Origin of the sequence: Leptonema illini DSM 21528 (assembly GCF_000243335.1) — a bacterium.
GTDB classification, from domain to species: domain Bacteria; phylum Spirochaetota; class Leptospiria; order Leptospirales; family Leptonemataceae; genus Leptonema; species Leptonema illini.
Map to the genome: position 1 here is coordinate 4,006,838 of NZ_JH597773.1, position 110,662 is coordinate 4,117,499.

Here is a 110,662-nt window from a genome sequence, read left to right on the forward strand (position 1 = left end):
GTATGCAGACGCAGGATGGGAACGAAGATAAACGATACACCGACGCCGACGGCAAAACGTCCGACGAACGCCCACTCGATGGTCGGAGCAAATCCGAAGAGTAACGAGCCGAGGGCGGCAAAGGCCGTGCCCGCGCTGATCGTCATGCGGGGCCCCAGCCAGTCCGACAGGATGCCGGCCGGAACCTGCAAGAATGTATACACAAGAAAATAGAGTGAGGCAAGCAATCCGACGGTGGAGGCGTCGATGGCGAAGTCCTTCATGATCGGATCGACGACGACGGCCGGCGCAACGCGATGAAAGTAGACGAGAATATAAGGAAGGATGACTGCCGAAAGAACGATGATACTGCGGCGCAGGCGATCCGATGTTTGCTTGTGAGTCACGGGTTGCTCCTGAACCTGGACGGTACGAGGGACGGAAGAGCATGTCAAGTCGCACACTGATTCTCTGCGGGGCCTTTTCGGGCGAGCTGGAGCCGTTCCGGGCGCTTGAAGGGGCGACTGTAGACACCGTCGGAGTTCCGACCAGAATCTGCCTTCGTGAATCGGGCATCGGCAATGTAGCAGCGGCCATCTCGGTGATGCGCTGGCAGAACGAGGCCAGCGCATCTGGCAGCAGGATCGAGGAAATCCTCTTTCTCGGTTCCTGTGGAATCTACGACGCCGACGCCGTCTCTGTTCCGGGCGCCGTCTTTGCCCGAACGTTCTGCGCCTACGAGCTCTCAACGCTCAGTGATCCGCCTCGTGCAAAAGCGTTGCCCGCCGTGAGCGGCCCGGTGACGACACAATGCGGATGGGCCGGACAGCTTCTTTCACAGCATGCGCCCGAGTTTGCCGTCAACGCCCCCGATGCCCTTTCTCTCGTAGAAATAGGATCTGCCGCGTTGCAGCATCGCACCGGATCAAGCCTGCCCTTTGCCGAGAACCTTGAGTTGTTCGGAATGGCCAGGGCCGCCCTTGAGTGCGGTCTGAATTTTTCGGCCCTTCTGGGCGTTACAAACGTCGTCGATGCAAACGGATCGGCGGCCTGGCAGAGGAACTACGGGGCCGCCGCTCGTATGCTGGCCGATCTTGTGCACGGTATTCTTTTCCCGAAAAAGTGATCGGCCCCTTTCAGTACGTCTTCGCGCGAAGTCGATAGTACTTCTGGACCATGAAACCCGAAGAAACACAGGAACAGGCCGTACTGTCGACGCAGACAGGACGGGAGGTCTATTTCCGCATCCAGTTGACGGTGGCCGTCTACCGCGAGAAGAAACTCGCCTATCGAAACGAGATGGTCGTGCCGACCTGGTATACGCGGCGGTCAGAGGTCCGGGCCCATATAAAGAAAGAGATACAGAAGCGTTTGAAAGAGTCCGACTTCTTTCTGTCGCCGCGCGTCGATTATGACCTCGTGCGCTATACGAACGAGGCGACATGCAATACCTATATTCGATACCGCATCGTTGAAGAAGAGGGCGATATCTTACAGGCAGGCTGACGTATCGCAGTTGACCGATCGCTTCTCTCTGCATGCATGAACACAATGGTGGCGACCGATAACAAACAGGCCGAAGAGCTCGAAAGGCATCGCGAGGCCTACGTTCTGTTATTTGAGTCGCTCTTAAAGAACCGCATCGCCGATACCGGGCAGATGCAGGCACGGCAGGCCGAGCTAAGAAAGATCATCGATGGCATTCAGGATACGGACGGCTTTATTGACCGTCTCGGTGACTTCGGTCGTATCCTACAGCTGCGCGAAGATCAGCTCGGTGGGTATATCGGGCAGAACTTCTTAAAAGCGCTTTCCGTCGTTCAGGAGCGGCAGAAGCAGGCTCCTCGCAAGAATATATCGTCTGACGCCTTCGCTCAGGATGGGCCGCTGATTGAGGCCTTGCTTTCCACATTCGGACCGATGGTTACAGCGCCCGACCGTTTCGAGATGATCGATACGGGAGCCGTGAAGCTGATCCGTGGTGGGCGAGAAATTCTACCGAAAAGTGCCCTTGGTTCGGCAGGCGATGCCGCTGATTTTGCCGCCGTCGGCTCGCCTGTAGATGCGCCGGCTTCGGGTGCGAATCAAGCCGAAGAGCCGACGTCCACAGCGTCTGATCCGGCAGCAGCGTTGAAGCTGCGTGAAGAGAAATCGGTCATTGCAGAAATTCTCGAACGATTTGGGAACATCCTCGATATCCAGGGCGTTCTGACGCCGAAAGACTTCTCAGGAGATGAAGAGGCCTTCGTTGTTGAAGAGGCGGTGTCGTCCGATGAGCCTGTGGCCCATGCGGAGCTTTCGATTATCGAAGAGATCGTGCAGCGCTTCGGTAATGATCTGGCAGTGCACGAGAAGCTGGAGCCGAAGGAATACTCGGGCGACGATGACGGCTTTTTCGATGCAACACAATCTGAGGCGACCGATTCCGAAGAAGAATCATATTCGAGCTTTGAACCGATTGCGGTCGCTCTGACGGCCTTTGCGGGCATACGCTCGCGTATCGCAGAGTTCCAGAAGAATCAGGATCGAGTGGGCTACCAGGACTACCTGAGCACGGCATCAGACGATATCAAGGCTGTAGTCGCTCTGCTCAATCTTTCGGCGAAGGCGAAGCGACAGGCTGTCGATATGAGCGACGAGCTGTACCGGCTCAGTATGAGCCTGCCTTACTCTCAGGAGCAGCTTGAAGAGCTTTTCGGTCGCATGGATCGATACGCGAAGGCGACGGCTCTTGTGAATGAGTTCATGGCGAAGGTGAAACAGGCCAGTGCTCCGGTGCAGATGGAGATGCGTAAGGTCTGGAAACAGATCCTTGATCTTCTGGATGAAGACCCTGGCGAGGCCGTTGTGAAGCAGCGAACGAAGATATTGCTTCTGGCCGTTAACCCGGCGGTGAAACCGACCATCGAATCCGGAATTATGTCGCTTATCAGCAAGATCTATTCTCTGTAAACAAAAAGACATGGCATGGATGGGTCATTCCGGCCGTTTTTGATTGACGATCCCCCTTTGTTCAAAATATAGGTCTTTCCTGTCCTTTTAGCAGGAAAACGCCCTCTTAGCTCAGTTGGTAGAGCGCATCCATGGTAAGGATGAGGTCACCAGTTCAAGCCTGGTAGAGGGCTCGGCTGCGGGGCGTGGCCCTTGATTTAGGTCGGTAGTTCAATGGTCAGAATAGGGGTCTCCAAAACCTCTGATGGGAGTTCGATCCTCCCCCGACCTGCCAGCGGTGGTCTATTATATGTGGAAGTTTTTAAAAGAGACCAGAGAAGAAATGCGGCACGTTGTGTGGCCGGCAAGAGAAGAAGTCGTGAACTCGACCATCGTCGTTATGGTGTCGGTCGTCGTGATCTCTCTTTTCCTGTACTCCACCGACTTCGTATTCGAAAAGATTTTCGAATTCTTCGTCGGCCTGGGCTCGGGTTGAGTCCGCGGTGCTCATTTTATGAAGCAGTGGTATGTAATTAAGACGTATGCCGGCCATGAGAAGAAGGCCAAGACGAACATCGAGAAGATGGTGGAAAGCCGCGGCCTTCTTGCGCGAGTAGGGCAGATCAGTGTTCCTACTATTAAGATGGCTGAGATGAAAGGCGGGAAGAAGCGCATCGTCGAGAAGAAGTTTATGCCCGGCTATGTTATCGCCGAGCTGGATCTTGATGATAACCTTCAGGCGCTGATCCGCAGGCTTCCTTCTATTTCGGGCTTTGTCGGGAATCCTGACCCTCAGCCGCTTACGGCGGACGAGGTGAAGAATCTTCTGAACGTACAGAGTCAGGAAGAAGAAGAGGCGAATGTAACGAGCATGCTCTTTCGTGTTGGTGAGACGGTCAAAATCATTGATGGACCGTTTGCCAACTTTGCAGGCGTCGTAGATGAAATTATGCCCGAAAAAGGGCGATTGCGAGTTCGTGTGGAGATCTTCGGGCAGGCCACTCCGGTGGAGTTGGATTACCTGCAGGTCGCCTCGAACGTCGGATGAGAATTCAGTACAGGTCATAGGAAATGGCACAGAAGAAAATCGTCACTCAGATCAAACTCCAGGTGCAAGCCGGTAAGGCGACACCCGCTCCTCCGGTAGGTCCGGCTCTCGGTCAGCACGGCCTGAACATTATGGAGTTCTGCAAGCAGTTTAATGAACGCACAAAGAACGACGTGGGCATCAAAATCCCCGTTGTGATCACGGCATACTCTGATCGTAGTTTTACATTTATTACGAAGTCACCGCCGGCTCCTCTTCTTATTAAGAAAGAGCTCGGGCTTGAGGCGGCGGCTGCCACTCCCGGCAAGACGATCGTAGGAAAGATCAAAAGATCACAGCTTGAGAAAATCGCTGAGATCAAGAAAGAAGACCTGAACTGTTATGATACGGCAGCAGCCGTCCGCATCCTTGCCGGATCCTGCCGTTCGATGGGTATTGAGGTGGAGGACTGAGATGAATCGCGGTAAGAAATGGAAAGCGGCCTACGAAAAAATTAATCCGGGCGAGCTGCTCTCGGTAGAAGAAGCTGCCTCGAAAATCGGCGAGCTGTCGACGACGAAATTTGACGGGTCGGTAGATGCCTCCCTCAAAATCGGCTACAAATCGCTACAGAATGTGCGCGGTATCGTGCGCCTGCCGCATGGCACGGGTAAAAACATCCGTGTATGCGTCATCGCCAAGGCCGACAAGCATGCTGCGGCGAAAGAAGCCGGCGCTGAGTTTGTCGGCGCAGAAGACATCATTGAAAAGATTCAGACTGAAAAGTGGACGGATTTCGATGCTTGCATCGCTACTCCTGACATGATGCCGAAAATCGGTAAACTCGGTCAGATCCTCGGTCGTAAGGGCCTCATGCCCAAGCCGAAGGCCGGAACGGTCACCGATGATGTCGCTACGGCGATCAAGAACGTGAAGGCCGGTCAGGTTGAGTACAAGGCCGATAAAACCGGCGTTGTAGCCGTCCCCGTCGGGCGTGTCTCGTTTGGCCAGGAGAAGCTGGCAGAGAACATCCGTCATCTTTATCAATCGATCATCAGAGATAAGCCCTCTGATGCGAAGGGCGAGTATGTGAAAACCCTTCATATCTCTCCGACCATGGGCCCTGCTCTTAAGATCAATGCCCGAAATCTTATCTGAGGTGAACCATGCCCTCCGTAGAAAACAAAGATAAAATCGAAACCATTTCTGCCATACTGAAAGAGAAGCCGAATTTCGTCGTCACGACGTACTCGGGCCTCGATGTGGAGAAGCTTACAAAGCTGCGCGGACAGATCCGTCAGGCCAACGGGACGATGAAGGTTCTTAAGAACACTCTCTTCCACCTTGCCCTGTCTCAGTCCGAAGCCCATAAAGAGGCGGCCGACGGACTGAAAGACGTTCTGAAAGGACCCTGTGCCGTAATCTTCGTAACAGACGACGTTCCGACTGTTGCGAAGATCGTGGTGAACGAGGGGAAGACCGAGGATAAGCTCGCCCTGAAAGGCGGCTACTTTGAGGGGCGCTTTCTTCCGAAGAGCGAGGTTCAGGCCATTGCCGATCTGCCTTCGAGAGGCGAGCTGCTTGCCATCATCGGTCGCGGCCTGAATACGCCGGCTACGAAAATCGCAACCGGCATCAATCAGATTATGGCCGCACTCGCTCGGGGTATCAAGGCCGTTGCGGAAAAAAATAGTTAATCGAGCACAACAAGGAATACAATTAGGGATAAGGAGAAAACAATGTCAGTAGATGCATTGCTTGAGCAGATTGGTTCGCTCACTCTCGTTGAGGCAGCTGAACTCGTAAAAAAGATGGAAGACAAATTCGGCATCTCCACAGCCGCTCCGGTGGCTATGGCTGCAGTTGCTGCACCTGGTGCTGGCGCTGCTTCCGATGAAGACGCAAGCTTCAACGTAGTTCTGAAGGGCTTCGGTGACAAAAAGATCGACGTAATCAAAGTCGTTCGTGAAGAAACCGGTCTGGGCCTCAAAGAAGCGAAGGATCTTGTTGAGAAGGGCGGTCAGACTGTGAAAGAAGGTCTTTCTAAGGCTGATTCCGACACTCTCAAGAAAAAGCTGGAAGACGTTGGAGCTCAAGTCGAGCTTGTCAAGGTCTGAGATTTTCAGCGATAGGAATGCCCGGCTTAACAGGTCCGGGCTTTCCTTTTCTTTTTTCTTAGCCTGCAAAACAGGCTGCGCTCGCGCGCATACACTCATCGAACCGGTTCGGCACCTCCTATGATGGAACAGAAGCAGTTGAATGTTGAAAATCTGGGTAAGATCACGGATTACTCCTATCTTCCCGATCTCATCGAGATTCAAATCAAATCCTATGAGGATTTTCTCCAATATGATGTTCCGGCGCCGAAGCGGCAGCCGCGAGGACTGGAGGCCGTCTTTCAGGAGACCTTTCCTATTGAAAGCTCCAACGACGACATGGTCCTGGAATACGATTCCTATGCCTTTGGCGAGGTAAAATGGCCTCCCGAAGAGTGCAAGAGTCGCGGACTGACATATCAGGCCCCACTGAAGGCCACGATTCGTCTTATTAATAAGCAAACTTTCGAAGTGCGAGAGCATTCCGTCTACATGGGCGACATCCCGCTCATGACCGACCAGGGTACGTTTATCATTAACGGAGCGGAGCGCATCGTCGTATCGCAGCTGCACCGTTCCCCTGGCATCTTCTTCTTTTATGATCAGGAGAAGATGGTTCACTCGGCCCGCGTGATTCCGTATCGCGGCTCCTGGCTTGAGGTCGAGCTGGACAACAAGGGCATTATCATGGCCCGTATCGACCGCAAGAAGAAATTCCCGGCCACGCTTCTTCTGAAGTCGCTTGGAGCAGGTAGCAACGAAGACGTGCTGCGCCTTTTCTATAAGACCGAAGAGATTAAACTTGCCGGCGCTCAGAAAAAGGATCTCGGTCGCATTATCGGTCGTCGCCTTGCCTCCGCTGTGAAAAACCCCGAAACCGGTGAAACGCTGATGTTCCCGGGCGAGGCGATCAACGAAGACAATATCGGTATTCTCAAAGAACTGAAAGTGAAGGGCGTCGAGCTTCTGATCTTCCCCACCGGAAGGGACGATACCTTCCTTATTAACTGTCTTGAAAAAGACGGAACGCACACAGAGCAGGAAGCTCTGCAAAAATTTTACCACATCATGCGTGCCGGTGAACCTTTCGACGCCGACGCCGCTCGTTCGGAACTCGATCGACTGTTCTTCAGCGATCGATCCTACGATCTCGGTGAAGTCGGTCGTTACAAGGTGAACAACAAGTTCCGTTTCATTAACGAGAAAGACTTCACCGACGTGAAGGATCGTTGTCTCCGTCCGATCGACCTGATCGAGACCTTCCGCTATTTTGTGAATCTCGTAAATGAGGTTCCGGGCTATCACTACGACGATATCGATCACCTGGGCAACCGCCGCATTCGTTCTGTCGGTGAGCTTCTTCAGAATCAGCTGAAAACCGGCTTTGCCCGTATGGAGCGCGTCGTTAAAGAACGTATGAGCATTCAGGATCTGGCCTCGGTCACTCCGCAGGCGCTTATCTCGATCAAGCCCATCATGGCCGTGATCAACGAATTCTTTGGATCGAGCCAGCTGTCTCAGTTTATGGACCAGACGAATCCGCTGGCAGAGCTGACGCACAAGCGTCGCCTGAACGCTCTTGGCCCCGGTGGTCTGACGAGAGAACGTGCCGGCTTCGAGGTGCGTGACATCCACTATTCGCACTACGGCCGCATGTGTCCGATTGAAACGCCCGAAGGACCGAACATCGGACTTATCGTGTCGATGTCGACGTTGACTCGCGTAAACCCATACGGCTTCCTTGAAACCCCCTACCGCAAGGTGGCGAAGGGCAAGGTATCGGCCAACGTCGAGTATCTGACGGCCGATATCGAAGAGCACTATACGATCGCTCAGGCGAATGCTCCTCTGGCCGAGGATAGCACGTTTGCAAACAAGATGGTATCCTGTCGCCGTATGGACGACTTCCCCATCGCCGCTCCCGAAGAGATCAACTACATGGATATCGCGCCTTTGCAGGTTGTATCTGTGTCCACCGCTCTGATTCCCTTCCTCGAACATGATGACGCGAACCGGGCCCTGATGGGTTCGAACATGCAGCGTCAGGCCGTTCCGCTGCTGGCAGATGAGGCTCCGCTTGTGGGAACGGGCATGGAGGCTCGGGCCGCTTACGATTCGCGGACCTGCGTCACTGCGAAGGAAGACGGTGTCGTCGTAAAGGTCGACGCGAAACAGATCGTCGTAAAGATCTCGAATAAAGAGAATCGCGTGTACGACCTACGAAAGTTCTTGAGAACGAACCAGAGCACGATTTTCAACCAGCGCCCCGTCGTGCGTATGCTGCATGCGCCGGTGTCGGGCACGATCAAATCCGTTTCAGGCGATGCATGTGAGATCGAAGGCGATACGGGTGCCGTATCGGTCGCCCTGAAGGACGCTCATCGTGAGTACGAGCTCTTTGTAAAGAAGGGCGATAAGGTCGCAGAAGGCGAGATCATCGGCGGTCAGAAGGTTTTCTCTGAGAAGCGAGAAGATACCGGACGACTTGTGCGCAAGGCGACTATGCTCGCCGAAGGCCCATCTGTCGATCAGGGACGCCTGGCCCTTGGCCGGAACGTTCTTGTGGCATTCATGCCGTGGGAAGGCTATAACTTCGAAGATGCGATTCTCCTGAGCGAGCGTATCGTCAAAGAAGACGTTTTTACTTCTATTCATATTGAAGAATACGAGATTCAGGCCCGTGAAACGAAGCTCGGCCAGGAACAGATCACCCGTGATATTCCGAACCTGAGCGACAAGGCGTTCCGTGATCTTGATGATCGCGGGATCGTACGTATCGGCGCCGAGGTCCGTTCGGGCGATATCCTGGTCGGTATGGTCACTCCGAAGGGAGAGAGCGATCTCACTCCGGAATACAAGCTTCTGCATTCGATCTTCGGCGAGAAGGCCCGCGAGGTGCGAGATACGTCGCTGCGCATGCCGAACGGAACGGAAGGTATCGTCATTGATGTGAAGCATTATACGCGTGAAAACGGCGATGAGCTTCCTGCCGGTGTTGAGGCGATGGTGAAGGTTTACGTGGCGACGAAGCGCAAGCTTCAGGTCGGCGATAAGATGGCCGGCCGTCACGGAAACAAAGGCGTCGTCGCTCGCATCATGGCCGAAGAAGACATGCCTTACATGGAAGATGGAACTCCCATCGACATCGTCTTGAATCCGCTCGGCGTACCTTCTCGAATGAACATCGGGCAGATTCTCGAGACGATGCTTGGTTTTGCCGGCAAAAAGCTCGATACGATGTTTGAAAGCCCCGTTTTTGACGGAGCGAAAGAAGGCGACATCGAGCGTTTCCTGAATCAGGCCGGATTGCCCGATAACTGCAAGTTCGACCTGTATGACGGTCGTTCGGGCGACAAATTTGAGAATAAGGTATTCTGCGGATACATCTACATCCTGAAGCTGGCGCACCTTGTGGACGACAAGATCCACGCACGTTCGACAGGACCCTATTCGCTCGTTACACAGCAGCCGCTTGGCGGTAAGGCTCAGTTCGGCGGTCAGCGCCTCGGAGAGATGGAGGTCTGGGCTCTTGAAGCCTATGGCGCCTCGCATACTCTGCAAGAGCTTCTGACCGTAAAATCCGACGATATGATCGGACGGGCTCGCATCTACGAAGCGATCGTGAAGGGCATACATACGATTAAGCCGGGCGTGCCGGAATCGTTCAACGTTCTTCTGCAAGAGCTTCGCGGCCTGGCCCTCGATGTCGCCCTGCTGGATCCGTCCGGCGAACGCATCGATCTCAGCGACCTCGAAAGTGACGATCGCCAGGAGCGGAAGTCACGCATTCGAATCGAATCCATTGAGCGCATGTAAGGCAGGTAATATTTCATGAGTATGAATCGACCCACCGATTTTGATTCGATCAAGATCATGCTGGCCAGCCCGGAGCGCATCCGGGAGTGGTCATTCGGCGAAGTAAAGAAGCCCGAAACGATCAACTACCGAACCCTGCGTCCGGAACGCGAAGGCCTTTTCTGCGAAAAGATCTTCGGTACGATGAAGGACTGGGAATGCTACTGCGGTAAGTTCAAGTCCATCCGCTACAAAGGCGTGATCTGCGACCGTTGCGGCGTTGAAGTGACCCACTCAAAAGTGCGTCGCGAGCGTATGGGACACGTGGAACTGGCCACGCCCGTCGCCCACATCTGGTATTATCGTTCGGTGCCCAGTCGTATCGGTCTGCTTTTGAACATGACCGTTAACGAGCTGAAGAGCATCCTCTATTACGAGAAATACGTCATTATCGATCCGGCCGATTCCAACCGCGAGATCGGCGAGCTCATCGACGACGACGAGTACTTCGAATACCTCGACCTCTATGGCAACAAGTTCGTAGCCATGATGGGCGGCGAGGCTATCAAAGAGATGCTCAGTCGCATCGATATGGACGCCGAGATCCATGCCATCCGCGACAAAATCGCCGACGGTATCAAGGCATCTGACAAGCGCATCCTGAAGCGCCTCGAGATCCTCGAAGCCCTGCGTGAGTCGGGCAACCGTCCCGAGTGGATGATGCTTGATGTCGTGCCTGTCATTCCGCCCGAGCTGCGTCCTATGGTGCAGCTTGACGGTGGTCGCTTCGCCACGTCTGACCTGAACGACCTCTATCGTCGTGTCATTAACCGCAATAACCGTCTGCGGCGTCTGCAGCAGCTGCGTGCGCCCGATATCATCGTGCGTAACGAAAAGCGCATGTTGCAGGAGGCCGTTGATGCGCTGTTTGATAACAGCCGCCGTGCCAAGTCCGTTAAAGGAAAGGGCAACCGACCTCTGAAGTCGCTCTCTGACATGCTGAAAGGAAAAACGGGACGTTTCCGTCAGAACCTTCTCGGCAAGCGCGTCGACTATTCGGGCCGTTCGGTCATCGTCATCGGGCCGGAACTGAAGATCCATCAGATGGGCCTTCCGAAGAAGATGGCGCTTGAGCTTTTCAAGCCGTTCATCATGAAGCGCCTTGTCGATCTTGACCTTGCTCCGAACATCAAGACGGCGAAGAAACGCATTGAGGCCGAAGAGAAAGAGGTTTTCGAGGCCCTTGACGAAGTAATCAAAGAACATCCGGTGATGCTGAACCGTGCGCCCACGCTGCACCGTCTCGGTATCCAGGCCTTCCTGCCGACCCTGGTTGAAGGAAAAGCGATTAAGCTGCATCCGCTTGTCTGTCGTGCGTTTAACGCCGACTTCGACGGTGACCAGATGGCCATCCACGTTCCGCTCTCGCCGAAGGCGCAGATCGAAGCTTGGATGCTGATGCTCTCTCCGCACAACTTGCTGAACCCCGCGAACGGTAACCCGATCGTATCGCCGACGCAGGATATGGTGCTCGGGCTTTATCTGCTCACCTCGCAGCTGGACGGCGATATCGGTGAAGGAAAGACCTTCGCCGGTCTGGATGAGATCCGCTATGCCGTCGATGCAAAGGCCGTTGGTCTGCGTGCGAAGATCTCCGTGCTCTATGAGGGCCGTCTGCTTCAGACGACTCCGGGGCGTATCATCTTCAACTCCATTCTTCCGAAAGGCTATACCTTTGTAAACCGTGCCGTCTCTGATAAAGAGGCGACACGTATCATTGCCGAGGCCTATGATAAATTCGGCGCTCCGGCTACGGCTGAGATGCTCGACCGTTTCAAGGAGCTCGGATTCCGTTATTCGACGATGTTTGCTCCGTCGATCGCCCTCTCTGACATCAAGACCTCTTCGAAGAAGAAGGAACTGATCGCGAAGGCGAACGGAGAGGTCGAAGAGGTGACCCGCGCTCATAAAAACGGCGTGATCACGAACGAAGAACGCTATAAAAAGGTCATCGAGATCTGGACGCGAACCAACGACCTCGTAACGGAGTCGATGTTCGCCGAGCTCGAAAAAGACCAGCGCGGATTCAACCCCGTATATGCCATGGCGGCATCCGGAGCTCGCGGTTCGCGGGCGCAGATCCGTCAGCTGGCCGGTATGCGCGGCCTGATGGCCCGCCCCTCGGGCGAGATTATCGAGCTGGCCATCCGCTCGAACTTCCGTGAGGGCCTCGGTGTTCTTGAATTCTTCATCTCTACATCGGGAGCGCGGAAGGGTCTGGCCGATACGGCTCTGAAAACGGCCGATGCCGGCTATCTGACCCGTCGTCTTGTCGACATCTCTCAGGATGTGATCATCACCGAGCACGATTGCGGCACGACGGGCGGCGTCTGGATGAAGGCGGTGCGTGAAGGCGAGAAAACCGTCGTCACACTTGGCGATCGCTGCTTCGGTCGCGTTCTTGCCGCCGACCTGGTGGACCCGGTTTCAGGCGAGGTCGTATTCCCGGCCAACACGATGATAAACAAAGAGGCTTCGAAGAAGATCGATAGTCTCGGCATTGAAAAAGTATTCATTCGGTCCGCTCTGACCTGCGAAACGCGCTACGGTCTTTGCGGAACATGCTACGGCATGGACCTTGCCCGCCTGAAAACGGTGGAGCAGGGCGAGGCGGTCGGTATCATTGCCGCTCAGTCCATCGGTGAGCCCGGTACTCAGCTGACGATGCGTACGTTCCACGTCGGCGGCGTGGCGACCAACCTTCAGGTTAAAGACAATACCATCAAGATTCCGGCCGATGCTTTCGTGACAGCCGTTTCTGGCGGCATCGTGCAGCGTGAGAACGGCGACCGTGTGTTTGTTACTCGTGGTAACGTCGAATTCCAGCGCGTCTACCAGATGATGAAGGAAACCGATCTGAAAGGCCTTCGCGTCGAGAACGGCCAATCCGTGACTCCGGGCGAGATCCTTGCGAACTCCTTCGTGAACTCTCAGGGCCAGGAGACGAACAACCTCGTTGCCGAAGCCCAGGGCGTGGTCGCACTGGTTGACGGGCAGTTCTATCTCAAAGGTGAAACACAGAACATTCCTGTGAAGATCGGAACGGCGATTACCGTAACGACCGGGGAATTTGTTAAGGCTGGAACCGTAATCGGAACCTTTGATCCTTACAACGACGTCGTTCTTACCGATTCAACGGGCAAGATCGTATTCGAAGATATTGAGAAAGATAAGAACCTCAAGAAAGACGACGAAGGCAACTTCCGTATTTATGAATACCGACGTGAGAAGCTGAACCCGCGCATGCGCATCGGCTCCTCGGAGTATACCGTGCCGCTCAACGCCATTCTTTCCGTGAAAGAAGGGCAGGAGGTCACGGCGGGTGACATTCTCTTCAAGCTGGTTGCTGCGGCCGAGAAAACACGGGATATTACCGGCGGTCTTCCGCGAGTAGAAGAGCTTTTCGAAGCACGTCGTCCGCGAGATGCCTCCACGCTCGCAGAGATCGACGGTATGATCGAAGATCGCAACGAGGTCGTAAAGGACAAGCGTGTGCTCTACATCGTACCGGAAAGCGAAGAGCGCGAGAAGGTGAAGATCACCATCCCGACAGGCAAGCGCATCCTCGTGCGTAACGGCGACTACGTGCGAGCCGGCGACCAGATCGACGAAGGTACGCTTGATCCGCACGACATTCTGCGCATTCTCGGCGTTGAGGCACTGCACCAGTTCCTGATCCAGGAAGTGCAGGAGGTCTACCGTCTTCAGGGCGTATTTATCAACGATAAGCACATCGAGATCATCGTGCGGCAGATGCTGCGCAAGATGGAGATCTCTGATCCGGGCGATACGGGCTTTGTCATGCGTCAGCAGGTCGACCAGTATGCCTTCCGCGACGAGAACGAGCGTGTTGTGGCCGAGGGTGGTGTGCAGGCGACGGGACGTCAGATCCTGCTCGGTATCACGAAGGCCTCGCTGAACACGGATTCGTTCATCTCGGCCGCATCCTTTCAGGAGACGACGCGTGTTCTTACCGATGCGGCGATCAAAGGCAAGCAGGATAGTCTGCTCGGCCTGAAAGAGAACGTGATTATCGGTCATCTGATCCCGGCCGGATCGGGACTGAAGTCTTACAAGAATATCGAGATCTTCTACAAGGAATATGGAGATATTCAGACCCTGTATCGGGAACGCAAAGACGAAGAGCGTCGTCAGATCGCTCTTGAGTCAGAGAGAGAATAAGATCGTGTCAGACCTCTTTTCATGTCGGTCTGACCGGGCGGCCTCCGAACAGGCAGGCCGCTTGCTCTCTTCTGAAAAACGGTTGCTCCGGCAGGGGCTCTGCATTTCGTGGTACTCCTTCCGGGCTGAAATGCTCGGGGTGGTATCATTTGTTTTGATCCCGCCCTCGATCTGAGGTCGGTTAATAGAACTTAAAGGAACAGGTTGGATTTGAGGTATGCCTACCATTAACCAGTTGATTCGTAAAGGTCGTAAAAAGCAGAAGCGTAAGACGAAATCGCCTGCACTGAAGGCCTGCCCCCAGCGTCGGGGCGTCTGCACTCGTGTGATGACCTTTACTCCGAAAAAACCGAACTCTGCCCTTCGTAAGGTGGCAAGGGTTCGTCTGACTACGGGTATTGAAGTAACGGCCTATATTCCGGGCGAAGGACATAACCTGCAGGAACACAACGTTGTACTCGTTCGTGGCGGCAGGGTGAAGGACCTTCCGGGTGTTCGTTATCACATCATCCGTGGTACGCTCGACTCGCTGGGTGTGGAAAAGCGCCGTCAGGGTCGTTCCAAATATGGTGCGAAGCGGCCGAAGGCATAAGGGAGTTTAGAAGATGTCAAGACGTACAACAGCAGTTAAAAAGCGTCCGCTGCAACCCGATGCGGTTTACAGCGATACGATGGTAACAGCTTTCATCAACTACATGATGCGCGATGGTAAAAAGACCACCGCAGAGCGCGTGTTCTATGACGCTATGGAAATCATCAAAAGCAAGACCGGCGACGAAGGCATCGAAGTGATGCGAGCTGCCATGGAAAACGTGAAGCCCGCCCTTGAAGTGAAATCACGACGGGTCGGCGGTGTGACGTATCAGGTGCCTATTGAGGTCTCTGTGGAGCGCCGTCAGACTCTGGCGATCCGCTGGCTCGTTCGCTACGCACGTGAGCGTAAAGGTCGTTCCATGGCCGAGAAGCTCGCAGCAGAGTTCATGGATGCGAAAAACGACACAGGCGGATCTGTGAAGAAACGCGAAGACACGCGCAAGATGGCCGAAGCGAACCGCGCTTTCAGTCACTATCGCTGGTGATTCAGGGAATAAGGAACAGGAAATTATATGGCACGTCAGATCCCTCTTCAGAGGACGCGAAACATCGGCATCATGGCCCACATCGATGCCGGAAAAACGACAACGACCGAACGCATCCTCTATTATACCGGAAAGACCTACAAGATCGGAGAGGTGCACGAAGGCGCCGCCGAGATGGACTGGATGGAGCAGGAGCGCGAGCGCGGTATTACGATTACGTCGGCCGCCACGACTACGTTCTGGAACGGCTCCGACAAGCATCTTGATCCGCATCGTATCAACATCATCGACACTCCGGGCCACGTAGACTTCACGGTTGAGGTGGAACGTTCTCTGCGCGTTCTTGACGGCGCCGTAGCCGTTTATGACGGCGTTGCCGGCGTTGAGCCGCAGACAGAAACGGTATGGCGTCAGGCTGACCGCTATGGCGTTCCCCGCATCTGCTATATCAACAAGCTCGATCGTATGGGCGCAAACTTCTATTATTGCGTCGATACCATTCGCGAGCGTCTTGGCGCAAACGGCGTTCCGCTGCAGCTGCCGATCGGCGCCGAGGCCGATTTTATCGGTATGGTCGATCTCGTAAATAATCGTGCCATCATCTGGTCTGGCGAAGAACTCGGAGCGAAGTTCGAGTATCGCGAGATCCCTGACGACCTGAAAGCGAAGGCCGAAGAATACCGCACGAAGCTGATCGAGTCGGCCGTCGAAAACGACGACGCTCTGATGGAGAAATATCTTGAAAGCGGTGAAATCACCGTTGAAGAGCTGAAGAAGTGCATTCGTATCGGAACCCTGAACATGAAGATGTTCCCGATCGTCTGCGGAACGTCTTTCAAAAACAAAGGCGTTCAGCCGATGCTCGACGCCGTTGTCGATTACCTGCCTTCGCCGCTCGATATCGAGGCGATCAAAGGGACAGATCCTGAAGACCCTGAGAAGGCGATGGAGCGTCACGCAGGTGACGATGAGCCGTTCTCGGCTCTTGCCTTCAAGATCATGACCGACCCCTTTGTTGGTAAGCTGACATTCTTCCGCGTTTACTCCGGAACCGTTACCAAAGGTAGCTACGTCTATAACTCGACGAAAGGCAAAAAGGAGCGCATCGGCCGTATTCTGCAGATGCACGCCAACAACCGCGAAGAGATCGATATCGTCTACGCCGGTGATATTGCCGCTGCCGTCGGTCTGAAAGACACGACTACGGGCGATACGCTCTGCGAAGAGAACAAAGCGATTATTCTTGAATCTATGAATTTCCCTGATCCGGTAATCGAGCTGGCCATTGAGCCGCTGACGAAAGCCGACCAGGAGAAGCTTGGAACGGCTCTGATGAAGCTTTCCGAAGAGGATCCGACCTTCCGTGTGAAGACGGATCAGGAAACCGGTCAGACGATCATCGCCGGTATGGGTGAGCTTCACCTGGAGATCATCGTCGACCGTCTGAAGCGAGAGTTCAAGGTTGAGGCAAACGTCGGTAAACCGCAGGTTGCCTACCGGGAAACGATCTCGAAGACGGCCGATGTGGAATCGAAATACATCAAGCAGACGGGCGGTCGTGGTCAATACGGTCACTGTTGCCTGCGTGTGTTCCCGAACGAGCCTGGAAAGGGCTACCAGTTCGTGAACGCCATCGTCGGCGGTGTGATTCCCCGGGAGTATGTTCCTGCCATTGATAAAGGTATTCAGGAAGCGATGCAGAGCGGCGTAATGGCCGGGTTCCCCGTCGTCGACATCAAGGTCGAAGTATATGACGGTTCCTACCATGACGTGGACTCGAACGAGATGGCATTCAAGATCGCCGGATCGATGGGATTCAAGGACGCCTGTAAAAAGGCCTCTCCGGTCCTGCTCGAGCCGATCATGGACGTCGAAGTTGTAACTCCGGAAGACTATATGGGTGACGTCGTGGGCGACCTGAACCGTCGTCGTGGCCGTATCCAGTCCATGGATCAGCGTGGAAACGCCAGGGTTGTTAAAGCTGAAGTTCCGCTCTCTGAAATGTTCGGTTATGCGACCGATCTGCGGAGTTCAACACAGGGGCGTGCCGCTTATACGATGCAATTCAAGCATTATGAGCAGGTTCCGTCCAATATTGCCAACGAGATTGCGGCAAAGGCGTCGGTTTAATCGCAGCTTTTTGAAAAATTGGGGCCACTGTTCGGATTTGCACTGGACAGGGTACCCTTTTTTAAAAATGTAGCAATCTCACGATTTTCGGTTCTAAAAATTTAAGAAGGTATAAGGTTATGGCTAAGGAAAAATTCGATCGTTCGAAGCCGCACGTGAACGTCGGGACTATCGGTCACGTCGACCACGGCAAGACGACTCTGACGGCCGCCATCACCACCGTTCTGGCCAAAGCCAAGGGCGGTAAGAACAAGGCTGTTAAATATGACGAAATCGATAACGCTCCGGAAGAGAGAGAGCGTGGTATTACCATTGCAACGTCTCACCAGGAATACGAATCTGATAACCGTCACTACGCACACGTAGACTGCCCCGGTCACGCTGACTATGTAAAAAACATGATCACCGGCGCCGCTCAGATGGATGCAGCGATTCTCGTTTGCTCCGCTGTTGACGGTCCGATGCCGCAGACTCGTGAGCATATCCTGCTCGCCCGTCAGGTCGGTGTTCCGTACATCGTTGTCTTCCTGAACAAAGTTGACGTTCTGAAGCCGGACGAGCGCGAAGAAATGACCGAGCTGGTTGCTGAAGAAATTCGTGACCTTCTCGAGAAGTATGGCTTCCCGCGTGAGACTCCGTTCGTTCAGGGTTCTGCACTGAAGGCCCTTGAAGGCGATCAGTCCGAACTTGGTGAGCCTGCCATCATGAAGCTGGTTGAAACTCTCGATACGTATGTTCCCGAGCCGAAGCGCGACGTTGACAAAGCATTCCTCATGCCGGTCGAAGACGTGTTCTCGATCACCGGTCGTGGAACGGTTGCTACGGGCCGTGTTGAAACCGGCAAGCTGAACGTATCTGACGAAGTTGAAATCGTCGGTGTTCGCGATACGGCGAAAAGCGTTGTGACTGGAATTGAAATGTTCCGCAAGCAACTCGACTTCGCTCAGGCTGGCGACAATATCGGCGCCCTGCTTCGTGGAACGAAGAAAGAAGAGATTGAGCGTGGTCAGGTTCTTGCCAAGCCGGGGACGATTACTCCGCACCGCAAGTTCAAGGCCGAGGTCTATGTTCTGAAAAAAGAAGAGGGTGGCCGCCACACTCCGTTCCAGAACAACTACCGTCCTCAGTTCTACTTCCGCACAACGGACGTTACCGGCACTATCATGCTGCCGGCTGGCAAAGAAGTTGTGATCCCGGGCGACAACGTCACTGTTGACGTTGAGCTTATCACTCCCATCGCTATGGACAAAGGTCTGAAGTTCGCCATCCGTGAAGGTGGTCGTACCGTAGGGTCCGGCGTCGTTGCTGAGATTGTAGAGTAAGGAATCGAGGTTTGAGGAATGGTCCAGCGTATCAGGGTTAAGCTGAAGGCTTTCGATCACAAGTTGATCGATCGATCCACGGCTGAGATTGTGGCCACTGCAAAGAGAACCGGCGCCAGGATTTCTGGGCCGATTCCTCTGCCCACGTCCATTGAGAAGTTTACGATTCTTCGTTCTGTTCACGTGAATAAAAAGTCACGTGAACAGTTCGAACTCCGAACTCATAAGCGTTTGATAGATATTATGGATACGAATCCGGATACGGTAGAGGCGCTGATGAAGCTGCAACTGCCTGCCGGTGTCAGTGTGGATATCAGGAGCTGATCCATGTCGAAAGGAATGCTGGCCCAGAAGCTCGGTATGACCCGAGTGTTCGATGAAAACGGAAAGCAGGTTCCGGTAACGGTGCTTTCCTGTGGCCCATGTTATGTGGCTGCCGTTAAGACGGCGGATAAAGACGGCTATAGCGCCGTTCAGATAGCCTTCGGTGAAACACGGGAGAAACTCCTGTCGAAGGCAGAGCTGAATCATCTGAAGAAATCGGGGCTTGGTGCCTTCAAGCACCTGAAAGAGTACCGTGAATTCTCGGGTGAAGTGCAGCCGGGCCAGCAGCTGTCCGTGTCCATCTTTCAAGCCGGAGAGATCGTAAAGGTTGTCGGGCAGAGTAAAGGAAAGGGATTTCAGGGCGTTGTGAAGCGCCACGGCTTCGGCGGTGGACGTATGACTCACGGCTCGAAATTCCACCGTGCTCCGGGCTCTATGGGGCCGGGCACCGATCCTGGAAAGGTTATTAAAGGGAAGAAGCTGCCCGGTCAAACGGGTGCGAAGCAGATTACTGTGCGTAATCTGAAGATCGTCGGAATCGACGAAGCAAATCAGCTTCTGTTCGTGAATGGCGCCGTGCCAGGTCCTCGAAAGTCTGTGCTGAGCATCGAGGTGCTGAAATGAAATATATTGTAATCGATAAAAGCGGAGCTCGTGGTGCTGAAAAAGACCTGCCCGCAGAGCTTGCCGTAAAGGAAATCTCTTTCCCTCTGATTCACGAGGTGGTAGAGATCGAGCGAAACAACCGTCGTCAGGGAACGCATTCCACGAAAACCAAGGCTATGGTCTCCGGTGGTGGAAAAAAGCCGTGGCGTCAGAAGGGAACAGGCTCGGCCCGCCAGGGATCAACGCGGAACCCTCAGTTTCGTGGTGGTGGAGTCGCTCATGGACCGCAGCCGCGAGACTACTCGAAAGAGATTCCGCGTGCGAAACGCAAGAACGGCCTCAAGCATATCCTCGCTCATAAAGCGAACCTGAATTCTCTTTTCGTCATCGATGGACTGAAGCTGGAGGATTACTCCACAAAGGTAGCATACGAGATCTTGAAGAAGGCGAACATTCTACCGTCCGAGACGGTGTGCTTTGTATTCGCTGATGGGGATCAGTTCGTAGAGCCGTCGGTGAGGAATATTCAACTGGTTCAGGCGATGAACGCAAAGCGCCTTCAGGCCCCTGAACTGTATCATAATTCGGCACTGGTAATGACCAGTGAAGCGTTCGATGCCGTTTCGGCTTCGTTCAAATGAGGGAACCATGGATTTGAATCAGGTACTCATCATGCCATACGTCACTGAGAAGACTGAGGCGTTGAAGGCACAGAGCAAAGCCGGACAGGTGATCGTGTTCAAGATCCGCAAGGATGCGAACAAGGAGCTTGTGAAGCAGGCCATTCACAAGATTTATAACGTGAGTGTTCTGAAAGTGAATATTATCAATACGGCGTCGAAGTTGCGACGTTTCCGGAATTCGCATACCCGAAAGTCGGGATTTAAGAAGGCCATCGTTACGCTCGAACCGGGTAAAACGATTGATCTTACGAAATAAGACGGTAAAAAACCATGCCCGTTAGAAAACTGAAGCCCTATACCAGCACTACTCGCTACCAGAGTCTGATGATCAATACCGATCTCGACAAAGTGGAGCCGAGAAAGAGTTTGCTCGATACGCTGAACTACAAAGCGGGTCGCAACAACTCGGGTCGTATTTCCGTCCGTCGGAAAGGTGGTCGTCATAAGCGCAAGTATCGCATTATCGATTTTAAACGAGATAAGCGTGATATTCCGGCCGTTGTCGACTCAATCCAGTATGACCCTAATCGCACGGCGAATATCGCGCTGCTCAAGTATGCTGACGGGGAATATAGGTATATTCTTGCTCCGAATACCCTGAAAAAGGGAGATTCCGTGCTTGCTGGCGAAAAGGCTCCGATTCGAGCAGGCAATTCTCTGCCGCTCCGACAGATTCCCCCCGGATCAACGGTGCATAACGTCGAGATGTCGCCGGGCAAAGGTGCACAGATCTGTCGCTCGGCCGGTGCCGCTGCGGTGATCGCAGGTAGCGATGGCAATTATATTCTCGTGAAGCTGCCCTCAGGTGAACTTCGCAAGATTTTCAAAGAGTGCTATGCGACGGTCGGTGAAGTTGGCGCCAAGGATCACATCCTTGTAAGCAGCGGCAAAGCCGGTCGTAGTCGCTGGAAGGGGATTCGCCCCCACGTACGTGGTGTTGTGATGAACCCGGTTGACCACCCTCATGGTGGTGGTGAAGGTAAGACCTCGGGTGGTCGTCACCCGTGCACTCCGTGGGGACAGCCGACCAAAGGCTACAAAACACGGAAGAAGAAGAACCCGACGAGCAAGTTCATCGTGCAGCGTCGTGTGAATAAGCGGATTAAGTAAGCGGAAGTAGTATATGGCAAGATCGATTAAAAAGGGCCCTTATGTACAGGAATCGCTCATGTCCCGTGTTCTGAAAATGAACACGGAAGGTGCGAAGAAGCCTATCAAGACATGGTCGCGGCGGTCGACGATTTTTCCTGATATGATCGGGCACACCATGCTCGTGCATAACGGGAAAGCGTTTATCCCGGTATATGTGAACGAGAATATGGTAGGTCACAAGCTGGGTGAATTCGCCCCTACGAGACATTTTCGAGGCCACACGAGCCTGGACAAAAAGGTCAAGAAGTAAGGCAGGATAATGATGGAAGCAAAAGCTGTTAGCCGATTTCTCATGATCAGTCCTCGCAAGGTTAGACTGGTGGCCGATGAAGTCCGCGGTTTTCCTGTGGATGAAGCCCTCAATATCTTGCAGTTCATGCCGAAGAAAGGCGCTCGTTTCCTCGAGAAGGCCATCCAGTCGGCGAAGGCCAATCTTCTGAATAACTCTACCGGGGTTAAGGAAGATCGGATGTTCGTGAAGAAGGTATATGTAGACCAGGGGCCGACGTTGAAGCGGTTCCGACCGAGAGCAAGAGGCCGCGCTATGCGTCGGTTGAAGAAAACCAGCAACATTACCGTTGTGATTGGTGACGAATAAGCGTAGGCGGGAATAGAGAACAATGGGTCAAAAAGTCAATCCGATCGGCCTGCGGTTGGGCATTAACAGAACCTGGGATTCCATCTGGTTTGCCAGTGAGAAATATCGTGCCTTCCTGCATGAAGATATCAAAATTAAAGAGATGCTGAAGAAGCGATACAAGAAGGCCGGTATCGTTCGCATCAATGTGCACCGTTATCCTGAGAAAATCAACGTCGTTATCGAAACCGTTCGTCCTGGTATGGTCATCGGTCCGAAAGGGGCGACGATTGAAGAAGTAAAGGCACAGCTGAAGGGCATGGTTTCCGCGCCGATTAATCTCTCGATCGTAGAGATCAAAAAGCCCGAAACCGTTGCGAAAACGATCGCTGACAGCATTGCGCAGCAGCTCGAGCAGCGTATGCCTTTTCGACGTGCGATGAAGCAGGCTCTTCGAGGCGCTATGCGAGGCGGCGTTGAAGGCGTTAAAATCGCCGTGTCGGGTCGTCTGAACGGAGCCGACATGTCCCGTCGTGAGCAGTACAAAGAAGGGCGGATTCCGCTGCATACGCTTCGTGGTCGAATTGATTTCGCTCTGAGCGAAGCAAAGACTACTTATGGAATCATCGGTGTTAAAGTCTGGGTTTATAACGGCGACGCCATTGTTACCGAAGAAGAGACGCAGCAAGGACAGCGCGATAATCGGAGAAAGTCGAGGTAAGTCATGCTCAGCCCAAAACGCGTAAAATTTCGTAAGCGTCAGCGTGGTCGTCTGAAGGGTCTTTCCCAGCGGGGAAGCAAGGTATCCTTTGGCGAATACGGACTGAAAGCAATAACATCGGGCCGACTGACTGCCCGTCAGATCGAGTCCGCTCGTCGTACGATGACACGGCATATTAAACGTGGTGGAAAGATGTGGATTCGCATCTTCCCGGATCAGCCGATCACCAAGAAGCCTGCGGAAACTCGAATGGGTTCCGGTAAAGGTTCGCCTGAATACTGGGTAGCAGTGATTCGTCCGGGCCGTGTACTGTTCGAGCTCAGCGGCATCCCCGAAGAGCTGGCGAAGGAAGCGTTCCGACTGGCAGCTCATAAACTTCCGCTTCATACCGTGATGGTGAAGAAGGAGCTGATCTAAGATGGCAACGAAAGTAAAAATGAAAGATCTTTCCAGCGCAGATCTGCAGAATCAGCTGGAGTCCCTGAGAACGGAGCTGCGAGAGGCGCGATTTCAATTCGGAATCACACGCACGATCACAAATCCGGCCCGGGTGAGAAAGGCAAAGAAAGATATTTCGAGAATTCTGACCCTTCTGCATGAACGTAACCGGAAGGGGAGTAATTGAGTATGAAAGAGCGCAATAAAAACCTGAGAATTGTACAGGGGCGAGTCGTATCGGATGCCATGGATAAAACCAGAGTCATCCTGCTTGAGACCTTCTATACGCATCCGAAGTTCCGGAAGATTGTAAAGGTATCTCGCCGTCTGAAAATTCACGACGAAAGAAACGAATCGAAGAAGGACGACATCGTGCAGGCCGTCGAAACCCGGCCTCTGTCCCGGCAGAAGCGTCATCGTCTCTTTAAGATTATCCAGAGAGGACAGATATGATTCAGGTACAGACCATGCTTCAGGTCGCCGATAATACGGGCGCCCGCAAGGTCATGTGTATTCGGGTGCTGGGTGGAACTCGCAAGCGGTATGCTTCCGTTGGCGACATCATCGTTGTGGCGGTGAAGGATTCCGTCCCCGAATACGGCCTTAAGGATAATCGGGGCAAGAAAGTGCATAACAAAGCGGTTCAGAAGGCCGTCGTTGTGCGCACGAAGAAAGAGATCAAGCGACCCGATGGCAGCACGATCAAATTCGACGAGAATGCCTGTGCTATTATTGATGAAAAGATGAATCCGCGAGGAACGCGTATCTTTGGACCGGTCGCCCGTGAATTGCGCGATCGTGATTTCAAAAAGATCGTCTCGCTGGCTCCTGAGGTTCTGTGATGGACAAGAAACAGATCAGCAAGCTCTCACATACTGAGTTTAATCGCAAGCGCTACAGCCGTACAGCGCTGAAGGCCGAAGACGAGGTAATCGTCATCGCCGGCAAAGAAAAAGGTAAGCGCGGCAAGATCCTGTACATCGATCGCCTGCGCGATAGAGTATATGTTCAGGGTGTTAACAAGCTGAAACGCTATGTTCGTCCTTCTCAGGAAAACCCTCAGGGCGGACAGGTTGAGATCGAAGCTCCGATGCATATTTCGAACGTCATGTTCTATGACGCGAAGGCGAAGAAAGGCGTGCGCATCGGATACGAGATGAAAGGCGGCAAGAAGGTGCGGGTGACGCGTCCGGGCGGCAAGGAAATCTGACGGTAGAACGCTATGGTAGCATTGAAAGAAGTTTATCAGAAGGATTGTGTTCCGGCGCTGAAAGAGAAGTTTCAGTACAAGTCGGCCATGCAGATTCCGCGCATTGAGAAAGTTGTTCTCAATATTGGAATCGGCGAAGCACCTACAAACCCGAAGGCCCTTGAATCGGCACTTGAAGAGATCGCCCTGGTTACAGGTCAGCGTCCGGTAAAAACTCTGGCGCGCAAGTCGATCGCTAACTTCAAGATCCGCCAGGGGATGAGCCTCGGCTGCATGGTAACGCTTCGTAATGAGCGTATGTGGGAATTCTTATACAAGCTCACCAGAATCGCTCTTCCTCGCGTGCGTGACTTTCGCGGGATCAAGCCTTCTGGATTTGATGGACGGGGTAACTATAACTTCTCCATTAAAGAGCAAATCATCTTCCCGGAGATCGATGTCGATAAAGTCGACCGGTATCACGGCATGAATATCACCGTCACAACGACGGCTAAGACGAACGAAGAAGCGAGACTGCTTCTGGAAACCCTCGGTTTTCCGTTCAGAAAGGACTGATTGGAGTAGAAAATGGCCAGAAAAGCTTCGCTGGAGAAGGCAAATCGCAAGCCTAAATTCGCTGTACGGGCGCATAACCGATGCCCGCTTTGTGGTAGACCCCGGGGATACCTCCGGAGATTTGGTATGTGCCGTATTTGCTTCCGCAAACGCGCCGGACTGGGTGAGATTCCCGGTGTGTTTAAGTCTTCCTGGTAAGCTTCGGAGTTAATGTTATGATCAATGATCCTATAGCAGATATGCTGACTCGTATTCGGAATGCCTCGCGTGCAAAACATGCAACGGTAGGTTTCCAGTACTCCAAGATTAAAGAAGAGATTCTCGCCATTCTGAAGCGTGAAGGATTCGTCGCCGATTTCGAAGTCAAGAAAGAAGGCAACAAAAGCGATATCGCCGTAACGCTGAAGTACTTCGAGAAGAAGCCGGTCATCCGTTCGATTGAGCGTGTGTCCACTCCGGGTCGTCGTATCTATGTCACCAGAGACGATCTGCGTGCGACCAAAAACAACATGGGTATTTCTATTGTATCGACCTCCAGAGGGGTTACGACCGGTCGTCAGGCGAAGCGCCTCGGTGTCGGCGGCGAGATCCTGCTCAGAGTATGGTGATACGGTAAGGTAGAGGAAGAGAAGATGTCCAGAATTGGTAATGCTCCCGTCCAGATGCCTGCAAAGGTGGAGCTGGAAGTGAAAGGCGCTGAGGCGCTGGTCAAAGGGCCGCTCGGTCAGATCAGTTTCCCGGTGCCTGCCGGTATCTCTATTGAGAGAGAAGGCGACACTGTGCAGGTAAAGCGCTCCGATGATTCGAAGGAGCAGCGTGCGCTGCACGGACTGACGAGAGCGCTTCTGAACAATCATGTCAAAGGCGTCAGCGCCGGCTGGGTAAAGAATCTTGAGCTGGTTGGTGTCGGTTATCGTGTAGCTCTGAAGGGTAAGCAGCTCGTGCTGTCGCTCGGATACTCGCATGATGTAAATTATGACCTGCCTTCTGACATTGAAGCGAAGGTGGAGCAGACCAAAATCGAGCTCAAGAGCATCGACAAGCAGCGCCTCGGTCAGGTTGCCTCAGAGATTCGTTCGTTCCGTCCGCCCGAGCCCTACAAAGGTAAAGGTGTACGTTACGCCGATGAAGTAGTTCGTCGTAAGGCCGGTAAAGCCGGCAAGTCCGGAAAGGGCGGCAAAAAGTAAGGGTATAATATATGGATCGTCTATCGCTGAAACGACACAGGCTGGAGCGACGTATGCGTCGGGTGAAGTTTGCACTTCGCTCCGATGGCGAGCGCAAGCGCCTGCTGCTTAAGAAAACCAATCGCTACCTGATGGCGCAGATCGTCGATGATGCGACGGGAAAAACGCTCTGCCAGGCAAGCACCTTCGAAAAGTCCTTCGCTGCTGAAGTGAAAGGTAGCGCGAAGAACCGAGAAGCTGCTCGTAAGTTGGGCGAGGTCATCGCCGCTCGTGCAAAAGAGAAGGGCATTACAAAGGTGCTCTTTGACCGTCGAGGGCGTCTGTATCACGGTAAGGTCGCTGATTTTGCCGACAAAGCCCGCGAGGCGGGATTGGAGTTTTAATTATGAGAAAGCCTTCAGTTGAGCAGCAGAAAACCGATCTCTCCGTTGAGAGGGTCGTAAAGATCAATCGTGTTTCAAAGGTTGTAAAGGGTGGCCGTCGCTTCTCTTTTAACACGCTTGCCGTAGTAGGAAATCTGAACGGTAAGGTCGGAGTTGGCCTCGGCAAGGCCAATGAAGTTCCCGACGCCATTCGTAAGGCAATGGATTCGGCACGAGCAAATCTCGAAACCGTTCCCCTGACTCGTAGAAATACTATCCCGCACGACGTAGAAGGTCGGTTCAAGGCGACCCGTGTGATCCTTCGCCCGGCCACTGCCGGTACCGGAGTGATCGCCGGTGAGTCCGTGAAAGCGGTGCTCGAAACTGCAGGCGTTCACGACGTTCTGACGAAGGTTGTGGGCTCCAAGAACCCGCTGAACGTAGTGCGTGCAACGATTGAAGCTCTGAAGCAGCTGGAAACGCCGCTGCATTCAACAAGAAAGCGTGGCATCCCCCTTGCCCAGCTCTTTGGCAAGATGGACTGACCGCTGAGGTAGCGAAGATGGCCGGTAAAGTAAAAGTAACATTAATCGAAAGCCCGATCGGCAAAAAGCCTGATCATCGGGCAACCGTGCGAGCACTGGGACTGCGCAAGATGTGGAGAACGAACATTCTCGACGCATCGAATCCGGCAGTCGCAGGTATGATCCGCAAGGTATCTTACATGTTGAAAGTCGAGGAAGTCAATGGCTGATTCATTAGATCTTACCAGCGTAATGCCCGAGAAAAAGCGTAGTGTAAAGAAGCGTCGTGTCGAACATACGCAGCTTTCTCCGGTTCCGGGCACCAAAAAGAAGCGCAAGCGAGTTGGTCGGGGTCATGCTACCGGGTCGGGAAAGACATCGGGACGTGGACATAAGGGTCAGAAGGCCCGTACCGGCTACAGCCACAAAGCAGGCTTTGAAGGTGGTCAGAATCCACTGTATAAGCGTGTTCCGAAGCGTGGTTTTACGAATATCTTCAAGCAGGAGTTCCAGCTTGTCAACCTCTGGTTGCTGGCCAAGCACGGAATTTCCGGCGAGGTGACGCTTGAGCAGCTCAAAGAGAAGAAGATTATCCGTCGCACGGATGTGCCTGTAAAGGTTCTCGGCCATGGTGAAATCTCGAGCAAGGTCGTCCTGACCGTACATGCTGCTTCATCCGAGGCCATCGAAAAGATCAAGAAGGCCGGCGGTGAAGTGAAGCTCATCGGCGCCGAGTAATTTACCGAGTCATTTACACAGAGAAACTGGAAAGACCATGAGTGCAGTCGCGAATATTTTACGCATCCCGGAATTAAGAAAGAAGCTCCTATTCACAGTAGCAGTTCTGCTGCTGTTTCGACTTGGATCCTTTATCACAATTCCGGGCGTGAACCCGATCGCGGTGGCAGAAGCGAAGCCCCAGGGTCAGTCCATCCTTGACGTAGTGGATGTGTTCTCGGGCGGAGCGCTTTTCAAACTTTCCATATTTTCTCTGGGCATCATGCCCTATATCTCTTCGTCGATCATTATGAGCCTTCTTACGGTAATCATTCCGCAGATGGCTCGTCTGCAGCGTGAAGGGGAGGCGGGTCGGCGCAAGATCAACCAGTATACTCGAATGGGCACGGTCGTGCTCTGCGCCGTTCAGGCGATGTTCATTTTGATATGGGCAGTCGAGCAAACGAGTAGAACTGGAAAACCGCTTGTATCCGCGGAAATGAGTCGCGCCCTATTTTATTCGACCGGCGTGGTCACGATTACTACGGGCACATTGATACTTATGTGGCTGGGCGAACAGATTACGGAACGAGGAATCGGTAATGGGGCCTCGTTGATCATCTTTGCCGGTATTATTGCGCGGCTTCCGAAGAACATAATGGATATGATTCGGGATGATTCAATTAAGCCGTTTGATATTCTGATTCTGGGAATTGTCTTTATACTTCTGATAGCGCTGACCGTGATACTGACGCAGGGTGTGCGCAAAATCCCTCTGCAATACGGCAAAAAGATGCAGGGCCGGCGTATGGTGCAGGCCCAGAGCCAGAGCCTTTCCTTTAAGTTGAATTCAGCGAGTGTAATGCCCATTATCTTCGCCTCGTCGTTATTGCTCTTTCCTCAGACCGTTCTTGGCATGCTTGCCGGCGACGGGTCGGGGCAAACGACGGTAAGCTGGCTCGCGCAGCAGATGCAGGTATGGCTCGATCCGTTCGCTCCGTCTTTTGTGAAGCAGCTTCCGTATTATTTTATCTACACGGTTCTCATCATCTTCTTCGCATATTTCTATACTGCGATTTACATCAATCCAAGCGAGCTCGCAGAAAACCTCAAAAAGTATGGCGGATTCATCCCTGGAATTCGTCCAGGCGCCAATACGAAAGAGTATGTTGAGAAGACCTTGAATCGCATCATTCTGCCGGGAGCGGTCTTCCTGGCGGGCCTTGCACTGGCTCCCTACTTTATCATCAATCTGATGGATTTGAAGGCCAATCAGAACATCCAGGGCCTTGCGTACACCTTCGGCGGAACTTCGCTGATGATTATTGTTGGTGTGGCGCTGGATACTCTGAAACAGATTGAGGCTCAGCTTATCATGCGAAACTATCAGGGTTTCATGAAAAAGGGTAAGCTGAAAGGTAGGGTCAAGTGAATTTAATCTTTATGGGCCCGCCCGGAGCGGGCAAAGGCACGCAGGCGAAGATCCTGATTGAGAAATTCGGGATTCCGCAGATCTCAACAGGCGATATTCTGCGAGCGGCCATTAAAGGCGGAACCTCTCTCGGGCTCGAAGCCAAGAAGTTCATCGATGCCGGAGAGCTGGTTCCTGATTCTGTTGTGATCGGTATCGTCGAAGAGCGCATCAGGGAAGCGGATTGCGAGAAAGGATTTCTGCTTGATGGGTTCCCGAGAACGACTCCTCAGGCCGAGGCGCTTGATGCGATGCTGCAGAAAATGGGACGTAAGATCGATCATGCGGTGAATCTGGCCGTTCCCGATGAAGAGGTGATTCAGCGTCTTCTCGATCGAGCGGTGAAAGAAGGGCGATCGGATGATACGGAGCCGGTGATCCGCAATCGGATTAAAAACTACAATGATCAGACGAAGCCGCTGATTGATTTTTACCGGAACAAAGGCCTTTTGAAAGAAGTAAACGGGCTGGGTGAGCTATCGGCGATTACTGAGAGAATCCTCGGAGCACTGAATGTCTGAAGACTTGACGGTGTCGATGGTACTTTTTTCTTGGTAACTCCCTTGAGGAGTGCGGGCGAATATGGCGAAAGAAGAGGCGATAGAAGTCGAAGGTAAGGTGATAGAGCCCCTTCCGAACGCGATGTTTCGTGTGGAGCTGGACAATGGGCATAAGGTTCTCGCCCATATTTCAGGAAAGATGAGAATGCATTATATCAGGATCCTGCCTGGAGATCGTGTGACGGTGGAATTATCACCCTACGATCTGACCCGGGGTAGGATTACGTATAGAAAAAAATAACGACGGATTGAAATTATGAAAGTGCGTGTGTCCGTAAAGAAGATTTGCAGCGAGTGCCGGCTGATTCGCCGAAAGGGCGTAGTGCGGGTCATCTGCAAGAATCCGAAACACAAACAGCGGCAGCGGTGATAGTTCAGGAGTATTGAGATGGCAAGGATTTCGGGCGTAGACTTACCCAAAGACAAAAGGATCGTAATCGGTCTGACATATATTTACGGCATTGGCGACACGCGTGCACGTGAGATTTTGAAGGCAGCCGGAATAGAAGAATCGATTCGTGTGCGAGATCTTGATGATCAGCAGGTCGGACAGATTCGTAACTACATTTCTGAAAACTTTCGTGTAGAGGGCGATCTTCGAACCGAAGTCAACCTTAACGTTAAGCGTCTGATGGATATCGGATGCTACCGAGGCCTGCGTCATCGTATGGGCCTGCCGGTTCGCGGTCAGCGAACCAAGACGAATTCGCGCACACGCAAAGGTGGACGCAAAACCGTTCCGAACAAGAAAAAGGCAACGAAATAATACGGGTAGATGAGATATGGCGAAGGCACCGGTCAGAAAAAAAGAAAAACGCAGCGTTCCGAGTGGACGTGTTTACATTAACGCTACATTCAACAATACTATTATTACGGTAACCGACGATACCGGCAACGTGATTGCATGGTCGAGCGCCGGACATCTGAACTTCAAGGGATCGCGTAAGTCGACTCCTTACGCTGCGCAGATGGCGGCCCGTGATGCGGCCGAGAAAACGCGAGACTTCGGTCTGCGTGAGGTTGATGTTCTTGTTAAGGGCCCTGGAATCGGGCGTGAATCGGCGATTCGTGCCATAGCCAACGAAGGAATTCGGATTCGTCAGATTCGCGATATCACTCCGCTTCCTCACAACGGATGTCGTCCGCGCAAGCGTCGACGAGTTTGATATATCCTGTTAGCCTAAAGAGGGAATCATGAAGAGCCTGTTAAAAGGATTCAAGCGACCGAAGCAGGTCGAATACCAGACTCTGGCAAACGAGCCGGGATATGGAAAATTCATCGCTGAGCCCTTTGAGCGCGGCTTCGGAACTACGATCGGAAACTCGCTGCGTCGTACGCTCATGTCGTCGATCGAAGGTACGGCGATCACGGCAGTTCGAATCGAAGGCGTTGAGCATGAATTCGCCACTATCGAAGGCGTCGTTGAAGACGTTACCCGAATCATTCTGAACCTCAAGCAGGTGCGTGCGAGCTATGATGCCGAGGTTCGCGACGAGCCTCGTATTATTCATATTGAGAAAAAAGGCGCCGGAGTCCTCAAGGCATCTGATCTGGCTGTGGATTCGTCGATTCAAATCCTCAATCCGGAATTGCAGATCGCCACTCTCAATGAAGACGCAAATCTTGTGATGGATATTCAGTTCGAGCGGGGTCGGGGCTACCTTGCAGCTGAGATCTTGAAAAAGAGCATTGATGAAATCGGCACCATTGCCGTCGATGCGCTGTTCTCGCCTGTCAAGCGTGTGAACTTTCAGGTGACGGAAACTCGAGTCGGTCAGCGCACGGACTACGAGAAACTGACGATGGAGATCTGGACTGACGGAAGTATTACTCCCGAAGACGCTCTGTCGCAGGCCGCAAAGATTCTGAAAGATCACCTTTCTGTATTTATTAATTTTGAAGAGCTTCCCGAAGAGGAAGAAGACGAACAGCCCGAGATGGAAGACACTCTCAAGACCAATCTTGAGAAGAACGTTGAAGAGCTTGAGCTTTCGGTAAGATCGCTTTCTATGCTGAAAAGCCTGGAGATCGAGTTCGTCATGGACCTTGTTCGTAAGAACGAAGAAGAGTTCCAGAAATCACGGCATTATTCTGAAGAGTGTCTTGCCGAAATCAAGCAAAAGCTGGCTGAAATGAGCCTTGAGTTTGGAATGCGTGAGCTTTTCATGCAGCGTGACTATTGATCAGGAACGATCGGAACGGGTTTTATGAAGAAGGGAAATACAACAAAGAAACTGAATCGACTGCATTCGCACAGAAAGGCTATGGTGAACAACATGCTCACGTCGCTTTTCCAGCATGAGCAGATCGTAACCACGCGCGCCAAAGCGAAATACATCCGGCCGTTTGCCGAAAAGATGATTACGCGTGCGAAGAAGAACCTTGTAGAAGGAATCACGCCCGAGCAAGTGCTGCATAATAAACGTGAAGTTCTTCGTTCGATCAAAGAGCGCGATATCGTAGTAAAGCTGTTTTCTGACATTGCACCGCGGTTTCGCGAGCGAAATGGCGGGTATCTGCGGATTATTCACCTGCCTGAGCGTAACAGTGACGCCGCACCTATGGCGATCGTCGAGCTGGTGGATCGTAGAACTGAACGCCGCACTCCGCGGAAGCTACTGAAGGCGCAGGCAAATCCGGATGCAGGAAGCTCCGAAGGCCGCGAAAGAAAGAGCTCAGGCTCCAAGAGTCGTGACGAGAAATGGTATCATCGCTTCAAACTTGGTAAAAAAGAAGAAGAAGCGAAGGGTTGAACCGGATTCGAACATACCCGGGCGATAAAGCATCCTTCATGGAAACGGAAAAAGAGCGGCGTTAAGCCGCTTTTTTTTTACTCAGATGTAGTACATGAGTGAATCCTGGATGGATCGACTCTGGTTTAAGAAATCCAGAAGATTGATATCGAGCATTTCTTTGATTCGATTATCGATATCGGTCCAGAAAAGCGCTCGATAGCCCTCGTTCAGGTCCGAGTTCTTATCAAGGATGGAAAGATCCCCCTCAAGGGCGGTGAGGATCTGGAAGACGGTAATCTCCTGCGGGTCGCGCGCAATTCTATAGCCGCCTTCAGCACCGCGCACGCTGATGACAAGGCCGCGTTTTTTCAGAATGTTGATAATCTGCTCAAGGTATTTAAGCGGAATATTCTGATTCTCTGCAATTTCACGGCTTTTCAGTAATCTGCTGCGAGCTTCAGGCGCTGAAAGCTCGAGCATTATTTTGAGGCCATATCGTCCTTTACTGGTAATCTTCATCTTTTTTACAGGTGTTAGTTTTCCCTGTTCGGCAGGGTTTCAACAATAATTAGACGGCCTAAATGAGAACGATCAGAAAGAAAAAAAACGTCCTGGCCACCCCTGAGATCATCCGAATGCTGCCGGAGCTGAAAGGAGCGCAGCCTGATAGGCATGAAAATAGCGCTGCTGATCTTCTTCGAACTGGATCACTGTTCGAAATACCTGTTCGTTCTCCCTTTCTGGTCGGAAAGCGATTTAGATTTTTGCCGCGCATAGTTCGTCAAATGGTCAGATTTATTTACGGATTGCTCGTCTTTCTGCACGAAAAGTTCGACGCCAATCGTAAGACGGCATATTTTCTGCTTCTGGAGCAAATCTGGATGGAGAGAACCGGCCAGAGCGGAGAGAAACGAGTACGATGAGGCTGGTGCAGATAACGGCAGGCGTGGCTCACGGGGACGCCGTCACAAACTACGTGTTTTCTCTGAATCGCTACTTAAAGGATACGGGTATCTTTCGGTCTACTCGGGTTTACGCCGAAACGATTTCGGGGATTCATCGTGTAGGGCATCTTTCGACTTATACGCCCGACCCTGACGACTTCATCATCTATCATCACAGTGTCGGCCTGCTTTATCTTGAGAACTTTCTAATGCCAGGCGTGCGGCCGCTGCTGATTTACCATAATATAACTCCGCCGGGCTATTATCTTCCCTGGGATTTTCGTGCTGCCTCGCGCATGCAGCTCGGTCGTGATCAGTTGCATCGCCTTGCCGGCCTGAAACTGCGTTCTGTTGCGCTCTCTGAATTCAGTGCGGCCGAACTTCGAACCGTTGGATTTGCGAACGTAACCGTGCTGCCGTATCCCCTGTCCAGGGAGCGAAGCTCCGCCCCTTTGATCAAGCCGCCGGCGGGCGACGGGAAATGGAAGGGATGGTTAGCCGAAGACACTCCAATCGTGCTTTTTGTGGGTCGGATCGCTCCAAACAAAGGAATCGATCGGTTGCTGGAAGCCTTCGCTGCTTTGCGTAAGTCCGTGCGTAGCAGGCTGATCGTTGCCGGGTCCTTTCGCTCCGAGACCGATCGCTATGGTCAGTATTTACAGAAGCTATCGGCTGATCTGCAGCTTGGCGAGCATGTTAGCTGGGCCGGTTTCGTAAGCGATCAGGAGCTGGCTGCAATTTATAGCCGAGCCTCGCTTTATATGAGCCTCTCGCAGCATGAGGGATTTGGTGTGCCGCTTGTTGAGGCGATGGCTTCTGATGTTCCCGTGCTTGCTTACTGTTCGGCCGATAGCTCGGTTGCCGAGGTGCTCGGTGGAGCGGGGATCGGGTTTACCGTTCCGGATGTGAAGTGGGTGGCGCAGGTGGCGGGGCGGATACTGACCGATCAGCGTCTCAGATCGCTCATGATTGACGGGCAGAGACGCCGTGTCGCCGAGTTGAAATCCATTGATGTGCTTGCCGGATTGAGGCGAATCATAGAAGAAGAGATTCATGGCCGACGAAATCCTGAATCTGATTTCTGACCTTCCTGCTGCCGGTCTGCATGCCTTTTTTTTCTTCGCCGCCCTTCTTGAGAATTTATTTCCGCCGTGGCCGGGCGATACCTTCATCGTCTTCGCAGGCTTTCTTTCAGCGCACGGTGCCGTCAGTTTGCCAGCAGCTCTGCTGAGCACGGGAACTGGTAGTCTTGCCGGTGCATGGATCATGTATCTTGCCGGGGAAAAGGTTCTGCATCTGGCTCGATCCCTTCATGCTCGGTTAAAGCCGGGCATCATGCAGCGCATGCTCTCTGACTTCGTCTCAGAAGAACACATGCAGCGGACGCAGCAATGGTTTCTGAAGTGGGGCGCCTGGTTTGTCGTCGTTTCGCGGTTTTCGGCGGGCATTCGTTTTTTTGTGAGCATCGTCGCCGGCCTTTCGAAGATGAATCCACTTCTATTCACCGTATGCTTCTCGCTTGGCGTCTTGATCTGGAACACGCTTCTGTTAACCGGCGGGCGTCTGCTTGCCGAAAACTGGCGCAAAATGCTGGAGTGGCTTCAGCTTTATAACGTCGCCGTTGGATCGTTGATCGTACTTGTCGTTGCCTTTTTTATAATGCGCTGGTGGCGACGGAGGTCTGCATGATAGTGCCTCTTCCAGAGCGCTTCGCAGAATTTCGGCATGTCGTCGTGATCACGGGAGCGGGCATCTCGGCCGAGAGCGGCATCCCCACTTTTCGCGGAGAAGGAGGCCTCTGGCGCAACTACAGGGCTGAAGATCTGGCCACTCCTTCGGCCTTTCGCAAGGACCCGCAGCTTGTATGGGAATGGTATGAGATGCGACGCGAGATATGTCGGCAGGCTGAGCCTAACGCCGCGCATCAAACGCTGGTCGAGATGGAACGGGATTATGTCCCGAATTTAGTTAGAGTTTGAAAAGGCGGAACCCTGGCCCAAAATGGGCCGAACAACCACATTCCCTTACGGAGGGTTCCAAGTGAAGAAGAACGAACGGGCAGAAAACAGTCAAACACAAAGCCTGGCGGCCGATGAGTTTCGGGATTATATTCGAACCAGCCTCGATTCCCGTGTGCGCGAATTTGCACTCGGCTACGTAGGAGCTTTGATTCTCGAAGAAATCGAAACGTTATGCGGCAAGACAGGGGAGCATAAGAGAGGCCGTGGATTTGCTCATCGAGGCGGCAGCCAGCGAGGTTCCATTGTGCTCGATGGAGAAAGGGTGGCCATCCAGAAGCCCAGAGCTCGACGTAACGGCAAGGAGGTGAAGCTGGAGCGATATGAGATCCTTCAGGATCGCTCTGATCTTCGCGAGCATGTTGAGCGCCTGATGGCTGGCGGGCATCAGCACCCGGAACTATGAAAAGACGCTGAGAAAGACAGAAGCCTCTCTCGGCCTTTCGCGGAGTGCGGTTTCGCGGGAGTTTGTGAAGTCCAGCCGTGAGTCGCTCAATCATTTGAATTCACGCAGGTTTCCTGATCAGACATTCTGGTGTATTGTTCTTGATGGCATCGTATTCGGCGGCTCTGTCGTAATCGTTGCTCTCGGGGTCGATACGGCCGGAAACAAGCATTTTCTGGGCATTTCTGAGGGGTCTACAGAGAATGCTGATAGCGCACTCAGTGTCCTTCAATCAATCGAGAGCCGTGATATCCGCTTCACAGATCGTGTGCTTGTCGTCATGGATGGATCAAAGGCTCTTGAAAAAGCGGCCAGAGAGTTCTTCGGAAAGAAGGCAGAGATCCAACTCTGCTACCTTCATAAACAGAGAAATGTTCTTGCCAAGCTCCCACGGAAGTATCATGCAGAATTCTGCAAGAGATACAAGCAGGCATTCAGCGCTAACAGTTACGAAGATGTCGCAAGCGAGATGCGGTCCGTTCTATCATGGCTCGAATCCATCAGCTACAGTGCCTCTCAGAGTCTTCAGGAGGGTTTAGAGGCACTGTTAACGCTGCATCGCATCAATATGCCGCCGAAATTGAGAACATCCTTTTACACAACCAATCTGATCGATTCGGCATTCTCGAATCCCAGATCTCAGCTTAACCGGGTTAAACGGTCAAGGCCTCAGACAGACCAGGTGCTCCGATGGGTCGGCAGTCTCCTGCTATCACAGGAGGAACAATTCCGTAAGGTGCGGTCATACACTCATATCCATGAGTTCTTAAACAGCTTCCTGGATAAAAAGATTGACGAGCGGATCTCGGCATAGGATGCATTCAGTGGGTCCCGCCTCAAAGTCTAACTATCACTGGGACATAGTCATGGAACGGCATTTTCGTGAAATCGGCAGTTTTTTACTGGTCACACAGAACGTCGACGGGCTGCATCGTCGTGCCGGCAACGAGAACATCGTCGAGATACACGGCTCGATCTGGCGCGTAAGGTGCACAGAATGCGGTAGAGAATGCGAACGTCTGCATCTTGATACGGTGCCTCCGCACTGTTCATGCGGTGGAGTGGAACGACCGGCCGTTCTCTGGTTCGGCGAAAGCTACGATAGTATTGTTTTAGAGACCGTGCGTGCCGCACTTGAGAAGGCCGACGTCTGCCTTGTGATCGGCAGCTCGGGTCAGGTGAGCCTTCCCGTTGCGCTTGCCCGCGAGGCCCGGCGTTCCGGGGCGATGGTCGTCGAGGTGAATCTGGAACGCTCAGAATTCAGCGACGTCGCCGACTTCAGCTTTTTTGATAAAGCCGGATCGGCGCTGCCGGAGCTATGGGCGTCCTGGCGTAAGCTTATTCGTTAACAGGAGAGAGAAATGCTGCGAATCCCTTATCTGCTTCGAATCCTGTATCTTCCTGTGGGCATCGTGCTTGGCCTGATTGCCGGCATAATCGTCGGCCTTCATGCGCCGGCCGTTGCAGAGGCAACGGGATGGATGGGAACGTTCTTTATGAACTCCCTGAAAATGGTTATCCTCCCTCTGATAATCACGTCGGTTATCGCCGGCGTGGGCCGCATCGGCGACGTAAAAAAACTCGGCCGCAAGGGATTCTGGACGTTGCTTTATTTCGGAACGACGACCGCTATCGCCGTCGGCCTGGGCATATTGATCAGTGACACGCTGGGATTCGGCGAACGAGCGATTGACACAACATCGGTGCAGGCTCCGGAGGGGAAGGCCTATTCGCGTGGCTATTCTGATCTCATATTGTCGCTTGTAACGCCGAACCTCTTTCGCTCGCTTTCTGAGATGGACATCCTGCCCGTGCTGCTCTTCTGTCTTCTGCTTGGCGGAACCCTTGCCATGCAGGGTGAACGAGCGGCTTCGATCTTTCGTACAATGGAAGTGCTTGAGAAAGCCGTCATCACGATCGTGCATCTGATCCTTGTGTTTGCTCCGATCGGCGTCTATGGCCTGATTGCCGCCCGCACCGCATCGCTGGGCGAAGGCTTCTTTGATGAAGTTTTAGCGCTGCGTTATTATGTGCGCAATGTTCTGCTGGGACTGGGCATACACGGTTTTGTTATTCTTCCGCTTATCTACTGGGTCTTCGCGAGAAAGAATCCGTTTCGATTTCTCTGGAATCTTTTTCCCGTGCTCGGCACGGCCTTCTCAACGGCATCGTCTTCGGCCACTCTGCCGCTGACGATGAGCGTGCTTGAAGAAAAGGAAAAGATCAGCCCCGAGACGACGGGCTTTGTTCTGCCGCTTGGCGCCACCGTGAATATGGATGGAACGGCGCTTTATGAAGCGATGGCGGCCATGTTTATCGCCCATCTTTTCGGGGTACAGCTCGATCTCTCGGCACAGATCGTCATCTTTCTTACCGCGACGCTTGCCGCAATAGGCGCTGCCGGTATTCCCGAGGCAGGTCTGGTGACGATGGCCATAGTTTTGCGCGCCGTCGGTCTGCCACTTGAGGGCATCGCTCTGATCCTGTCGATCGACTGGTTCCTCGATCGATGCCGTACGGCCGTAAACGTTCTTGGCGACACGGTCGGAGCGAGCATCCTTGACCGGTTTACAGGCGATGTGAAGAACGATTGACACGATGGTCCGCAGACGAACACTGGCCGCATCGGGGGCTTAGCTCAGCTGGTTAGAGCGCTTGCTTGACATGCAAGAGGTCACTGGTTCAACTCCAGTAGCTCCCACATCTCCTCCCTTTCAGCCCCCCGTAAATTGCTTTTCAGGATCTCTTCCCGTCGTTTTGGTGTCGTATGGCCGATCAAAAATCCAATCCGCTGATTCTTTATACCGGCGTCGCCGTCTCCGTTGTCGGAGTGGTGCTTTCCACGCTGCTGCTCTGCAAACATGGCTTCTCGGATCTGTGCACCTCGTCGCTCGGATGTAGCATCGACGGTGTGGACGGATGCAAAGAGCTCGGTCAGAGCTCTCTGTCCAAGGTCGGGCCGTTTCCGATTGCGATTTTCGGGCTTCTTTACTATGCCTTCTTAACGGCCGCCTTTCTGCTTCAGAGCATCAGGCCACGCGGCGAACTCGCAGCGCTTCTCCTGTATACGACGATCGTCGGTCTGGTCGTCGATGCCGTTCTCGGTTACATCAACTTCACGCAGATCCTTGTTCCGTGTATCCTCTGTGCTTATACCTACCTGATCACACTTGCGCTTTTCGTTCTTGCTCTTACGCATAAACTGCAGAGCTTTCGCAGTAATTCGCCAATGGCAGATGTCGTAAAAGAAAGCGGAACTCCGGCCGTCGCAGGCGCCCTGCTTACGTTTATCCTTGCAGGAATTCTTTATCTGATGGGAGCTCCGCAGAAATCGAAGGCGGTCGACGGACCGATCGATGAGGCTCTTGTTCCAGGGATGCTGGCCGACTTTGCCGCTTTGAAATCGGTTGAATTCAATGAGCAGGGCTTGAAGTCACGCGAGGGTTCTGAGAACGGATATATCGTCGTGCATAAGTTCGCAGATTTTCTGTGTCCGCATTGCCTGCATGCATCGGAGCTTCTGCAAGAAGCCATGAAGCGCTGGCCCGGTCGCATTCAGGTTTACTATCGCCATTTTCCTCTTGATTCGACCTGCAATCCGCTTCTCACAGGCGCACCACAGAAGCCCTATGGAGACTGGCGTTGTAACGGAGCGCAGGCGGCGATCTGTGCAGGAGATCATCCCGGCTTTGCAGGCTTTTATCATGGCGTTTTCGATTTGCAGAACCAGCGTTTGCCGATCACGCTTGAGCATCTGGAGCGCCTCAGCGTAAATGCGGGCATCCCGTGGAATCAGTTGCGCACCTGCATGGCTTCACAGGCCACACAGCAGAAGCTGATGCGCGATATCGATGATGCGAAGAAGATCGATATCCACTCGACACCGACGCTGATCGTAAACGGCAAGCTTCTCTCACCGGGCGTTCCCGATCGCAAGTGGTTCTTTCAGCTTCTGGACTCGCTCGTATATGAGAAAGAAGGCAACGCTGCCTTTGACGAGTACCGGGCACGGAAGAAATAACGGAGAAGACGATGCAGGATTCCAGTCAGGATTCATTCAGTAGCGGACCGGTCGGAGTTCCGACCTCTCTGGAAGGCGGCGTTTCGGGCGCCGGTCAGAGGCATGCCGTCGTCGTCTCGAAGTGGAACGAGTTCATCACGTTCCGCCTGCGTGACGGAGCCGTCGCCGCCCTGCAGCGCCACGGCGTCCCGGCTGAGAGTATTACCGTCGTCTATGTTCCCGGCGCCTTTGAATTGGGATCGACGGCCCGCGAGCTGGCTGACACGGGCCGTTTTGACGCCGTTATCTGCATCGGCTGCGTGATCCGCGGAGCGACCGACCATTATGACTACGTCGCCGGTCAGGCAGCCCGACTTGTGTCGCAGGCCGCCTATGATTCGGGCAAGCCCGTCATCTTCGGAGTGCTGACGACCGATACGATCGAGCAGGCCATCGAACGGGCGGGAACTAAGGCCGGCAACAAGGGCTACGAAGCGGCCCTGACGGCCATCGAGATGGTAGATCTTTACAAGAAGATCCGTGCCTGATCATGAAAAAGATCCGCATCAAGAAGAAGCCTTCTCAGCCGCGCAAGCCTTTGAATCGCCATCCGAACTCCCATGCCCGGGAGGTCGCCCTTCAGGCACTATACCAGCTGGAGGTCGTGCATCATCCGATGCCCGAGGTGATGGAGTTTCGCTGGCTGAACAATCCGCTTACAGACGAGGAGCATGCGCTCACCCTGCAGCTCATCGAAGGCGTGGCCGAGCTTGAAGGAAAAATCGACGGCGTAATTGACGCCTACATTCATAAGGATGCTTCACAGATTTCCACAATCGTCCGATCTATACTGAGAATGGGTACGTTCGAAATCCTCAAAGGAGCGTTTGACATCCGCATCCTTATCGATGATTACTGTACCCTGACCCGTCGTTATGACGGGGACCCCTCGGTCGGCTTCGTTCACGGTACCCTGGACCATATCTACCAGGATCACCGAGCGATCCGGGAAGGCGAAGATGGCGAAAAATCGACTGATGTTTGAGCCGGATGGTCCTGAGACGATCCGACCGGCACCTGAAAAAGAGAACGAAACAATCGAATACGGCGACCCCGTATATCTGGATGGCACGGCTCGCTCCGTGCGCAGCTTCCGCACGCTCATAATCTCTGGCGTCATTCTGATCCTTCTGCTGGTGATCGGCGCCGGCGCCTTCTACTTGTGGCGCTCTGCTCCAGAAGGCTCGCCTGAAGGGCGCATCTCCCTTGATGGCGCTCGGGATCGCTACTATATTCCTGAAAGCGACCTGACCGATGCTCTGAAAAAGGGACGGCAGCAGTATCTACAGCTGGCTCGCGACGATGCGCGACGCACCTTTCAGAAGATTCTCGATGAATCGACGAGTGATAAAGAGCGTTCTATCGCCCATATCTTTCTCGGCGTGATGGCCCTTGAAGAGGATCGACCGGGACAGGCAAAGCATCATTTTCTTTCAGCCCTCAAGCTCGACGAATCCTCTGTCGGAGCGTTGATCAACCTGGCCATCGTCGAACGCAAGCTCGGCAACCGCGAAGAGGCGCAACGATACGCCGAGCAGGCAAAAGAGCTGGCTCCGAATGATCCGGCCGTTGCCATGATTCTTGCAAATCTGCTTCTTGAGTCGAGCGATCCCGAGAAGGCCGAAGAGATCTATCGTGAGGGCATGTCGCGCTCGCCCGACGATACGATCATGCGTTATAACCTCGGCCTTGCTTTAATACGACAGAACAAGCTCGACGAGGCCGAGCTGGAGTTTAACCGCCTGGTTGAGATGTTCCCATCGGACCCGCTTGCCGTGCGTGCGCTTGCCTATCTCGGTCAGATCGCCTTCTTGAAGAACCGTCCCGAACAGGCCGTGCAGTATTATCGCCGTGCTATCGGCCTTGCTCCCGATGAGGCTCGCTATCATTACAATCTCGGCGTCGTCTTGCTGCGTATGCGCGACAATCAAGGCGCCCTTGAGGCCTTTGATAACGCTCTGAAGGCGGGCGGAAGCGACGCCGACGTTTTCCAGAATCTTGCGCTTGCCTATGAACGACTGAACGAGCCGACGCTTGCGGCAAAGGCGTTGGAACGGGCCCTTCTTATCAATCCGCAGAGTGTCGAAGGATTGTTCCAGCTCGGAGATCTTTATCACAGACAGAAAGATCTGCTTCGGGCCGCCGAGAACTACAGAAAGATCGTCAATATCACTCCGGGCGATACGAATACAAAAGAGGCGTTGATCCGTCTGGGACGCGTCTATCGTGAGATGGAGCGATATCAGGATTCGGCCGATGTGCTCGGTCGGGCTGTTACGCTTTCGCCGAACGAAGGCCAGGTCCTCTATGAGCTCGGGTTAACCTATCGCATGGGCAATCGTTTCGATGACGCCGTCGCCGTGTGGAGGAAGGCTCTACAGAACGGGGTCAAACTCGAACGGGCCGATGAAAGGACGATCCGGCTGGCGCTGGGCGATTCGTACAGGGCAAAAGGCGCTTATGATCTCGCCATCAATGAATACAGACAGGTAGAGGGCCGCAATCGTGAAGCCCCCGTTGTCGAAGACGACGCCGAGCTCCATCTGCGTCTTGGCGCCCTCTACCGTGATCTGAAAGACGCCGGCAAAGCGTCGGAGTACTATCGTCGCGTGTATGAAGGCGCTTCTTCAAGTCCGGCGCAGAGACGGGATGCGGCGAAAGATATGGCCTCTCTCTATTTGAAAGACGCCGATCGGGCTTCGCTCGATGAGGCCGGCTCCTGGGCCTACAAGGCCGCCCGGCTCGACCAGAGCGATGCAGAGACGCAACTTCTTCGCGCCGAGATCCTGCTCCGCAACGAATCGGGAGTCGATCGCGAGAAGGCCATCGAGATCCTGATGGCCGTCGCGCATTCAAGGCTGCCGTCGGGCCTTGAGGCGAAGACCTATCTGCTTCTTGGCGACGCTTATTACAAAAACGGCGAATATCGAAGAGCCGTTGAAGCGCTTGAAACGGCTTCGGAATACGATCCGGGGAATTCCGAGATACTCAAGAAAAAGCGGTTAGCCGTATCGGCGCTGCGATCTGAGGGGCGATGAGACGCCTGATTCTCGTTGTTGCGCTTCTGGCGCTTGCCGCGCCGACGCTGGATGCCGCCGGCGATGATCCGGCACGCCTGATCTATATGATGGAGAAGGGCGGCCTGGAACGCCGGCAGGCCTTCTGGTTCGCCTATCAGTCGAAGCAATATTTCTTACTGCGCCGCGCCGTACGCTATCTGCTTGAATCCGACGACTATGAAGACCATCGTATGATTCTTCGCGTCATGGAAGTGCTCGGCCCATCGCTTGATACGCACATTCCCGGCTGGTACGATATTCTTGACCGGTACATGACGCCCTCCGTTCCCGATGATCTGCTCGTGCGTTGCATGAAGCTTTCGGTGCAGTTCAAAGAGCACCGCATGGTCTTTGCGGTAACGCGCATGATGGAGCATCCGATCTATGCGGTGCGGCTGGAGGCCATTCGGTCGCTTGTGGCGATGGAGAACGATAACGTCGTTCCCGTATTGATTCGCTACATGAAGTCCGATGATCCGGTGCTGCTTATCTACGGATTGCAGGGGGCCCGCGTTCTCGGCGATTCAAGGTTTTTGCCGTTTATTCGCGATCTGCTCGAACATCGCAATAAATCGGTGCGCATCTATGCGCTGCGAGCCGTCTCGGAATCAAGAGGCGAAGGCGATCTCAGCTATCTGATCACGGGGCGCTTTTCGCGCGAGAACAACGCCGAAGTGAGACGCACGATCGTACAGCTGATCGGCGAACGTATGATGGGCGGACAGCAATATACGGTGACGCGGGCGATGCAGGATTCTTCTGCTCTTGTACGAGAAGCGGCCTATAATACTGCCGTGCATCTGCGCTCTGCACTCTTCGCGCGAGAGCTTTCACTGCGTCTCACTCAGGAAGACGATGTGAGATTGAAGGGCGTCGTTATCGATGCCCTGACCCGGCTCAATATGGGAGACCCCCTTTCAGGCTTGAGCCGCATTGCACGATCGGATGTCGATCCCACTCTGCGCTCCCTTGCTGTGCGCGCCATCGGTCGTATCAAGGATCGGACGCAGAACGATGCCCTTTTTCAGGTAGCGACGACCGATACCGATGCTTCTGTGCGGCGTGAGGCGGCGCAATCGCTTGCTCTTCTTGCCGACTTAAGTCAGGGACAACGACTTGCCTCGGCCGTCGAAAATAACGATCTTGATACAGAGGTGCGCTTCCTCTTATTCAGAGCCCTTGTAAAAAGCGGCAACAGAGAGGCGGTGCGTCAGCTGAAAGAACGGGCCCGTCACATCAAAGATCCCGTTCTTCGCAGCGCTGTCGAGAACGACGCGTAATAGAGGTGATCCGTGGCAGACGAGGGCATTGTCGACATAGAGCTGCCCGGCCCGTTTGAGGAGCCGGATCAACCGCGCCGCAAGAAGCGCGATCCTTTTTCAAAGGAGCATATCTCGTCTGACGAGGTGCTGCATCAGCGCCGTGAACTGGCCACAAGAGGCGATCTCAAGCGAATCCAGAAGGCCGGAGTCCGCCATGAGGGAAAGAAGGTCGTCACGGACGACGTTAAAAAGCTGAAGTCGCTTTCCGTCGATCCGGGTATTCCTGATCTCGATCGCATCCACTATTATATCGAGCCCGTGCGCATCGAGTACTATGTGCCTAAAGATTCGCGATTTGTCGTCGAGACGAGGTATCTTTTTATTCCGCTCATAGATCCGGAGCCGTCAGAGCGTTATCCAGTTCTTAGCTCTTACATGGAAAGAGAGAAGTTTTTCGATATCATCGAAGTCGTCGGCGAGCATTCGCGTTATACGACGATGATTCTCGAAGCGTATCATGAGACATTTACGATGCTTGAGAACATATCGAGAGCCGTGAAGGATGGGCGTTTCAATCAGGAGTCTTACAGGAAGGCCTTTTATCTGACAGAGACGATGATGAAATTCGAGCCGACGGTGGCCTCTCTCGAAGTTCTCGGTGATTATATCTCGTACAATATAAACTGGCTGATCCGTCGCATGAACAGCCTTGATATGGAATTCGCCGCCTCTGACGATACGATCGCTTATCTGATCAAACGGCGCAACGTGCGCTGGGAGGAAAAAGGCCTTCCTGAAGACGAGCGCTTTGAGATCCTGGCCGCGCTTTTTTACGATCAGGCCTTCCCCAACCGCGGTCTTGAGTTTGAAGAGGAAGATTACTTCTTTGACATCTTCGATAAAAAGTCGAGATACTGACGCCGTTTCGGTGATCCTTTTCTGCAAGGCGCCCATTCCCGGTCGGGTGAAGACCCGGCTGGCGGCGGATTTTGCGGGCGCCGTCGATCTCTATGCCTCTCTTCTCGATTCTGTAATATGGCGGCTTGAGGCCGATGCCGGCATAGAGCTGTATCTTTTCGCCGATTCTGAGAGCATACCGTATTTCGAGGAGCGTTATCCGAATCTGTCGATCTCTGAGCAGCAGGGCCATGATCTTGGCGAGCGCATGCAGAATGCCTTCGCTCACCTCTTTTCGATCGATGACGCTTCGTCCGTTGTTCTTGCGGGTTCCGATGTGCCGGATTTTACGGCGGAGACGGCACGACAGATGGCTGAACTCTGTAAAGAGAGCGATGCCGTCCTTCTGCCTTCTCTGGACGGCGGGTACTCGGCCATCTGCCTTAACAGAAGAGTGCTGGCAGATCTGCATCGCCTGTTTCATGACATTGTCTGGTCTACGTCTCTGGTACTCGAAACACAGATGCGACGTCTCGTCGATGCCGGCTTTAAGGCAATTGTGATGTCTGAGGCGATGGACGACATTGACGTTCTTGAAGATCTGCTTGCATATCGAAGGGGAGCAAAGAGGCGACCTCTGCCGAATGCGGACCTGTCTTTTCTGGAACATCTTCCGCGTGTGGTGGCGATTCTTCCCGTTCTGAACGAAGCCGAAAGCCTTCCTTTCATTCTGCCTTCGCTTCTTGAATCCATCTGGATCGACGAGGTGATCTGCGTCGATAACGGCAGTACGGACGACTCGTCCGCGATTATTGAGACAAACGGAGCGACTCTTCTTTATTGTAAGGAGCGAGGATACGGGGCGGCGATGCTGACGGGCATCGAGTATGCGTCGCGAAAAGCGCCCGATGCCATACTGCTTTTTATGGATGCGGACGGCTCTGACGACCGAACCCATCTCGGTGATCTTCTGAGGCCGATTCTGGCGGGCAGGGCGGATTTCGTTCTCGGCGCCCGACAGGGTGGATTGCTTCTTCATCAGAGGGCCGGCAACATCCTAACCGTCTGGCTGATCCGCCTGCTATGGAGACATTCGTTTGCCGATCTCGGCCCGTTTCGAGCCATCCGACTAAAAGCCCTTCAATCGCTCCAAATGGACGATCGCAACTTCGGCTGGACGATTCAGATGCAGATCCGCGCTGTGCAGCAAGGACTGGTGACGATGGAGATTCCCGTACCGTCTCTTCGTCGTCTCGGCGGAAAAAGCAAGGTGAGCGGAACGGTGCGCGGCACGGTGCTTGCGGGAACGATCATCCTGCGCACGGTCTTCAGAGAATGGCAGCGCCAGCGAAAAGGCTTTACATCGCATCGCCGATGATCCAGTATGGGGCATGGCCGCGGAACAGGATGATCGATCCTCTGAGAAGAAAGCTGAAAAGAAGGCTGCGAACAAAGCTGAGAGCTTGAAAGGCGAGAAGCCGACCGATCGCCCTTTTGAAGAGCACATCGATATCGACGTTTATGATGAGACTCCTTCGGGCCCGTCCGTGACGGTCCGCAACGCAAACCGTGAATCTTCGTGAATACTACATTACGCCGGAATACCTGAAGCTGATGGCGTCGCGAGCCCGTCAGTGGAGCGAGCGGTTTATTGCAGAACAGATGGAACAGTTCCGGCGTACGATTCCCGATTATCCCGAGGTGGTCGATCTTCTTGAAGGCGAGCTGCACAGGCGTCGTCTGAACGCTCTGCGCAAAGAGCTGCGCTTATTGAATAAAGACGAGCTGCAAGGACGGCTTCAGTTGATGCAGCGGGATTTCGCAGCAAAGGCGATTACACAGGACGAGCTGGAAGTCGCAGAAACGGAGTGGAGGATTCGCAACAGGAAGCGGTTGCCCGAGGATTACAGGCCAGGCATGAGTTGAGCAGCTTTGCGAGCAGACTCTCGCACTGTGTGCGAACCCGCTACTCCTTCATCTGCTCCTCTATTCGCCTGTTCTTTTATTCTTCTTCGCGCTCCATGTATTTGCCTTTGCCCCGTGCGACGATCTTGCCGATCTCGTTCTCGATTTCGGCACGGTTCTCGACGACGCGACGGTTCTTTTTGACGAACCATCCGCGAAGATAAAGGCTTTCACCGGCGCGGGCGGGCATGAGGTAGCGAATCGTAAGCTCACCGGTAAGCGTATCGAAGTTCATCGCCTGATTGATCTTGATCATCGTTTCATCAAGAAGCGTAGCGAGGATGCCGGGGTGGATCTCACCGGGCTCGCCGACAAAGCGATCGTCTGCTTTGAACTCGCCGTAGACTGTTTTTGTATCTTCGTCAAAGCTCAGCTTGAGTTGAAGACCGTTTGCGTTTTCGGTGCCCGAGCCGAAGCTCAAGGTCTCGCTGCGTGCAGACACGCGTGCATGTTTGCCGGACATTAATTAGTTGTCAAGCGTTATTCGAGCCGGAGAAGTGGAATACGAATGGCCATTTTCCCGTCCGACGCCTCTGCCTTTTTCAGCAGGGCGTTCAGAATCTGTTTGCTTGCAATTCTTTACACGCTGATCCATTGTTCGACAAGTCCTGAGCAGTTGCGCATGCGTCCACCCGGTGAATGCATGAGCCGCCTCGAAGCGCGGGATTTCAAGGTGGAGCGAAACGAAGAAGAAGGTCGTATCTGCGTGCTGGCGGCGCGATCGTCGGTTCTGGAGGCCGCTGAAGAAGCTTCGCCGACCATATTCGGGCCGCGAAGGCCCGTGCTTGGCGGACTTGATCTTGCGGCGGCCACAGGCTTTCGTATACTCGAAGGACGACGTTTTGCGCTGCTGACGAATGCGACAGGACGTGATCGTGAGTTGAACTCCATTCTTGATCTGCTTGTATCTTCGGGCCATCGTCCCGAACTCATTCTCGAACCGGAGCACGGCCTGTACGGCGCCGACGATACGATTCATACAGGCATCTTTCGCGTCGATGCCGATACGGGCATTCGCGTGCTCAGCCTGTATTCGCAGATCAAGCGTCCCGGCCCGGCGAATCTTGCGGGGCTTGATACGCTTGTCGTCGATTTGCAGAATCTGCCCGTGCGATGTTATACATATGCGACGACGCTGACCTACATTCTCGAAGACGCCGAACAGGCGGGCCTTGAGGTGCTCATTCTGGACCGACCTCATCCCTACGGTATCTGGCCGACGGCAGGCGGCATCGTCGAAGAGGATTACCTGAGCTTCGTCGGAACGGCTCCCGTTCCCTTTCTCTATTCGATGACGCCTGGCGAATATGCGATCTTTATGGCGCAGCATCGCTTCCCTTCATTACGATTGCGCGTTATACGCGTACATGGATTCGTACCCGCCGAGATGGACTGGGTGCTTGCCGGCAGCTGGATCAATCCATCGCCTAATATTCCCGATCTGGAATCGGCCCTTGTGTATCCGGGGCTCGTATTTTTTGAGGGCACGAACGTATCGCTCGGTCGGGGCACGACGCGGCCGTTTGTCTATTCTGGCGCTCCCTGGATGAAAGAAAAGCTCGTGCTCGAAGAGCTGCGCAAGCTCAATCTGAAAGGCGTGCGGTTCGGCAGCGTCACCTTCACGCCGTCCGCTTCGCTCTATGCAGGCCAGCATGTGCGCGGCATACAGTTTCATCCTTATTCGAAAGAGTTTGATCCTTTACGCACAGGATACGAATATATGCGCATTATCCGGCGACTTCATCCGACCTATTTTCGGATCGTGGGCGGACGTTCCTTTTTTATGGACCGGCTCTGGGGATCGGCCTCTTATCGAGAGGCGATTGAGGCTGATCTGACTTACGATGAATTTCGCGCTCTCTGGCAGGATGATTCTGTCGCCTTTGAAAAACTGACGGCAAGTGCGCGCATCTACGGGCTGTAATGCTGTGCAATGCGTAAGAAACGAGCCCGGCTCAGGAGCCCTGTAGCATGAACTCCGACAACCGGATCTTCGATCGTCTTCTCACAGTCCTCATAGCGGCGGGAACGCTTTTCAGCGCGCTGTTCGTCGCCTCTGCTCTGCCCGATGCGCTCTTGCATAACTCTGACATCCTGTATGCACCGGCATTTTTCGACGATCTGTGGCAGGGCGTCGATATCTCGGGATGGGCACTCACGCCGGCGCCTTATTTCTTTCCAGACCTTGTGGTCTATGGCGGTGTTGATGCCTTATTGCGCCTGCTCGATGCAAGCACGGCCACTCGCATCGACATGGCGCTCCGTCTGACGGCAGCCGTCTTTTATCTGCTGAATGGAGCGGGTTTTGTGCTTCTTCTTAAAGAGATGCGACCCGTCTCTTACAGGGGCGGCTTCTTGATCTGGACGACGATCAGTATTTTATTTTTGCAGCTGCCTTTTTTCTCGGCTCCCTTTCTTGCAGCTCATGTACTGACGCATCATTCGGGGTTGCTTCCGGTCGTGCTTTTCTTCTGGGCGCTGTGGCTGCGCAAAGCCAAGCCGGTCGATGCGTCCTTTCTTGCACTTCTTCGAGCGAATGCCGTGCGATATCTGGCGGTCTTATTCGTTTTGCCGACATTGATATCAGATGCGCAGCTCCTGCCGCTGCTCTTTATACCGGCCTTTCTTCTTGCCGGTTACGGGGTCTTCTTTCTCGGGGATAAATTGCGGCATGCCGTTGATGTGTTTCTGCTTTTTCTGGTATGGTTGTTAGCCGAACGCCTTATTCCGCGCATCCGCTATACTGTTGTTTTCTTTCCTTCTGTCGAAGGCAGGCCGGCCCTTGAGGCCTTGCTGACAGTTTCGCCAGACCGAATCCTGAGGATAGCGAGCGATCACGAATTTGTTATTGCGCTATTGCTCTTCCTGATTTCTGCCTTCCTGCTCTGGGTTAACCATCGATTCTTCAAACGAAGAGATCAAGCTCCAGGCGCAACCAATCTGAGTTTTGAAACCCTGGATACTGACAGACAGAGTTTTAGGGCTGAGGCGGCTCTGCTTCTGGGAGCCGGCGCAGGTTTGCTGGCCGCACTGGTCTTTCACGTAGGGCTCAGCGCTCATCTTGATGATGTGCCGCCCATTACAGGTCGATACCTGCACTTTCTTTTTGTTACCGTGTTTCCCTTTGTGCCGGCCCTTTTGGTTTTGAGCCTATCTTCCCGGTTACGGCGTTCTCTGGCACGGCGCAGACAGAGAGAGCAAGATGGTCGCCCTGCCGCCCGTCTTCTCCAGCGCTTTCAGTCGGATGGCCTGATCTTACTCTGTTTCTCTCTGGTTCCGTTTGCCATGCCAGCCGTGCGCCCCGGTTTATTTCCCGTTTCAGGTCTGCTTTCGCGAGGGCAGCGATCGGCTGCCGCAAGAGAAGCCCAATGTCTGCGTGATGTGGCGATTATGCACGGAGTCAGAGGGCCGCTTTATGGCATCTCGGATTACTGGCATGCGAAGAAGCTCTCGGTATTCGCAGAGCAGGTTCGCCTTCTGCCGGTTGAGCTGGATGAGCCGACGAAGCTGTATTTCTGGATTTCTAATCTGAGCTGGTTTGATGACGAGCAGATCGTGTACCGTTTTGTCGTGATCGATGGCCTTGATCGTGAGATGATTGCCGGCCTCTACGGTGAGCCTGCATCACGTGACCGATGTGCCGGCATGGAAATCTGGTGGTATGGCGATGACAGCCCGATCCGCCATGAACCGGCCCGGCTGCGTGAGTTTGCCCGCGTCATCGGCATCCCCTACCGAGCAAGCAGAGGGGAGGGGGCGAGATGATTTCTCGATTGACAGAGGAGCGGCCTTCAGTTCTCTATCCACAGAAAAGCGCCCATAGCTCAGCTGGATAGAGTATTTGACTACGAATCAAAGGGTCGGAGGTTCGAATCCTTCTGGGCGCATTTTCTTCTCCTCTCTTCCTCTGGTATCTTCCCATCACCACTTTCGCTTTCACCGGACCGACGTCGGCAGTGCTTTCGTTAGGAGCACGTCCTCAAACCGGCTCTAATTCCTGATCGGTAGAACAAGCAACGAAAGCGGATCGGCAACCACTCCGCGAATCGTAAGCGTGGCGTGCAGATGAGGCCCCGTTGAGAATCCCGTAGACCCGACCTCGCCGATGAAGTCGCCGGCACGCACGTCCTGACCGGCACGCACGTGAATCTTTGACTGATGCATGTAGCCGGTAAAAACGCCGTTGCCGTGGTCGAGCACGGTGTAGTTCCCCTCGTAATGCATGCGCTGCGCAAGCACGACACGCCCGTCGAGCATGGCGAAGATCGGAGCTCCGACCTTGCCGCGCAGGTCGACCCCGTTATGGATGATGGTGCGCCGGCCAAGCTCCTTGCGCTTCTTCTTCTCAATCGCATACGAAATCTGCATGCGGCGCACGAAGATCGACGAGGTAATGTAGTGCATGTCGCGCGGATGCGAAATCGAAAGTCCGATGCGATCCGCAGATCGAGAAGAGAAGGCCGCCGCCTTGATGCGTCGTTCTGCGGCGATCTTGCGTTCAAATTCCGCCTGTCTTTCCTGACGACGACGCTCCTCATCGGGCGTAAGCTTCCTGCCCGGGCCGCCATGCACGCGACGGTAGTTTTTTGTAACGGGCCATGTGACCGATGTCGGGCGCAATGCCAGATATTTGGTGATTTGCAGCTCAGGAACCGTCCATTGAAGTTCCATATGCTGTGCCATGAAGTTCGAGGGAATGGCAAAGAGCGTGCGGTAGCCGAACGACGTTTTCGTCAGAGGCAGCGTCACTCCGTCGAGCCGCAGATAGGATGCCCTTGCCTTTTCGGGAAGGCGGATCTCTGCGTAGACGGCATCGCCGACCTTGAAGCCTCGCGAATAGAGATCAAGACGAGCGCCTTCGGCCTCGGCGTAACGGCGTTCCGGTTGTTGCCATTTAAAGTCGCGGGGCAGATGGATGCGCGTCGCCGACGAAACGACGTAGATGCGGCGTTCGCTTCGCGCAAGCAAAGGAGAGACGAACACAAACAGAAGTAAAAGCGAGACTTGAAGACGCGAAACCACGTTTCTATCATCGGAGGCGGGGCATCGTAGATGCAGCCGTGGCATTCTGTTTTCTGAACCCGGCCGGGCTGCTGTCAACTATCTGCGTCAGATGAGCGGAGTTTTCAGCCTTCTTCGCCGGCCGGCGTATAAGGGATTCCCTGATCGCAGGACTGGCGCATGCTATCATACGTATAGATGCCAAGATCATGCCCGTCAGACCAGAGAAGAGAAAGGGCGTAGCGGCCTACCTTGCGAAACGAACGCAGCTGGATCTCCTGAATACTTCCCGTAACGCGTTTCGCCGTCGTTTCATGACCTCCGCGGCACTGAGCGCAGGGGCACATCTTGCGCATGCGCAGAAGGTCGTAGGAGCATTCTTTCCCGTCCTTCCAGCGGATGTGCAGATTTTTCTCATCGAAGGAAATCTGATCAGGAATCGTTTCGAGCATACTGTAAAGACTCAAGCCTCCGGCAAGCCGTCCATCCGAAAACGCAGTACGAGCGCTTTTTGACGAAATCGCTGCGAAGGGATTGACGGAAAGTACCGATCTGCTATCCTCGAAAGCGCATGACTGAAGAAGCCTCTCTCAACGAACGTATTACCGAAGAGTACATCCTCATCGACACAAACGTCTTCCTGATCGATCCAAACGCCCCTCTTAAATTTGCCAATCGCAAGCTGATCATTCCTCTGATCGTCATAGAGGAGCTCGACTCGTTCAAACGAGAGATGTCGAGTATCGGCAAGGCTGCGCGCGAAACGATCCGCAACATCGATCAGCTGCGCATGCAGGGCAAGATTACCGAAGGGGTTCCGCTTGAGAACGGCTCCACCGTTCAGGTCTATATCCTCGAAAACTACGAGGATCTGCCCGAGGGTCTCGATCATGCGATCAAGGATAACTATATCCTGTCGGCCGCTTTACAGATCCGCAGTCGTAGCGGAAGGCCGACGGCTATCCTTACCAAAGACGCCGATCTGCGCATCAAGGCCGACGTGCTCGGTATCACGGCGTGGGACTACCATGAAAACGGCGTGCAGGGCGAGCATCTGTATCAAGGAGAGCGCAGTATCGATACTTCCGATGAAATCGTCGATCGGTTTTATGGCGGTGAACAGATTCCCTATCTCGATGGATCTCTCATCGCCGAAAACCAGCCACCGCTCATCATCAACGAATATGTGACCCTCAAGTCGCCTTCTCGCAGCGCCCTTGCTCGCTGCGGCGCCGACGGATTTCTGCGTCCGCTGATGGAGCGGCAGGGTATGGCCATTCACCCGCGTAACCGCGAGCAGCGCTTTGCCATGGACGCCCTGCTTGATCCCGATATCAAGCTCGTCACGATCGCCGGTAAGGCCGGTACGGGAAAGACGCTGCTTGCCATCGCCGCCGGGCTGGACATGGTGTTATCCGAACAACTCTATCGTAAACTGCTTGTGGCCCGTCCCGTCGTGCCGATGGGCCGTGATCTGGGATTCTTACCCGGCGAGCTGGAAGAGAAGCTGCGTCCCTGGATGCAGCCCATCTATGACAACCTTGAGTTTCTACTTGAAGGCCCGACGAAACCGAAAGAAGAACGACGACACGGTAAGAAGCGCGACGGTGACAAGGACAAAGAGAAAGAAGACGAGAATAAAGAGAAGGAGCTTGCGGCGAAGAAAAGCGAGAGTACGATCCAGTATCTGCATCAGGCAGGATTGCTCGACGTCGAGCCGCTGACCTATATTCGAGGGCGCTCGATTCCGCATCAATATGTGATCATCGACGAGGCGCAGAATCTCTCGCCGCATGAGGCGAAGACGATCATCACGCGGGCGGGCGAAGGCACAAAGGTTATCTTTACCGGCGACTTCTATCAGATCGACCATCCGTATCTGAACCTCTATACGAACGGGCTAACCTTCACGTTTAATCGTATGAAAGGGCAGCCCATCTTCGCGCATATTACGCTTGAGAAGGGCGAACGGTCCGAACTGGCCGAGCTGGCCTCGCAGTTGATGGAGAATTGACGCCGGAGCGCTTGTTAATGTCACAGGATCTTTTCGAATATTCGAAGAAGAAGCCGGTTCTGCCCGGGGCGGCCATATCCAGCGCGCCGCAACCGGGGCCGGCTGCAGGCGAATCGGGCATGAGCGAAGCGTCTGTGTCGTCAGGGGCCTCGCCCAATCCCTTTGCCGATATTGTGACTCTTGACGAATTGAAAGACGTCGCGTCAGAATGCCGCCGCTGCCGGCTCTGTGAAACGCGAAAGACAGTCGTCTTCGGCGAGGGCAATCCGAAGGCCAGACTGATGTTTATCGGGGAGGGACCTGGCAAGACTGAGGACGAGACCGGACGTCCCTTTGTCGGCCGGGCCGGTGAGCTGCTCACCCGTATCATCGAGAACGGTATGCATCTGCGGCGCGAAGACGTCTATATCGCGAACGTCGTTAAGTGCCGGCCCACCGTCGACGGTCTGGGTACGCGAGACCGCCCGCCTGAGGCCGACGAGACGGCGGCCTGTTCACCTTTTCTTCTGCGACAGATCGAGATCATCAAGCCCGACGCCATCGTCACGCTGGGCAATCCGTCGACGCGGTTTCTTCTGAAAACCACGGAGGGAATCACGAAGCTGCGCGGCACAGAGGCGTCGTTTGAAGGCATACCGGTATTCCCGACCTATCATCCGAGCTATGTGCTGCGAAACGGCGGTGATTCGTCTCCGCTGAAAAAAGACGTCTGGGCCGACATCAAGAAGGTGATGGCGAAGCTCGGCCTGCCTCTGAATTGACTTTACAGGGCGTCTTCTTTTTGCAGCCTGGAAGAATGGAAGATCAGCTCAACTCCGTCGCCTATCATCTGGGAGAGTTCCGTCCGCTGCGCGAATGCAACATCAACATCATGACGCATGCGCTGCAGTATGGCACGATGGTCTTCGGCGGCATGCGGGGTTATCATGACGCTGAGACGAACAACGTTTTTCTTTTTCGACCTTATGATCATTTTCGCAGACTGCATCGCAGCTCTCGCATCATGCAGATGCAACCGTCTCTCACGCCCGAGCAGATGGCCGACATAGCCCTTGAGCTCGTCAGACGCAACGAGTATCGTTGCAACGTGTACTTCCGTCCTTTTATCTACAAGTCCGAGCTGAAGCTTTCGCCGCGATTGCACGACGTCGCCGATTCCTTTTCGATTTATACGATGAAGCTCGACGATTACATCGATACGAGCCGCGGCCTGAATGTCGCCGTCTCAAGCTGGAGGCGTATCGACGATAACGTCATTCCCACTCGCGCGAAAGTGGCCGGGGGTTATGCGAACTCCGCTCTGGCAAAATCCGAAGCGGTGCAGAACGGTTTCGACGAGGCGATCTTCCTCGACTCGCGAGGCTTCATCAGCGAAGGAAGCGCCGAGAATCTTTTTGTCGTAAGGGACGGCGTTCTTATCACGCCTCCTAACAGCGCTTCGATCCTTGAAGGCATCACGATGCGTACGATCATCGAACTCGCGAAAGACGAGGGCATCGAAGTAATACGACGAGATATCGGTCGTTCCGAGCTGTATATTGCCGACGAGGTTTTTTTCACGGGAACGGGAGCTCAGGTGGCCTGGGTGGCGCAGATCGATCGACGCCTCATCGCCGACGGAGCGATCGGTCCGATCACGCAGCGTCTGCGCGACCGTTATATGCAGCTTGTGCGCGGGCGTGATACGAAGTTCAAAGACTGGGCCGTTCCGGTGTACGCTTCGTGACGCAGCCCGCCGCTTCTACCTATCAGGCAGGCCTCGGTTGGACCGAGGCCTTTTCCATCATTATCGGCCGTATTATCGGTTCGGGTATCTTTCGCACGCCGGCCTCGGTGATGCTTGCCGTCTCGGGCGGCCTCGGGCCTTTCTTTGTCGTCTGGATTCTCGGAGGTCTGTTAACCTTTCTCTCGGCGTTGCTTTATTCCGAGATGGTGGCCATGCTTCCGAAAAACGGCGGTCCGTACGTCTATCTCAGGGCCGCCTTTCCGCCTATCATCAGCTTTCTTCGCGGCTGGGCGATGTTCTTCGTTTCAGAGACCGCATCGATCGTCGTCGTCTCTATCGTCTTCGCCGAATACAGCTCTCGCGTTATCGTAATCGCCGGCCTGTCCGATCCCGGTCTTTTGTTTCGCGGACTTCTTGCCCTGGGTACGATCTGGTCGTTAACAGGCGCCAATATGCTCGGCGTACGCTTCTCGGGCCTCTTTCAGGACGTTCTTAGCTTCGTAAAGATCGCCTCTCTTGCTGCCGTCATCGTCGTCGGCACCGTCTTTGATCCGCAGCCTTCGCATTTTGCGGCTTCCTGGTGGCCCGATCAGCCTGTGATCGAAACGATACTGGGTATGGCGATGGCCTTGCGCTATGTGCTTTTCTCATACAGCGGATGGGAAGGCGCTACCTATGTGGCCGAAGAGGTGAAGAATCCGGCGAAGAATCTGCCTCTTTCTCTTTTCGCGGGTATCGGCATGGTGATGCTGCTTTATATCTCGGCTAACGTCGCCTATGTGCTGCAGCTGTCGCCGGCCGAATTGATCGAATCGCCGTCCGTCGCCGCCGTCGCCCTTGAACGAGCGGCCGGCAATATCGGCGGCCTCTTGATCTCGCTGGCCGTCGTCGCCAACACCTTCGGCAACGTGAACTCACAGATCTTCACCAAAAGCCGCACCTGGCAGGCGATGGCCCGCGATGGCCTGTTCTTTCGCATTCTTGCTCCGTTATCCAGGGCTGGCGTTCCGACCATGTCGCTGCTTTTTCAGGGGCTCTGGGCGACGGCGCTGCTTCTCCTGGCCCTTACCGCCGATCATTTCAAGGCTGAGGGCGAGAAATCGGCCTATGACCGCGTCATTGATTTCTTCTCGTTTACGTCGGCCGTGTTCAACTTTCTTACGTTCTATGCCGTGTTGCGACTGCGGCAGCTGCTTCCCGATAAGCATCGTCCCTTTCGCACGCCGGCCTTTCCGCTTGTCTTTGGCGCCGTGATGCTGATTCAAACGGCCTTTGCCGTCTTCACGTTTATTACGTCTCCCTGGGCCTCTCTTGCCGGATTGGCTCTGACGACAACAGGGTTAGTCTACTGGCATTTCGGCGTCGACCATGAGGCGAAGCAGGATCGCAGAGGCCAGGATGCATGACATTCTAATCGAAGGGGCCGACCGCTCTTCTATGTATGAGCAGCTGATCCCGCAGATCAGAGCGCTGCTCGAAGGCGAGAAGGATGCCATCGCCAACCTGGCAAATACGGCAGCGGCGTTGAAGCAGGCCTTCGGTTTTCTCTGGGTCGGATTCTACCTTGTCAGAGAACAGGAGCTTGTTCTCGGTCCCTTTCAGGGCCCTGTAGCCTGTACGCGTATTGCCTTCGGTCGCGGCGTTTGCGGCTCTGCCTGGCAGCAGCGGCAGACGATCATCGTTCCCGATGTGAATCAGTTTCCCGGACACATCGCCTGTTCGAGCGCCTCTCGCTCAGAGATTGTTGTACCCCTCTTGCATGGCGGTGAGGTCGTCGGTGTGCTTGATATCGATAGCGATCGGCTCGATGATTTCTCGAAAGTCGATCAGGAAGCTCTGGAATCCATCGCCTCGTTGTTGACGCCTTTTTTAAGAAATCCTTGACGAATCCTGCGCACCCCATCATGATAGGGCGGCATCCCGATGAATCGGGGTATAACAGGAGAGACTCATGAGACGAACACTGCTTCTACTGGCTATTCTCTTTACAGGAACCATAATGTGGACTCCGGCGCTTTCCGCGGATGGCTGCTACATCTGCGGCTCGGGCAGCACCGATGCCTGCCGTGACTACTGCCGCTACTCGGGATCAGACACCTTCGACAATCGCAAGAAGTGCGAAAAGGCCGGCTGCAAGGTAAGCGGAACTGCTTCCTGCCCGACAGCCGTAAACTACAAGGTATGCAACGCCCTTCAGGAGAGATCCATCTCTGAAATGCTGCTTGCTCACTTTCAGGTTCGCGTTCAGTAACGGGTAGATTCTGTGAATGATAGAGGTCGGGCAATAGTCCGGCCTTTTGCTATTTATTGACATGAACCGTGGAATGTGAGACGATTGCCCTATGAAACACGTTCTTGTCCCTCTGGCCGAAGGCTTTGAAGAAATGGAAGGCATCATCGTCGTCGACGTTCTGCGTCGGGCAGGCTTTGACGTCGTCACTGCCTCGCTGAATGACGGACCCGTGAAAGCCGCCCGACAGACTGTGCACATCGCCGATATGACGCTCGATCAGGCGATACAAAAAGGACTTTCTTTTGATCTGATCGTGCTGCCCGGTGGTGGTAAAGGCGCCGAAAATCTCGCCGCAGATGCTCGCATCGCCTCCCTCTTAAAAGAGATGAAGAAAGAGCAGAAATGGATCGCTGCAATCTGCGCTGCGCCTAACGTTCTCTTAAAGCATGGAATACTCGGCGATCAGGATCGCTTTACGCTGTTTCCGGGGACGATGCCCGGCCGGCATCCTGGTTATGCTCCTGATGAGCGCGTCGTCGTCTCGGGCAGAGTCGTCACCAGCAAAGGTCCGGGTACGGCATTTGAATTCGCTCTCTCGCTTGTCGAACTACTGGGCGGGGCGCCGCTTCGAGATAAGGTGGCAGGGCCGCTCTTTGTGAAATGAGTTTGTCTTGACAGAAGAGCGGGAGTGCAGACAGATCATAGGATGAAGCGTTCCTATCTTCTGTTCATCTTATTCTCTGTGACGGCACTGCAGGCTCAGACTCCCATCTCGATGGGCCGACCCGACATATATACCAGTGAAAAGGGCGGCTTCACGATTCCCGTACCTGTTCTTAAATCGGTGGGTGGCCGCGGCTACGAAGAGGAATCTTCGATAACGTTCCAGGATGACTTCGAGGCCTTTCTTCGAATCGACTTTTCTGATCTATCACAGGCGATGATCGAACGTCTGGAATCGGGCGAGATTCCCGAGGCGGCCTATCTTGAGTGGATGGGAAAGCAGCAGTTTTTCAGGTCGGTCATCCTCCCGGCAAAGCCAGGAACAACGATAGCCGGCGAGCAAGCCCTGACGTTGGACGGAAGGCCGGCCTATCTGCTCACGCTCAGTATTCCTGAAGGCTCTACCGTATTGGTTAACGGCGCACGTGTCGATGCTCGCCGCAGCCTTCTGCTTTTTATACGAAACGAGCGCGTCTATATCATGCATGCACAGGAAAGTATTCTTGCGCGGATGGTCGGCAATAAGGAGCGCCTTACAGACGAAGAGGCCCATAAGGAAATTCGCGAGGCGCTTCTCGGATATCAGAAGACGATGACCTTTCATCCTCTGAAAATTCTGCCTGCCGATGAAAAGCTCTGTGGCGGTGTAAAGAAGGGGTCTTTTTATTATGAGCCTGCTATGGGTCTTCTGATACTTGTGGACAGGAATGGAGCCGCCCAGACTCAAATCCGCTATCTCGATCGTTTTTATAAAAAGGAAAAGATTACCTGGACCTCCAGTTGTTCCTATGAGCTCGAAGCCGTCGAGCTGCATGATCCCATACTGGAAGAAAAGATAGGGCAGAAGTGGAAGATCACGATCACGGGCTTTACGGATCGCTATTATCTCTGGACGATGGTGCGCGAGAGCGGCGAGGTCAAGAAAGGCCGCTTCTACTTTGTGAAAGATCGAGATGCCTTCATCGAAGAGCAGAAGAAGAATCCGATGAATTCTTTTGATCCCGCCGAAGCGAAAGAGCAGAAACCGCAGGAATAAGCATGCATCCGATTACGAACATAGAACCGTTCAGGAGACAGGAATGAATCGACGTGCATTTTTATTGCGAACTGGCGGCGGTGTTCTTGCTGCCGTTGCAGGCGGACTCTGGCTGCGACGCACAACGATACCGACGCCCGATATTCAGGCCATGCTTGCCGAGCTGAAAGGCTGGCGAGGGCGGTCCGTTACGACGACGGGCAGCTGGTCGCCGGCGCAGATATTCACACATCTGGCGCAGAGTATCGAGTATTCGATGACGGGTTATCCAGAGATGAAGCCGGCGCTGTTTCAGAAGACGGCAGGCTCGGCGGCCTTTTTCGTTTTCTCGTCGCTCGGGAAAATGAAGCACAATCTTGCCGATCCCATCCCCGGAGCTCCGTCTCTTGAAACGAGCGATACGGGCAGCGCCCTCGATCGACTGATCACCGCACTTCAATCGTTCCATGATTTCTCCGGAGAGCTGCGTCCGCATTTCGCCTATGGCGCATTGAGTAAGGCCGAATACGCTGCCGCACATCTCATGCATATACGGGACCATCAGCGCGAATTCACCGTCGGAGGATGATGTGTCGGGCGATAGCGTCGAGAGACTGATCGTACTCGGCGCAAGCAATGTCGTTCGCGGATTGCCCGCCCTTGTTTCGTCGATGCGCCGTAGCGAGGGCAATGCCGAGTTTCTGGTTGCGGCAGGCCTCGGGCGTTCCTACGGCGTCAGCAGTCGATTCTCTTACAGGATTCTACCGGGCATTCTCACGGGAGGACTGTGGGCGGCCGTGTCTGATAGAGCGCCCATGCGCACACGTGCGGTTGTGGCCGACGTGGGTAACGATCTACTTTATGGTTTTCCTCCGGAACAGGTTCTGGCATGGGTAGAGGACGCTGTCGGGCGTCTTGAGTCCGTCGCTGATGATATCGTTATCGTCGGATTGCCGCTTCACAGTATAGACTCGCTCTCTGAGACGCGCTTTCGTCTGTTTCGCAGTCTGCTCGTGCCGTCGTGCACACTTTCGCTTTCCGATCTCGCAGTTTCGGCGCGTACAGTTCACGAAGGCCTCATGACGATGGCGCGAAAGAGAAAGCATCGATTCTTCGAGTTGCGGGCAGGCTGGTACGGGATTGATCCCATTCACATTCGACCGCGCTACTGGAGAGCGGCATGGAGTGAGATCGCAGGTCTTCCCGTATCGCAGCCTTTATCGTTAGTCGAGACCATGCGCCTGCGTCTTCTGCGACCGGAGAGGCGCATCCTCTTTTCAAGAGAGCAGATTACGGAGCAAACAGGCTCCGGGATTGGAGGTGTGAAGGTATTCCTTTTTTGATCGGTTGCAGAAGGTCGATTGACGACATAGGAAGGAGTGCATTCTTTTACACGACATGCCTGTAGTGGATTACTCCGGTATCAGTCTTGCTCCCATGGCCGGATATTCCGATATGCCGTTCCGGCGCATCTGCCGCCGCTTCGGATCAGCCCTTTCCTACACAGAGTTTGTCAGCACCGATGCCGTGGTTCGCGAGAACGTGCGCACTCTGCAGATGCTTCGCTTTGCCGAAGACGAGCGTCCTGTGATCTTCCAGATCTTCGGCTACGATATCGATACGATCGTCGAGGCCGCCTTGCGGCTTGAAGTTCTGCGGCCAGACGGCATCGATCTGAACCTCGGTTGTTCCGTTCCCAAGGTGGCTCATAAAGGCTCCGGAGCGGCCCTGCTACAGAACCCGGAAAAGATCGGCGTTATCATTGAGGCTATGGTGAAGCGGCTTCGCGTTCCTGTCAGCGCAAAGATGCGGATCGGCTGGAGCGATACCGACCAGGCCGTCGATATCGCCCGTCGCATTGAGGATGCAGGCGCTTCGATGCTTGCCGTTCACGGACGCACGGCAGATCAGCGTTATACGGGCAGGGCCGACTGGAGCGTCATCGGGGCGATGCGAGAGGCTGTTAAGATTCCGCTACTTGGGAATGGAGATATCGAATCCCGTGCCGACGCCGAAGAGAAGATGCGTCGCTACGGTGTGGATGGCGTCCTGATCGGTCGCGCAGCACATGGAAACCCCTGGATCTTCCGGTCCGCTGCAAATCCTGTAACGGCGCAGGAGTTAAGCAGTGTCTTTGCAGAGCACTTGCAGGCCATGCTGGACTTTCACGGAGAGCAGGGGCTCTTTCGTTTTCGCAAGCATGCGGCGCAATACGGGCGTCACTTCGCCATGACCGACGCACAGAGATCACAGCTTCTTTCTGCCGCTACTACCGAAGAGATGACGCATGTCTTCGCGCAAGTCGTCAATGACCGAAGGGACAGCGTCTTTCCATCTCTGAAAAGGTCTGTAGCGAATCCGGAGTGTTGCGTTCTTTGAGGTTCTGCGCGATCAACCTCCAGACTCTTTCACCCTGATTCTGTCCGAATTTAAACTTTGCCGTTAACCTCTCGGGTATAATCTGAAGCATCGCAACGCCTTTCAGATTCTTGCGATATTCGGGATCTTCCGCTGAAAAAGGCCGGTATCCGCCTTCGGGCTGAAGACGTTTCATAAAGAGCGAGAAGGCCTCGCACTTTTGATCGAGGTCCGTCACCTCTGATATTCTGCCATAAGCGACGACCGATTTGAAGAACGCAGTGGCCGGGCAGGCGATCTCTGCGCCTGAGAAGTAAGATGGAATGATGCTGTATTCTTTTGCCACGGCAAAGGTTACGGCCTCTCTTTCGGCGATATCACGCATTTTCTGCCCGATCCGACTGCCGTGCATATAGAACGTGCCTTCGTGATACACATAGTTCAGAGGAGTGATATGCGGATGCCCTTCCGCCTGTGTGCCGAGAAAGCCGAAGGTCATCTCGTTCAGGAACGATTCAATCTCGACCCGCCCTTCGGTCTCATAATCCACGGAAAACTCTTTGCGTCTCATGCTTCAAGAATACCGAAATTCTGGTATAATAAAAGGTCCAGATAATGTAAAATTGATTGGTCCAGTATGCGGCCGCTATTTAAGTAGGGCATGAGCTTTCAGATCGACTGGCACCTTCATCGGCGGCAGTATGCAACGAAGCAGCTTGCACTCTTTCATGCCATCCGGGAGCGCATCGTCACGGGATCGTCCTCTACCGGTGAGGCTTTGCCGTCGACGCGCGATCTGGCGCGACAGTACGGTCTTTCGCGGGGTACGGTGACGCAGGTCTATGAAATGCTCGCAGCGGACGGCTATATCCGTTCAGAGAGCAGACAGAGAACGCTCGTCAGCTATCGGTCGCCGACGACCGAGCCGGTTAAGGGAGTTGATGTTGTGTTATCCGAATGGGCACGCCGGTGTCGCCCACATCAGCCCGCAGAGCGAGCCGAAGCGAAAGTGCATTTTTATCCGGGCTTTACAGATCAGCGCATCTTTCCAAACAGAGAGTGGCAACGTTCTATCTCGCGATCGTTGCGCCAGCCGTCACAGCGAGTGCTTCATCCGGCGGGGCATCCTGATCTGCGAGAGCGGCTTGCGGCGCATCTTCGCTATCACCGGAATATCCAGGCTACGGCTGAGAATACCGTCATTGTGAACGGCTCGACGCAAGCCATCGCGCTTATAGCGCTGATGCTGCTTGAAAAGGGAGATAGGGCCATCATGGAAGATCCGGGGTTTGGTGGTACGCACAGCGCTATTCTTGCCGCTGGCGGCCGGGCGGTTCGCGCTCCGGTCGATGAGCACGGCATTGATCTGTCAGCGCTTTCCGGCATAGAACGCCGGGCCCGGCTTGCCTTTGTGACGCCAACGCATCAGTTCCCCACGGGAGTTGTTCTGAGCTTTGAGCGCCGACGCCAGTTGCTCGATTGGGCGGAACGACAGGCAGCGATTATTATCGAAGATGACTACGATAGCGAATTCCGCCGTTCGGGTAAGCCGCTTGAGCCTTTACGCTCGCTCAGCCCTGGCCGCGTCGTTTATATGGGAACGTTTTCGCGAACGATGTCGCTCTCCCTGCGTCTCGGTTACGTCGTACTGCCGGATTCCTTGATAGAGCCTTTTCTTCGGGCAAAGGCCGTGTTTGAAACGTATTCAACGGCATGGATGGAGCAAGCGGCGCTTGCTGACTTCATGGGCTCCGGTGCGTACGAAAGGCATCTGCGACGCATGACGCGCATCTACAGGCAGAGGCATGATACACTGCTACAGCTTTTCGAAGAACATCTGCCTGGCGCCTTCGTCTGGACGGCCTCAGATGCCGGGTTGCATCTTTTCGGTCGATGGCAATACGGGCGACAGAGGTTTAACCGATTCGAGAAGCAATGCGCGGCTGCCGGCATAGGATTCACGAGTGCCGATCGTTTTTATGAATCGAAGTCGCCGCCGTCAGCGTTATTTGCCTTCGCGCACCTGAATCCCGAAGAAGCCGCTCCGGCAATAGAGCGTATGGGTAGGATTCTGAAACGATTGCAGTAGCGAGGTTGCTTGACATACGCGTCGCTTACAGTTTTCTGAATCCGGTATCAGATGAGATCAATTCTCAAAAATGACGCGTCTTGTACGCACTCAACCGCTCCTGTTCTTCAGCTGGAATGGAAAACAACGCTCGTGGCCTTTCTTCTGGCCGCCGGTGCCGGCATATTCATGCGTTTCGCACTCGTGAGCGGTGATTGGTACGGGCTGCATTTCGCAAACGTACGCCATGCACATTCACATCTCATGCTATTCAGCTGGGCCACATCTGCGTGGATGATCCTGCTGGCACGCAGATTCGCAGCGCACGGGCAGGGCATCAAAGGCATGCAGATCTGCATTCGTCTGTCGATCCTTATCGGATTCCTCACCTTTATTCCATTTCTGTTCTGGGGTTATACGCCTGCCCGTATCGGCGACGTTCGTGTTCCCGTTTCAATCATCCTTTCGATAGTGATCATCTTCGTCTGGTATGCCTTCGCTGCTTTCTACTTTCGAAATCGCAGGCTACTGGTTGAACGGCTGCATCTCATCGACATTGCCGTGATCGGCATGATTGTATGTACGGGAGGGGCCTGGCTTCGTGGCGTCTTCGTCGCATTAAAGCTCGCCGATCCGGTTTTCGCCGACGGAGCGGTCCATGCGTTTCTCACGATACTCACAGATGGCTGGCTTCTGCTGGGATTGTTCGGCTTGGTCGCCCTTCGTTCCGGTGTTGCGATACCGCGCAGGACCGTTATCGCAGCGACAATCGGCCTTGTCCTCTCTTTCCTGGTAAACCTTGAGGCCGCTCCTGATGCGATTCGATGGATCGGCGCCGTCTTTATGTTCGTCTTCGCAGTAGCCGCTCTTTCCGCTCTGCGTGCGTTATCCGGTCATATTTCTCGTTTCGCTTATGTCGCTCTCGGAGCGGCGCTTCTGCTGAGGCTTCTTTATGTCGTGCCTCCGATCATGCATACGATCGACGGATTACAGCTTCGCGTCACCTATCTGCACTGGCTGTATCTTCCCGGCATCTCCACTCTGTTTCTTGAGTTGAGCGGTGTGCGCGGTCGAAGACTGCGGTGGTTTTTCGCAAGCAGCGTGCTGCTCGTCATCGGAACCGTTCCGATGAGCGGGCTCTGGCCTTATCTTGATTCGGGGGCGCTGCGTCCGGCAGGTTTGACCTTTATGATCGCAAGCAGCTTCGGGCCTCCCATTGTTTTGCTTTCGTTGCTTTTTCAGCGAGGGCGAAAGAAGTGAATACCGGGAATTCGGTTTCCGATCACTGACGGCTCTTCTGTGAGCAGCCGAGCAAAAAAAACCGGACCCTCTTCGAGTCCGGCTTTTCATATTGGAGATCGTGACAGCGGTCACGATCCGTTTGCAAGGCCGCTGCCTATTGTCCGGGCTGGTTGGCAATCGGAGCTGCCGGTCCTGGAGCCGTCGAACAATCTTTAGGCTGATAGAGATCGGGGCGACGTGCGCTCGATTGAATCAGCTTGATCAGACGGTTCTTCTGCTCGCAATCGGCGCGATCGAAATCCACCTGATTCCCGTCGAAGTTCACTTCGAAGATGTTGGTCAGGATGCGCAGCTCGTCAAAGAAGATATACACCGTTTCCAGTGAAGTCTGCGGGTTAGAGCGCAGCTTGAACTGACGGAAGACCAGAGTCTTAACCTGCGGATACGAGCTCACATCTTGCGGAACATTCTTAGGAATATCGATCGTCATAGGACGCCATCCGATGAAATCGATGGAACCGAACTTATAGATATGCGTGTTGCCTTTCCAGTCTTCCACCCATCCCTCAAGATCGTATTCGTTGCCGCGTCCGAGAACCCAGACCGAGATCTTTGATACGACGCCCGGGAGGTTAACCCCGACCACGCAGTCGACCATCTGTGCACGCTGCGTCGTTACGGCGCTTGAAAGAGCGGGATTCTGATAGCAGGATCGGGCCTTGTAGTTTTCGGCCAGAGCAAGCTCGTTCAGATAAGGACGAGGACGCTCGACGATATACTGATCTACTGCGGGCGGACGGATCGTCACAACGTTGTATCCCGAGAAGGTGAAGGCGAACTTCACTCCGAGGATGCGGGCTCCGTCGAAGCCGAGGTTCTCACGGATGTCGGCCGGAGTACCTTTGATCAGCTTCACCTCACGCTCTGCCTGGAGGTTTGAGGCCGCCGGCTGATACGCACCCTGTGTGCGGGTGTCCTTATCAGTGAGCAACTCCCATCCGTAGCCGCCGTTCGAGTAATCTCGATCCCAGCTTTCTACTGTGATGGCGCGCATCTCTGATGCGGTGACGTCGTTTCCGATGGCCGTTTCTACGCCGGCCCGAACCCCGTCGACTAAGAACATGCTGGATACGCCTGCCACGGCGGCGACCAGAGTGGGGATTGATACCTTGAATTTCATGACCGTAACCTCATTCCTGTATCGGCATTACTTGAAGAATCCTGTATGAGGAGCTGGTTTTTACCAGTTGTCTTTGATCTCCGAGCCCGGATATACCTGCTCGGACTGGTCGACGAGAACCTTGAGGCCGTCTACGTAGAAGTAGAACTCGCCGGGAACCTCGTGAACGTCGCTCGTTACAAAGAAGCTGACGAAGTGAAGGTTCTTATCAAGAAGCGAGAATCGCGTACTCTGCGGCACCCATCCCGGAACGGCGACGGTGAACTTCCTCCATCCGAAGAAATCCAGCCGACCGAGTCGGATGTTATGCGTCTTGCCGCGATAGTCGCGAACGCGAACATACATGGTATGACGATAGTTACGACCGAGTACCCAGATCGAGAACTGACGGGCCTTTCCTTTCAGAACGAATTCATGCGGAGGTTTCACCTCGACACGGTCGAAGCCGCGGTCGTCGAAGTAGGTCTTCACGCCGAGGATGTGGTTCGGAGCGTCGGGGTTTACGTCTACAGAGAGAGCCTCGCCCTGCGGCGGACGCATGTTCTCGTCGTCGGTCGCGCGGATTTCGCCGCGCTGAACGAGCTTCAGCGTCTTTGTTTCTCCAAGCGGAGAGGTAGAGCGAGCAACCCAGTCCTCGGCCTCTTCGAAATTCTCCAGATCAATCTGAAGAAGGGGCATCTGCTGCGCCTGATTGGTATCGGCAGGGGCCGGCTGGGGCTGAGCCTGAGCGAACACCATGGTCGGCGCCGCCAGGACGGAAAAAAGGATCGAAAATTGAAATAACTTGAGATTCATAAGAAACTCCTCACAGGATTCACCTTCATATGAGGTATCGGTCAAAGCAGGCCGGAACTTTTCTCTATTGGAAAAGTTTTTTTCCGACGCGGCGCAGCCGGACGTTTTGCGTGACAGTCATCCGTCCTCCGCGTATCAAGGTTCATGCAATCCGTGTATCTTGTCAACGGCGTACGGTCCGCTTTTGGCCGTTTTGGCGGCTCTTTAAAAGAAGCAAACGAAAGCGAGCTGCTTTCGGCCATCCTCTCCTCGGCCATCGAGCGTTCCGGTCTCTCTGCAGCCGATATCGAGCAGCATATTCTCGGCAGCGTAGTTCCGACCTCGGGGCAGAGCGCCTATCTGGCCCGACATGCGGCCCTCAAGGCGGGCATTTCCCTCCGCGCCGCCGCCCACAGCGTCAACCGCCTCTGCGGATCGGGCATGGAATCCGTCGCACAGGGAGCTTCGGCGTTGCTTCTCGGCCATGCACAGGCCGTCGTCTGCTCGGGTCTTGAACTCATGTCAAAGATCCCGTATTATTCCAATGGCACCCGCTGGGGCGTACGCATGGGCCACGAGCCTCTTGAAGACGCCCTGCAGGCCGCTCTAACAGACACCTATGCGGGCATCAACATGGGCCAGACGGCCGAGAACCTTGCCCGTGACTTCGAGATCAGTCGTGAAGAACAGGATGCCTGGGCGCTGCGCTCTCAGAGCCGGGCCGAACAGGCGAAGGCCTTCTTATCGGGCGAGATCCTTCCGCTCGGCGTCATCGTCGACGGAAAGGAAGCGGAATTCAAGGTCGACGAAGGCGTGCGCGGAGCGTCGGTGGAGGCAAAGCTGCCGTCGATGCGCCCGGCCTTTGATCCCGAAGGCAGCGTAACGGCCGGCAATGCCTCGGGCATCAACGACGGCGCCTCGGCGCTTGTTCTGGCATCCGAAGAATTCGTTCAGAAGAAGGGGATCACGCCTCTTGCAAAGATTCGCAGCTGGGCCGTCGCCGGATGTCGCCCCGATCGCATGGGCATGGGCCCGTCCTACGCTCTGCCGATCGCCTTACAGCGAGCCGGGCTCATGCTGGATGATCTGGAAATCGTCGAGATCAACGAAGCCTTCGCAGCGCAGGTGCTTGCCGTGCTGCGAGAGACTCCCGTTCCGCACGAGAAGGTGAACCTGCGCGGAGGGGCCATCGCACTCGGGCATCCGCTTGGCGCCTCGGGCAATCGCCTCCTGTTAACGCTTGCCCGTCAGCTGCACGAAGACGGCAAAAAGATCGGAGCCGCCACGCTCTGTATCGGCGGCGGTCAGGGCATAGCGATGATTATCGAACGCGTGTAGCGGCTCAGAATACTGAGATCGGGGCCTGGTTCTCTCACGCCTTTGCTCGATTCTCTGACGAAAATTTTGCGGCGCTATGATTCGAGACGTTAGCTTTCGAGGCGATTCATACGCATGATCGCCTCGCTGACGAAATCCTGTAGCTCTTCCCGTATGGGCTGCAGACGATGCGTGGTGTCGGCGAAGATATTCTTACGCTGCCCCATGAGCTCTGACACGCCGATACGATCCTGAATGCAGGCATCAAAGAGCAGATCAGGATACATCTCCCGTATCTGCCGGCTCTGTCGGTCGTGTTCGTTCACAAGCTTTGATCCGCTGCGTCGCACGCGGTTGCGGATGATGCCGAGGTTGCGGGCGCGCTCCTTTTCGGGCAGCAGGTCGTGCAGAAGCGTTTGAATGTGATTCTCGATGAAGGGGATGCCGTAACACGATATGAAATCGGGGATCGTCGGCACAAGGTAGTAGTCGCTTGCGAGCATGGCGCTTCGCGAAACGAAATAGATATTGGGCGGACAATCGCAGATGATAAAGTCGTAGTCCTTTCTGTAAGGCTCGATGGCATCTCGCAGCAGGCGATGCCGGCTCTTTTCGAACTCAGCGGTATCGGCGGCCTGTGGCGGTCGCTCTGAAACGAGTCGCATCTCATAATCGGGCAGATCAAGATGGCAGGGAACAAGATCCAGCTGCCCTTCGCCGGCATGCAGGGCCTTCTCGGCGATCCAGTCCTTTTCGAGACGGACGTTGCCCTCGTAGTAGCTCCACAGTATCGATCGGATTGATCCGCGGTTCTCGATATGATCGATCCAGGCCTCTTCGGGCAGAACAGATACCGACAGCGAGCACTGCGGATCCAGATCGAGCATCAACACACGCTTCTGATGCAGCGAGGCCAGTCCGGCGGCCAGCTGCAGGGCAATCGTCGTCTTACCGACGCCGCCCTTGTAGTTGATGATCGAGATTACTTTGCAGGAATCGGCCATTCCATTACAGTATCGGCCGCTTCTGTCGAATCGACCGACGATAATTTCCGGTCTGTCCGGCGGGTTCTTCTGCCATATTTTATGTTGACTTCTGGTTTCATATTCTTGAGATCAACACAGGAGTCTTAAATGAGAAAAATTGCGCTTTTTATGATTGCAACAGGCACCTGCCTGGGCTCTCTGCATGCAGAAAATTCCATCAGGTTGAATGCCGCCATGCCGGTAACGTCGACGCACTCCGATCTTGAATCGAGATTGCGTCTTGAAGAGATGCGATACGGCACCTATACGAAATCGTGGCATAACGAATTCAATCTGGCTCACTTTCGCTTCGGACTTGAGCTTCGCCTTGATGCAGGGCCCGGTGAGGTCTTTGCCGAATACAGAACTGAGGGCAAAGCAACATCTTTTACTGCGGAACGAATGACCGTAAACGGCGGTGCCGGGTTCGGGCAGCTGGGCGTGACGCCCTACCGACAGAGTTGGACCGATTTTGAAATCGGCTACAGGCTTCCTGTACATGAGCGCGTCGGCATGTCGGTGCTTGGCGGGCGACGCAGCTGGTCGCGAGATGTGACGCTTCTGGGCTTTGATCGTCCGGGAAGCAGCATGCTCACGTTCGCCGGCGGTTTTTTGAGCGACTCTTTTGAAACGACTGTTGCCGGCAATTATCTCGGCGCAGAGGTGGATTTTAAACTCGATAAGAATGTTGACATCTTCACCGGCTATGCGGCATCCATCAGCCCGCTCAGCGGCGGAGCATCGCGCAGTCAACTGCATGCTTTCTCGGCTGGCGGGAGTTCGACTTCCTCGTTCCTCATCGCCGACTATGGAGCGAAGGCCGATCTCAGTCGCATCTGGATCGGGGCTCGCATGCGGCCGCATAAGATGGTTTCGCTTGAGGTAGGATACCAGCAGGACATCCTGCGCATGCGATACGACAGCTACCTTCCGATCGATCTCCTGTCGATGAGTCTGCCGTCCACTGCGGAGCTGCTTCAGAATCAACTGATTCATGGCAAGACGGCTAACGAAGAAAATGCAGGCCTCTTCATCGGAGTATCGCTCATCGGCGTCTTCGCTGATTGATACTACCAGATCCAATCAGATACGAGCAGGCGCCGGTATTAAGAACGGCCCGGCTTATTCTGTATCGACTTCTGCCGCCCGATCCATGCGATCGGGCGCTTCCATTCCCAGAAGGCCGAGTCCGCGCTTCAGGCAGACGGCCACTCCTTGCAAAACGGCAAGAAGCGTGGATGCCGTCGATGCATCGAGATCGATGATCTTATTCTCGCGCAGCCCGTAGAATCGAGAGAGCGCGCTGGCCGTCTGATAGAGGAATACGATCAGACGATGCGGTTCGAAGCTCAGCGCCGCCTCGCGCACCTCTTCGGGAAAGCGGGCGATTAAAAGGAGCAGGCGACGTCTCTCCTCGCTCCACTCAAGATCACCAGGCGCCTTTTCGGGAATCGAGCCTGCATAAACCCCTCGCTCGACGGCCTTCTGCACGATAGAGCGGATGCGCGCATGGGCATAGGCGACGTAGTAATAAGGATTCTTCTCGGACGTATCGCGGGCCTCGGCCAGATCGAAATCCAGATGGGCCTCAAACGAGCGCATGATGAAGAAGTAGCGCACCACATCAAGCGGAATCTCGTCGATCAGCTCTCGCAGCGTGATGATCTTGCCCGTACGCTTGCTCATCACGACGGGCTGTCCGTTTTCAAGAAGGTTAACCTGCTGCGCGATCAAGACGCGAAAGCGATCCTCGGGATAACCGAGGGCCTTCACCGCTCCGGCAAGGCGGGCGATGTAGCCGTGATGGTCGGGGCCCCAGATGTCGAAGATATGTGAGAATCCGCGCTGGATCTTCGTATGATGATAGGCGATGTCGGCGAGCAGATACGTGGGCCGGCCGTCTTCGCGCACGATGACGCGATCCTTGTCGTCGCCGAAATCCGTGCTGCGAAAGACCTTCTTGCCGCCGTCATCATAGACGTATGCCTTCAGATCCTCGGCCGCTTTTAGAACCGCTCCGCTCTCATGCAGAGAACTCTCGCGAAAGAACTGATCGAATCGAACGCGAAAGCTCTCAAGATCGGCCTGCTGCATCGACAGGAATTGATCGACGGCTGCCTTGCCGAAAAGGGCGGCGATGCCTTCAAGGTCGTCGTTGAAAACCTTCGTCGAAAGATCGCTTTCTTTGAGATTGCCATGGGCGAGATCGCGCAGTCGATCCATCTCTTTTACGGGAATGACGATACCGCCTTTAATCGTCTCGACGATCTCTTTCAGATACTCGCCATGATAGGCCTCGGCGGGAAAAGGAAGCCCCGGCCCATCCGGATGCACGGCGCCGCTTTCGCTTTTCACGGCGAACTTTACCGGAATGCCTTCCTGTTCGAGCGTGCGAAAGAGGCAGCTTACGCCAAGAAGCGTTACCTGATTGCCGTAGTCGTTCACGTAGTATTCGCGCGATACCTTCTCGCCGACCGCCTCAAGCAGATTGCAGCAGGAGTCGCCGAGTGCAGCCGAGCGCGCCGAGACGACGTTCAACGGCCCGGTCGGATTCGCCGAGACGAATTCAAAGACGATGTTGCGAGGCTCTTCGACCTGACTTCTTCCGTAGCTTGCGGCCTCAGCGTTGGCCGTTACCGTAAAGGCATAGAGAAAGTCGTTCTGAAGCATGACGTTGATAAAACCGGGGCCTGCAATCTCCACTTTAGAGAAGATGTCGTCGATCGTCGCCGCCCGAACGCCTGCTTTCTTTGCGATGTCGCCGACCGAAAGGGCCTGCAGACGTTCGATGATCTTCGTCGCCATCTCACGCGGATTCTTGACGCCGCAGAGCTCACGCAGTCGGTTATCCATCGCCGAGGTGCAGGCAAAGTCGCCGAAGCGTTCATCGCGAGCATTCTCGACACGAGCCTGCACGGGTTGTGCGGCAAGGTCGCTCAGAGCGGCGCTGAAGAGATCACGGATAAGGTCACGCAGAATCATGGTCGGCCTCAGGGAAAGATCGGGATTGAGGCCATGATTCTGTAAAGGGCGGTGCGGCCAATTCAAACTCGGGAAGAGAGGATGGTGAACCACGGAGGGCTCTGAGGGCGCGGAGAAAGCAAGGCGGGAGAGGGGAAAGGAGGCCGGTGAACCGCGGAGGGCTCTGAGGGCGCGGAGAAAGCAAGGAGGGAGAGGGAGGATGCGGGCGATTTGCGGGTTTTTAGTAAGGGGCGGGCTTACTCCTCGGTCGGTGGCGGAGTTGTTTGCCTCGTAGGAATGCTGCGTAATGTTGATAAAGCTCCCTATTTCCTTTCCCGCTCAATCATCATTCGTCGATGACCGGCACGTCTTTTTGCCGACAGATTTCTTGCAGCTTCCTGTCCAGAGCGAGTAGGCCTGAATTCGTATGAAGCGCAAGTTCGAGATATGTGGCGTCATAAACGCTTAGGTCGTGATCAAGGGCGAGCTCTAATATACGGGAAGCCCGGGAGGTGTTGTCCAGTGGATCATATTCAATTGGTAGATCGAGAAACAATGGAATGATCTCCATTGCAACGGCCGATGTTATTCGGCCTCTCCTTACGGCACTTCGTACGGCGTTGGCCACTTCATACTTTAACAGAATCGGTGCCTTAAGTGATGAATCGAGGGCATCAGAAAAGATGGCTTCGACACCGGTCGATTTTTCATCGGGCAGGAAGAGGGAGCAAACGAACGAGGAATCTACTACCCAGCTCACACGTCCCGGCCTTCATTGATGAGATCTTTAACGTGCACCGGCCCGTCCTTCTCGATCTCTTTGCGTATAGCTCGGAACCTGTCGAGGATGCGATGGTATCCTCCCGGTTTTGCTTCAGGAAAGGACACGATGATGGCGACGGGTTTTCCCCTGCGGGTGATAGTGATCTCTTCTCCTTCTTCAACCTGCCGCAGGATTTCGGAAAGATGGACTCTGGCTTCGAGCGATGAGTATTCTGTTCGTCCGGCCATACAAAAAATAGAACGCATCAGTGATGTCTGTCAACATGTTTTCATGCCATCACCCGAACACCTCGGGCGGCTGGGGAACTGAGAAGCGCAGCGCTCGCTGTAATCCGCTTTTCAGCTGTTGAAAGACGGGCGCATCAAGGCCTTCCACATGCAATCGTATGTCTCTGTAGCGCCGGGCCTGCATCGTTGCCACCTCAAGCGAGCACTGGAAGCCGGCGGCGTCGGCGAGGGAGTTACAATTCTCACAGATAAAGAAGGCGCCTTCGCCGAAAAGGGCCCGGCTCTGAAGCGGGCGTTCACACTGTGCGCAATGTGTCGTGTCGCCGAGAAGCCCCATCAGATCAAGGGCTCGCACGCAGAGAAACAGTAAGAAGGCCTCAGCCTGATGCGTATCGAGCTCCGCGCCGGCAATCGATGCCTCGGCGAACTCAAGGGCCGAGCGCAGAAGCAGGAAGGCGGCCGGATCAGGGGCGCCCGAGCCGGCAAGGCTGCCAAGCGTGAGTATCTTCGAGAGCAGATCCTGATTGCGATAGTCCGATTTCAGAGCGTCGTGTCGCGTGATGACGACGCCTTCGCGCAGCGACAGCTCTTCTTTCTGGCTTTCATAATAATCGACTTCAATGAGAGCGCCCGGCTCGGCGATTAATGGACTTCGATTCTTTGAGGCGAGGATGCCATGCAGCCGCAACATGCGCTTCTCGCCGTTTTCAAGAAGCAGATGGGCGATGAGGTCTTTCTCACCCGATCGGGTCTTTTTCAAGACGATGGCACGGCCTTTTTTCAGGCTCATACTAACCCAGACCGAAGCGTTGCAGCTTGCGATAGAGCGTGCGTTCTGAGATGCCGAGCAGCGAGGCCGTGCGATCGCGTTTGCCCGATGCAAACGAAAGATTCTTCTCGATGATGGCCTTCTCGTAATCGTCCATGCTGACGCCCGGTATGATCGTCTCGACGAGGTTGCGATGTCCGGATGGGGCGCGCAATATCTCTTCGGGAAGATCGGCCTTCGTGAGCACGTCGTCGCGGGCGAGGATAACCATCGCCTCGATGACGTTGCGAAACTGGCGGATGTTGCCCGGCCAGTCATAGTTCTTGAAAAATCCGAGCAGATCGGGAGCAAGCGTCGTCACGCTTTTTCCGTAACGCTCGTTGAACTGGATCACGAAATGATTGAAGAGAAGCGGGATGTCGTCGGCCCTTTCGCGCAGAGGCGGCAGCTTGATCTTGATGACGGCGAGGCGATAATAGAGATCTTCGCGAAAGCGGCCCGAGTCGACCTCTTTCAGAAGATCTCTATTGGTGGCCGTAACGATGCGAACGTCCACCTCGATCGGCCGGGTCGATCCAAGCCTGGTGACCGTACGATCTTCAAGCACGCGAAGCAGACGCACCTGACTTTCCAGATCCATCTCGCCGATCTCGTCGAGAAAGATCGTTCCGCCCGAGGCGGCCTCGAACAGGCCCGCTCGATCGCGGTCGGCGCCGGTAAAGGCCCCGCGGGTAACGCCAAAAAGCTCCGATTCAAGGATGGATTTTGTCAGGGCGCCGCAGTTCACCTTGATGAAGGGGCGGGCGGCTCGTGCCGAGTTCTCGTGTAAAAAGCCGGCGACGAGTTCCTTGCCGGTGCCCGACTCGCCTTCGACGAGCACGGTGACGTCGGTCGGGGCCACCTGTGAGGCGCGCTCCACCATCTGAAGCAGCGCCGGCGAGTTGCCGATGATCTTCTCGCGTCCGGATAACCCCGATAGCTGCATACGCAGCGAACGGTTCTCTTTTTCAAGACGGTAGGACTGTAAATAGCTCTCGATCTTCTTCTGAAGATGAAGAAGATCGATCGGCTTTGTCAGGTAATCCGAGGCGCCTGTCTGTAAAGCCTCGACGGCCGACTCGATTTCGGGCTGGCCTGTAAGAAAGATAAAAGGCAGGTCGGGATTCTGTTCACGCACATAGCGCAGATAGTCGATGCCCGTTCCGTCGGGCAGCTTCAGGTCAGAGAGAACGATGGCGATCTCTGGAGACCTCGCCGCATAACTCTGCATCGCCTCTTTTACGCTTCCGTTTTCGAGTACGCGCACCTTTTCGCGGCCGCTGAGCGTCGTTTCCACGAACTCTTTCAGGGCGTCGCGCTGGACGGGATCATCTTCTATAAGCTGGATCAGAATCATAGCTGTATCTTTTGGGTATTATTCAGAAGCCATTCTTGAGATGCGTCTTAAACGGCCTCATGGCCCTGGATCTCTGCGGGCTCGGGTAACGCCTTTACTGCGCCGTCAAAATAAAGCGTGAACCTCGTTCCTTTGCCCGGCGACGAAACAAGATCGACGTGACCGCCCATCTCCATCATCATCTTGCGCACAAGAGAAAGACCGAGCCCGCTGCCGTGCACCTTCGTCGTGAAGAAAGGCTCGAAGATCTTCTCGCGATCCTCGGGCAGGATGCCCGCTCCGTTATCTTCGACTCTCAAGAAGAAGCGTCCGTTCTCTGTGCCCGTCGTGACGACGATGAGTCGGTCGCGATTGTCGTCGACCGTTTCGTAGGCCTGTATCGAATTCAGGATCAGGTTCACAAGCGTCTGCTTTAAAAACGAAGCGTCCATCTGCAGATGATCGGGCACGGCGCCCGTATTCGTTTCGAGTCGAATCTGATTTCGCCCGGCCTGCGGACCGAGCAGCTGTACGACCTGTTCGACGATCTCGTTCAACCCGGCGGCAGCGATGGCGCGGGTCTCGGAGCGAATGAGGCGGATGAACTCCTGCAACGTCTGATTCAATCCGAGGATCTCACGCTTGATGATCTCGACGCGCCGTTTCATCTGGGCGCGCAGCTCTTCATCCTCCACCTGAAGCACCTGATTCTCAAGCAGCTGCAGATGCAGATGGATGGCCGACAGCGGATTCTTAACCTCGTGCACCAGGCCGGCGGCGAGGACCGGAAGTGTGAACGGTTCTTGCGAATCATTCATGGCGATAATCACGCACCTCCACATGAAAAAACCATGCGTCTCGAACGTTCCAGTAAGATCGATTCAGTTTGAGCAGCCTCTCGTATTCAAGTAAGAAAAGTCGCGGCACTTCGGCATCGGGCAGCATATAGATACGAGCGGGGATGTTCTCAACGCCGCCCGGCGTCGCCTTTAAGTGCAATCCGACGTAGAGCTTTTCGCCCTTCTTTCTGCTGAGCGCCTGATAGTCCTCTTTGCTATTCAGACCGATCCAGAAGGCGCGGCTGCCGCTCTGCACAAGTACGCGGTACGGAGCGCGCGCTCCGGTACGGTCGGTAAGAAAATCGGCGATGCGAAACTCAAGGTCGGAGTACACCGGACTGATCTCGCTGATCTTCAGATTGTTGCGGTCGGCGTAGGCTTGAACGATGCGATCCAGATCGAGCTCGGTCTTTGAATAACGATGTGCGGGAAAGCTCTGACAGCGAGACGTATCGAGCCGGCCCGAGGCGATGTCGTCGCCTGAATTGCCCGGACACAGAAAGAAGGCCGATCCCCGGCGTACAAAGAAGCGAGACTCTCCCGATACAAAGCCGCCGCGACGGGCGAAGACGGGCGTGTAGACGCGAGCGATGCGATCAAAGCGTCCGGTACGATCAAGGAATGCCGGATCGCTGCCATAGCCCGGAAAGAGCGCCACATCGATACCCGCTCGTTTATAACTGCGAAAGATCTCCTGTAACTGAAGCAGGCCTTTCTCAGAGAATGTAGCATCCGATAAAAAAAGCATGCGTGTCGTTCCCGGCTTTATATGATCCGCAGCGCGACGCAGTCCATCCAGCAAAGAGGCCTCCGTCGTAGCACCCGATCCGTGAAGCGATCGCACGGTTTTCAGATAGGCGGTCTGATCGGCAAAGGCCTCGGTATGTTCTATGCGCGCCGAGGAACCGATGACGGTGAAGGTAACGGTTTTACCGGGCGAAGGCTCAAGGGCTTCGAGGGCGCGACGGGCAAAGGGAAGGGTTAACTCCATCGATCCCGACAGATCTACGACAATATGCAGATGGCTATCGCGCATCTCTTCGAAGTTTTGCAAGCGTGCATACGATCGGCTCTCTGGTAGAAACGGCGTCGCGCGAAAGATGCTTTTGCGCATCAGGCTCTGGATCTCGTTGATATTCCCCGACGAACGATCTTTGTAAAGAATACTGCGGCGAACACACGATGCGGTGAAGATCTCGACGGTCAGGTCAGATGGCCCGGTGAAAAGAAGCTGTCCGCCAAGCACATGCGAGACGTTTGGATCGCTACAGAACGTGCCGAGGCGATTCTCTGCGGCCTGTTCATCAAGCCCCTGCAGGCGATCGGCTCCGGACTCCCTGTAGGGGATGGCCCTGTACTCCCGCAGCAGGCGACTCAGAAAAAGGGCGGCCTGCATGGACTGGGCGGGCAGCTCCGACTCGTCGAAGTAGGCGGCCGGCGCCTTGCCCGATACGCGAAACGGCAGAACAAGCAGGCGATCGGCCCGGGCCGACAGCACGGACGGAACGGTCAAACAGAGCGTCAGAAAGGCCGCCGAAACGGCACGCAGAGACGTGCGCCTGGTCATTGGAGTTGACATTCCGGCCGCTTGTGGTGTCATCAATCGAAAAACCATCACATGAGACATAAAAACCAATCCTGTCCTCTGCATTTCACGCTTCATGGCGCTGTGCATTTTGCGCTGCTGCTCTTTCTATCGGTCCCGCTGGTCCGATGCACAAGCCCTGAAAATCGTCTGACCGACGACGCCATGCGTTATGACTTTTTCAATACAGAGGACGGAATCCGCATCGTCGGCAGGGCTACGATGCCCGAGGGAAGCCTGTCAGAAAGCTATGAAGATCGCAAGGCCCGCTGCATCGAGTCCGCCCGGCAGCATGCGAACAGCAAATGGCTCGGCCTGACCGAGAAGGCGATTGAGCTGCAAACGCTCTGGCATCATCGTTTACAGAAGGGGGCCCGTGGGCCGTGGCAGCGCTGCTTCGACGAGGCGACGATGCTGCGTTACATCCCCGCCGGCGAATCGTGCAGCGTGGTGATGCTGTATAAGTGTGATCCACGGGACTGGTAATCGCTAGAGCGGATTACTGGGACGAATTACTTTTATCAGAGGGCGTATTCTTCACGCTTCGCATCGATCTCTGTCTTGAACTGCGTCCACAGCGCCTGCGGATCGGAATGAAAACTTGAGAAAACGCCCATGCGAATGAGATCGACAAGCTCCGTAATCGTGAAGTTCAGATGCTTGTAATGGTTATAAAACTCCGTCGTCAGATCGACGTTAAAGATCTCGGGGTCGTCGGTATTCACCGTGCAGATCAGGCCGTCGTCATAGTAGCGACGTACCGGATGATCTTCAGCACGACGCACATACTTGCCGGTGAAGAGGTTTGACGTGAGGCAGATCTCGACGGGGATCTGCTTTTCTTTCAGATAAAGGAGCAGATCGGGATCTTGAATGGCCGATGTGCCATGACCGACGCGCTCGGCCTTGAGAATACGAACCGTATCCCAGATCGACCAGGGGCCGTCGTCTTCGCCGGAGTGCGCCACCGTACGCAGTCCCTCGGCCCGCGCCTGGGCGAAGACGTCGCGATAATCGCGTGCCGGGCCCATAAGCTCGGCGCCGCCAAGGCCGATGCCGATATGACTGGGCGTCTTACAGGCAAGCAGGCGTTGCAGATTCTGGCTGGCGTTCTCGGGCCCGAAGGTGCGCGAAACGTCCACAAGATATCGAATATCGGGTCCGCCTGAAAGACGACAGTCGCGCGAAAGGCCGTCCAGCGTGCGTGCGATGTCTTCGAAGCGAAGGCCGTTCTGTATCAGCTTCGACGGAGCGTAGAAGACCTCGGCGTAACGGATGTTATTCGCCTCGCAGTAGTCGCGCAGGTTCTTAAAGATGAGAACAAAATCCTCGGGCTTGCGGATCGCATCGAGTATATAGAGAAAGAGCTTGATGAACTCCTGCAGATTCTTGAAGTTATACAGCTGGTCGATCTCTTCGGCGTTATACTCTTTGCCGTGGCTGTCGAGGATGCCCATCAGCGTCTGACGCGAGATACACGCTTCCATATGCAGATGCAGCTCGGTCTTCGGAATCTCACGCAGGAACTTCATGATCTGCGCGTCTTTCTCGTCGGGCCGCTCGGGCATCTGCCGGTCGACCTGAATGCGCGATGCCGTCGCAAGGTCGACGGTAAGGATGCTCTCGACAAGATCGACGGGAGGCGATTCTACCTCGAGCTGCTCGAGCTCAAGCTTCTGATTCAGAAGATCATTGATAACGCGATCAAACGAGACCTGCAGATCGGCGGAATAGGGACGCCTGTCGGGCACCTTACGGCGAAGCAGATTGAGCTCGTCAACCTCGCGATTCAGCGACTGAATGCGTCTGTATATCTCTTCGAATGTGATCTTCAATGCAATAACCGTACGATGTTCACTCTGACCGCAGATGAATCGAGTTCAATATCAGTTTGAACGACCCGATTCTGCCGCCAGTCGAGCAATCTTCTCTTCGAGGGTTTTTCCCTGACTGTTATTCGGGTCAATCTGAAAAACCTGCTCTAAAAAGATCTTTGCCCGGCCTGCATGGCCCATACGGAAGTGCAGATCGGCCAGCTGTAGCAGATTCGGCACCCTCTGGCTGTTGATCTCGAAGACCTTCTCGGCCGACTCAAGCGAGCGATCCAGATTGCCCATGCGTTTATGCGCGATGGAAAGATAGAGCCAGAAGTCCTCAATATTCGGATCATGACTCAGATAGTTTTCGAGGATCTCGACGGCCTTCTCGTAATCCTTCTCACGGAAAGTCAGGACGGCGAGGATCTTATTCAGCGCCGGATCATCCTGGCGCATCTCGTAGGCCTTCTCAAGTTTCGCAAGCGCCTCGGGAGATTTACCGGCCCGAACCAGCCGGCGACCCTCTTCGAGCAGCTCGCTGTATTCCGATGAGACGCCGGCCGGCAACTCACTGTGATCGAGATCGTACTCATCGTGATCGTCGATCAGCACGACGGGCTTAACGACGTCTTCGTCGTGGAAAGCGTCTTCGGTCTCTTTCCTCTGACTGCTCGGCATGAATTCGATTTTAAGAAGCGAAAGGTCGTCGGTAAGTTCACCCTTGCTTTTGATCAGTTCGGCGAGTTTATCGAGATCGCCCCTTGCCTGATCGACCAGGCTGAGAACGAGGAACTCGTCTTCGTTGATGGTGCGCACCGGTTCGTCGGGCGTGAGATCGATATCGTCCCGTCCGTCAGAGCCGGCTATGATGGCGTCGCCCGGTTCAAGGCGAAAGCGCTTCACCTCGAAAGGAATTTCGGATTCAAGACCGAGCTTGCGAAGCTGCAGATCCTCTTCGATGAAAGAGGCCTTTCCGTTGCGATAAAGGATCTGGAACGGATGCTCTGCGTTGAAGTAAAACATCTCGCCCGTTTCTTCGTCGATAACGTCGACGACGCATGAGATGACCATGCTGCCGTTGAAGGCCTTGAATACGCCGTTAATCTCTTCGTAGACCTCGGTCAGCCATGCCTCAGGAGTCAGATCAAGGATGCGGTCATGGCTTGCAGAGCGCGCGAGAATGGAGTTCATCACGACGCCCATCACAAGCGCTCCACCGGCGCCCTGCATCGATTTGCCCATGGCGTCGCCGTTCATGGCCACAAGATATCGCCGATAGCTTTCACGCGTACCGAGACGCAGGTTACCCGTAACGCAGATATCGCCGCCGAGGTCGGCGCTTTTATTCCGGAATTCAAACTGCTTTTTCTGTAGAACGAGGAAGTTCGAACGCACGCGCTCCGACTTGTTGGCGTTGAAGTTCAGCGGCTTCATCAGTAGCGACGTCAGGAAGTAGTCTCCATCCTGTTGAATCTTCAGCTTGCGAACCTCTTCAAGCGTCGAATTCAGTTCGGCCGTGCGCTCTTTCACTTTCTCTTCGAGGTTATTCGCATAATCGCGCAGCTGATCTCGCGCCTCGCGGATCGAGCTCACCATGCTGTTGAACGATGCGGCGAGAAATCCGATCTCATCCTGCACATGGATGGGAACACGGACGTCGAGATTGCCGCGGTTCACTTTCGTCACGCCTTCAAGCAGCTCCGTCAGCGGATTCACGAGAGAACCGCGAAAGAAGAGCGGGAAGACGATAAGAACCATGAAAAGAACGGCGGCCAGAATCGTTACCTGCTTGTAAGCCGTTCGGTGTATGAAAGCTCGATAGTCTCGATAAAAGAAGCCGCCTTCGTATACGGTCTGCGTCTCGGGGCTGTAAACGGTATAGGCGATCAGATGTTCGAAGCCGTTTCGGCTATGACGGTAGTGACGGCTGTACTGAGGCTTGAAAGGCGCCATATATTCGCCGAGGCGCAGCTTCAGCGCTTCTCCTTGAAGGGACGAGCGAGCCTTCAGCTCTGCGAGCATCGCATCGCGAAAAGGAGCGAAACTTGCGTTGCCGTCGTTTTCGAGGCGAGCGGTCACGTCGGCGCGGAAGTTCGCATCAGAGATGTAGCTGATACGATTCTTATTCACGAAGGTAAGCTGGTTGAGGCTGTCGATCTGGGCAAAGACTGCCTCGATCGTAGGGTTATCCTGAAACTCTTTGCTATCGATAAACCTTTCGAGAGACTGACGGTATCCTATGAACTCCGGGGGCGTCTTTTCCAGAAGCCTTTTTAAGCCGTCGGCGGCCTGCGAGGGATCCATCTTATGGATCTCTTCGTATAACGCCGTGTTGCGATACTCGATCTCGGCGTGCGAGAAGTCGATGCGTCGCTCTTCAGGCAGATTGAAATAATTCTCATGCGTGTATTTAAGTTCGCCGCGACCTTTTGTCGTGTCGTAGACGTAGAGATAGCCGAGCTCTGATTCGATCGTTCCGCCTTCAACGGCGCGAATCAGATATTGAAGTCGAATCTGATCGTATTCTTTCTCGCGATCTTCCATTGAAACGTAGGCCATTCCCTGAAAGAGCAGCAGGAAGGTCACCATACAGATGCCGACGATCTTCGCCATAAACGTCGTGCGGTCCGTCGTAGTGTTCAAGAAGAGGATCGTTATCGAGAAAAAGGCGACGATAGAGAGAAGCACAAGGGCGTTCAGATAAAATCCGCGGTCGACGACGCCGTCGCGACTGAGCGTATTCAAAATGGCGGGTACGGCGGCGCCGGCAACCAGGCTTGTCACAAGGCCGATGATCGTATAGCGATCCTTTTTCTCGGGAACGATCGTTGCCTTCCATCCTCCAACAATCGACGCAAGCAGAATATAGACCATGATCAGATACGCCCCGTAGCGACTGATCGTTTCAGCGTCAAAGTCCCAGTAATGTCCGTTGAAGTGGAATTTGATCGGCACCGTTTGCGTCTTCCAGATGAAAGCGCTGATCATGCCGATTGCCAGCAGATACTGCACGATCAGGAATCCGCGGCGCAGCCTGGGATGCGTATTCTCGGGATAACGCAGAATCCACTGCACAAGGTGGATCAGGGCCGGGAAGATGAAGCCCAGGGTCATGTAGCGGTGATACACGGCCAGAGGAGAATAGACGACCGCTGCGACGAAATAGCCGAGGAAGAAGAGCGCGAACCAGAAATACATCAGACCGAGGTCGATCGTCGGCCTGGACTTCTGTTTGATCGTCAGGGTGAATACGGCAAGGAATCCCGAGAACACCGTTACAAGCAGAGTTCCGAAAGAGAAGAAGTTGAAATAAATATCGTAACGATTCAAAAGTTCAATCATGATTACTCCCCTCAAATGACCGACCGCTCAGAGCTTTGCTCGCCTGTTCTGGCGCGCTCATCCCCGGCTTATGAGGACACTCTATCAGTATCGTCTCGCAGAACACCGAGCCATTTTCTTTTTTGAATGGTGCACCCGAAAAACCTTTACGATTTCTATGTTGCACCGTAGCTGCATTAACCTGACACCCATCCTGATTCACAATCAAGTCAGGCTGCCGCACTGAAATGAGGCTCATTCATTTCTCTGATACTGTGGGTTTTTGCCTTAGAATTGCAATCCATTTTCAGAAAAGGGCCCGTTCCAGAACCGGTTCTTCAAGGTCGCGCCTCTGAGGCCTCGAAATAAAAACGGCCCCTTGCGGAGCCGTAAAGAGACGTGATACGTCGTAGGAGATTTTCGACAGATGTTTACTGTTTGATCAGTTGCGGCGGCCTGCGAGCTCATCACCGGAAAGGTTGGCGATGATGTTACGGCCAAGCGCCACATCAAGGGCATGTCCGGCACGGAAGGCGATGATATGAGCCATAAGCGGACGACCGAGCAGGTAGAGGTCACCGATCAGATCGAGCACCTTATGGCGCAGACATTCATCGGGATAACGCAGATCGTCGTTCAGGTAACCGGTATCCGTGAGCACCACGGCGTTTTCCAGAGAGGCGCCCATGCCCAGACCACGCTTACGAAGCTCTTCAACATCTTTCAGGAATCCGAAGGTGCGGGCTTCGAGGATTTCCTGCTCCATGATTTCGCTGTTCAGCAGGCCGTGGTAGGTCTTGCCTTTCAGTTCGGGATGCGGGAAGTCGATGGTATAGGTGACACGGAAGTCGTCGGCGGGGATGGCAACGAGGTATTTGTCGTCTTTAACGACCCAGACCGGTGCGCTGAGGCGGATGGGCTCGACGGCAACATCAGATTCCTGCACGCCGGCAGCCATGATGCCACGATAGAGCTCGCCGGCAGCGCCGTCGAGGATGGGAATCTCTGTTCCGTCAAGTTCAAGGATGGCGTCGGTGATACCGGCTACGGCCATGGCGCAGAGAACATGCTCTACGGTATGAACCTTCCAGGAGCCGTTTGAGAGGGTGACGGCCTGTGCCGTTTCTGTTACACTGAGTGGTGAGATGGGGATGATGCCGAGAGAAGGAGAGGTGCTCTGTAAGATGAGGCCTGTGCCGGGAGCTGCGGGATGAATGCGAAGCGTCGTTGCGCCTGCCGTATGGATGCCCGTTCCCGTAAAGCTAACCGTTTCGGCCACCGTGCAGCGATTCTGACGACCGATACGGTTCGCAGGCAGTTCAAGTGCCGGCGCCATCAGCGCAGATGAAGTGGTTGAAACGGACTCATTGCTCAGCGTTTGCATATTCATGGTTCCTGCGAACTATAGTGCAAACCCCGTGCCAGCCCTCGTTAAATGACATAATTCTGGCGTTCAACAGAAAAAGGCCCTGTACAGGGCCTTTTTTGACGTTTTCATGACTTCTGGCCCAAACAGGCTGCCGGGCCGGTGTGTGAAAAATACCACAGTTGTCGCTGTACGGCGACGCAGGGCAATTTTCAGCGGCGGCGAGCCACCCAGGTGCCCGAGCTATGCGATCCGGAGTAGTTGCCCTTGATTTCTCTCTGCATGGGGTTCAGCGTACCCGTGTAATCCTGATGAAAGTCATGCGGTGAGCCGATACGCCGACATTCCGTGCCTGTACAGGCACGCCGGAAGTCGATCCGGTTTCCAATGACACGCACACCGGTCAGGTATTCCGGCTGCTTTGTGCCCCAGTTCGTGAAACGCACAATGGCTCCGATCGATCCGCTCTGCGAGAGGAAGATCGAAAGCTCGCCTTTATGCCCGCCAGCCTCGATATCGTACTGGCCGGGGAAGTAGCCGAGGGCGGCCGCCGTGCTCATCACGTCAAAGGAGGCGTTTCGAAGCTCTGCCTCGTCACGAAAGAAGATAATGCGTGAGATGTTCTCAAAATCATAGCGCTCGGATTCTGCCTCTTTCTGAAAGAAGGCACCTGCTCGATCGAGGGAGTTGAGGATGCCCGTCCATTGCTGGCCGTCTTTTGTAATAAGAAGGGCCGGTCGGTTTACCTCGCAGGCATTTCCTGTACTGAGGCGTCCGGCAAGGCCGCCCAGACCACCGGCGACGACGGCAGAGAGTAACATCGCCGTCCACAGCCCCTTTGGTCCCTGAAGGCCTGTCTTCTCAAGCAGAGCGCTCTGTTCGCCTTCGATCTCTGAGAGCGATGACTCTGATTCGGTCGGATGCTCGGGTTTTTCTTCTTTGCCAAAGAGTTGCAGCAGACGGTTGATAATCATACCCTTTAACGATCGGCCAGAATGCTCCGGGCCTCAAGGCATGAGAATCCCTTTCGGGGAAAAGGCAGCAGCTCTGTCTTTTAGAGAAGCTCGTGTACCCGATTGCGTAGATGCGGCACAAGCATCCGCTCAAAGAACGGGTTCTTCTTTAACCAGAGCTGGTTGCGCGGAGACGGATGCACAAGCGGCAGATACAGGGGCCCATAATCGGCAAAGGCCTGTACCGTTTCGGTCAGATTCGCCCGGCGTCTCTTACCCAGATAGTAGGCGTGTGCATACTGGCCGATGAGCAAAATGAGACGCAGCTCTTTCAAATGTGCAAGCAGCGGTTCATGCCACTGTGGAGCACATTCTCTGCGTGGAGGCAGATCTCCCGATCTGCCTTTTCCAGGATAACAGAATCCCATGGGAATGATGGCGATGCGGCTCTCATCGTAGAAGGTGTTGGAATCGACTCCCATCCAGGCGCGCAGGCGTTCTCCGCTTGCATCGTCCCAGGGGATGCCTGAGGCATGTACCTTTGTTCCGGGCGCCTGTCCGACGATGAGGATGCGCGCCGATTCCTTTGCACGCAAAACAGGTCTGGGCTCATAGGGCAGATGCTCTTTGCACAGGGTGCAGCTGCGTACCTCTCGTAACAGGTTGTCCAGGCTCATCATCGAACACTTTAAGCGCAAAGCATCGGGCAGGCAAAGTCAATCGGAATCGCGAGACATCTGAAATAAGGGTTGCGTTGTCAGAACCACCAGCAAGGCTCAGACAAAATTGACACGGGAGTCAATTTTGTGCCTGCAACGCCTGTGGAAACGGCACACTGTGTTCAGGTGGCCATAGCGTCGGTAGCAAATTGAGGACCTGGAGGACATCGTGTTTCGTGCAGATCAGGTATATAGAAAGAACCTATTCGAAGGGCAGGCTGTCCTGCTAACAGGGGGTGGAAGCGGCATCGGGCGACGGCTGGCGCACGGCTTTGCCTCGCTGGGCGGCTCGCTGGCTCTGCTCGGGCGACGCCGTGAGAAGCTTGAAGAGACGGCCGCCGAACTAAAGGCCGAGGGATACTCGCTGGATGTGCTCTGTCTGGAGTGCGATATCGCCGATCCGGCGCAGGTGAAGAAGGCTGTGGCGGCGGCCTTTCAATGGAAAGAAATCGATTTACTGATTAATAACGCCGGCGCCAACAGCCTGCGCCCCGCCGAGGCCTTAACTCCAGTGCGCTGGCAGGCCATCATCGATACGGTGCTGAACGGCACGTTTTACATGTCACGGGAATGCGCCCTGCACTGGATCCGGCGCAAGCGAGCCGGGCATATCATCAATATCGCCTCGACGACGGCATGGACCGGCTCGCCTTTTATGGCGCCGTCGGGGGCGGCGAAGGCCGGCATCGTCAATCTCGGCCGCACGCTCGGATCGGAATGGGCGAAGTATAAGATCCGCATCAACGACGTAAGCCCGGGCCCGGTTTTCACGAAGGGCAGCTTCGATCGCCTGTGGCTGAACGAAAAGATCGTCGAAGAGGTCCAGCGCCGCGTTCCGCTCGGACGCTTTCCCGAGCCCGACGACATCGTCGGCCCGGTGATCTTTCTTGCCTCGCCGGCAGCGGCGATGATGACCGGCGCCACGATCGCCGTCGACGGAGGTGAGTCCTTGCGACCCGATCTGAGCGCCCTTGTCGATTCGTTTCGTCCGCGCAAGGGGACGGCAGGGGACGAGGCGCCCGAGGTTTGATCGTCGGGCACTGGCCGAAAAGCCGAGGGGAAAGGAACCTGTTTCGAGTCGATTTTTTTGTATAGAGTTTTCTGATCAGCGTTGTCTTATTGATATATGCGGGCCGCCCTTCTCATCTTCATTCTTGCCGGATTGATATCCTGTGCCCAACGGCAGGAAGAAAGTGAGATGGTCGGCCTTGTGGCCAATCTTTACACAGTGGCTGCCGATACGGCCCTGATTGATCGGGCCGAGCAGGGTATGACCGCCTGGCAGATCGGCCTGAATACCGGCTTCCGTGCCCGGTATCGCAATGCAGGCGGGGCGGCCGGGACCTATGATCCGCCGCACTGGGTCGCCATCGCTCCGCGTGACTGTGCGGTGATGGGCGCTCCGGGAGATATGAGACTCAGCTGTCCGCTTGCGAATACCTCTGTCGTCGGTGTCTGTCAGATCATCAACGATTCGTTCACAGGTGAGATCCTCAATACGACGACGCTCATCGCCCGTGATTATCAGCTAAACGAGGCCGAGACGCTTGCAAACCGGCTTTCGATATTCACGCATGAATTCGGGCATTGCCTGGGCCTGCAGCATTCGGCAAGCACGGGCGATGTGATGTATGCCGATACGTCGGGCGCCGACGTCCCCTCTGCCGGAGAGCTGTCCGTGATTCAATACGCCTACACCGTTTTTCAAGATCCGCCCGATACGTCGCGCTTCTTTACGTCGGGCGGCAAGGTGCTGCGGCATTTTAAGGCGCCCGCTTTTTTTCTCTATGACGAGACGAATTATCAGGCCTCTGCGTTAACCGTTCCGCCCGCTCCGCCTGTGAATCCGGTCGAGGTGCATAACATTCTGATCTTCGCCGATGGAAGCGAGATGTATTACAGGAGTAGGTAGGCGCAAAGAAAAAGAGGGCCCGCGGGCCCTCTTTTAAGATGGGAGAGTATTTCCCGTAGAATCAGAAGCTCGTCGAGTAGCCGATCGTGTAGAAATACACGAGCTTGGGCAGCTTCTGCGTCGGCGCGTATTCATAGCCATAGCCAGTCGGATTACCGATGGAAGCCGTAACAAGGCTGTTGATATAGGTGTTCGCAATGCCGTTGTTCAGCGACGGGTCGACAACAAGGCCGTCACCCAGCGAGGTTTCGCCGAGAAGAGAGACGGCATCACTCTTAGACGAGTCACCTTCGAAGAATCTAGTGTCCATACGATAAACGCCTGTCACGCCAATATGGAATCCACCGAGATTCAGAGTGATCGGCAGGTTTGCATTCTTCCATCCTTGAATATTCAGGCTTGTATCTGTTGCATAGCCAACGCCCGGAACAATGTCCAGAGAGATGTCTTTGCCCATTTCAAGGCTTACCGAATAGGAAAGGTAGTTGTATGTCGATCCTGAGTATCCTGGAGTTGCAACATCGACGTATGTCGTAAACGACAGGTCGGGTAGAATGGCAGGCGCAAAGCCGGCGAACATTTCGATGTTCGAGGCCGTATGCTGCGAGATGTTCGTATAGTTATACGAAACGATGCCGCCCGTTAACGCTCCAAGTTTCGAATCCGTGGAATAGCTGAGCGTAACGTCGATCTCGTCGTTTCGCTTCAGACCGTTCTGCTCTTTGTAGAAACCGGGAGCAACAGAGGGATCACGAATGATATCCGCCATACCGGCCATGTCGGTTGTGTCAATTGTGGCCAGGTCAATGTTGCCGGCTGCAAGCTGCGCAAGATAGCTTGTTGCAACGGAAGAGGTTGTATCGCCGGCGCCCAGCTGAAGCAGCCCATCGATATCGACGTCGTTGCGTCCGGTCAGAGCGAACGAGCCCCAGATGTTCAGAGACCAGCCTTCTGCAAAGTTGAAGGTCAGGCTGGGCTGGAAGGCCGGAGCCGTGTTAAAGCTGCCGTAGGACTTGCCGTCCTGCTCGAATTTTTTCGAATGCACGTCTACGCCACGGAATACGTAGTTTGAGACCACATCCGCTGTGAAGTCGATGCCAGGTTCGAAGGTCTGTGCTTGCAGCGAGCCTGCAGCAAAGAGAGCTCCGGTGAGTCCGGCTGTGAGGCCGAGACGTTTTGTGATTATGGATTTCAAAGTTTGCCTCCTGGAAAATCCTGTTGTAACAGCATATGCATGAGTCGTGCCAGGGCCTTCCCCGGTGCGACGATTGCGAATTGCGTAAAAAATGTGCTTCTTGCCCTTCTCGGGCCGGCCCCCTTTATTTTCTTGCTTCCTTACTGCCATAGTGCCTAAAATTTAGGCTCAGGTTGTCTTCTGGCAGGATCTCTCGATCTGAAAACGGCGACAACCCGAAAGCAAATGCCCTGATGGCATGAGTTGGGACGAGAAAAATACCATGTTCTGTTTGATTTTCCCGGGACGCCGTTCGATCCTGTAATGGTAGATAGCGGCACTTGCAGATGAGGCAAATGAATGAATGATGAGATCCGATCTCTGGAATGGGTTCTGAAGCCGGAGTCGGTAGTCGCACTGGTCGACCGGCACCTTATCGGTAAGATCATCTTCTTAAAGGGATACGAACCGCATCCCCGGATTCGCCTGCTTGCACGAAATCCGAACGGAACCGTTGAGATCCAATCGCCTATCCCCTTTGAGCTCGAGCATAAGCCTGTCTTCTTTCGTATTCTCGGTCGTTACCTTGAGATGCATGGCACGATCATTCAAAAGAAAGATGCCGAGCATTTCACGATGCGCATCGACCGACTCGGCGTTTCGGTAAAGGACCGCGGCGATACGCGGATTCCCGTAGAGGGGGATGAGGTCTGCATTACGAATATTCAAACGAGCAAGTATCTGATCGACACGGCGAACTCGACGATACCGACGACGGTAAAAGTTAGCTTCGGCGAGTACGAGCGCTTCCTGGCTTCTGAATTCGACTCGGTGAATATAGACGTCTTCGGACAGCGCGGCACGCTGCTCGACGAGATACGCAAAACGGGTAAGGCGGTTTTTCTTGCTGATGCTACGAACCCCGATAGTTATTCGCCGGCCGATGCTCGCTTTATCGACTACGGCCGATTCCTCGGCGCCGGTTTGCAGAAGCAGATCTTTGAATACCGCAATAAGAAGGTGCGTTCCGAAGCGATCGTGCCCGTAATGTATGTGACGCACGACCGCACCGAGGTGCCGATCGGCTATCTTCAGGTGCAGAGTCGCACGAAAAGCTTCGACGTCTCGGTCATTGATCGGTTAAAGCAGATCTGCGAAGAGATGATCGAAAAGATCCGCCTTTCCAATACGGTTTATGTGAAAGAACGCGAGAGCATCGTGAACATGTCGCTCAGCGGTATGCGCGTGCGTATTCGCAACCGCGAGCTGGCCAGCTATATGATGCGTCAGAGCGGATTCACCTTCGACGTTCTTTTTCGCGGACAGGCTCCGATTACCGTGTATGGTCTGATTCGATCGGCGGCGAAGACGGCCGAGGGACATCTGATCTGCGGCGTGCAGATCGCCGGTTATACCGACGACACGGCGGGCAAGGCGCGCTATGAGAGCAATGTGCGCGGCATGGAGCAGAAGTATAAACAGAAGATGCAGATGGAGATGAAGAAGCAGTGAGGCGTTCTGCGCTTTTCTTCGCATCTCTCGTTCTCGCCTCTTCGACTGTGCTTGCTCAGAGCGAGATGCCTTCGTATTTCGAGTCGATTACGTCGCAGCCCGTATCGGAGTTCGCCGTCGGATGCGAGGCTGCGCGAAACTCTTCGACGCTGAACTTTCAGGATTCGAAGCGCGTTTTACGTACGATGTTTCTTTCGCTTCAGGCGCGCACGCTCTACTGTCAGTGTCGCCTCGTTCTGAGCGGACGAGAGCTTGGCGTGGACGAGAGCTGCTCGTATCGCCCGCGTCAGAGTCCGGCCGTAAACTGGGAGCATGTCGTTCCAGCTTCGCGCTTCGGTCAGTTGCGTCCCTGCTGGAACGGCGAAGGCTGCAAAGGGAAGCGCGGCCGGCGCTGCTGTCAGGTTAGCGATCCCTGCTTTAACCGTATGGAGGCCGATCTGCATAATCTGCATGCGGCGCTCAATGATCTGAACTATGATCGCAACAACTTCATGTTCGGAGATGTAAGCGGAGAGGAGCGGCGCTACGGAAGCTGTGACTTCGAGATTGATAGCCGGCGTCGTATCGCCGAGCCGACACCGCAGATCCGCGGCGACATTGCACGCTCGTATCTTTATATGTCGTGGCGCTATGGCTTTGATCTTACCGACGACGAAAAGATGCTTTTCTTACGCTGGAATATTGAAGATCCGCCTGACGAAGCGGAACGCAAGCTTGAGGCGGCCCGACGCCGCCTTCAGGGGAACGGCAATCCCTTTGTCAGCGGCTGGAAAAATCCGACTTCTTGAAAAGAGCGATGAGCTGTACGCCTTCGGCGCTCAGCGCTTCGCGTCCGCCCTCTTCGCGGTCGACGATGCAGACGGCCGTTGTGACCTGCTTGCCGGCTTCGCGCAGAGCGGCGACGGGCTTAAGAGTCGATCCGGCCGTCGTGATGACGTCGTCAAAGACAAGAACTTCGTCGATGTCGGTAAGGTCGCCTTCGATCTGCCGGCCTGTGCCGTGACCTTTGGCCTCTTTGCGAACGACGACGGGCATGCACAGATGGCCTTTCTCATGACATGCGAGAGAGAAGGCGTAGGCGATGGGATCGGCGCCCAGTGTGAGTCCGCCGGCCGCCTTCGGCAGAGCAAGGCCATGTGCAGGCAGCAGCTCATCACGGATGGCTGCGGCCAGAAGCGAAAGCCGCGCAGGGTGTAAGGTAATCTTCTTGCAATTGAAATAGTGATGCGACATCTTGCCCGAGGCCAGCGTGAAGGGCTCTTCTCTATACATGTAGATCAGAGAAGCGGATTCTTGATAGAGACGGGTTGTGAGCGGAGGAAAAGATGCCATATCTTCTTAAATCAGCGAAGGCTATCGTGCGATCAACGTTTTTTCTGAGCGCACTGGCCGGGCTGCTGGCGACCGTTTCTTTTGCTCCGTTTAACTGGCCCGTTGTCGGATGGTTTGCTCCCTGGCCGATCTTCATCCTGGCCGACCGATACCGCCATTCTCTCTCGAAGATGATCGGCGCCGGCATCCTCATCGCCTTCTTTATCTGCACGTTTGCCTTCTACTGGACCGTCTACCTGTTTATCGTTTTCGGCGGGCTTCCGGTGTGGATGTCGCTTTTCGTTTTTGCGGCGCATACGTTCTTCCTGAATCTCAAGATACCGCTCTTCCTTGTAGCGCTGGGCCTCCTGCGTCGTCGTCGTTTTCGTTCTTTGCGTCTGATGCCGCTATTGCTTGTGCCTCTTCTTGGCCTCCTCTTCGATCGTTATACACCGCAGATCTTTAACTGGTACTGGGGTAATGCCGTCGCCGGGAATCCGTATCTGGTGCAGGTGGCCGATCTGATCGGCATTCATGGCATCACCTTTCTCTTCTTTGTGATCACCTATTCCGTTTATCGTGCCGTGCCGATGCTGCGTTACCTGTGGCGTCGGCGACGATCGGGCATGCGGACGATGACGGCGATGCTCGGTCGTCGGATCGTGCTGCGTCGCTTTGCCGTGCCTGTTTTAATTCTGCCCGTCTGGTTCTTTTATGGCGTTGCGCAGAAGATGCGCTACGAATCGCTTCAGAGCCAGTTGCCGCATGCGCGAGTGGCCGCCCTGCAACCCAATTCACCTCTTGAAAAGTACGGTGAGAGCAGGGTGACCGAAGAGGTCGTCAATGATCTATTACGAGAGACCATTCCGGCGCTGGCCGAGCAGGCCTTTCGCGAGGCAGATGGACGTCTTGATCTGATCGTGCTGCCCGAATCGGCCGTTCCCTATTACACGACGCAGGACGATCAGCTGACACGTCGGCTGGGCGTGTATAATCCGAATTTCGAAAGCATGGTCGTTCAATTGAGCAGCGGATACAGGACGCCGGTTTTTTATAACGAGATTGCGATCGGCGTCAGTAAGGACCGTCATACAGGCCGCCCGAAGATCGATGCGTATAACTCAGCCTCGGTCTATAATGCCGAGGGAGAGCGGGCCGAGACGTATCATAAGCGCATTCTGATCGCCTTTGGAGAGCAGATTCCTTATGCGAGCTTTCTCGATGAGACGGGCTTGATTCAGCTTGTTCCTGAATCGGTGCGTTACAGTCGTTTTAAACCGGGGGATCGTTTTGTGATGATGCCGTACGGGCACTCGGGCGAGGGGCGTTTTCTACCGCTGATCTGTTACGAGATCCTCGATCCCGAATACGTGCGCGATTATGTGCGAGCCGACGGCGCTGACTTTCTGGTTAACATAACGCAGGACCGCTGGTACGGAAAGACGATCGAGACCTTTCAGCATTACGAACTCGGTCGCATCAGAGCGGTTGAAACGCGTAAGGCTATCGTTCGCTCGACGAATAGCGGCACAAGCGGAATGGTCGATATTGCAGGCAATTATGCCAGGCCGTTGTATGGGCCGGTCTTTACAGGACAGGAAGTCGAGGCCGTGCAGATCTTCGAGGTACCCGTTCATCGCAACAGCCCCACTGTATTCGTGCGGTTTGGTAATCATTGGATGTGGATTCCGGTGCTGCTGTTTGTTCTGGAGTTTGTCGCGCGACGTTTCAGGCGCAAGCGCTAAACGATGCGGCGGGGAGCTGGTTCTGTCAGGTTCGGGGGCCAGGAGCTACGTTTGCAGTATTCTTGTGAGGTTTCTCGTGGCCGCGTCGACGGAAACGGAGCAAAAAACGACGGGATTCCAGTGGCCCCTCGTCCCGGATCGCTGAGTTCCTCCACTCTCCAGTATTATCACTCCCAATGCGATCAACATCAAGTAGACAAAAATATAACAGCGGGAATACCCGGTCGCATTAGCAATGGCAGCCAGCCGCCCCCAGTCCCTATCGTCCGGATAAAAGTTCACCCGGCACAACTCCTGCCCCTCCTCCTGATACTGCTTCTTCCATTTGCCTGTCTTCTCAAGGAAGCCGAGCTTGTAGTCCAGTAGCGGATCATCCATAAGCATGCTGAGAAACCCGGCAAGAGCCCACTGATCTACTTTAATGTAGGGACTTCGCCAGAAGAACTCCTTGAAATACGATTCCGGAATCAGCAAGGTGGAGCGACTGCGGTAGTAGGGTTCACGATCAACGCGCGTTTGTTCGTTTATCTGTTCGTTCATAACCAGAGAAGGTCGAACAGTGGCCGAACTGATCGAAAAATTTTCCGGGATTCTTACTCTACGTCTTCCCAGTCTTCGCCGTAGTGGAACGTCAGTTCCTCGCCTTCTTCGATTGTGCGGAGGGCGTAAAGCTTGTTGCCGTCCCATTCAGCGTTTGGTTTAGACGAGTGGTTCAGCCAGCGCAGATCGTTCTTACCGTCGATCAGATGCCAGCCGCCGTTATCCTTCTGCACCCACAGAACGTAGGTGTCGTCTTCGAGAACGGTCGGGCCTTCATAAGAGCCCAGATAGGCGCCTTTGCGGATCTTCTTTTTCGCAAAACATCCCTTTCCGTGGATCGGGCTTTTTTTCACGAGTACCTTATCTTCGATGGCTTTGTTTGATTTTGCGGAAAATGTAACGGGAGGAGCGGTTTTCTTTTTCATCCTTTCTTCTTCACGAGCTTCAGTCGATCTTTTGAGCTCACGATGTCCGTTACACGCACGCCGAAGTTCTCGTCAATCACGACGACCTCTCCTTTGGCGATAAGCTTTCCGTTTACAAGAAGGTCCACCGGTTCACCGGCAAGTTTGTCGAGTTCGAGGATCGAACCTTCCCCTAACAGAAGGATTTCTTTGATGTATTTCTTTGTACGGCCGAGTTCTACCGTCACCGTCATCTGCACGTCAAGCAGCAGATCGAGGTTGGGCGAGGCAAGACCCTGCACCGTCGTCGAAATCTGCGGGAACTCCACATCCTGAATGGGCATCTGGCTGGCCGCCATCATGCCTCCGCCGTGATCCATCATATCTATTGACGGGCCATGCGAGGAGGGAGCGCCCGAGTTGCGGTTCAGGAAATCCCGAGCAAGGGTAACGCCCATCAGAGCGATGATCTTAGAATCGATCAATCCTTCGATGCTGATGCTGTACTGGATGCGCAGGTAATGGGAGTCCTCAAGCGGAGGTACGCCGTCCGCTCCGTTCTTGACTTCAAGCCCGGCATGGCTGACAGGTTGCCCGACCTTCGCCGAAAACTGTGACAGCACGGAATAGAGCAGCGGTCCGACAGTATCTTTCACCGTCGCAAGCTGAGCGCTATCAAGAACGGTGCGCGTGGAGGAGTCGCCGTTTGATCCCATGACGACTGAGGCGATCTTCGCTCCGTCCTGGGCAGGGAAGATAAGATGAAGGGCGCCCTGAAGGCCTCCGCCCATGCGCTGCGTGAAATAGACGGTGGCGTCGCCAAAATCGCGGCTGATATCCTGCGCCGGACGCAGCTCTGCATACGGATTGGAGATAGAAACGCGGCGATTGTTCAGGATCGTCATCAGGCCCTGAGCGCCCGAGCGCAGGCCCGAGAGCACGGCGTCGGCGATCGACTCCCGCTCCAGCGGAGACATATCGACTCCGCCGCCGCCGCTGTCGGCGCCAGAAAAGGCCGTGTCTTCAGAGACGGCATAGGGGTCCGCTCCCCTTAAAAGAGCGTCGATTTCTTCCTGTGTCAGGTTGCCTTCAGTCATAAGTCCGCCTGTGCGAATTATCGACAGTTCCAGAATAGTATGCAGAATTTCTCAGTATCGGGAACAGCTTTTTTACACTTGTTTGCCCGTCCGCCGTGGTGAAAGTCGTCCCGATGTCCGATATCCATCAGGTTCTGGCCCGCAAGTACCGTCCGCAGCTCTTTTCTGAGGTCGTCGAGCAACATACGGCAGTGCATGCGCTTGAGAATGCCATCCGCGAGAATCGGGTCGGCTCGGCCTATCTGTTTTTCGGACCGCGAGGCGTGGGCAAAACGACCATCGCCCGCATCCTCGCCAAGCGGATTAACTGTGAGAATCCGAAAGATGCCGAGCCCTGCGACGCCTGTGAATCGTGTCTTTCCATTCAAAAAGGCTATTCGATGGACGTCATCGAGATCGATGCGGCTTCCAATCGCAAGATCGACGACATCCGCGATCTGCGTGAGAAGGTGAAGTTCCGACCGATCCGCGGCACCAAGAAGGTCTACATCATCGATGAAGTTCACATGCTCACGACGGAGGCCTTCAACGCCCTTCTGAAAACGCTCGAAGAGCCGCCCGATCATGTCGTCTTCGTTCTGGCGACGACGGAGCTGAACAAGATCCCCGAGACCATCCTGTCGCGCTGTCAGGTCTTTACGTTTCGAAAGGTGCCCGTTACCAGGCTGACGCGTCATCTGGCCGAGATCTGTCGTCGGGAGAACATCGCCGCCGAAGAGGATGCGCTTTTTCTCATCGCCCGCAAAGGGGATGGCTCGGTGCGCGATTCGTTATCCTTTCTCGAGCAGGCCGTTTCTTTCTGCGATCGTAACATCACGTCGGAGCGCATCCGCGAACTGACGGGCAGCTTTACGATCGAGACGTTCTTGCAGATCACGTCGTCGCTGCTTGATCCCGCCGTCGGGCCCGATGCTCTCATCCGTCCCGTCGTACAGATCTTCGACGAAGGCGGCGACCTGGAGCGCTTCGTCTGGGAATACATGGACTTTCTGCGCACGGCGTTATACATCCGTCGCGGCGTCGCCGATTCCGATTTTCTCGGACTCAGCGGCCATGACGTCATCCGCATACAGGAAGGCATGAAGGACGTTCCGCCCGCCCGTCTGCAACAGCTTTTCGACGACATGTTCGATTTGAAGGGACGGGCGCATCAGATGCGCATCCGCAATTCCTACGAGGCGCGTATTCTTATCGAGATGACGCTTCTGCGCGTCCACGAAAAGATGCATCGTCCGTCGCTCGACGACGTTATCCAGCAGCTCAATCATCTTTCGCGCGTCCTTGAAGGCGAGGATGTTAGTGAGGATCGCATCTTCGCCGAACGTCCGAAGCAGGAACCATCCGCTCCGCGAAGCGTGCCGCAGCCCTCATCCGTTTCGAATGCGGGGCCTGCAGCGGTCCAACCGCCTATCTCTTCGCCCATCTCCCCGCCGAAGCCGCAGGAAGAACCCGTGGCCGCTCCTAACGAGTCGGAACGCAAGGTCTTCGGTGATGCCGGTACGAAAGACTTCTCGATCGAGAACGAGCTACAGAAGCGTGTGCTTGGAACGCTCGTAGAGCCCGATTCGCTGCCCGATCTGAAGGGCAGCAAGTAGGGACGGCCCTCCGGCTCCCATTAGTTTTACGTCAAATCTTTTGCTTGCCGGATTGACATGCGTCTTCATAGATGCCCAATGATTCAAGGCAATTATTTCGCAGATAACGGCGACCTTCAGCTTCATTTCGATACGCTTGTGGACTGGGATGAGGTCGTCTCGCTTTATGAGAACGGTTTTACCGACGCCGCCGCCTTTGACGCGGCCGAGCCCGGAGGCATGCAGGCGGAGCGTCTTTCCATGGCGCCGCACTCCGTTTCAGAGGCTGTTGAATATTACCGACAGATCCTCGAAGGCTTCGGTGAATTCTGGGGCAACGAGGCCGCTCCTCTGGCGCAGTCGATGGACCAGCTCGGTCTGAAGTTCGAGAGCGGCAAGGTGACGCATCCGCAGCCTTTTGTCGATGTCGTGAAGAAGTTTCATGAAACGGGGCTGCATCCGATCGCCTTTTTGCGTCGTTTCGGAGGCCTGGGCGTTCCGCACGTTCTCAAGGCGATGGCCTTCGAGCTTGCCTACAGAGCCGATACGTCGATGACGATCGCCGCGGCCAGCGTGAATCTCGCCGGTATCCTTGAGATGTACGCAAGCGAAGAGCTCTGCGAAGAATGGATTCCGAAGCTCATCGAAGGCGGCTACGTCGTGACGATGGGGTTAAGCGAACCCGACTTCGGGTCGGATCTGCCCTCCGTGCGCACGAAGGCCGAGTTCGTCGACGGACGTTGGTTGCTTACGGGAACGAAGCGCTTTCAGACCGTCGCCAGCGGTATTAACGAAATCCCCTCGGTGTTGCTTGCCCTCGCGCGAACGGGCGATGCGGGCGCTCGTGGGTTATCCTTCTTTCTCGTAGAAGGCAAGGACGTTCAAATCAGCGGCATCGAGAAGAAGCTCGGCCTGAAGGCGTCGGCGACATGCGAGGTCGTGCTTGAGCAATCACCGGGGATTCTGATCGGCGAGAAGGGCTACGGGCTTTCGCGTTATGTGATCGGCATGTTGAACGGAGCGCGTCTGAGCGTCGCCTCGCAGGGCACGGGTATCGCCATGGCCGCTTTTAAAGAAGCGCAGAAGTATGCCTCTGAGCGCATCCAGTTCGGTCGTCCGATCGCAGAGCTGCCCGCCGTCGCCCGTATGCTGCGTCGTATGGACGTTGAGATCAAGGCGATGCGCTGCCTGATGGTCGAGGCGGCGTTAAGCGTCGATCGTTATCACTGGGCGGAACTGCGCACACGCTTTGCGACGAAGCCCGGTGATCGGGAGCAGAAGGGCGGACCGGGGGAAACCGACACACGTAAATGGGAGAAGATCGCCTCGATTCTTACTCCGATATCGAAATACTATATCTCGGAATCGTGCAACGCCGTCGTCTATGAAGGCCTGCAGGTTCTCGGCGGAGCGGGTTATACAGAGGAATATGATCTTGCCCGTCTGTACCGGGATGCGCGCATTACGAATATCTATGACGGCACGACGCAGATTCAGGTGAATGCCGCCATCGGAGGCGTCGTCGCCGGCGTTTCGGCAAAAGGTCATCTGCGCGAGTATATCGATGAACAATTCACCGCCCTGTCTTCTGAGAACGAGCGGCTCACTGCGATGCGTCAGACATTCGAAGATATCGTCGCCCTCTATAAAGATCTGCCCGACGCCGATACAAAAGGTCGCTATGCATTTGAGGTTGTGCAATCGGCTGCCCGTCTTCTCTGTTCTCTGTTTCTTGAGAAGACGGCGGGCAAATTAACAGGAGAGGCTCGCGAAGAACGGCTGCAGATCGCCGGCGAGTATCAGACCGATTCCGAGGCTATCCTTGCCGGCAACCGCATCAAGCTGGAGCGAGCCTGATGCGCCTCATACAGCGAATGATGTTCTGGGCATCGTTACCCTTTGTCGCCTTGCAGGCGGTTAGACTTCGCAAGCGTGCTCCGCGCTTTCCGGCCGCTGAAGGCGAGCGTGTGGGCGCCGTCGGCAAAGGAAAGCTCGCGAGGTTGCTCTGCGTCGGCGATTCCATTATCGACGGCGTCGGAGCGCGCACGATCGACAGAGCCCTTGTCGGCGGCATCGCCTCGGCTTGGGCGAATACGGGTCGCAAGGTTCACTATCAGGCTATCGGTCGCACAGGCGCCACATCGTCGCAGATGATTGAAGAGATGCTTCCTCTGCTGCGGACGGGGGCGGTACCGCAGGCTGAGCTGATCGTCGTTTCGGCGGGGGTTAACGATATTACCGGATTGCAGCGCACGAATCGCTGGCGTCATAACCTCTATCGTATGATAGGGGAGCTTCGCGAGCATTCGCCCGAAGCGACGATCGTTTTCCTGGGAGTGCCTCCGCTCTGGCGCTTTCCGCTTCTGCCCGAGCCGCTGCGTTCGGTGATCGGACTGCGCGCCCGTATCTTTGACCGCATTCTAAAGAGCGTGACGGAGCGTTATCACGGGGTGATGCATCTGCCTCTTGCCTTCGACGCCAGGCCCGAGCAATTCTCGGGCGACGGCTATCATCCGAACGAAGAGAGTTATGCGATGATCGGCGAGATGGTCGTGCGTCAGATCCAGCCGAGTATGCCGGCAAAAACGATCATGGCAACGATGTCGATGCCGGCAATCGTAGCGATAAAGGCGATCTGACGTTTCGGCTGCCAGTCATAGCAATAGAAGGCGGCCAGGAAGAACGGTATATACACGGTGATGAATACGGGCAGGGCGCCCCACCACTGATAAACCCAGACGAAGGTCGGCGTCATGGCGAGAAAGATCTCGACGAAAGAGAAGAAGGCGGCGTTTCCTACGGCAAAAAGCAGTCGGTTCGGAACGCCGAAGATACGCAGCTTCGGATCTTCAGGAAGCGTCTTGCTCAAGACCAGTCCGGCGATCGAAAACATAAAGCTCAGTTCGATACCGACCCCAACAAGAAGCAGCCATGCCGTTCCTGTCGGCACCGTCCACAGAGCATGGCCACTGAAATGCTGGATCAGCGCATTGCCGATCTCGAAAAACCAGTGCACCGAATAGAGGGCGAGGCCCGCTGCGATGCCGCGCCAGTTTTTCTTTGAGTATTCGTTTGTATAAACGTAAACGACGAGAGCAAGCAGTGTGATGACGTACCACTGAAACGTCTCGCCGCTTCGCAGAATACTCAGTGCAGATGCCGTCGCTTCGGGATTGTTCAGTTGCATAAAGCCTCAACGCAGCTCAGGAACTTCATCAAACCAGTCGTTCACCAGGGTGTCGAAATCCTCAAGTGAGTGGGAACCCGAGTTCGTTGAGTTCGTACCGGAAAGGATTATCGTTCCCGTTTCGACTGAAGTGAGGTTACCCGAAAAAAGCAGTTGCGTGTCGCCGCCGCGAACGATGAATAACGGGGGAAAGAGGCAGGCGACGACAAAAGGAACATCCAGACCTGCTTTCTTTCGCGCTACGATCGTTCCCTGAAAAACGGCGTCGGCCTTCACCAGCTGGCCGATTTTCGTGACATCGTCGGTCAGCCCGGTCTGCTGAAAACGCTGCTCGTTCAGTACGGTCTTGATCTGCGATCTCTGAACGGGCAGAAATCCGCGCTCCAGAAGGTTACGGTTAATATTACTGATGATATACTCTTCGATCTGCGAGGCCGATTCGGTGCCCGACGACATCTTCATCTGGGAACGAGCCATATCCATAGCGTCTTTGAGCAATCCTTCTTCGCGTACGTCGACCTTTACGTTAATAACGGCCACTTTCAAATGCTGGCGCAGGATGGGCTCAGAGGCATGGTTGAGCCGCACGTTGCCGCCGCATGACGTCAGGGCGATCGTGAGGATCAAGGGGACCGTTCTCAGAGTTGAGATAAAGGCCGATTTCAGGGAAGGCATGAGATCTCCAGGCACAGTCCGTTTAACTGTGGATAGAGACTCAGATATCACCCCGTTGCCAGAAAGCAAGGAAAAAAGGAGCCGCCTCTAAAGCTCTGCGGTGATCTTCTGGAATCGGCCTGCCTTTACGATAGCATCGAACATTGGAGTGGCCTGCATGGCGGTAATCATGTCATCGAACTCCGCGTAATCGTGCTCTTTCGCCTTTTCGATGCAATCAAGGGCTCCGTCGACGTCGTGCATCTCTGCATACAGACAGGCAGCATTGAAGTAGATGGCCGGATTGGACGGAGCATAAGGCAGACATCGCTTCAGAAAACAGTCGTTCAGCTTCGCGTCGACGGGGCGTCCGGTGTTGTCGTTTTGAAGAGGCCAGAGGGCGTTACAATATACCTCCAGCAGCGTGCATGGCGACGGCGTCTCGATTTCAAGAGCGATTTTGTATAAATAAATGGCCTGCTCGATATTTCCCTTCTGCTGCTTCTGCAAGGCGAAGACGCCGATGTCGTTCACAATGTCGCACGCCTGCGAGTGACCGTTAACCAGACGAGGGATTCGCTTCAAGAAGGACCGGCGGAACTCGGGGATGGCCGCCATCACGCCTCGCAGGATCAGCTCAGCATCCGGTTTCGGGCCTGAATTTCGCTTTTGAATGAATAAGGGCAGCACAAGGCGCAGGATCTGCTCGCGGCCTTCTTCTTCATTGGCCGGAAAGCGTCTTATCGCCGCAAGGATGAGATCGGGCGTTACGGTCGAACGGGCGAATCGAATCGATTCCAGTATCTTTCCCGAAGCGGTCAGATGAGCGAAATGCAGAACAGGCATGACCCTCTGAACTGTGGATGATGGAATCTCTTCTGGGTTAACCTCGCAGAGATCGAATATTTCACTGAGGGCCTCCTGCAATTCTTCGTCTCCCGTTGAAAGGGATTCCAGTAAAGCAGGCAGTTGATCTTTGCTCCAGAAATGCCACTCCGAAAATTCCGTTCCGCCTGCTTCGCCGTCTTCGGGACGTAAGGCAAAGGCAATCGGGCAGATTTCGTGTATCTGGCGAAGCCACTGCTCTATGTGTTCGTTGAATCGATCGAAGGCCTGGTCGTCGGTGAGCATCGTATCTTCGTCCAGCTCGCCGTCATAGGCCTCGGCGACGGAGGCATGAATGAACTGATCGCTCATGGCTTCGAGGAATCGGCCTTTGAAGTCCTCTTCGTTCAGGTCAAAAGGAGGAGGGGCAAGCTCGATGATACGGTCCCTCATTTCGCCGGTCGGCGTATTTTTGAAATAAACCGTCATCGTGGCCCATTCAAAATAGGCGGCGTCTCCGGCTCCGAAGAAAGGGAAGGGGAACATGTTTATACAACAGGCTTGAACATCGGGCTTTTCAAAATCCCGCTTCCTGTCATGTTGACGACTTTTCTTTGCCGCGCTTCTTTTCAACGGTGCGACTTTTCTGTGGAAGTGAAAAGACTCGCCTTCTATAGGAAGGCGGATTTATTTGCCTTCTGGAAGGTTGATTGAGCAACTTTCCCCCCATCACATGCAAACACAAAACGTTCCGTTCACCGATAAGCAGGAGAAGCTGATCGTCGCCTTGCTTACCTTGATGAACTTCGCCCACATCCTTGACTTTGTTATTATGATGCCTCTCGGGCCGAAGCTCATCCATGCCTTTCATATCGATGCGCCGAGGTTCGGCATTCTGGTTTCGGCCTATGCCTTTGCCGCAGCGATATCGGGTCTGCTTGGCGCTTTTGTTATCGATCGGTTTGATCGCAAGCACGCCCTTATTGTTCTGTTCAGCGGGTTTACGATCGGTACGCTTCTCTGTGCTATCGCATGGAATTACTGGTTCATGCTTTTCGCGCGCATCGTCGCCGGCGGTTTCGGAGGAATTCTCGGTGGCGTGGTGCTATCGATCATCGGTGATCTCTTTCCTCCTGAGCGTCGCGGAACGCCGACCGGAGTCGTTATGAGCGCCTTTTCGGTCGCATCCGTGGTCGGTATACCGATCGGATTGAAGGCGGCCGACCTTTTCGGATGGCAGAGCCCTTTTTACATGATAGCGGCGATCTGCGCCGTGATTATTCCCTTTGCCGGGCGTATCTTCCCATCTGTAAAAGGCCATCATCAACATGCCTCGCTTCACTGGTTCGCCTTAATGAAGGCCATCTTCGCGAACGGAAAGCACTGGATCATCTTCTCTTTTCTGTTTATGGTCGTGGTCGGCGGTTTCAGCGTCATCCCGTATCTGCCCATCTATCTCGTCGAGAACGCAGGGTTAGCCAGCGAGCATCTTTTTCTTGTTTATTTTATAGGCGGATGCTTCACGTTTTTTACCTCTCGCTGGATCGGCCGTCTTTCAGACCGCTACGGAAAGCTTTTCGTCTTTCGCCTTACGGCGTCGCTGGCGATCCTGCCCATATACGCTCTGACGCATCTTCCGAGGTCGACCGAAGTCGTGATCTTTACGTTAACCACGATCTTCATGATCGTCGTTTCGGGTCGTTTTGTTCCCGCTCTTGCCCTTATCACGGGCAACGTCGAAGGCCGGATTCGAGGCAGCTTCATGAGCGTGAATTCATCGGTACAGCAGATGTCGTCGGGCGTAGCCACGATGCTCGGCGGCTTTCTTGCCGGCAGCGCGGGCGAGGGGCAGCCGATTCCGCATTACGGCCATGCCGGGTATCTTGCCATCGGCGCGATTCTGATCAGCCTTTATCTCGTGCGCTTTCTCGCGAAAGAGCAGTAAAGGCGTACAGAGTTACATGGAATCGGGCCTGAGACTGCTCATCAGTTGCGGGCAGGGCTTTTATTCCTTCAAAGTGAAGGGAGAGAAATTCGTATCTCTGTCGTAGTAGTCCTCGTTCTCTTTGCGCTTCAGGAAGTTCACGATCATATAGGTGAATGGAGTGATGGCAGCCTCCCAGCCCACTTTAATGAAATAGTTCGAGACCATAACAAGCATGACGTCGTTCGTTGCCCAGACTCCGTAGAATGCCACCGGATAAAAAATGAGAGAGTCGACAGCCTGGCCGACGATAGTCGAGCCGATCGTGCGCATCCAGAGCGATCGACCGTCCATCATGACCTTCATGCGAGCCATGACGAAGGAGTTGGCAAACTCGCCGGCCCAGTAGGCGATTAACGATGCCAGGGCGATCCGGGGCGTTTGACCGAAGATCGTCGCATAGGCCTCCTGATTCCCCCAGTCCGGAGCGGGCGGAAGGGCGACGATGGCGATGCTCATAAGAGAAGCAAAGGCAAGGGCGGCGAATCCGGCCCAGACGACGCGCCGTGTCTTCGCGTAGCCGTAGACCTCGGTTAAGACATCGCCGAAAATATAGCTGAAGGGAAAGAAGAAGACGCCTGCCCCGAAAACAAAGCCGCCGACGCTGGCCACCTTCGCCGCACCGATGATATTTGAACAGAGCAGGACGGTGACAAAGCCTGCCATGACGAAATCATAGTAACGGTAGGGGCGCATGATCAGTCAGGAAACGGTTCTTTTCGCGAATCGTCTACAAAGAATCGCCGTCATCGGCCGCTGACGCGAAGAAATCACGCCGCCTGTACGTTGCCTCTGCGCTGTAGCTTGTTCCAGCTCTGTTTCATTCCTGAGAGCGCCTTCCAGAGAGAATGGTAGATGACGAGATAGAGAATCTGCCGGTAGAGGATGCGCTGCAGAGGCAGAGACCAGAGCGCACGCAGTCTTTCGCGATCCAGCCGGAAGGCGATGACGGCGCCAAGGAGCTCGACCGCAAAAAGTAGCAGATAGAGGAATCCGAATTGAAGCAGGTCTGCCGTGGCCGCATGTAGCGGTTGCCAGTCCTGTTGATGAAGCCCGCTGGCTATGTAAGCGTTCAAAAAGCGCGCTGCCAGAAACAGGATCTGAATGTCCACAAGAGGCGCGATCACCTGAAAGAGGAACTGAAAGATCCAGAGCGACGGTAAGGCGAAACGTCCGAACCATCCGTACCGGAACAGGGCGGAGCGATGTTTGTAAAGACACTGCAACGACCCAAACGACCATCGCATGCGCTGCTTGATAAACGAACGGTATGTGTCCGGGACCTCCGTATAACCGATGGCGTCGCCTTCGTTAACCATCCGGTATCCGGCCCGTCGCAGACGCCATGTCAGATCCATATCTTCGGCAAGCGTATCGGTAACGAAGCCGCCGGCCTCGCGAACGGCTGAAGCTCGCCAGGCTCCCAGTGCGCCGGGAATCACGGTTACGGCGTTGACGAGATCGCCGGCGCGACGATCGAGGTTCTGACTCGTAATATACTCGATGGCCTGCCATTTTGTGAGCAGGTTGCTGCGGTTGCCGACCTTGATATTGCCGGCAACGCCGCCTACTCGTTCATCTGAAAAATGTGCGACCAGTCTGCCGATAGCATCGGGGGCGGCGATGGTATCGGCATCCAGACAGACAAGAACGTCGCCCGTCGCGTACTCGATACCGTGATTCAGCGCCGCTGACTTGCCTGCGTTCTCCTGATGTAGAATACGAATGCGCCGCTTCTTTGACTTCGGCCCTTCGATACGGGTAAGCGCCTGTCTTGCGACGCTCAGTGTGTCGTCGGTGGAACCGTCGTCGATGACGATCAGCTCTTTGATCGCGTACCGGCTTTTCATGATGCTTTCCATCGTCCGGGCGATCACCTTGCCTTCGTTATACGCAGCGACAAGCACCGTTACGGTAGGGCCGGTCGCCGCCGTCATAATCGGACTCGGATGACGCAGGTCGCGGATAAGTGCAAGAAGGGCGAGCAGCAGAACGATGAGAACGCGCCCGATACCGAGAACGACGGCGAGGATAAAAAGCCCGCCAAGAATCAGTTCACCGAAAAACAACACCTCGAATACGAATCGATCGTAACCGATGATCATGCGGTCCTGATCTCGCAGCGTCGGCATGAGGTCGTCCCGACGCTGATCGAGCAGATCGGCCACCGTTCCGAACGTATAACCCCGCTCTTTTAAAAGAGGGATCAGGATGGCAAGCGTTTCTACCGTGATGCGGCGCTCGCCGCCTCCGTCGTGCAGCAGGATCACGTTCCCTTTTTTTCGGCCGAGTTGATAGAGGATGGATTCAAGAAGGTCGGCCGAAGAGCGCGGCACGGTTTCGCCCGTCTTCAGCTTTCGATAGAGATTCCAATCCTGTGGATCGATCAGTTCGCCGACCGTTACGTAGCCGAGATCAGAGGCGATGAGAAGCGGATCGACCTCCTCGCTTGTTTCAGGTTCGGCATCGGCATGATACGGCGGTCGAAAGAGAACGGTAGATCGTTTCAGCAAGCTCTGAATCGACCGCTGTGTCGTGTTCAGTTCGAGGCGGGCCCGCTGCTCGTTCACCCTCGACATATTCGGATGTGTGAACGTATGATTGCCGATTAAATGCCCTTCTGCATAGGCGCGCTGAATGAGGTCCGGATAACGCTCGGCGTTCTGGCCGATGACAAAGAAAGTTCCTTTAACCCCGTAAAACTTGAGAAGATCGAGTATCTTTTTCGTGTACTTCGGATGAGGCCCGTCGTCAAACGTAAGGGCGACGAACTTCTCGCGGTAACCGCTCCGCTTTATTACATAAGAAGACGGGAATTCTTCATATTTGACGTCGGTAATTAAAGAGGTGTTTGGATCCATCGTAATCGTGCGATGACCGTCCGCCGGCATAGAAGCGACGTAGAGGATCTCACCGTCGCCTTCGTATTCTACACGATGCGGAAAGCGCACGACGTCGATGCCGTCGGGCGACTCGCTTTCAGGCTTGCGCAGTACATGCCAGATCGCCGGATCTTCCGCTCCGAGTACCCAGAGCGCCGTTCCGCGAAAGCCGAACTCGCGACCGACGCGCATCTGATTGAAGGCCGTACTGGCATCGAGAAACCAGACGGTTCGCTCTTTGCCGTCTTCGTCGATATAACGAAAGTAGGGGTTGAGCGCGTCGGGATCGAAACGGATGAAGCTCGATCGGTTATGCTCGGGAAGATGCTCATGGGCGCGATGAAGCGCCGTTTGAAAGCTCAGGGCTTCGGCCGGGCCATGTTCGGGCCAGTCATAGGCGTAGCAGGCGATGCCAAGCACCGTTTTTTCCGGTGGTACGTGCTCTGCAAATTCGCGCAGGGAGTTATACAGCCAGGGAGCGGAGGCGATAGGACCGGGTTCTCCGCCGGAATAATGCTCGTCATAGGCCATAGGGATAACGAAATCCGCCTGCTCGGCAAGCTGTCGTATGGGGATCTCGGGACGGTTCAGTTCGACGTCGATCGTTACAAGCAGATCATGCTTGCGGAACTCCGCTGAGAGCTCCTGCATAAAAAGCACAAGAAGATCATAGTCTTTTCGATACAGATTCTCGAAGTCGATGTTGATACCGTGAAACTGCTCTTTCATGACGAAGTCGCGCAGATCGGCGATGAGCTTCGTTCTGTTCTTCGGATTGCGCAATAGACGCGAGACTCGCTCAGGACGGAACTCTCCCCCTTCGGCATTGTTGATAACGGGCAGGATCTTGATCTTCTCTTCGCGACAGATGCGCACGACCTCAAGGTTCTTGATGTTCAGCGTCGGGTCCCAGTCACGCGTCGTGAACCCCGTTCCCGACGGATTCAGATGCAGCCACTCGGGAAAGAGATGTGTGAGGTCTTCGCGTGCCTCGTTCAACGAGCTCAATCCGGCCACTCGCCAGACGCTGTAGAAGGCGGCAACGACGGTCTCTCCTCTGTAGCCGACGGATGTCTGATGCTTGCGCTTTGTGATCTCGCGAAAGAGCTGCTGTTTGGCCTGCTGCAGCAGATAGCGGCTGAGTCGGTCTTCATGATCGGGCAGATCGGGCAGGATAGCCGTGCGAGCTCGCGTCGTCTTCAGATCGCCGACGGCGGGCAGAAAGGGCGCGGCCAGCAGGCTCAGAAAGAAGAGAAAGGAAAGAAGCACCAGGGTAAAGGCAAGGGCCGCTCCTATACCCGTTAGCCTTCGTCCGCGGCGACCACTCGGGTCAAAGAAAACCTGACGTTCCGTTTTCAGGAGTCCAGCAATTCCCCGCAAGAAAGGGGGTCAACCTTGAAGCGGATTCAGGCGCAGAAAGGAACGACCTCCTTGCAGTTTTTCCTCGACAGTGAGCAAATGCATATTTTATACTCTTTAAAGTAATATTGATCCGCTTTTGTTCGGAATCTCTACATGATATCGTCCTCTGCAGCGTCTCATTCTTTAATCTATTCGAGGTACACTATGGAGCCCTGGCTGAAGGATTACTACGGACAGCATGCGCGGTTGGGGGAACTTGCCGTCCGATTACAGAAAGGCCTTGAAGACGGACAGGATGAGGCTGCACTCATTTCTGTGCTTGCCGAGCTGATGGCCGTTTTGCGGCTTCATCTTGCACTTGAGGATCACGTTCTTTATCCCGTTCTTCGTCAATCGCAAGTGGCCGGAGTGGCGGCGAAGGCGAAGCAGTTTCAGGACGAGATGGGCAGCCTGCTACCCGTCGTCGTCGGCTTCATCGATCGATGGTACTCGGTCAATGCCGTGCGCGAGAATGCGGCCGTTTTTCAGAAAGAGGCGGCCGGGTTGCTTGAGGCGCTTTTCACTCGCGTTCGTCGCGAGAATCAGGAGCTGTATCCGATGGCCGAAGGAGCTCGTATCTGATGAATCCGGTTCTGTTATCGCTTCTTTTCGCCGGTGCTCTTCTCGTTATCCTGATTCCTGCGATCTTTCTCATCCGCATGAGAGAACGTCGCCGTTTGAGACGAGAGTATGCGCCCCTGCTCGACGCCATCGATCGCTTGAGTTCGATGAATCTTCTCATTCCGGCCGACAGAATGGCGTCCATTCCGCCCTGGTTTCGAACCTTATCAGACCTGATTCAGCGCATCCAGTTCGAGTCGTATCGCTTTCGCGAAACAAGCGGAGCTATGCGCAAGATCAGCGACGATGCGCTTCAGTTTCAAGAGAGACAGGAGCAGGAGTTTCGGGCCTACTTTCAGCTGTTGCAGCAGGCAGGTGGAATTCTCGCCCGTCTTGAAGAGGATGTGCAGCGGCAATCAAGTATTCTGGAGAAGATGCTCGCCCGTGGGATGGCGTTATCCGAATCGCTTGTCGCTTCGGGCACGAAGCTGCAGGAGCTGGAAGAGAGGTTTCGAAAGTCGGCGAGAGAGGGAATGGAAGGCCAGGCCTCGCTTGTTGAGGTGAAGCAGTCGATGAATGAAATCGATGCCGGTTTCCAGCGCATCGCCGATATCGTCGATTTCATTACCGAGATATCGGATCAGACGAATCTTCTCGCCCTGAACGCTTCTATTGAGGCTGCTCGAGCCGGTCAGGCCGGTCGCGGCTTCGCTGTCGTCGCTCAGGAGGTTTCGCGTCTGGCCGATCGTACGATGACGGGCGTGAAGGATATTCTCGATCTGATGAACCAGACGGAAAGCTCGCTTGCCGGCGCACATCAGAGCATTGAACAGAAGCTATCGGGCCGACTGGATGATCTTTTGAAAGGCCTGCAGCATGCAGTAGCGCAGCTCGAAAGCTTTGCCGCTGAGAACCGTGAACAGGGCGAACAGGTCAATCAGTTCCTGATCAATTCAAGGGAGCTTCGCGATCAGTCAAAGCAGCTTTTTTCAAGTATGGAAGAGCAGCGTCGCGCCGCCGATCAGGTATTTTCTTCGGGGAAGGGTATTCTTGACGATTTGCAGAAGAACTTCTTTCGCATGCATGAACTGGCCGCCGTCGCCGACGAAGCCGAGGCTCAGTACAGTGATCTGAAAGGGATTCTCGAACGCTTTCGCGCTCAATAACAGAATAGCAGGCCGCTTCAAGAAGAAGCAGCCTGCATCAGCCGATCAGTCGTAATACGCTATGTAGTCGATGATAGCCGCGTAGAATTCAATCTCATCGAACGTATCAGGCGGAACTCCGACAACGTCAAGGTGATCCTGTTCGATCACCGCCGTCGCCGACGTCATCTGCGTCGAGGTCGGAGCGTTCAGGTTCGACACATAACCCGTCGACGATTCCGTTCCGATATAATCGAACAGACCCAGTCCGTAGACGGTGTAATAGAG

The 110,662-nt window shown here is 54.7% G+C and carries 118 protein-coding genes, 4 tRNA genes and 2 pseudogenes (2 of these 124 cut by a window edge); 92 read left to right on the plus strand and 32 right to left on the minus strand.

Annotated elements, in window-relative coordinates; all coding sequences use genetic code 11:
• Positions 1-386 carry the beginning of an MFS transporter gene (locus tag LEPIL_RS18825; RefSeq protein WP_002775039.1) on the minus strand. The gene continues 910 nt to the left of window position 1, outside the view, so only the first 386 of its 1,296 coding nucleotides appear in the window; the start codon lies at positions 384-386; its stop codon lies beyond the left edge, outside the window.
• Positions 387-427: 41 nt separating this feature from the next.
• On the opposite strand from LEPIL_RS18825, the gene LEPIL_RS18830 reads away from it, so the two are divergent.
• From LEPIL_RS18830 to rplQ, 46 genes are all read left to right on the plus strand, one after another.
• Positions 428-1,105 (plus strand): hypothetical protein, encoded by a 678-nt coding sequence (locus LEPIL_RS18830; RefSeq protein ID WP_002775041.1) that lies wholly within the window; start codon positions 428-430, stop codon positions 1,103-1,105.
• Positions 1,106-1,155: 50 nt separating this feature from the next.
• The gene (locus LEPIL_RS18835; RefSeq protein WP_002775043.1) at positions 1,156-1,485 is read left to right on the plus strand and encodes a hypothetical protein; all 330 of its coding nucleotides are present in this window, start codon (positions 1,156-1,158) and stop codon (positions 1,483-1,485) included.
• A 36-nt stretch (positions 1,486-1,521) separates the two neighbouring features.
• Positions 1,522-2,931, plus strand: a complete 1,410-nt coding sequence (locus LEPIL_RS18840; protein WP_002775045.1) for a hypothetical protein — start codon at positions 1,522-1,524, stop codon at positions 2,929-2,931.
• Between the two features lie 100 nt (positions 2,932-3,031).
• Positions 3,032-3,104, plus strand: a tRNA-Thr gene (locus tag LEPIL_RS18845).
• Positions 3,105-3,130: 26 nt separating this feature from the next.
• Positions 3,131-3,205: transfer RNA gene (locus LEPIL_RS18850), tRNA-Trp, on the plus strand.
• A complete protein-coding gene (gene secE / locus LEPIL_RS18855; protein WP_245826885.1) occupies positions 3,176-3,406 on the plus strand; it encodes a preprotein translocase subunit SecE in 231 nt (76 codons plus the stop codon). The genes LEPIL_RS18850 and secE overlap by 30 nt, the downstream gene beginning before the upstream one ends.
• An 18-nt stretch (positions 3,407-3,424) precedes the next feature.
• Positions 3,425-3,958 carry a transcription termination/antitermination protein NusG gene (nusG, locus tag LEPIL_RS18860; RefSeq protein WP_002775046.1) on the plus strand — a complete coding sequence of 178 codons (534 nt, stop codon included), beginning with the start codon at positions 3,425-3,427 and terminating at the stop codon, positions 3,956-3,958.
• A 23-nt stretch (positions 3,959-3,981) separates the two neighbouring features.
• The gene (gene rplK / locus LEPIL_RS18865; RefSeq protein ID WP_002775047.1) at positions 3,982-4,410 is read left to right on the plus strand and encodes a 50S ribosomal protein L11; all 429 of its coding nucleotides are present in this window, start codon (positions 3,982-3,984) and stop codon (positions 4,408-4,410) included.
• Position 4,411: 1 nt separating this feature from the next.
• Complete coding sequence (gene rplA, locus LEPIL_RS18870; RefSeq protein ID WP_002775049.1) at positions 4,412-5,095, plus strand: 50S ribosomal protein L1; 684 nt, start codon at positions 4,412-4,414, stop codon at positions 5,093-5,095.
• Positions 5,096-5,103: 8 nt separating this feature from the next.
• Positions 5,104-5,634 (plus strand): 50S ribosomal protein L10, encoded by a 531-nt coding sequence (gene rplJ / locus LEPIL_RS18875; protein ID WP_002775051.1) that lies wholly within the window; start codon positions 5,104-5,106, stop codon positions 5,632-5,634.
• A 42-nt stretch (positions 5,635-5,676) separates the two neighbouring features.
• Positions 5,677-6,054: a 50S ribosomal protein L7/L12 gene (rplL, locus tag LEPIL_RS18880; protein ID WP_002775053.1), complete on the plus strand. Its 378-nt coding sequence runs from the start codon at positions 5,677-5,679 to the stop codon at positions 6,052-6,054.
• Between the two features lie 120 nt (positions 6,055-6,174).
• Positions 6,175-9,849, plus strand: coding sequence for a DNA-directed RNA polymerase subunit beta (gene rpoB / locus LEPIL_RS18885; protein ID WP_002775055.1), 3,675 nt, complete (start codon positions 6,175-6,177; stop codon positions 9,847-9,849).
• Positions 9,850-9,870: 21 nt separating this feature from the next.
• The gene (gene rpoC, locus LEPIL_RS18890; protein WP_040920661.1) at positions 9,871-14,070 is read left to right on the plus strand and encodes a DNA-directed RNA polymerase subunit beta'; all 4,200 of its coding nucleotides are present in this window, start codon (positions 9,871-9,873) and stop codon (positions 14,068-14,070) included.
• Between the two features lie 217 nt (positions 14,071-14,287).
• The gene (gene rpsL, locus LEPIL_RS18895) at positions 14,288-14,662 is read left to right on the plus strand and encodes a 30S ribosomal protein S12 (protein WP_002775060.1); all 375 of its coding nucleotides are present in this window, start codon (positions 14,288-14,290) and stop codon (positions 14,660-14,662) included.
• Between the two features lie 13 nt (positions 14,663-14,675).
• Complete coding sequence (gene rpsG, locus LEPIL_RS18900; RefSeq protein WP_002775061.1) at positions 14,676-15,149, plus strand: 30S ribosomal protein S7; 474 nt, start codon at positions 14,676-14,678, stop codon at positions 15,147-15,149.
• Positions 15,150-15,176: 27 nt separating this feature from the next.
• Positions 15,177-17,279 carry an elongation factor G gene (gene fusA, locus LEPIL_RS18905; RefSeq protein WP_002775062.1) on the plus strand — a complete coding sequence of 701 codons (2,103 nt, stop codon included), beginning with the start codon at positions 15,177-15,179 and terminating at the stop codon, positions 17,277-17,279.
• Between the two features lie 119 nt (positions 17,280-17,398).
• A complete protein-coding gene (tuf, locus tag LEPIL_RS18910; protein ID WP_002775063.1) occupies positions 17,399-18,601 on the plus strand; it encodes an elongation factor Tu in 1,203 nt (400 codons plus the stop codon).
• Positions 18,602-18,619: 18 nt separating this feature from the next.
• Positions 18,620-18,925 carry a 30S ribosomal protein S10 gene (gene rpsJ, locus LEPIL_RS18915; protein WP_002775064.1) on the plus strand — a complete coding sequence of 102 codons (306 nt, stop codon included), beginning with the start codon at positions 18,620-18,622 and terminating at the stop codon, positions 18,923-18,925.
• A gap of 3 nt (positions 18,926-18,928) precedes the next feature.
• Complete coding sequence (gene rplC, locus LEPIL_RS18920) at positions 18,929-19,549, plus strand: 50S ribosomal protein L3 (protein WP_002775065.1); 621 nt, start codon at positions 18,929-18,931, stop codon at positions 19,547-19,549.
• Positions 19,546-20,172 (plus strand): 50S ribosomal protein L4, encoded by a 627-nt coding sequence (rplD, locus tag LEPIL_RS18925; protein ID WP_002775066.1) that lies wholly within the window; start codon positions 19,546-19,548, stop codon positions 20,170-20,172. The genes rplC and rplD overlap by 4 nt, the downstream gene beginning before the upstream one ends.
• A gap of 7 nt (positions 20,173-20,179) precedes the next feature.
• Positions 20,180-20,470 (plus strand): 50S ribosomal protein L23, encoded by a 291-nt coding sequence (gene rplW / locus LEPIL_RS18930; RefSeq protein ID WP_002775067.1) that lies wholly within the window; start codon positions 20,180-20,182, stop codon positions 20,468-20,470.
• 14 nt (positions 20,471-20,484) lie between these two features.
• Positions 20,485-21,324 carry a 50S ribosomal protein L2 gene (gene rplB, locus LEPIL_RS18935; RefSeq protein WP_002775068.1) on the plus strand — a complete coding sequence of 280 codons (840 nt, stop codon included), beginning with the start codon at positions 20,485-20,487 and terminating at the stop codon, positions 21,322-21,324.
• A gap of 13 nt (positions 21,325-21,337) precedes the next feature.
• The gene (gene rpsS / locus LEPIL_RS18940) at positions 21,338-21,616 is read left to right on the plus strand and encodes a 30S ribosomal protein S19 (protein ID WP_002775069.1); all 279 of its coding nucleotides are present in this window, start codon (positions 21,338-21,340) and stop codon (positions 21,614-21,616) included.
• Between the two features lie 12 nt (positions 21,617-21,628).
• Entirely contained in the window at positions 21,629-21,964 is a 336-nt protein-coding gene (gene rplV / locus LEPIL_RS18945; protein ID WP_002775070.1) for a 50S ribosomal protein L22, read from the plus strand.
• A gap of 22 nt (positions 21,965-21,986) precedes the next feature.
• Complete coding sequence (gene rpsC, locus LEPIL_RS18950; protein ID WP_002775071.1) at positions 21,987-22,664, plus strand: 30S ribosomal protein S3; 678 nt, start codon at positions 21,987-21,989, stop codon at positions 22,662-22,664.
• Between the two features lie 3 nt (positions 22,665-22,667).
• On the plus strand, positions 22,668-23,081 hold the full coding sequence (rplP, locus tag LEPIL_RS18955) for a 50S ribosomal protein L16 (protein WP_002775072.1): 414 nt from the start codon (positions 22,668-22,670) through the stop codon (positions 23,079-23,081).
• A gap of 1 nt (position 23,082) precedes the next feature.
• Positions 23,083-23,289 carry a 50S ribosomal protein L29 gene (gene rpmC / locus LEPIL_RS18960; RefSeq protein WP_002775073.1) on the plus strand — a complete coding sequence of 69 codons (207 nt, stop codon included), beginning with the start codon at positions 23,083-23,085 and terminating at the stop codon, positions 23,287-23,289.
• Positions 23,290-23,291: 2 nt separating this feature from the next.
• Complete coding sequence (gene rpsQ, locus LEPIL_RS18965; RefSeq protein WP_002775075.1) at positions 23,292-23,555, plus strand: 30S ribosomal protein S17; 264 nt, start codon at positions 23,292-23,294, stop codon at positions 23,553-23,555.
• Positions 23,552-23,944, plus strand: a complete 393-nt coding sequence (rplN, locus tag LEPIL_RS18970) for a 50S ribosomal protein L14 (protein WP_002775077.1) — start codon at positions 23,552-23,554, stop codon at positions 23,942-23,944. The genes rpsQ and rplN overlap by 4 nt, the downstream gene beginning before the upstream one ends.
• Positions 23,944-24,312: a 50S ribosomal protein L24 gene (gene rplX, locus LEPIL_RS18975; protein WP_002775079.1), complete on the plus strand. Its 369-nt coding sequence runs from the start codon at positions 23,944-23,946 to the stop codon at positions 24,310-24,312. The genes rplN and rplX overlap by 1 nt, the downstream gene beginning before the upstream one ends.
• Positions 24,313-24,324: 12 nt before the next feature.
• Positions 24,325-24,867, plus strand: coding sequence for a 50S ribosomal protein L5 (gene rplE / locus LEPIL_RS18980; protein ID WP_002775081.1), 543 nt, complete (start codon positions 24,325-24,327; stop codon positions 24,865-24,867).
• A gap of 12 nt (positions 24,868-24,879) precedes the next feature.
• Entirely contained in the window at positions 24,880-25,065 is a 186-nt protein-coding gene (locus tag LEPIL_RS23125; protein WP_002775083.1) for a type Z 30S ribosomal protein S14, read from the plus strand.
• Positions 25,066-25,082: 17 nt separating this feature from the next.
• On the plus strand, positions 25,083-25,475 hold the full coding sequence (rpsH, locus tag LEPIL_RS18985; RefSeq protein ID WP_002775085.1) for a 30S ribosomal protein S8: 393 nt from the start codon (positions 25,083-25,085) through the stop codon (positions 25,473-25,475).
• 24 nt (positions 25,476-25,499) lie between these two features.
• The gene (rplF, locus tag LEPIL_RS18990; protein ID WP_002775086.1) at positions 25,500-26,054 is read left to right on the plus strand and encodes a 50S ribosomal protein L6; all 555 of its coding nucleotides are present in this window, start codon (positions 25,500-25,502) and stop codon (positions 26,052-26,054) included.
• Between the two features lie 11 nt (positions 26,055-26,065).
• Positions 26,066-26,437 (plus strand): 50S ribosomal protein L18, encoded by a 372-nt coding sequence (rplR, locus tag LEPIL_RS18995; protein ID WP_002775088.1) that lies wholly within the window; start codon positions 26,066-26,068, stop codon positions 26,435-26,437.
• 2 nt (positions 26,438-26,439) lie between these two features.
• Positions 26,440-26,961 carry a 30S ribosomal protein S5 gene (gene rpsE, locus LEPIL_RS19000; protein ID WP_002775090.1) on the plus strand — a complete coding sequence of 174 codons (522 nt, stop codon included), beginning with the start codon at positions 26,440-26,442 and terminating at the stop codon, positions 26,959-26,961.
• A gap of 17 nt (positions 26,962-26,978) precedes the next feature.
• A complete protein-coding gene (rpmD, locus tag LEPIL_RS19005; protein WP_002775092.1) occupies positions 26,979-27,170 on the plus strand; it encodes a 50S ribosomal protein L30 in 192 nt (63 codons plus the stop codon).
• Entirely contained in the window at positions 27,163-27,678 is a 516-nt protein-coding gene (rplO, locus tag LEPIL_RS19010; RefSeq protein ID WP_002775093.1) for a 50S ribosomal protein L15, read from the plus strand. Before rpmD ends, rplO begins: the two co-directional genes overlap by 8 nt.
• 37 nt (positions 27,679-27,715) lie before the next feature.
• The gene (gene secY, locus LEPIL_RS19015; RefSeq protein WP_002775094.1) at positions 27,716-29,089 is read left to right on the plus strand and encodes a preprotein translocase subunit SecY; all 1,374 of its coding nucleotides are present in this window, start codon (positions 27,716-27,718) and stop codon (positions 29,087-29,089) included.
• A gap of 11 nt (positions 29,090-29,100) precedes the next feature.
• Complete coding sequence (locus LEPIL_RS19020) at positions 29,101-29,649, plus strand: adenylate kinase (protein WP_002775095.1); 549 nt, start codon at positions 29,101-29,103, stop codon at positions 29,647-29,649.
• A 61-nt stretch (positions 29,650-29,710) separates the two neighbouring features.
• Positions 29,711-29,929 carry a translation initiation factor IF-1 gene (gene infA / locus LEPIL_RS19025; protein WP_002775096.1) on the plus strand — a complete coding sequence of 73 codons (219 nt, stop codon included), beginning with the start codon at positions 29,711-29,713 and terminating at the stop codon, positions 29,927-29,929.
• A gap of 15 nt (positions 29,930-29,944) precedes the next feature.
• Positions 29,945-30,058 (plus strand): 50S ribosomal protein L36, encoded by a 114-nt coding sequence (gene rpmJ, locus LEPIL_RS23130; protein WP_002775097.1) that lies wholly within the window; start codon positions 29,945-29,947, stop codon positions 30,056-30,058.
• An 18-nt stretch (positions 30,059-30,076) separates the two neighbouring features.
• Positions 30,077-30,454 (plus strand): 30S ribosomal protein S13, encoded by a 378-nt coding sequence (gene rpsM / locus LEPIL_RS19030; protein WP_002775098.1) that lies wholly within the window; start codon positions 30,077-30,079, stop codon positions 30,452-30,454.
• A gap of 16 nt (positions 30,455-30,470) precedes the next feature.
• Entirely contained in the window at positions 30,471-30,854 is a 384-nt protein-coding gene (rpsK, locus tag LEPIL_RS19035) for a 30S ribosomal protein S11 (protein ID WP_002775099.1), read from the plus strand.
• A gap of 28 nt (positions 30,855-30,882) precedes the next feature.
• Positions 30,883-31,872, plus strand: a complete 990-nt coding sequence (locus LEPIL_RS19040) for a DNA-directed RNA polymerase subunit alpha (RefSeq protein ID WP_002775100.1) — start codon at positions 30,883-30,885, stop codon at positions 31,870-31,872.
• Positions 31,873-31,896: 24 nt separating this feature from the next.
• Positions 31,897-32,442, plus strand: coding sequence for a 50S ribosomal protein L17 (gene rplQ, locus LEPIL_RS19045; protein ID WP_002775101.1), 546 nt, complete (start codon positions 31,897-31,899; stop codon positions 32,440-32,442).
• An 81-nt stretch (positions 32,443-32,523) separates the two neighbouring features.
• Here rplQ and LEPIL_RS19050 read toward each other — a convergent pair whose 3' ends face one another.
• A complete protein-coding gene (locus tag LEPIL_RS19050) occupies positions 32,524-32,943 on the minus strand; it encodes an RrF2 family transcriptional regulator (RefSeq protein WP_002775102.1) in 420 nt (139 codons plus the stop codon).
• A 409-nt stretch (positions 32,944-33,352) separates the two neighbouring features.
• Here LEPIL_RS19050 and LEPIL_RS19060 point away from each other — a divergent pair, with 409 nt between their 5' ends.
• From LEPIL_RS19060 to LEPIL_RS19140, 16 genes and pseudogenes are all read left to right on the plus strand, one after another.
• Positions 33,353-34,453, plus strand: coding sequence for a glycosyltransferase (locus tag LEPIL_RS19060; protein WP_211208657.1), 1,101 nt, complete (start codon positions 33,353-33,355; stop codon positions 34,451-34,453).
• Positions 34,422-35,057 (plus strand): DedA family protein, encoded by a 636-nt coding sequence (locus LEPIL_RS19065; protein WP_002775108.1) that lies wholly within the window; start codon positions 34,422-34,424, stop codon positions 35,055-35,057. The genes LEPIL_RS19060 and LEPIL_RS19065 overlap by 32 nt, the downstream gene beginning before the upstream one ends.
• A pseudogene (locus tag LEPIL_RS19070) lies at positions 35,054-35,314 on the plus strand (Sir2 family NAD-dependent protein deacetylase); the annotation flags it as partial. The gene LEPIL_RS19065 and the pseudogene LEPIL_RS19070, both read left to right, overlap by 4 nt.
• A gap of 94 nt (positions 35,315-35,408) precedes the next feature.
• Positions 35,409-36,645: pseudogene (locus tag LEPIL_RS23135) on the plus strand (IS256 family transposase).
• 52 nt (positions 36,646-36,697) lie between these two features.
• A complete protein-coding gene (locus LEPIL_RS19085) occupies positions 36,698-37,180 on the plus strand; it encodes an SIR2 family NAD-dependent protein deacylase (RefSeq protein WP_052608457.1) in 483 nt (160 codons plus the stop codon).
• Positions 37,181-37,192: 12 nt separating this feature from the next.
• Entirely contained in the window at positions 37,193-38,425 is a 1,233-nt protein-coding gene (locus LEPIL_RS19090; RefSeq protein WP_002775110.1) for a dicarboxylate/amino acid:cation symporter, read from the plus strand.
• 33 nt (positions 38,426-38,458) lie between these two features.
• Positions 38,459-38,532 (plus strand) — tRNA-Val (locus tag LEPIL_RS19095).
• Between the two features lie 66 nt (positions 38,533-38,598).
• Positions 38,599-39,852: a vitamin K epoxide reductase/DsbA family protein gene (locus tag LEPIL_RS19100; RefSeq protein ID WP_002775112.1), complete on the plus strand. Its 1,254-nt coding sequence runs from the start codon at positions 38,599-38,601 to the stop codon at positions 39,850-39,852.
• Between the two features lie 11 nt (positions 39,853-39,863).
• Positions 39,864-40,379 carry a 6,7-dimethyl-8-ribityllumazine synthase gene (ribH, locus tag LEPIL_RS19105; protein WP_002775114.1) on the plus strand — a complete coding sequence of 172 codons (516 nt, stop codon included), beginning with the start codon at positions 39,864-39,866 and terminating at the stop codon, positions 40,377-40,379.
• Positions 40,380-40,381: 2 nt separating this feature from the next.
• Entirely contained in the window at positions 40,382-40,876 is a 495-nt protein-coding gene (locus LEPIL_RS19110; protein ID WP_002775116.1) for a transcription antitermination factor NusB, read from the plus strand.
• Entirely contained in the window at positions 40,851-42,929 is a 2,079-nt protein-coding gene (locus tag LEPIL_RS19115) for a tetratricopeptide repeat protein (RefSeq protein WP_002775117.1), read from the plus strand. Before LEPIL_RS19110 ends, LEPIL_RS19115 begins: the two co-directional genes overlap by 26 nt.
• Complete coding sequence (locus tag LEPIL_RS19120) at positions 42,926-44,230, plus strand: HEAT repeat domain-containing protein (protein WP_002775119.1); 1,305 nt, start codon at positions 42,926-42,928, stop codon at positions 44,228-44,230. The genes LEPIL_RS19115 and LEPIL_RS19120 overlap by 4 nt, the downstream gene beginning before the upstream one ends.
• Positions 44,231-44,242: 12 nt before the next feature.
• Entirely contained in the window at positions 44,243-45,130 is an 888-nt protein-coding gene (locus LEPIL_RS19125) for a hypothetical protein (RefSeq protein WP_002775121.1), read from the plus strand.
• Positions 45,099-46,487 carry a DUF2064 domain-containing protein gene (locus LEPIL_RS23710; protein WP_143464713.1) on the plus strand — a complete coding sequence of 463 codons (1,389 nt, stop codon included), beginning with the start codon at positions 45,099-45,101 and terminating at the stop codon, positions 46,485-46,487. The genes LEPIL_RS19125 and LEPIL_RS23710 overlap by 32 nt, the downstream gene beginning before the upstream one ends.
• A gap of 13 nt (positions 46,488-46,500) precedes the next feature.
• Complete coding sequence (locus tag LEPIL_RS19135; protein ID WP_002775125.1) at positions 46,501-46,692, plus strand: hypothetical protein; 192 nt, start codon at positions 46,501-46,503, stop codon at positions 46,690-46,692.
• On the plus strand, positions 46,679-47,035 hold the full coding sequence (locus tag LEPIL_RS19140) for a hypothetical protein (protein WP_002775126.1): 357 nt from the start codon (positions 46,679-46,681) through the stop codon (positions 47,033-47,035). The genes LEPIL_RS19135 and LEPIL_RS19140 overlap by 14 nt, the downstream gene beginning before the upstream one ends.
• Positions 47,036-47,111: 76 nt before the next feature.
• On the opposite strand, the gene LEPIL_RS19145 is transcribed toward LEPIL_RS19140, so the two are convergent.
• Positions 47,112-47,537 carry a PaaI family thioesterase gene (locus tag LEPIL_RS19145; protein ID WP_002775127.1) on the minus strand — a complete coding sequence of 142 codons (426 nt, stop codon included), beginning with the start codon at positions 47,535-47,537 and terminating at the stop codon, positions 47,112-47,114.
• A 180-nt stretch (positions 47,538-47,717) separates the two neighbouring features.
• Between LEPIL_RS19145 and LEPIL_RS19150 the strand changes: the two genes are divergently transcribed.
• The 3 genes from LEPIL_RS19150 (at position 47,718) to LEPIL_RS19160 (ending at position 50,961) form a co-directional block, all read left to right on the plus strand.
• On the plus strand, positions 47,718-48,998 hold the full coding sequence (locus LEPIL_RS19150; protein ID WP_157135118.1) for an exo-beta-N-acetylmuramidase NamZ family protein: 1,281 nt from the start codon (positions 47,718-47,720) through the stop codon (positions 48,996-48,998).
• Between the two features lie 47 nt (positions 48,999-49,045).
• Entirely contained in the window at positions 49,046-50,839 is a 1,794-nt protein-coding gene (locus LEPIL_RS19155; protein WP_002775129.1) for a hypothetical protein, read from the plus strand.
• 48 nt (positions 50,840-50,887) lie between these two features.
• A tRNA-Arg gene (locus LEPIL_RS19160) sits at positions 50,888-50,961 on the plus strand.
• Positions 50,962-51,064: 103 nt separating this feature from the next.
• Here the strand turns inward: LEPIL_RS19160 and LEPIL_RS22625 are convergent.
• Together LEPIL_RS22625 and LEPIL_RS19170 are read right to left on the minus strand one after the other, a co-directional pair.
• Entirely contained in the window at positions 51,065-52,141 is a 1,077-nt protein-coding gene (locus tag LEPIL_RS22625) for a M23 family metallopeptidase (protein WP_002775130.1), read from the minus strand.
• 59 nt (positions 52,142-52,200) lie between these two features.
• A complete protein-coding gene (locus LEPIL_RS19170; protein WP_002775131.1) occupies positions 52,201-52,527 on the minus strand; it encodes a DUF971 domain-containing protein in 327 nt (108 codons plus the stop codon).
• A 119-nt stretch (positions 52,528-52,646) separates the two neighbouring features.
• On the opposite strand from LEPIL_RS19170, the gene LEPIL_RS19175 reads away from it, so the two are divergent.
• The 11 genes from LEPIL_RS19175 to dusB all read left to right on the plus strand — a co-directional run bounded on the left by LEPIL_RS19175 (position 52,647) and on the right by dusB (position 62,165).
• Positions 52,647-54,089 carry a PhoH family protein gene (locus tag LEPIL_RS19175; RefSeq protein WP_002775132.1) on the plus strand — a complete coding sequence of 481 codons (1,443 nt, stop codon included), beginning with the start codon at positions 52,647-52,649 and terminating at the stop codon, positions 54,087-54,089.
• Between the two features lie 119 nt (positions 54,090-54,208).
• Positions 54,209-54,850: a uracil-DNA glycosylase gene (locus LEPIL_RS19180; protein ID WP_143464717.1), complete on the plus strand. Its 642-nt coding sequence runs from the start codon at positions 54,209-54,211 to the stop codon at positions 54,848-54,850.
• 35 nt (positions 54,851-54,885) lie between these two features.
• Positions 54,886-55,815: a branched-chain amino acid transaminase gene (locus LEPIL_RS19185; RefSeq protein WP_002775136.1), complete on the plus strand. Its 930-nt coding sequence runs from the start codon at positions 54,886-54,888 to the stop codon at positions 55,813-55,815.
• Complete coding sequence (locus LEPIL_RS19190) at positions 55,812-57,221, plus strand: APC family permease (RefSeq protein ID WP_002775138.1); 1,410 nt, start codon at positions 55,812-55,814, stop codon at positions 57,219-57,221. The genes LEPIL_RS19185 and LEPIL_RS19190 overlap by 4 nt, the downstream gene beginning before the upstream one ends.
• Positions 57,214-57,699 carry a GAF domain-containing protein gene (locus LEPIL_RS19195; protein WP_002775140.1) on the plus strand — a complete coding sequence of 162 codons (486 nt, stop codon included), beginning with the start codon at positions 57,214-57,216 and terminating at the stop codon, positions 57,697-57,699. Before LEPIL_RS19190 ends, LEPIL_RS19195 begins: the two co-directional genes overlap by 8 nt.
• 115 nt (positions 57,700-57,814) lie before the next feature.
• Entirely contained in the window at positions 57,815-58,066 is a 252-nt protein-coding gene (locus tag LEPIL_RS19200; RefSeq protein WP_078123403.1) for a hypothetical protein, read from the plus strand.
• A 91-nt stretch (positions 58,067-58,157) separates the two neighbouring features.
• Positions 58,158-58,712 carry a DJ-1 family glyoxalase III gene (locus LEPIL_RS19205; protein WP_002775144.1) on the plus strand — a complete coding sequence of 185 codons (555 nt, stop codon included), beginning with the start codon at positions 58,158-58,160 and terminating at the stop codon, positions 58,710-58,712.
• Between the two features lie 42 nt (positions 58,713-58,754).
• The gene (locus LEPIL_RS19210) at positions 58,755-59,807 is read left to right on the plus strand and encodes a hypothetical protein (protein ID WP_002775146.1); all 1,053 of its coding nucleotides are present in this window, start codon (positions 58,755-58,757) and stop codon (positions 59,805-59,807) included.
• Positions 59,808-59,850: 43 nt separating this feature from the next.
• Entirely contained in the window at positions 59,851-60,375 is a 525-nt protein-coding gene (locus LEPIL_RS19215) for a DUF1569 domain-containing protein (protein ID WP_002775148.1), read from the plus strand.
• A 1-nt stretch (position 60,376) separates the two neighbouring features.
• Positions 60,377-61,129: a hypothetical protein gene (locus tag LEPIL_RS19220; RefSeq protein ID WP_002775150.1), complete on the plus strand. Its 753-nt coding sequence runs from the start codon at positions 60,377-60,379 to the stop codon at positions 61,127-61,129.
• Positions 61,130-61,184: 55 nt separating this feature from the next.
• The gene (gene dusB, locus LEPIL_RS19225; RefSeq protein ID WP_002775152.1) at positions 61,185-62,165 is read left to right on the plus strand and encodes a tRNA dihydrouridine synthase DusB; all 981 of its coding nucleotides are present in this window, start codon (positions 61,185-61,187) and stop codon (positions 62,163-62,165) included.
• On the opposite strand, the gene LEPIL_RS19230 is transcribed toward dusB, so the two are convergent.
• Positions 62,092-62,715 carry a pyridoxamine 5'-phosphate oxidase family protein gene (locus tag LEPIL_RS19230; RefSeq protein ID WP_002775154.1) on the minus strand — a complete coding sequence of 208 codons (624 nt, stop codon included), beginning with the start codon at positions 62,713-62,715 and terminating at the stop codon, positions 62,092-62,094. The two genes, dusB and LEPIL_RS19230, sit on opposite strands and share 74 nt — an antisense overlap.
• 90 nt (positions 62,716-62,805) lie before the next feature.
• Between LEPIL_RS19230 and pdxR the strand changes: the two genes are divergently transcribed.
• On the plus strand, positions 62,806-64,233 hold the full coding sequence (gene pdxR, locus LEPIL_RS19235) for a MocR-like pyridoxine biosynthesis transcription factor PdxR (RefSeq protein ID WP_002775156.1): 1,428 nt from the start codon (positions 62,806-62,808) through the stop codon (positions 64,231-64,233).
• A 168-nt stretch (positions 64,234-64,401) separates the two neighbouring features.
• On the plus strand, positions 64,402-65,472 hold the full coding sequence (locus tag LEPIL_RS19240; protein ID WP_157135119.1) for a hypothetical protein: 1,071 nt from the start codon (positions 64,402-64,404) through the stop codon (positions 65,470-65,472).
• 136 nt (positions 65,473-65,608) lie between these two features.
• Here LEPIL_RS19240 and LEPIL_RS19245 read toward each other — a convergent pair whose 3' ends face one another.
• Both LEPIL_RS19245 and LEPIL_RS19250 read right to left on the minus strand, forming a co-directional pair.
• Positions 65,609-66,634: a flagellar filament outer layer protein FlaA gene (locus LEPIL_RS19245; RefSeq protein ID WP_002775160.1), complete on the minus strand. Its 1,026-nt coding sequence runs from the start codon at positions 66,632-66,634 to the stop codon at positions 65,609-65,611.
• A gap of 60 nt (positions 66,635-66,694) precedes the next feature.
• Entirely contained in the window at positions 66,695-67,429 is a 735-nt protein-coding gene (locus LEPIL_RS19250) for a flagellar filament outer layer protein FlaA (protein WP_002775162.1), read from the minus strand.
• Between the two features lie 144 nt (positions 67,430-67,573).
• On the opposite strand from LEPIL_RS19250, the gene LEPIL_RS19255 reads away from it, so the two are divergent.
• Positions 67,574-68,746 (plus strand): thiolase family protein, encoded by a 1,173-nt coding sequence (locus LEPIL_RS19255; RefSeq protein WP_002775164.1) that lies wholly within the window; start codon positions 67,574-67,576, stop codon positions 68,744-68,746.
• 89 nt (positions 68,747-68,835) lie between these two features.
• On the opposite strand, the gene LEPIL_RS19260 is transcribed toward LEPIL_RS19255, so the two are convergent.
• Positions 68,836-69,729, minus strand: coding sequence for a ParA family protein (locus tag LEPIL_RS19260; protein ID WP_002775166.1), 894 nt, complete (start codon positions 69,727-69,729; stop codon positions 68,836-68,838).
• A gap of 129 nt (positions 69,730-69,858) precedes the next feature.
• Between LEPIL_RS19260 and LEPIL_RS19265 the strand changes: the two genes are divergently transcribed.
• A complete protein-coding gene (locus tag LEPIL_RS19265) occupies positions 69,859-70,818 on the plus strand; it encodes a hypothetical protein (protein ID WP_002775168.1) in 960 nt (319 codons plus the stop codon).
• 54 nt (positions 70,819-70,872) lie between these two features.
• Here LEPIL_RS19265 and LEPIL_RS19270 read toward each other — a convergent pair whose 3' ends face one another.
• From LEPIL_RS19270 to LEPIL_RS19300, 7 genes are all read right to left on the minus strand, one after another.
• Entirely contained in the window at positions 70,873-72,732 is a 1,860-nt protein-coding gene (locus LEPIL_RS19270) for an arginine--tRNA ligase (protein ID WP_002775170.1), read from the minus strand.
• Positions 72,733-73,057: 325 nt separating this feature from the next.
• Positions 73,058-73,471, minus strand: coding sequence for a type II toxin-antitoxin system VapC family toxin (locus LEPIL_RS22630; RefSeq protein WP_002775172.1), 414 nt, complete (start codon positions 73,469-73,471; stop codon positions 73,058-73,060).
• Complete coding sequence (locus LEPIL_RS19280) at positions 73,468-73,722, minus strand: type II toxin-antitoxin system Phd/YefM family antitoxin (RefSeq protein ID WP_002775174.1); 255 nt, start codon at positions 73,720-73,722, stop codon at positions 73,468-73,470. The genes LEPIL_RS22630 and LEPIL_RS19280 overlap by 4 nt, the downstream gene beginning before the upstream one ends.
• A gap of 49 nt (positions 73,723-73,771) precedes the next feature.
• The gene (gene recO / locus LEPIL_RS19285) at positions 73,772-74,512 is read right to left on the minus strand and encodes a DNA repair protein RecO (RefSeq protein WP_002775176.1); all 741 of its coding nucleotides are present in this window, start codon (positions 74,510-74,512) and stop codon (positions 73,772-73,774) included.
• 1 nt (position 74,513) lies between these two features.
• Positions 74,514-75,887, minus strand: a complete 1,374-nt coding sequence (locus LEPIL_RS19290) for a sigma-54-dependent transcriptional regulator (protein ID WP_002775178.1) — start codon at positions 75,885-75,887, stop codon at positions 74,514-74,516.
• 47 nt (positions 75,888-75,934) lie between these two features.
• Complete coding sequence (locus LEPIL_RS19295; protein WP_040919137.1) at positions 75,935-76,684, minus strand: sensor histidine kinase; 750 nt, start codon at positions 76,682-76,684, stop codon at positions 75,935-75,937.
• Positions 76,677-78,272, minus strand: coding sequence for a vWA domain-containing protein (locus LEPIL_RS19300; RefSeq protein WP_002775181.1), 1,596 nt, complete (start codon positions 78,270-78,272; stop codon positions 76,677-76,679). Before LEPIL_RS19300 ends, LEPIL_RS19295 begins: the two co-directional genes overlap by 8 nt.
• A gap of 51 nt (positions 78,273-78,323) precedes the next feature.
• Between LEPIL_RS19300 and LEPIL_RS19305 the strand changes: the two genes are divergently transcribed.
• Positions 78,324-78,776 (plus strand): hypothetical protein, encoded by a 453-nt coding sequence (locus LEPIL_RS19305; RefSeq protein ID WP_002775183.1) that lies wholly within the window; start codon positions 78,324-78,326, stop codon positions 78,774-78,776.
• Between the two features lie 35 nt (positions 78,777-78,811).
• Here the strand turns inward: LEPIL_RS19305 and LEPIL_RS19310 are convergent, their stop codons facing one another.
• From LEPIL_RS19310 to LEPIL_RS19330, 5 genes are all read right to left on the minus strand, one after another.
• Positions 78,812-80,125 (minus strand): adenosine deaminase family protein, encoded by a 1,314-nt coding sequence (locus LEPIL_RS19310; protein WP_002775184.1) that lies wholly within the window; start codon positions 80,123-80,125, stop codon positions 78,812-78,814.
• A gap of 51 nt (positions 80,126-80,176) precedes the next feature.
• Positions 80,177-83,449 carry a SpoIIE family protein phosphatase gene (locus tag LEPIL_RS19315; RefSeq protein ID WP_002775187.1) on the minus strand — a complete coding sequence of 1,091 codons (3,273 nt, stop codon included), beginning with the start codon at positions 83,447-83,449 and terminating at the stop codon, positions 80,177-80,179.
• A 421-nt stretch (positions 83,450-83,870) separates the two neighbouring features.
• Positions 83,871-84,764: a UDP-3-O-acyl-N-acetylglucosamine deacetylase gene (lpxC, locus tag LEPIL_RS19320; protein ID WP_143464718.1), complete on the minus strand. Its 894-nt coding sequence runs from the start codon at positions 84,762-84,764 to the stop codon at positions 83,871-83,873.
• A gap of 242 nt (positions 84,765-85,006) precedes the next feature.
• Entirely contained in the window at positions 85,007-85,768 is a 762-nt protein-coding gene (locus tag LEPIL_RS22635) for an LIC20036 family protein (RefSeq protein WP_002775191.1), read from the minus strand.
• Between the two features lie 80 nt (positions 85,769-85,848).
• Positions 85,849-86,427: a uracil-DNA glycosylase family protein gene (locus LEPIL_RS19330; RefSeq protein WP_002775193.1), complete on the minus strand. Its 579-nt coding sequence runs from the start codon at positions 86,425-86,427 to the stop codon at positions 85,849-85,851.
• Positions 86,428-86,635: 208 nt separating this feature from the next.
• On the opposite strand from LEPIL_RS19330, the gene LEPIL_RS19335 reads away from it, so the two are divergent.
• Both LEPIL_RS19335 and LEPIL_RS19340 read left to right on the plus strand, forming a co-directional pair.
• The gene (locus tag LEPIL_RS19335) at positions 86,636-87,496 is read left to right on the plus strand and encodes an SDR family oxidoreductase (protein ID WP_002775197.1); all 861 of its coding nucleotides are present in this window, start codon (positions 86,636-86,638) and stop codon (positions 87,494-87,496) included.
• Between the two features lie 96 nt (positions 87,497-87,592).
• Positions 87,593-88,378: a matrixin family metalloprotease gene (locus LEPIL_RS19340; protein WP_002775200.1), complete on the plus strand. Its 786-nt coding sequence runs from the start codon at positions 87,593-87,595 to the stop codon at positions 88,376-88,378.
• Between the two features lie 61 nt (positions 88,379-88,439).
• Here LEPIL_RS19340 and LEPIL_RS19345 read toward each other — a convergent pair whose 3' ends face one another.
• On the minus strand, positions 88,440-89,573 hold the full coding sequence (locus LEPIL_RS19345; RefSeq protein WP_002775201.1) for a TorF family putative porin: 1,134 nt from the start codon (positions 89,571-89,573) through the stop codon (positions 88,440-88,442).
• A 339-nt stretch (positions 89,574-89,912) separates the two neighbouring features.
• On the opposite strand from LEPIL_RS19345, the gene LEPIL_RS19350 reads away from it, so the two are divergent.
• Together LEPIL_RS19350 and LEPIL_RS22640 are read left to right on the plus strand one after the other, a co-directional pair.
• Positions 89,913-91,064 carry a DUF1577 domain-containing protein gene (locus LEPIL_RS19350; protein WP_002775203.1) on the plus strand — a complete coding sequence of 384 codons (1,152 nt, stop codon included), beginning with the start codon at positions 89,913-89,915 and terminating at the stop codon, positions 91,062-91,064.
• On the plus strand, positions 91,061-91,852 hold the full coding sequence (locus LEPIL_RS22640) for an endonuclease (RefSeq protein ID WP_002775205.1): 792 nt from the start codon (positions 91,061-91,063) through the stop codon (positions 91,850-91,852). The genes LEPIL_RS19350 and LEPIL_RS22640 overlap by 4 nt, the downstream gene beginning before the upstream one ends.
• Here the strand turns inward: LEPIL_RS22640 and pyrE are convergent.
• Positions 91,824-92,396, minus strand: coding sequence for an orotate phosphoribosyltransferase (gene pyrE, locus LEPIL_RS19360; RefSeq protein WP_040919141.1), 573 nt, complete (start codon positions 92,394-92,396; stop codon positions 91,824-91,826). The genes LEPIL_RS22640 and pyrE overlap by 29 nt on opposite strands.
• On the opposite strand from pyrE, the gene lnt reads away from it, so the two are divergent.
• Positions 92,390-94,120, plus strand: a complete 1,731-nt coding sequence (gene lnt, locus LEPIL_RS19365; RefSeq protein WP_002775209.1) for an apolipoprotein N-acyltransferase — start codon at positions 92,390-92,392, stop codon at positions 94,118-94,120. The genes pyrE and lnt overlap by 7 nt on opposite strands.
• A gap of 45 nt (positions 94,121-94,165) precedes the next feature.
• Here lnt and LEPIL_RS19370 read toward each other — a convergent pair whose 3' ends face one another.
• The 3 genes from LEPIL_RS19370 to fliN form a co-directional block, all read right to left on the minus strand.
• Positions 94,166-94,648 carry a DUF1564 family protein gene (locus LEPIL_RS19370; RefSeq protein ID WP_078123411.1) on the minus strand — a complete coding sequence of 161 codons (483 nt, stop codon included), beginning with the start codon at positions 94,646-94,648 and terminating at the stop codon, positions 94,166-94,168.
• A gap of 65 nt (positions 94,649-94,713) precedes the next feature.
• Positions 94,714-95,085 carry an SET domain-containing protein gene (locus tag LEPIL_RS19375; protein WP_002775213.1) on the minus strand — a complete coding sequence of 124 codons (372 nt, stop codon included), beginning with the start codon at positions 95,083-95,085 and terminating at the stop codon, positions 94,714-94,716.
• Positions 95,082-96,161, minus strand: a complete 1,080-nt coding sequence (gene fliN, locus LEPIL_RS19380) for a flagellar motor switch protein FliN (protein ID WP_002775215.1) — start codon at positions 96,159-96,161, stop codon at positions 95,082-95,084. Before fliN ends, LEPIL_RS19375 begins: the two co-directional genes overlap by 4 nt.
• 113 nt (positions 96,162-96,274) lie before the next feature.
• Between fliN and dnaX the strand changes: the two genes are divergently transcribed.
• The 3 genes from dnaX to LEPIL_RS19395 all read left to right on the plus strand — a co-directional run bounded on the left by dnaX (position 96,275) and on the right by LEPIL_RS19395 (position 100,374).
• On the plus strand, positions 96,275-97,756 hold the full coding sequence (gene dnaX / locus LEPIL_RS19385; RefSeq protein WP_002775217.1) for a DNA polymerase III subunit gamma/tau: 1,482 nt from the start codon (positions 96,275-96,277) through the stop codon (positions 97,754-97,756).
• A 78-nt stretch (positions 97,757-97,834) separates the two neighbouring features.
• Entirely contained in the window at positions 97,835-99,592 is a 1,758-nt protein-coding gene (locus LEPIL_RS19390; protein WP_040919145.1) for an acyl-CoA dehydrogenase family protein, read from the plus strand.
• The gene (locus LEPIL_RS19395; RefSeq protein ID WP_002775221.1) at positions 99,592-100,374 is read left to right on the plus strand and encodes an SGNH/GDSL hydrolase family protein; all 783 of its coding nucleotides are present in this window, start codon (positions 99,592-99,594) and stop codon (positions 100,372-100,374) included. Before LEPIL_RS19390 ends, LEPIL_RS19395 begins: the two co-directional genes overlap by 1 nt.
• On the opposite strand, the gene LEPIL_RS19400 is transcribed toward LEPIL_RS19395, so the two are convergent.
• The 3 genes from LEPIL_RS19400 to LEPIL_RS19410 form a co-directional block, all read right to left on the minus strand.
• Positions 100,293-100,922, minus strand: coding sequence for a hypothetical protein (locus LEPIL_RS19400; RefSeq protein WP_002775223.1), 630 nt, complete (start codon positions 100,920-100,922; stop codon positions 100,293-100,295). The two genes, LEPIL_RS19395 and LEPIL_RS19400, sit on opposite strands and share 82 nt — an antisense overlap.
• 6 nt (positions 100,923-100,928) lie before the next feature.
• The gene (locus tag LEPIL_RS19405) at positions 100,929-101,597 is read right to left on the minus strand and encodes a CsgG/HfaB family protein (RefSeq protein ID WP_002775225.1); all 669 of its coding nucleotides are present in this window, start codon (positions 101,595-101,597) and stop codon (positions 100,929-100,931) included.
• An 87-nt stretch (positions 101,598-101,684) separates the two neighbouring features.
• Positions 101,685-102,947: a hypothetical protein gene (locus LEPIL_RS19410; protein WP_002775227.1), complete on the minus strand. Its 1,263-nt coding sequence runs from the start codon at positions 102,945-102,947 to the stop codon at positions 101,685-101,687.
• Positions 102,948-103,134: 187 nt separating this feature from the next.
• On the opposite strand from LEPIL_RS19410, the gene LEPIL_RS19415 reads away from it, so the two are divergent.
• On the plus strand, positions 103,135-104,346 hold the full coding sequence (locus LEPIL_RS19415; RefSeq protein WP_002775228.1) for an MFS transporter: 1,212 nt from the start codon (positions 103,135-103,137) through the stop codon (positions 104,344-104,346).
• A gap of 60 nt (positions 104,347-104,406) precedes the next feature.
• On the opposite strand, the gene LEPIL_RS19420 is transcribed toward LEPIL_RS19415, so the two are convergent.
• Both LEPIL_RS19420 and LEPIL_RS19425 read right to left on the minus strand, forming a co-directional pair.
• A complete protein-coding gene (locus tag LEPIL_RS19420; RefSeq protein ID WP_002775229.1) occupies positions 104,407-105,081 on the minus strand; it encodes a queuosine precursor transporter in 675 nt (224 codons plus the stop codon).
• A gap of 74 nt (positions 105,082-105,155) precedes the next feature.
• Entirely contained in the window at positions 105,156-108,647 is a 3,492-nt protein-coding gene (locus tag LEPIL_RS19425; protein WP_002775230.1) for a trifunctional glycoside hydrolase family 18/polysaccharide deacetylase/glycosyltransferase family 2 protein, read from the minus strand.
• Positions 108,648-108,833: 186 nt separating this feature from the next.
• Here LEPIL_RS19425 and LEPIL_RS19430 point away from each other — a divergent pair, with 186 nt between their 5' ends.
• Together LEPIL_RS19430 and LEPIL_RS19435 are read left to right on the plus strand one after the other, a co-directional pair.
• Positions 108,834-109,250: a hemerythrin domain-containing protein gene (locus LEPIL_RS19430; RefSeq protein WP_002775231.1), complete on the plus strand. Its 417-nt coding sequence runs from the start codon at positions 108,834-108,836 to the stop codon at positions 109,248-109,250.
• Entirely contained in the window at positions 109,250-110,395 is a 1,146-nt protein-coding gene (locus LEPIL_RS19435) for a methyl-accepting chemotaxis protein (protein ID WP_002775232.1), read from the plus strand. Before LEPIL_RS19430 ends, LEPIL_RS19435 begins: the two co-directional genes overlap by 1 nt.
• A gap of 45 nt (positions 110,396-110,440) precedes the next feature.
• Here the strand turns inward: LEPIL_RS19435 and LEPIL_RS19440 are convergent, their stop codons facing one another.
• Positions 110,441-110,662, minus strand: partial view of an esterase/lipase family protein gene (locus tag LEPIL_RS19440; RefSeq protein WP_002775233.1) — the 3' portion only. It continues 897 nt past the right edge of the window; 222 of the gene's 1,119 nt are visible here — the last part of the coding sequence; its start codon lies beyond the right edge, outside the window; its stop codon occupies positions 110,441-110,443.

What these genes read in the sequence shown, in the direction of transcription:
- LEPIL_RS18830 (WP_002775041.1), top strand. Translation starts at nt 428, where the DNA reads ATGTCAAGTCGCACACTGATTCTCTGCGGGGCCTTTTCGGGCGAGCTG.
- LEPIL_RS18835 (WP_002775043.1), top strand. Translation starts at nt 1,156, where the DNA reads ATGAAACCCGAAGAAACACAGGAACAGGCCGTACTGTCGACGCAGACA.
- LEPIL_RS18840 (WP_002775045.1), top strand. Translation starts at nt 1,522, where the DNA reads ATGAACACAATGGTGGCGACCGATAACAAACAGGCCGAAGAGCTCGAA.
- secE (WP_245826885.1), top strand. Translation starts at nt 3,176, where the DNA reads ATGGGAGTTCGATCCTCCCCCGACCTGCCAGCGGTGGTCTATTATATG.
- nusG (WP_002775046.1), top strand. Translation starts at nt 3,425, where the DNA reads ATGAAGCAGTGGTATGTAATTAAGACGTATGCCGGCCATGAGAAGAAG.
- rplK (WP_002775047.1), top strand. Translation starts at nt 3,982, where the DNA reads ATGGCACAGAAGAAAATCGTCACTCAGATCAAACTCCAGGTGCAAGCC.
- rplA (WP_002775049.1), top strand. Translation starts at nt 4,412, where the DNA reads ATGAATCGCGGTAAGAAATGGAAAGCGGCCTACGAAAAAATTAATCCG.
- rplJ (WP_002775051.1), top strand. Translation starts at nt 5,104, where the DNA reads ATGCCCTCCGTAGAAAACAAAGATAAAATCGAAACCATTTCTGCCATA.
- rplL (WP_002775053.1), top strand. Translation starts at nt 5,677, where the DNA reads ATGTCAGTAGATGCATTGCTTGAGCAGATTGGTTCGCTCACTCTCGTT.
- rpoB (WP_002775055.1), top strand. Translation starts at nt 6,175, where the DNA reads ATGATGGAACAGAAGCAGTTGAATGTTGAAAATCTGGGTAAGATCACG.
- rpoC (WP_040920661.1), top strand. Translation starts at nt 9,871, where the DNA reads ATGAATCGACCCACCGATTTTGATTCGATCAAGATCATGCTGGCCAGC.
- rpsL (WP_002775060.1), top strand. Translation starts at nt 14,288, where the DNA reads ATGCCTACCATTAACCAGTTGATTCGTAAAGGTCGTAAAAAGCAGAAG.
- rpsG (WP_002775061.1), top strand. Translation starts at nt 14,676, where the DNA reads ATGTCAAGACGTACAACAGCAGTTAAAAAGCGTCCGCTGCAACCCGAT.
- fusA (WP_002775062.1), top strand. Translation starts at nt 15,177, where the DNA reads ATGGCACGTCAGATCCCTCTTCAGAGGACGCGAAACATCGGCATCATG.
- tuf (WP_002775063.1), top strand. Translation starts at nt 17,399, where the DNA reads ATGGCTAAGGAAAAATTCGATCGTTCGAAGCCGCACGTGAACGTCGGG.
- rpsJ (WP_002775064.1), top strand. Translation starts at nt 18,620, where the DNA reads ATGGTCCAGCGTATCAGGGTTAAGCTGAAGGCTTTCGATCACAAGTTG.
- rplC (WP_002775065.1), top strand. Translation starts at nt 18,929, where the DNA reads ATGTCGAAAGGAATGCTGGCCCAGAAGCTCGGTATGACCCGAGTGTTC.
- rplD (WP_002775066.1), top strand. Translation starts at nt 19,546, where the DNA reads ATGAAATATATTGTAATCGATAAAAGCGGAGCTCGTGGTGCTGAAAAA.
- rplW (WP_002775067.1), top strand. Translation starts at nt 20,180, where the DNA reads ATGGATTTGAATCAGGTACTCATCATGCCATACGTCACTGAGAAGACT.
- rplB (WP_002775068.1), top strand. Translation starts at nt 20,485, where the DNA reads ATGCCCGTTAGAAAACTGAAGCCCTATACCAGCACTACTCGCTACCAG.
- rpsS (WP_002775069.1), top strand. Translation starts at nt 21,338, where the DNA reads ATGGCAAGATCGATTAAAAAGGGCCCTTATGTACAGGAATCGCTCATG.
- rplV (WP_002775070.1), top strand. Translation starts at nt 21,629, where the DNA reads ATGGAAGCAAAAGCTGTTAGCCGATTTCTCATGATCAGTCCTCGCAAG.
- rpsC (WP_002775071.1), top strand. Translation starts at nt 21,987, where the DNA reads ATGGGTCAAAAAGTCAATCCGATCGGCCTGCGGTTGGGCATTAACAGA.
- rplP (WP_002775072.1), top strand. Translation starts at nt 22,668, where the DNA reads ATGCTCAGCCCAAAACGCGTAAAATTTCGTAAGCGTCAGCGTGGTCGT.
- rpmC (WP_002775073.1), top strand. Translation starts at nt 23,083, where the DNA reads ATGGCAACGAAAGTAAAAATGAAAGATCTTTCCAGCGCAGATCTGCAG.
- rpsQ (WP_002775075.1), top strand. Translation starts at nt 23,292, where the DNA reads ATGAAAGAGCGCAATAAAAACCTGAGAATTGTACAGGGGCGAGTCGTA.
- rplN (WP_002775077.1), top strand. Translation starts at nt 23,552, where the DNA reads ATGATTCAGGTACAGACCATGCTTCAGGTCGCCGATAATACGGGCGCC.
- rplX (WP_002775079.1), top strand. Translation starts at nt 23,944, where the DNA reads ATGGACAAGAAACAGATCAGCAAGCTCTCACATACTGAGTTTAATCGC.
- rplE (WP_002775081.1), top strand. Translation starts at nt 24,325, where the DNA reads ATGGTAGCATTGAAAGAAGTTTATCAGAAGGATTGTGTTCCGGCGCTG.
- LEPIL_RS23125 (WP_002775083.1), top strand. Translation starts at nt 24,880, where the DNA reads ATGGCCAGAAAAGCTTCGCTGGAGAAGGCAAATCGCAAGCCTAAATTC.
- rpsH (WP_002775085.1), top strand. Translation starts at nt 25,083, where the DNA reads ATGATCAATGATCCTATAGCAGATATGCTGACTCGTATTCGGAATGCC.
- rplF (WP_002775086.1), top strand. Translation starts at nt 25,500, where the DNA reads ATGTCCAGAATTGGTAATGCTCCCGTCCAGATGCCTGCAAAGGTGGAG.
- rplR (WP_002775088.1), top strand. Translation starts at nt 26,066, where the DNA reads ATGGATCGTCTATCGCTGAAACGACACAGGCTGGAGCGACGTATGCGT.
- rpsE (WP_002775090.1), top strand. Translation starts at nt 26,440, where the DNA reads ATGAGAAAGCCTTCAGTTGAGCAGCAGAAAACCGATCTCTCCGTTGAG.
- rpmD (WP_002775092.1), top strand. Translation starts at nt 26,979, where the DNA reads ATGGCCGGTAAAGTAAAAGTAACATTAATCGAAAGCCCGATCGGCAAA.
- rplO (WP_002775093.1), top strand. Translation starts at nt 27,163, where the DNA reads ATGGCTGATTCATTAGATCTTACCAGCGTAATGCCCGAGAAAAAGCGT.
- secY (WP_002775094.1), top strand. Translation starts at nt 27,716, where the DNA reads ATGAGTGCAGTCGCGAATATTTTACGCATCCCGGAATTAAGAAAGAAG.
- LEPIL_RS19020 (WP_002775095.1), top strand. Translation starts at nt 29,101, where the DNA reads ATGGGCCCGCCCGGAGCGGGCAAAGGCACGCAGGCGAAGATCCTGATT.
- infA (WP_002775096.1), top strand. Translation starts at nt 29,711, where the DNA reads ATGGCGAAAGAAGAGGCGATAGAAGTCGAAGGTAAGGTGATAGAGCCC.
- rpmJ (WP_002775097.1), top strand. Translation starts at nt 29,945, where the DNA reads ATGAAAGTGCGTGTGTCCGTAAAGAAGATTTGCAGCGAGTGCCGGCTG.
- rpsM (WP_002775098.1), top strand. Translation starts at nt 30,077, where the DNA reads ATGGCAAGGATTTCGGGCGTAGACTTACCCAAAGACAAAAGGATCGTA.
- rpsK (WP_002775099.1), top strand. Translation starts at nt 30,471, where the DNA reads ATGGCGAAGGCACCGGTCAGAAAAAAAGAAAAACGCAGCGTTCCGAGT.
- LEPIL_RS19040 (WP_002775100.1), top strand. Translation starts at nt 30,883, where the DNA reads ATGAAGAGCCTGTTAAAAGGATTCAAGCGACCGAAGCAGGTCGAATAC.
- rplQ (WP_002775101.1), top strand. Translation starts at nt 31,897, where the DNA reads ATGAAGAAGGGAAATACAACAAAGAAACTGAATCGACTGCATTCGCAC.
- LEPIL_RS19050 (WP_002775102.1), bottom strand. Translation starts at nt 32,943, where the DNA reads ATGAAGATTACCAGTAAAGGACGATATGGCCTCAAAATAATGCTCGAG.
- LEPIL_RS19065 (WP_002775108.1), top strand. Translation starts at nt 34,422, where the DNA reads ATGGCCGACGAAATCCTGAATCTGATTTCTGACCTTCCTGCTGCCGGT.
- LEPIL_RS19085 (WP_052608457.1), top strand. Translation starts at nt 36,698, where the DNA reads ATGGAACGGCATTTTCGTGAAATCGGCAGTTTTTTACTGGTCACACAG.
- LEPIL_RS19090 (WP_002775110.1), top strand. Translation starts at nt 37,193, where the DNA reads ATGCTGCGAATCCCTTATCTGCTTCGAATCCTGTATCTTCCTGTGGGC.
- LEPIL_RS19100 (WP_002775112.1), top strand. Translation starts at nt 38,599, where the DNA reads ATGGCCGATCAAAAATCCAATCCGCTGATTCTTTATACCGGCGTCGCC.
- ribH (WP_002775114.1), top strand. Translation starts at nt 39,864, where the DNA reads ATGCAGGATTCCAGTCAGGATTCATTCAGTAGCGGACCGGTCGGAGTT.
- LEPIL_RS19110 (WP_002775116.1), top strand. Translation starts at nt 40,382, where the DNA reads ATGAAAAAGATCCGCATCAAGAAGAAGCCTTCTCAGCCGCGCAAGCCT.
- LEPIL_RS19115 (WP_002775117.1), top strand. Translation starts at nt 40,851, where the DNA reads ATGGCGAAAAATCGACTGATGTTTGAGCCGGATGGTCCTGAGACGATC.
- LEPIL_RS19120 (WP_002775119.1), top strand. Translation starts at nt 42,926, where the DNA reads ATGAGACGCCTGATTCTCGTTGTTGCGCTTCTGGCGCTTGCCGCGCCG.
- LEPIL_RS19135 (WP_002775125.1), top strand. Translation starts at nt 46,501, where the DNA reads ATGGCCGCGGAACAGGATGATCGATCCTCTGAGAAGAAAGCTGAAAAG.
- LEPIL_RS19145 (WP_002775127.1), bottom strand. Translation starts at nt 47,537, where the DNA reads ATGTCCGGCAAACATGCACGCGTGTCTGCACGCAGCGAGACCTTGAGC.
- LEPIL_RS19150 (WP_157135118.1), top strand. Translation starts at nt 47,718, where the DNA reads ATGAGCCGCCTCGAAGCGCGGGATTTCAAGGTGGAGCGAAACGAAGAA.
- LEPIL_RS19155 (WP_002775129.1), top strand. Translation starts at nt 49,046, where the DNA reads ATGAACTCCGACAACCGGATCTTCGATCGTCTTCTCACAGTCCTCATA.
- LEPIL_RS22625 (WP_002775130.1), bottom strand. Translation starts at nt 52,141, where the DNA reads ATGCCACGGCTGCATCTACGATGCCCCGCCTCCGATGATAGAAACGTG.
- LEPIL_RS19170 (WP_002775131.1), bottom strand. Translation starts at nt 52,527, where the DNA reads ATGCTCGAAACGATTCCTGATCAGATTTCCTTCGATGAGAAAAATCTG.
- LEPIL_RS19175 (WP_002775132.1), top strand. Translation starts at nt 52,647, where the DNA reads ATGACTGAAGAAGCCTCTCTCAACGAACGTATTACCGAAGAGTACATC.
- LEPIL_RS19180 (WP_143464717.1), top strand. Translation starts at nt 54,209, where the DNA reads ATGAGCGAAGCGTCTGTGTCGTCAGGGGCCTCGCCCAATCCCTTTGCC.
- LEPIL_RS19185 (WP_002775136.1), top strand. Translation starts at nt 54,886, where the DNA reads ATGGAAGATCAGCTCAACTCCGTCGCCTATCATCTGGGAGAGTTCCGT.
- LEPIL_RS19195 (WP_002775140.1), top strand. Translation starts at nt 57,214, where the DNA reads ATGCATGACATTCTAATCGAAGGGGCCGACCGCTCTTCTATGTATGAG.
- LEPIL_RS19200 (WP_078123403.1), top strand. Translation starts at nt 57,815, where the DNA reads ATGTGGACTCCGGCGCTTTCCGCGGATGGCTGCTACATCTGCGGCTCG.
- LEPIL_RS19205 (WP_002775144.1), top strand. Translation starts at nt 58,158, where the DNA reads ATGAAACACGTTCTTGTCCCTCTGGCCGAAGGCTTTGAAGAAATGGAA.
- LEPIL_RS19210 (WP_002775146.1), top strand. Translation starts at nt 58,755, where the DNA reads ATGAAGCGTTCCTATCTTCTGTTCATCTTATTCTCTGTGACGGCACTG.
- LEPIL_RS19215 (WP_002775148.1), top strand. Translation starts at nt 59,851, where the DNA reads ATGAATCGACGTGCATTTTTATTGCGAACTGGCGGCGGTGTTCTTGCT.
- dusB (WP_002775152.1), top strand. Translation starts at nt 61,185, where the DNA reads ATGCCTGTAGTGGATTACTCCGGTATCAGTCTTGCTCCCATGGCCGGA.
- LEPIL_RS19230 (WP_002775154.1), bottom strand. Translation starts at nt 62,715, where the DNA reads ATGAGACGCAAAGAGTTTTCCGTGGATTATGAGACCGAAGGGCGGGTC.
- pdxR (WP_002775156.1), top strand. Translation starts at nt 62,806, where the DNA reads ATGAGCTTTCAGATCGACTGGCACCTTCATCGGCGGCAGTATGCAACG.
- LEPIL_RS19240 (WP_157135119.1), top strand. Translation starts at nt 64,402, where the DNA reads ATGCGTTTCGCACTCGTGAGCGGTGATTGGTACGGGCTGCATTTCGCA.
- LEPIL_RS19245 (WP_002775160.1), bottom strand. Translation starts at nt 66,634, where the DNA reads ATGAAATTCAAGGTATCAATCCCCACTCTGGTCGCCGCCGTGGCAGGC.
- LEPIL_RS19250 (WP_002775162.1), bottom strand. Translation starts at nt 67,429, where the DNA reads ATGAATCTCAAGTTATTTCAATTTTCGATCCTTTTTTCCGTCCTGGCG.
- LEPIL_RS19255 (WP_002775164.1), top strand. Translation starts at nt 67,574, where the DNA reads ATGCAATCCGTGTATCTTGTCAACGGCGTACGGTCCGCTTTTGGCCGT.
- LEPIL_RS19260 (WP_002775166.1), bottom strand. Translation starts at nt 69,729, where the DNA reads ATGGCCGATTCCTGCAAAGTAATCTCGATCATCAACTACAAGGGCGGC.
- LEPIL_RS19265 (WP_002775168.1), top strand. Translation starts at nt 69,859, where the DNA reads ATGAGAAAAATTGCGCTTTTTATGATTGCAACAGGCACCTGCCTGGGC.
- LEPIL_RS19270 (WP_002775170.1), bottom strand. Translation starts at nt 72,732, where the DNA reads ATGATTCTGCGTGACCTTATCCGTGATCTCTTCAGCGCCGCTCTGAGC.
- LEPIL_RS19280 (WP_002775174.1), bottom strand. Translation starts at nt 73,722, where the DNA reads ATGGCCGGACGAACAGAATACTCATCGCTCGAAGCCAGAGTCCATCTT.
- recO (WP_002775176.1), bottom strand. Translation starts at nt 74,512, where the DNA reads ATGAGCCTGAAAAAAGGCCGTGCCATCGTCTTGAAAAAGACCCGATCG.
- LEPIL_RS19290 (WP_002775178.1), bottom strand. Translation starts at nt 75,887, where the DNA reads ATGATTCTGATCCAGCTTATAGAAGATGATCCCGTCCAGCGCGACGCC.
- LEPIL_RS19295 (WP_040919137.1), bottom strand. Translation starts at nt 76,684, where the DNA reads ATGAATGATTCGCAAGAACCGTTCACACTTCCGGTCCTCGCCGCCGGC.
- LEPIL_RS19300 (WP_002775181.1), bottom strand. Translation starts at nt 78,272, where the DNA reads ATGACCAGGCGCACGTCTCTGCGTGCCGTTTCGGCGGCCTTTCTGACG.
- LEPIL_RS19305 (WP_002775183.1), top strand. Translation starts at nt 78,324, where the DNA reads ATGAGACATAAAAACCAATCCTGTCCTCTGCATTTCACGCTTCATGGC.
- LEPIL_RS19315 (WP_002775187.1), bottom strand. Translation starts at nt 83,449, where the DNA reads ATGATTGAACTTTTGAATCGTTACGATATTTATTTCAACTTCTTCTCT.
- lpxC (WP_143464718.1), bottom strand. Translation starts at nt 84,764, where the DNA reads ATGGCGCCGGCACTTGAACTGCCTGCGAACCGTATCGGTCGTCAGAAT.
- LEPIL_RS22635 (WP_002775191.1), bottom strand. Translation starts at nt 85,768, where the DNA reads ATGATTATCAACCGTCTGCTGCAACTCTTTGGCAAAGAAGAAAAACCC.
- LEPIL_RS19330 (WP_002775193.1), bottom strand. Translation starts at nt 86,427, where the DNA reads ATGATGAGCCTGGACAACCTGTTACGAGAGGTACGCAGCTGCACCCTG.
- LEPIL_RS19340 (WP_002775200.1), top strand. Translation starts at nt 87,593, where the DNA reads ATGCGGGCCGCCCTTCTCATCTTCATTCTTGCCGGATTGATATCCTGT.
- LEPIL_RS19350 (WP_002775203.1), top strand. Translation starts at nt 89,913, where the DNA reads ATGAATGATGAGATCCGATCTCTGGAATGGGTTCTGAAGCCGGAGTCG.
- lnt (WP_002775209.1), top strand. Translation starts at nt 92,390, where the DNA reads ATGCCATATCTTCTTAAATCAGCGAAGGCTATCGTGCGATCAACGTTT.
- pyrE (WP_040919141.1), bottom strand. Translation starts at nt 92,396, where the DNA reads ATGGCATCTTTTCCTCCGCTCACAACCCGTCTCTATCAAGAATCCGCT.
- LEPIL_RS19375 (WP_002775213.1), bottom strand. Translation starts at nt 95,085, where the DNA reads ATGAAAAAGAAAACCGCTCCTCCCGTTACATTTTCCGCAAAATCAAAC.
- fliN (WP_002775215.1), bottom strand. Translation starts at nt 96,161, where the DNA reads ATGACTGAAGGCAACCTGACACAGGAAGAAATCGACGCTCTTTTAAGG.
- dnaX (WP_002775217.1), top strand. Translation starts at nt 96,275, where the DNA reads ATGTCCGATATCCATCAGGTTCTGGCCCGCAAGTACCGTCCGCAGCTC.
- LEPIL_RS19390 (WP_040919145.1), top strand. Translation starts at nt 97,835, where the DNA reads ATGATTCAAGGCAATTATTTCGCAGATAACGGCGACCTTCAGCTTCAT.
- LEPIL_RS19395 (WP_002775221.1), top strand. Translation starts at nt 99,592, where the DNA reads ATGCGCCTCATACAGCGAATGATGTTCTGGGCATCGTTACCCTTTGTC.
- LEPIL_RS19400 (WP_002775223.1), bottom strand. Translation starts at nt 100,922, where the DNA reads ATGCAACTGAACAATCCCGAAGCGACGGCATCTGCACTGAGTATTCTG.
- LEPIL_RS19405 (WP_002775225.1), bottom strand. Translation starts at nt 101,597, where the DNA reads ATGCCTTCCCTGAAATCGGCCTTTATCTCAACTCTGAGAACGGTCCCC.
- LEPIL_RS19410 (WP_002775227.1), bottom strand. Translation starts at nt 102,947, where the DNA reads ATGTTCCCCTTCCCTTTCTTCGGAGCCGGAGACGCCGCCTATTTTGAA.
- LEPIL_RS19415 (WP_002775228.1), top strand. Translation starts at nt 103,135, where the DNA reads ATGCAAACACAAAACGTTCCGTTCACCGATAAGCAGGAGAAGCTGATC.
- LEPIL_RS19420 (WP_002775229.1), bottom strand. Translation starts at nt 105,081, where the DNA reads ATGCGCCCCTACCGTTACTATGATTTCGTCATGGCAGGCTTTGTCACC.
- LEPIL_RS19430 (WP_002775231.1), top strand. Translation starts at nt 108,834, where the DNA reads ATGGAGCCCTGGCTGAAGGATTACTACGGACAGCATGCGCGGTTGGGG.
- LEPIL_RS19435 (WP_002775232.1), top strand. Translation starts at nt 109,250, where the DNA reads ATGAATCCGGTTCTGTTATCGCTTCTTTTCGCCGGTGCTCTTCTCGTT.